A 114681-nucleotide genomic window follows, 5' to 3' on the forward strand; every position below is an offset into this window, starting at 1 on the left:
TGGTTTGCACCATCCAGTATACCAACCTGAGGTCGTTCTGTATCCCCTGTTTACGCGTCCCTGTCCGCCCTTAAACGCTGCGTGGGAGAGGGGTTGGGGTGAGGGGATCAGGTGGTGGTTAACCTCATGTACCATTACATATAGAGCATAGAGCAAAGAACATAGAGCATAGATTATGCTTGGTTCTTTGCTCTATGTTCGTTTAAGCACTATTCTAAGCTCTAATTGTCGGCGTTGTTGATTATGGCTCTTGTGGAATGACTTGAGCAAGCAACAATCATCAGTTTTGTTATCGTTCAGGTCAACCAGAATTATTTTCTGATCATGCTCACGACGAGGTGACTGATGATCGCATAGCTCACGAATCACGATCCACTAGCTCGATATGCTGCTGCATTGGTGCATGCCAACAGGCGATCGTGACCGTGTGAGCCGTTGTCTTCTTTCATTCTTGGGTGCTGACGGCCTTGATCTGGCTGTCTAGCAGCGTGCTATGAGGACACATATGGCACTTCTTCGATCAATCAACCTCGCCGTGGCCTTTCTGTTGGAACTATGTATGCTGGCGGCGCTCGGCTACTGGGGCTTCACCACGATTCAGGGCTGGCCTAGGATTGTGCTTGGGCTGGCAGCGCCGCTGCTGGCTGCGGTAGTGTGGGGAGTATTCCTAGCGCCAAAAGCCGCCCGACCGCTCGATCCCGTGCTGACATTCTGGCTCAAGGGAGCCATGCTTAGCCTAGGCGCAGTAGCATTAGTAATGGCCAATCGGCCTAAGCTGGCAATCGGCTTTGCCCTAGCGGTGGCGCTTAACATGCTGCTGCTATGGCTTTGGCGCGAGTGATCGTGTAACCGCTCGCAAGGATTGGCTCACGGGGCGGATACCGTGAAATGCTCCGCCCCGTCATCGTGATTAAGCATCCGGTTGCAATAGCTTGAGCTGCTGCTCCCAAAGCTGCGCGGCAATTACATCCGAGGCGCGGCGCTGCCATTTATAAAATGTATCCTCATCAATATCGGCCAACCAACTCAACACACTGGCATCAATTAAAGGATCGCTTAACCCGCGGCGCAGCCAATCGATCGCAGTTTTGCGGTTAATCTCGCGCACATAGGGCAGATAGAGCACGTTGTACCAGCGCCATGCATCGCCAGCACCTAGGCTTGGGCTGGCATCAGGCCGCAATTGCTCAATCGCTTGCAGCAACAATTCGCGGGTGATGGCACTGCGATTCAAGCGATTATCTTCAAGCTCTTTGGCTTGCAACAGATGGCTAACCAAGGCACTGCTCAACAAGGAATTTTGGGCCAGTTGCACTGGATTTTTCAAGCCGCTAATTGCCCGCCGCACTGTATCGTTCCAGGTTTTATCGGGCTTGCTAGCAACAATCGCTGGCGAGGGAATTGGCGTGGGTGTCGAGGCCAAGGCAACGGCAAATTCACGCGATTGGCTGCGGGCTGCTTGCTCAGCGCGCGAGAAAAATAAGCGATCAAGCCAGCGTCGCCCCCGATCAAGCCCCGTGTGGCTGATAATTACGCAGGTCAAAAGCAAGGCCAATTGGCTGGGGCGCAGCAGATCAAGAATATTCACGCTGACCAAATAGAGCAGCGCCAAAATGCTCATTTCGCAAAAACTATAAATCAAATCGCGCAGCACATTTTGGCCTTGAAGCAACAAGCCAAATCGCACCAAACTAAAGCCGCTAATTAACAAGCCAGCAAAAATCGGCACATAGCCATACAACATCGACCATGTGCCAGTGCTAATCAGCCGCGCCAATAACATGCTTGTGCCAAGCAGAAAGCATAAAGCTCCAAGCACTAAACTGGCCAAACTGCGCCGCGCAATCCCGCTTTCGGCAATGCGCCAACTTGCGACCAAATGCCAAAGTGCCGCGCTCACACAGCCCATCACATAGGCACTATAGATTGGGTAGGCTTGGCCAGTGCCGATAATTTGGCTGCCGCTGGCGAGCATCACTGGCTCTGCATAATTCAACAGACTATTGCTGAAGCTGCCTAGCCCGATCATGAACCCGCCAATAATGCCTGTCAGCCAACGTTCCGGCATGGCGATGCTGGCGATGCTTGGCTGCAAGGTTTGATGGATAAGGCTACAAACCATCAGCCAAGCGCTGATTGGTAGCACCGAACTCCACCAAAACCCACGTTCAAGCCCAATCAATTGGGCAAGATTTGAGACCTCGCTGCCGATTACGCCTGAGCCAAAAAAGCCAATTAAGCCCAACAAACTAATACTGATTGCCCAAAAAAGCTTTGAATGCTGGTGGGTGCGGGTGGCGATAAACAACGCCAGCCACAGGGCAACGCCAAATCCAAATAAATGTGCTTCGACCATCAACAGTTCTCCCTTGGTCTCGCTGTATTTCGTGCCATGAATAGTGCTATTATGCGTTATTTTTGGCGCTTGCCAACTATCTGGCCACTTGAGCAGGCTTAATCGACAGTAATTGCCAGGAGCGCCACTAGTTTGGCCAGCCAAATTAAGCCATACTAAAGGGCAAGCAATGACTGGTTTCGGCTAAGCGCGAAATGCTGATCCAATCTAAAAGCAGCGAGAACACATAAACCTTCATCAAAGGAGCAAGCTATGCACTGGTTCAAGCGTTCTTGGCGCAAGCTTTTGGGAATTATCGTTGGGCTATTGGCGATGGGCGTGATCTGGTTTTTGACGACCGATAGCGTCACAATTTGGCCAATTCGCAATACCTTGCGCTATCAATTTGATCAATGGCGTGACGCGAGTCAAAGCGTGAGCCACCAACCAGCCGATCGCAGCATTAGCGGCTGTATTCGTGATGCCCATCAGCAACCAATCGTTGGGGCAATTGTGGCAGTCAGCGAGCGCAACGGCAAGCTCCATCGGGCAAATAGTAATTCTCAGGGTTGCTACACACTCGCCAATCTGCCAGCAAACAACTATCAATTATTGGTTACTGCACCAAGTTATCGCGATGATGTGAGTGCTGTTAATCTGCATAATGGCTCAATTGAGCACGATCTGCAACTTGTCCCAGCAATTGCGCCTAGTTATGCGCCGGTCGAAAAGCTGCAAATTGGCTCGACCAGCGTTGTCAGCCGCACTATGCCCTATCCAACCCAAGCTTTGCGCCAGCAAGTGCAGGTTTGGGGCGATAACGGCGAGCAGCAATTAACCCTGCTTTATCGGCCAATTACCGCAACCAACCCTTTGCCCTTGATGCTGGCGGTCTATCCTGGGCCTGCCGATGAATGGGAGAGCGTCAGCATTCCGCTGGCTGAGCGTGGTTATAGCGTGTTAGCGGTTGGCCCAGCCTATAGCCTCGACCTCGAAGCCGATATTGCCGACCTCAAACGCTTGTTGGCTTTGGCTCGCGGTGGCTCGTTTGCGGGTGTTGATGGCGGCCGCGTGGCGATTATGGCTGGCAGTTATAGCAGCCTGCATGTGTTGCGCTTGCTCCAAGATGATGTTGGATTTACTGGCGTGGTCTTGCTCGGGCCAATTAGCGATTTATTTGCCATGCGCGAGAATTTTGTGGCTGGAACTTTTATGCCGCCGTTTGGGCTTGATCAAGCCCTGATTGCCTTGGGCTATCCCGACGAGCAAATTCAGCGCTATGCAACCTATTCGGCTCAATTGCACCCGCGCGCCGATCTACCGCCAATTTTGTTGCTGCATAGCCGCACCGATGAAGTTGTGCCCGCCAGCCAATCGGAATTTTTGGCGGCGCAATGGCGTGGCGTAGGCGTTGAAGTCGAAAGCTATTTTTTCGCTGGCATGTCGCATTATTTGCAGGCAGTTGATCGCTCACCAGAGCTTGATGAACTGTATCGGATCACGCTCGATTTTCTAGCTCGGGTCAATTAGTATAGAGGCTATGTGTACTGGTACATCAGGTTAACCACGGTCTGATCCCCTCACCCCAACCCCTCTCCCACGTGGCGGGCGAGGGCTTTAATCGCGTGGTTGTGCCGCACGGCATGGTGAACATGGATGCTCCCCCTCGCCCGCGTTTTCGTGGGAGAGGGGGCTGGGGGGTGAGGGGACACGGTTGCAAATCCAATGAACCATTAAAAATGGTCTATAGCCAATAGCCTCATCCTTCGTGCTCTTCGTGGTTCCGTTGCTCACGAACCTTGTTCGCGTTGCAAGCTGGTGGGAAATTCGGGCAATGGATTGCCAGCGCGTTTGGCCAAAACCCGCTCATAAATTGCTTCGATCTGGCGCGCAGCCAGCTCCCACGAATGTTCGTTGACGGCCCGTGTGCGTACCGTTTGGGCCAAATTATGCCGCCGATCGGGATTATCGATTAAGCCCAGAATTTCGTCGGCCAGCGATTGGGCATCGCCAAACTTGGCATAAACCCCAGCATCGCCCAAAATTTCGTGGCTGACTGGGGTATCAAAGGTGATCACAGGCAAACCAACGGCCATATAATTGGGAATTTTGCCAGCGCCTTCAGTTGCTGACATTTTTGGGGCAACTGCGACATCGCCCAAGGCCAAATAGGCGTGGGCATCTTTGTATAAAATGCGGCCTGGCATGGTCACAATATCGCTCACGCCCAGCGATTCGGCCAAAGCCAAATACGAACGCACATCAGGATAGCCCATAATCAAGAAATGCACATCATCGCGCTGCTGGCGAATAATCCGCGCGGCTTCGAGCAACACATTCGTGCCTTGATAAGCTGCCAACAACCCCAAATAGGCCACAATTTTGCGGCCTGCTGGAATTCCCAACTCAGTACGAATTCGTTCACGCTCGGTATGCCATTCTGCTGAGCCATCGAACGGTCTGAAACGATCAGTATTGACGCTATCAGGCACGGTGTAGAGCCGATCAGCTGGAAATTGCCAATCGTCGCGTAGCATATTGGCTGCATTAAAGGAGCTGGTCAGCACCGCATCGGCTGTCCGATTAATTTTATCTTCAAGCCAGTGAAACGGCTTATAAAACATGCCATCGCGTTTGAGAAAGCCGTGATCGAGCATTTCGGCGGTCAGGCTGCCTTGATAATCGAACACCAACGGAACCTTGAACATGCGTGAAAGCACGCTGCCAATCAAGGCCGATTCGTGAATATGGGCATGGATCAAATCGGGCTTGATTTCCATGGCAACGCGCAAGGCCCGCCATGAAAGGGCCACATCCAAATACATTTTATGATGCGAAGCCCCGACCATCGTGCGCTTGACCCATGGCACGTCCCATGAGCGGCGAATTTCAAAGCCTGGCATATTATCGCCGTTATGGTAGGTTGCAATCACAATGCGATGACCTAATTTTTGCAGGGCGCGGGTTTCTTCCCAAATGCGAACATGCGCGCCGTAGTCAGCAAAAAATGAGGTTGAGGCAATGCTCAGGATGGTGTAACCCATGCACGAAACTCCTTTAAGGTCAGGGCTATTCTAACGCATCTCTTCAGGAGGGCAAGTTTTGCTCCGCTGCACATAAAAAGCGCTGCTAGAACCAAAGCTAGCAGCGCTTGATTAAGGGTATCTGTAGGTTGAGTTTAGCTAAAGAGTGCGCTCAAGGAAAGGTCTTTGTGAATCCGAATGATGGCTTCTGCAAACAACGATGCCACCGAAATTTGGGCAATCCGCGCTGCATTGGCTTCTGGTGGCAAGGGAATTGTGTCGGTAACCAACACTTCTTCCATCACCGAATCGCCCAGCAATTCGACCGCGTTGCCAGCAAAGATGCCGTGAGTTGCGCAGGCCACAACGCTAATTGCGCCCCGTTCTTTGAGGGTTTTGGCTGCTTCGGCCAAGGTTCCCCCAGTTGAAATCATATCGTCGAAGATCACCGCATGCTTGCCTGCAACGTCGCCGACCATTTCGACAACTTCGGAAACATCGGGCGCTGGGCGTTGCTTGGCGATAATTGCCAAACTTGCACCGATCCGTTCGCGGAATTTATTGGCCCGACCCACGCCGCCAGCATCTGGCGAGACAACCACGACATTTTTCATGTTGCGGCTGCGGAAGTGGTCGGCAATCAATGGCCCAGCTTGCAAGTGATCAACTGGAATATCGAAAAAGCCCTCGATTGCTGGTGCATGCAAATCCATGGTCAACACCCGATCGGCTCCTGCGGTAGCAATCAAGTTGGCGATCAATTTGGCTGAGATTGGCTCACGCCCAGTGGTTTTTTTCTCTTGCTTAGCATAGCCATAGTAAGGAATAACCGCTGTTACCCGTTGAGCCGAAGCTCGGCGTAGGGCATCGATCATCAACAATAACTCCATGAGGTGATGATCAACTGGCGTAGTTAAGGATTGTACGATGAATACGTCTGAGCCACGCACGTTTTCTTCAAGCTGCACCCGAGTTTCGCCATTCTTGAAAACGCCGACAATCGCCCGACCGAGATTCAAATTGAGATGCGATGCGATACTGCGAGCTAACGGGATGTTGGCATTCCCCGTAAAAATCTGCAATCGCCCGTCCATTCGATGCCCCCCCAAGTTAGTAATTGGTCAAATTGAAAAACCCAAACCTACTCGTTCTCGCTCTGCTCAAGCTTGCGGTGGCGAATGACGCGGGCTGGCATACCCACGGCAACGCCGCCATCAGGTATATCTTTGGTCACAACTGAACCTGCTCCGGTAATTGCGCCCTCGCCAATTTTAACTGGCGCACGCAACATCGAATCGGAGCCAATAAAAGCGTTCGCGCCAATTTCGGTGCGATGCTTCTTGCCATCAGCAGTAAAATTGCAGGTAATTGTGCCTGCACCAATATTAACATTCTCGCCGATTGTGGCATCGCCAATGTAGGAAAAATGGCCCATCTTCGTACCAGGGCCAAGGGTTGCATTTTTCACCTCGCCGAAGTTGCCCATGTGGACATGCTCCATCAGGTGTGCTCCTCGCCGCAGGTGACCATATGGCCCAATATTGGCTCCCAACTCCATCCGCGCTTGCTCAACGACGGAATAGCTAATTTTGCAATGCTCGCCAATCTGTGAATCTTCGATTAGGCTGTTTGGCCCGATTGTACAATTGGCCCCAATTGTGGTGCGCCCTTTGAGAATCGTCCCCGGCAGCAGGGTCGTATCCATGCCAATTTGCACATCTTGGTCAACAAAGGTGCTGGCTGGATCAACGATGCTTACGCCGGCCAACATCAGGGCGCGCAGCTTGCGTGCATTCAAAATTGCCCCAACTTGAGCCAACTGAATGCGGTCGTTAACTCCCAACGCTTCGTCGGGGTCGCGTAATTGAATAGCAGCTATTGCGCCAGCGCCATGGTCGCGCAAACCAAGCTCCACCAAATCAGTCAAATAATATTCGCCATTGAGGCTATTGGGCTGCACCTGATCGAGGGCGTTCCAGAGCCAAGCGCCATCGTAGAGCGCCACGCCTTGGTTCACTTCAGTAATGCGGCGTTGTTCGGGGCTAGCGTTGCGTTCTTCGACAATTGCCTGAACTGCGCCATGCTCATCGCGCACAATTCGGCCATAGCCAGTGGGCGGATCGGCTTGGAAGGTCACGATTGCGGCCTTGGCATTGCTCGTGCGGCGTACTGCCAGCAATTCGAGCAGCGATTCATGGCGCATCAACGGATCAGCGCCATACAACACTAGCACTTCATCGACCTTGCCTTCAAGTTCGGCGCGGGCTTGGGCGACCGCATGGCCTGTGCCAAGCCGTTCATGCTGCACCACATAGCGATAGCGATGGCCAAAGGCAGCGCTAATTGGTGCTAACGTATCTTCGCTCACGACCAATACAATCTGCTGTGCGCCGACCGCATCGGCCAGACGGGTAACATGCTCAACTAATGGCAATCCGGCAACAGGATGTAAAACTTTCGGTAAGCTCGAACGCATGCGCGTTCCCTGACCAGCAGCAAGCACAACCACACCGAGTGTCATAGTTCAAAGCTCCCCATTGCAAAGTAAGAGGCATAATTTCTATGCAAGGGCTATCTTAGCAGAAAATTGCTGGTACGCGGGCGTTCCTGCGGCCTAGCTATGAGCTTACAAGGGTAGGTTGTTAAGATCCCCTCACCCCAACCCCGCTCCCGTGGCGCGGGCGAGGGGCTTTATTTCTCTGGTTCGCTCCCAATTCTTTGGTGAACCACGGATGCTCCCCCTCGCCCGCGTTCAGTGGGAGAGGGGGTTGGGGGGTGAGGGAACGTTCCACCGCCGACCAATCGCTCAAAACCTACCCTTGTAAGCTAGCTATGAGGGGATGTCGTTGAGGTTTAATAACGATTAAGCAGCATGCTCGCCACCACTCCTGCGACGAGCCATGCCAAAAAATACAAACTCACGGTTGTTGGATGCAGACCCAGCGCCATAATCAGCGCCGCTAAACCAAGTGTTGCTGCATAGCCAAGCCACACCATCCATGGCCGCCAAACAATCGCCGTAAACCAACGAATCAGGCCAACCACCAACCAAAAACCGAAGAATAAGCCAAGCCACAGCGAATCGAGCAGGGCATACAGCAACAATGGCGCTGCGCCATAGAGCAGACCGCTCACCAAATACTCATGTTTAAGCCGAAACTTCATGATCAACCTTTCGATCATTGTTCAGCAACAGTTCGTCATTGATCGTTTTATGGATTAACCGGATTCTCGAATATTACGCATAATTATTGATCTTGCCGAATTAAAAAGATACTATCAGCATCGTGGCTGATAATCATTAAATCCTTTGTATGTTCGATAATAGCTTCGGGCAAAAGTACATCATGTTGCCAAATCAGCTGATTAGCCCGATTATCGCGAATAGTGCTCGTACTAAGTTTACGATATTGCTGAGCCAGCGGTGCAAATAAAGGTTCGGCATCGTTGGCAAGAATAATCACCAAATCATAATCCACAAGCATCTCAAACCAAATGCCATCAGCTTGGGCAAATTCTTGGTTATGGTAGCAAAATACGGTTAACCATTGTTCGTTGACCATGTGATCAAGCAAATCGGCAGTTGCTCGGACCGAAAGCCAAGGCTGATTTGGTGTGGCTTCCGATTCGGCTAGTTCCCAATCAAGTTGATATTCTTCAACCCGCCAATTGAGTGTTTGTAGCTGCCATGAATCGACTAGCGAACTATTGCCTTTAATCCAATCAAAAAATTTGCTCAACATCACTATTCCTTTACTATTTATGGGCTTGGAATAAGCTTAATGCCAGCTGCACTAAACGCATCTATCCAAGCTTGTGGTTGCTTTGAAACAAAGAAGAAGTCAAGTAACGCGCCTTTTGGATGTGTACGATAATTGATTTCAAAGCCTTGCTTTCCAAAAAAAATATTTCTTACGCAACTTAATATAGCTAATTTGTTCGATTGGAATATGATATTTTGGGTTTACAAAAAAGACCCAAAGTATTTCAATAATAAATCTTTGTTGATTAAAATTCACGAATGTAGGATTCCGAGCAAAAATAGTATTAATTCGTTCTTTCATCATTTTTTATCCTAGTATCGTTCAATTGATAATTTTGATGTCTGCTGTGTTGAATGCATCAATCCATTGCGGAATCTGATTTGAAGCAAAGAATGCGCCGAATAACGCGCCTTTTGGTTGCCTGTGATAGTTAATTTCGAAGCCTTGGCTACCAAACCAAATAAAACGTTTACGTAACTTAATATAGCTAATCTGGGCAACAGGTATTTCAAATAGAATTCTTGTACCGAGAAGACCTCGATCTTTACCACATATAGTATTCTGATCCATCATTATCAATAAGTCATTATAAATTGTATTAAAGCGTTGGCGTTCTTGCATCAGATACATATCCTAAAGTAATCAATTATCGAGGAGTACAATATTCTGACCAATTAATTCAAAAATAGGCTCACTTTGAGGGAATTGAGATTCTTCGCTAAAAACTTGAAATATGATCTCTTTATTGTATTTTCTAGAGCGATCACTCGTAGTAAATACATCCACTGGCTGCTGGTTATGCTTGCGAATATCGATCAGCAAATCGGTAACATCATCAAATTGATCAAAAACAGGGAGATAATTTTTGCTATACGCTTTATCTATAATCGCAATCGTATCGCCATTTTTAGGATTAACCGCCAAAAAATCGATTTTAACCGGATCAGTGGCAATTTTTACCAAGGTTTTATAAGTTCCACTATAGGTCTCGGTAAATTTTTGATTGGCATTAGCCAGCGTTGAATTAAGCACAATATATTCTGGCGGCAACGAAATAATCAAATCAGCTTGTTCGATTGTTTGCCAACCTGCTGGCGGAATTGGCCGTGGCTCTGGCTGATTCAGCCAAATATAAGCCCCAACACTACTTGCGAATACTACCAATAAACCAAGCATAATCCAACGCTGTAAGCTCATGATAAAATCGCTTTCTGATTAAACAACCGTAATAATAAAATTAATTACGAAAAACAGAAGTGCGCTAGCGCTAAGAATGATTTTAGTAGTGCTATTGATTTTCTTCTGCAGAAGATAACTTACTCCCATTAAAATAAACCCAATCCCACCAAAAATCCCATTCCAAGCTATATTGTTTGCTAAAGTCTGGTAAATCATCATAATTCCTGTCGGAACTAAAACTGCTCCAACGATGAGGTTGAGTTTATCAAGCTGTTGCTGATTCATAACTACTCCATTCAATTCAATTTGAAACTCACTGATTGTACGCGAAAGCGCTATTAAGGTTGCTCTGATCGTGATAATTCAGCATAGCAAAAAGCCTCGGCTACTGGCTCATCCCAGCGTCCTAGGCTTGGTGATAGTATGCAGCTGATTACCAACCTGCTGGTTTGCTTAGTTCGCCAGTTTCAGCATCAACCATAATCAATCCATCACGAGTTGAAACTTGCCATAGATTGTGGCAATTGCCAACCCCGATATGAGGTTTATAGAGAGCTAAAGTTGGCTGATTGGCAAATTCGGGATTGGCCTTAACAACTAAATCGATGGCAGCTTCGGGAGAAAAGTTAAGCTTAGCAAGCATTCGATTACAATCAGTATACTCGATAATTTGATCATTGCCGATGGCTTTTATCTCAGAAATATCGTGCGAATCCTGATTAAATTGCAGGTAATTCAATTGTTTTCGTTCTAGATCAATAATTTGGACTTCGGTATCGCCAGATTCGCTTTTATAGACTACATCAAAAATCAGATAATTATTTAAGCGATTTCCATATAATTCTTTGATTTTTGTATCAAGATCTTGATTGTAGTTATTATTTGGTGCTGTACTTTGGCAACCAACTAAAATCAAGCCTAAAACCAACCCATACATCAATCTCATGCTTTTGCTCCTGCTCGTTTCGTTGCTATTGATGCTGGTTATACGGTGAGGACTGCAATTGGGTTACACTGAAGAAATAGACCAAATTACCACAATTTCCTCTCGCTACAAACAACGCTGCTTAAATTATTTGATTATTCGCAACCAAGAGCATAGAGCAAAAGCTCAATTGTTGTTTGTTCATTCTCAGTTCCTGTAATCGTAACATAGTATCTAGGACATCCTGAAGGATCACTAAATTGTATTTGATTCATATTCATTGGCATTGATGATATTTCCCAGCCTGCTTTGGAAAGATTTTGTTTATACCAATCCAAGATTTTTGCAATCGGATCGGTACTTTTAAACTGAAACGTCTGGCCATCCCCAGTAGGCGTACTAGCTTTGATCACTAAGGTTTGAAGCTGGCTATTAGGATATGCTGGAATAGGCGGTGATTGTGGGTTTGTTTTGGCATGCGATGAACAGCCTGTGAGAAATAATAAAAAAATAAATGCTTTAATTAATTATTTCATACAATTCATCCTCTCAAATGAATATATTATTTGCTATTGATGGTAGTTTTACGCAGGATCTGATGTTTGGTTACGCCGAATCTTCTTCATCATCATGCGCTTCAACGATAAAATGCTCGTCAGTATCATCATCGATCAAGCGCCAATACTCTTTATTGGTTGAATCAATTAACAATTCTAAGCAATAGTCTTTGCTCAAATGCAATTTAACATCACCAATACGATTAATTTGAATGCTGCGGATAAACAACGATTGAGGCCAAAAGCTGGATAAAAAACTGTGCAAGGCTGAACGGTCAACGCCAGCAGGGTCAGGCTGCGCCCAATCACCACTGCCGATAATAATCCGTTGGTTTTGCCACAAGCGCCATGCGCCGCTAATATGCAAGCTATAGTGTCCAATTTCAACTTCTTCGTGCTTGTGGTTGATAGTCATGCGCTTTGCACCAATCCGTAAGCATAAGATGCCACCAAAATCAAAGCCGTCCCACAGCTCTTGGCTAAGCAAAGTTGCCAGTTTTTGTTGAATGAGCGAAATCTCGTGCATAAACCCCTAGCTGCGATAACTACAAATTTTAAGCCCATCGTGGTGTAAAACCCAATGTTCGCCAGCTGCTGCATCAATCAGAATATCGAGTTGATAATTATGATTGATTGAAAAGCAGAGATCGCCACTTTGGGGCTGCACTTCAATCGCCCAAATGATTAAATTGGCGGGATTATGCTTGGCCCAAAATGCCGCGACGCTTGGTTCGAAAGCAATCGTGTTATCGTCATTAAACCAATAATCATCACTGCTGAGCACCACTTGGTGGTGTTGACGCAAACGCCAAGCACAGTTGATCGTCAATTGATAATATTGAATTTCACGAGTGATTGGCTCGATAACGCGAATGACAAAACTTTCGAGGTCGCAGCTTGTGCCGTGATACCACAATGCACCACCGCTGAGCTGACTAAGCGTTGATTTAATGCTACTGAGTTGGCTCAAGAATCGTGCTCCGCATAGAATTTGGGCAACATAGCGTGGAGGAAGTTGCTGCTATTCTACAACGAAGGCCTGAATTAAGCATGGAGCTCAATTGCCCAGTGATATGAGAAAGCCATCCCAGCCGATTTCGCGATTGATGATTGTTCTGGTCAGGCGTACCGCATCGGCGTACGAATCGATTAGTTGATGTTGATTTAGCTCAAGCAAGCTTGGTTCTTGAGTTAATACTTTGTTGTACAGATACGATTCCCACTCAAAAAAACTAAACGAGAGAATATCGAAGCCGAGTGGCTGCATGGCTGGATGCAGCGGTTGTTGGGCTTGAAGCATGGAATACAGTGGAGGCTTCGTGTGAGCATACAATTCTTCAATCGCGGCGAGCGAGGTTGCAGCAAACTGGGTGGGAATGGATGGACTGACAATTTGCCATTGATACTGCTTGCTGCAAAAGCGTTGAACAAACTCCAACCCAACCTCAAACGATGTAAACACATACGGAAATTCAAAGCCTGCATTGAGCTTTTGGCCGAGCCAATCGGTTGCCGCGCCAACATTAGTGATTTTATCCATGCAACTAGGCTCAAGCAGCAATGGATGCGTGGCATCTTCGGTAAAGAAAAACTCAGGGGTTGTGATTCTGTAATGATCGCAAAATGAGCCTGCGTGCGAAAGATAGTAGCCAAGGTTGATGTAGGTTTGCGCGCTAGGCATGGTTTGCCTTTCAACGATAGAGTACGTTAGGTACATCAAGCAATTTTAAGCATCGGATAATGCCCCACCGATTAAATCATGGGGCATTGATTAGCTTGGCTCAAGCATGCGCTAGTTCGCACGACAACGCTAATCTTTGGGCCAAAGCTCTGTTGAAAACGGGCCGGAAAATTCTCGTGTCATCGTTACTATCGAATCAGTAGCATCGCTGGTGACAGTAATAGTTATCTCAAATGCCGGCCCACAGACTCCATTGCCATATTCATACTGACTCATCGTTGCCGTAAATTGCTTTTCCTGCCAGTCGGATGCAAGGGCCTGTTCACGATACCATTCTAAGATTGTGGTTGTAGATGCTGAACTCCTAAATGTCGTGTGCCGAACCTCGATCGGAGGAGTTGGTATATCTGTCTGGAGGAGATTACGATAGTCGGGGTAAAGCAGTCGTTGGGGATACAGCGGGCGCGATAAGTTTTCGCAGCCAGCGTATTCATACCATTCTTCAGTTGGGGTTGGCATCGCCACTGAGGACGGAATTACCGTTACAGAGGGAACAACGTCAGTCTGCATGAGCTGCTCGCTGGCAATGCGAAGATCATCGGTCACAATGGTTGATTGGCTTGCTCCACAGCCCTGAAACAGTAGGCCTAACAATAATATTGCAAACACATATCTCATTGTTATGCTCCTTCATGGGTTGATGTTGTGTATTCGAGATGCTTTTGTGATTATATGTCCGAATCAAGCGCAAAATGACCCTGCATGCGAAAGATAGTAGCCAAGGTTGATGTAGGTTTGCTGGGTTTGCATGGTCTCTCTTTTCGGTATGGTGGATAAAGTTAAGACAATTTCAAAAACCCTTAATCGATGAGGCATTGATTAGATTTGATTTTCTGATAAAATATAAAAATTATCTTCGGAATAGAATAATATCTCTTAAGTTTTTATACTCTTTGAATGAACCAAAGTTTTTATTATTGAATAAATGCATGAAAAATATTATCATAAATATAATTGTAATTGGAATATCATTGGTATCGATATATATTATAATAGATAGCAATAATAAGATTAATAAAGAATAAAAAATATATTTCATGTTTTTATGAATAATATATGCATATAAATATGCTACATAGATCCATAAGCCAATAGCTAGCGATAAGAAATAGAATATATCAGAATATAGCACTTAATTAGACTCCAATAAAAGGATTATTTACCTAGGTAAATAATCCTTTTATTAATAAATTATATTTAATATGTGCCATTATAAGTACGAGATGCACCTATAGCTAAATATGCTCCATAAGATACCTTTGTATCTTGTCCAAAGTAATTATATCCTTGAGCATTCTTCTTATTCGAGACTGCCTCAACGATTAATGTTCCATCTGGATTATATGTAATCTTAATTTTACCACCTCCGTTCATATCCAAGAATGCAATTGCATCTCGAACCATTTTCTTATAGGTATTTAATTGTTTTGCAATAATCCCAGTTGTAAAGGCTGAAACAATACCAGCTATGCAGAAAGTACCTGGGGCTGCACAGAGGATTGCAGATGCAAGCGCAGAATCTGATACAAAATCGGATATAAAAGTATCCAAATCTTCTAGATAACGATCTGCTTGTGTTTTACCCAAAAAATCCTGTTGATTATGATCAATAATAAATGATTCATGACCTGTAGGATCATTATAAATCAATGGGTTGTTGAGAACATAAGCATATCGATTAAGTGCTTGTGGATTACTGCTTCCCCAAGGTTTAATCGCTTCTTTCTGTTCTGATTTTGTTAGTAAAAACCAGAAAGGTTGATTATTTTCATTAGTGACTTTTTTATTAAAGTCCTTTTCATGATAATCTACAGTATATGAACGATGAGAAGTATCAGGCACAATACTATCAGCGCTGGTGAAGCGGGCGATGGCAGCATCGTAGTAACGGGCGTTGTAGAACAACAATCCTGTGCCATCATCTTTGCGTTGGCCAGTGTAGCCAAACTCGGTGCTAGTGAGGTTGCCACTGCGGGTTGCACCCCATGGGTCATAGCGCTCAGCTTCGATCACCGTACCACTAGCATCAGTAATAGCCCCAATTGAACCAAGGTGATCAGCATGGAAGTAGATTACGCTGCCCCGGTTGCTGGTGCTGGGATTACCCGTGGTTGTGCGGGCGGCAATGCCTGCATAGTTGGAAACAACCTTGCCATCGCTCCAATACTCAACAGCTCCAGCATACACGACGCTCTTGACAGTGCTGCCAGTGGTCGTCGTTTTCTTGACGCGGGTATTGTTGCCATCGTATTTGTAGGTTTCGGTGACCGTGCTGGTGCTAATTTGGGTTGGTTGGTTTTCGATGTTCCAACCGTAGTTGCGCCCGCCACCATTGAGCATGTTACCGTTGGTATCGTAGCTATAGCTTTGGCTGCCAACGCTCGAAACCGCGTGGGGCTTGCCATTCGTATAGCTGTAATTGACCCCGGCTTTGCTGGTGATATTCCCAATCACATCGTAGCCATAGCTTTGATTGAAGGTTGCGCCCCCAATACAGACGCTGCTGCTGGCGCTGCTGACAGCACAAGCATTGGTTACCCGATCACGGTGATCATAGCTGTAGCGCATGATTTCATTTGGGTTCAGGCTATCTTGTGATGCGATTGTGCGAACATTGCCTGCAAGATCATAGGTAAATGATCGCTTGAAGCGCTCTTGCATGATGCCGCTATCGTAGGTAGTGATTGAGGTTAAGCGTTGGGAAAGAGCATCATAGCCGTAGTTGGTTTGTTGCCCATTCTGGAACATTTCGTTGGTTTTTTGACCTAAGGCATCATAGGTCACATTGCTTTGGATGTATTCACCGAAGCTTGATACAAGGCTCGTTTGGCGACCAGCAGCATCATAACTATAGGTGATAATTTCGCCAGTTGGATAGATTGATGTCTTGATGTTTCCATCCGCGCGATAGGTGTTCAGGCTGGTATAGGTCGTGTTATCGACTGTTTGTTGGGTTTGCTCAACTTCACCTCGTGAGGTATAGCCATAGGTTGTGCTGCCACTGGCATCGCTCATCGTCGTCAGGTGGCCTTTGCCATACGGATATAGGCTGCCAAATTGGTCATAGGTGTAGCTGGCAATGGTGGTTGGGCCCTGCTTCTTGGCGGTCAAGCGATTAAGCAAGTCGTATTCGAAGCTCAGGGTTTGGTTCTTGGCATCGGTTTGGCTGATCAGGTTGCCATCAACATCGTAGCTATAGCTCCATGCGCCCATGTCGGGGTCATTCATGGTCAGCTTGCGGCCAGCAGAGTCGTAGGTCATGCTGGTGATGTTGGTATTGGCATCGGTGCTGGTGGTCAACAAATCAAGTGGGCTATAAGCATAGGTTGTCATGCCATAGCTGGCCCACGCGGTGGTGTAATTGCCTGCACAGCTGAAGTCGCTGAAGAAGGCCCACGTTGTACAATCACCGCTTAATTCTTGCACTTGGACCAAACGGCCAAATTGGTCGCTACGCTGTTGAGTCCGATGACGATTCGGATCGATCGTATCGACCACATTCATGTTGTTGTATTGCCAGTAGCGATTGGTGGTTTTTGCGCCATCTGGCGTGGTCAGGGTTAACAAGCGGCCAAGGCTATCGTAGGTCTTGGTTGTCCAATTAACGCCGGTGCCTGGAATCGCCGTATATTCCCAGAACGATGTACTGGTTTCAGCAACATAGCGCGGTTGAGCTTCATGGGTAACTTGGCCCACACCATCGTATTTGGTATCAACCACGATATTTTGGCTGCCGTTGATACTTTCTTGCTTGGTTTGAATCTTGCGGCCTATGCCGTCGTAGAATTGGCTATCGATGCGAACTCCACCCAAGCCGCTCTGTTCACGGGTTTCCGTCCAATAGTGGAAGGGGATTTTCGCATCTTCATAATGGGCCTTCATAGTTGGCAACGTGCTGCTATCACCTGGTTTGATTAATGCCACCATGCGGCCAAATGCATCGTATTCGGCGTTTGTTACGTTGCCATTTGTATTAGTAACGCTGGTCAAGGTGCCCATACGGTAGTTATAGCCAGCGCTTTGATTCAGCGTTGGGCTATTGGTGTTACCGGTTGGTTGGCTGAAGCTGATTGAGAAGGCATGGAAGGTTGGATCAAAGGTTGTCGTAACAGTGCTACTGGTTGAACCATTGCCTGGCGCGCTAAATGTGGTTGTTGTACCGTTGAACAAGCGTGTGCCGGGCTGGGCATAGCTGGTTACGGTTGTTTGGTTGCCATAGGCATCATAACCATAGCTGGTATCGCTGCTGGTGAGCGTTACGCCCGTCGTGCTGGCTGCGAGTGGCACATTGGTATATTTGCGCACCAAGGTCAGCAAGCCGCGCGTCCCCATCGCTTGGGTTGTGACCGCATTGTCATAGCGATTTTCGGTCAAGGCCAAGACGCGGTTTTGGCCGTCGCGAATCACTTGGGTGACCAAGCGATCGACAATATAGGCGCTGCTGGTGTTGATGCTGTAGGTATTGGTGGTTGAACGATAGACGGCACCAGTTACATCCAATTCCTCAACTTTGGTGACATTGCCGTATTGCGCGCCACCTTGATTGATTGGCTCGTAGTAATACTTGGTGCGGTTGACGGTTTCGGTTGGCCCACCAGAAGGCGCAGGATCGCGATTGATATTGGCGACTTCGTTGGTGTAGTTGAATGACGACCACAGACCTGAGAGCGGTGTTGCACCATAACTATACATTTCAACAGTATAGGTATTAAGGGCCTCACGGAGCATTGTGCTACTTACGCCTTGGCGTTGGACTGTGCGGTATTCTTTGCCTTTAAGAATTTCACGATCGCGAATTTGTTGGAAACATAGATCGTTGAAAATCTGTGGGCCAGTGCCTGTAGCCGTAGGATTACATCCAGCATCGCCTTGATAGAAATAGTGATCGGTTTCGTTGCCATTTGAGTCGCGTTCAACCACTTTTGAGTGGCCACGAAACTCGGTGTTGGCTTGGCGTTGCAGCCATGCACTATTATCATGCGATTGATCAAATTTGAGATTGTAATACAGTACCGCTGAGTTTGCATACTGCTGGACTGACGATTGGGTTGTGTCGAGCAGCGTCCCAATTGAATTGTAGGCGGCATTGCTATAGCTATAGTTGGTTGTATAGCTATTGCCTCGTCCATCATTGAGGGTTTTGCTGGTAACTCGATGGTTATTGATAAATTTATTGTTACCATTGAGCAAGCCAATGGTTTCATAGGCAAAATTGATCGTTCCACCTTGGCCATTGTTAACTTGGGTCAAACGATTCCAACTAGCATTTGGCGTTGGGGCGTTAACCCGCGCACCATAGGTAAATGTTGTTAATGGCAAACCTGTTGTGCCTGTATTGCCAAGGCGTTGAATACTAGTAAGGGTCAATTTACTCGTCGTTGCGTCGCTGGTATAGTTCGAGCCATTTTGAATTGAAATATTCGCACTCGTACTATAGTCGTAATTTAAATCATAGCCGCGCACAAGCTCCCATGTGGTTGCTTGTTTGCTATAGACTAAAATTTGATCAAGCAACTTGGTTTGACGAACTGCGCCATTCGTGCCTTCATATTGATTTGGCGCATCATCGAAGGTTAAGTCATTGGTTCGAGCTTCGACATCAAAAACAACCCGATAGCGATCAATCGCCCCAGTGTTGATATTGCCGCCCCATGTAATTTCGGTTGGCCAAACTTCTCGATCAACCTTTGCCTGCGCATTGTTATATGGGTCGCACGAGCGCAAAGCGCCAGCAAATGTATCGCGGCCATAGCTGTAATTAATGCTGTTGCCATGGGGATCAACCGTCCGCGTGAGCATCCATTTGTAGGTTTCGAGGCGTAATTTATTCGAAATGCTACAATCATTCCAGCCCCACCAGAGATCATCTTGGAACTCATAGCGCGTGCCATCTTTGCTCCAAATTGTCCAGGTATAACGGGCTTGCGCTTGGCCATTGACAAACCCACCACGGCTGCTGGTTGAAACCCCATTTGCTGCAACCTGAACTTTCGCAAACGACTCATCGGTCATGCGCCATGCCCAATGGGTTGGGTTGCTGAGTTGGGGGTTTGTAACCAGCGCATCACCACGCATGAGATCGGATGCGATGCCATTGACACTTAATGAATAGTAGTTAATGACATTGGCGGTTGCAGGGTTTACGCTAATCACATTGGCACTGATTGAGCCGCTATCTAGGCTCCAATCACGCCCAACCCACCCGGCTTGTTGTTTTTTTCGCATTCCGCTGCGCCCATCGCTGCTGGTGCTATTGTAGGAAAGCGCGATATTTGGCTTGATTCCAGATGGGCCTGCAGGGACATCAATTGGGTAAGAGCTGGTTGCTGCCCCAGTAAAAAGGCTCGTTTGCCAAGCTTGTAAACTTGGCAAAAAGGCTTCCGCAGGGGTTGAACCATCACCAAGCTGATACGGCCCTTGGGCTGCAATTCGGGCTGTTACTTGGCGCTTAACCAAATCTAAATCGCTAGCTACCACTTCCCAGCGATTTTGCTCGGCAACATAATGATAGAGCGTTAAATCGGCTGCATCAATCCCTAAGGCAGTTAATTGAGCATCAGTGTAATTCCAGACCAGTGTTGTTGGGGTTTTAACTGCTCCTCGGCTTTGCAATGAGCTTGAAACAACAACTGGCGCAAGCCCACGTTGGGTTGGATGTACGGTTGATACATCGGTTGTCATCGTCCATGTAGGATTAACTGCTTTGCTTTCAGCGAGTATTACCCGCCCATCAGCAGAGGTTGTTGGGTTGGGATTGCGCTCGGCTGTGTTGGGAATGAGCACAAACCCACTATTGCTAGCGATTGGCTGGGCCATCTGGGGACTGTTGACTGTAGCAGTTGCAATAATTGCGCCTGCGGAAATATTTTTATTAGCTTGAACGCTTACTTCAAAATAATGTGATTTTCCTGGCTCTAACGTACTCAGTTGCCAGACCCATTCACTACCATTAGCGTTAAGTCCATCTTTTGAAATTGGGGTTACGTCTTTAGGAACAGGCAATGAAACAATGATATTTGATGCAGCAAGCGCTCCAACATTACGAATATCTACTTTAAATGTTGTAGTACTACCTACTTTGACGAAAGATTTTTCAGAACGTAGATTAATTGCAACGCTAGCATAGCGCGCAGCTTGATTAACCACAATTGGTTGTTGATTAGGTAATGCTTGATCTGGTGTGCGAACGTTTTCTTGGGCATTGATTGCTTGGCTAGGAAGCAAAGAAGTAGTTAATGCTGTTAATAAGGCAGCAGAAACAGCACGCTTAAGGCGTGAAGAAATTAACATAGAATTCTCTCAAATAAGAAAACATGCCAAGGTCAACAGAATTATGATTAATTGTAATCATAATCGTGTTATGCAAACATCATGGATAGAGTTAGCTACGGATTAACTTTATTTTTTTTGAATGAAGGTAGTTCTGTATTCTCTATCTCATCGTAAAGTCTGATTGTCTCAAAATCAAACCTTAAATAGACCTTCAACAATACTCTCAACTCTTGACTTATACCTCCCTTGCAATCTCTAATTTACTCATCAGTGCGATTATAGCAAAAGATTAACAATATGCAAGTGCGAATTGAGCAACGTTTCACGATCAGCATGTCCCATTTATTAATCAAGGCCATGCTGACCTGTTGCAGCTGGCTACACGTTACTTGAATCTTGAATTGGTATTGCTAAACGAGCAGTCGAATCAAATGCTACTGCAAACCACAGCAACACTAAGCCATATAATTTATACGAAAGCAGCAGTGCCCAAAAAATGCCATGATAACTGCGATCATAGAATGTCCATTGATTGCCAGTGCTCAAGCAAACCCAAGCCAAGCCATAGAAGCCAAAAATTGGCCAAGCTGGTAGTTTTTTGGTTTGTTGTACCCGCACCAAAAGTTGAAATAGCGGTATCAGCAATAGCACATGATAGTGAATCCACGTTGATGGCAAGACCATCAGCATCGTGATAATCCATAAGCCAAAGCCATTGGCCAAGGTCATTTTGCGGCTAAACCACCAAGCCAAGCCGCTAAAGACCGCCGCAATTAGGTAGGTCAGCAGTTTAACCGCTTGCGAGCTATCGGGAGTTAAGCCAATTGTTTGGTTGATGAGCCGATTGAGCCAGCCGTTCCAGGTTTGGTTTTCGACCCAGACCGTGCCGCCGCTGGTGGTTGGCAGCACATGCTGAACAAATTGGGCATGCACATCCCAACCTAAAACAAGCACACTCAGCGTCAGGATGGCGCTGCATGTCAGCCCAAAAGCTATGAGCGCACGCCAACGCTTGGCAATAACTGCTTGGGCTAAGAGAAATGCAGGATACAGTTTCAGCATGGTCGGAATCGCCAGCATTGCCCCAAACCATTGCCAACGCTCCTTGAGCAACGCAACAGTCGCAATCGCCAAGGGCAAAAGCATTAGCATATCAACTTGGCCATAGCGCAAGCTATCGTTGATCGGTTGAAAGACCAAGATCATCAGCCCAAGCCCGATCGCTGCCCACGAACGCCATTGCTGATGATAACCACGTAACAACACGCCGCTCGCAATCAGCATAATTACAAGGTTAAACACGCGCCACGATTGAATTGCAGGCGTAAATTTCAATAAGGTAAACGGAGCCATAAAAAAGACAAAAAATGGTGGATATTTGTAACTATTGCCAAATTGGTTGGCAGCAATTGCTGCAAAATCGTAAAGCCCAGTGCCTTGAAAATAATAGCTTGGGCCACGATATAAGGCTTTAAAATCATCAGCATAATCACGTTCAAAAACATAAATATACTTACGAATGCCATAACCAACAATGCCAACAATCACGAAAAATGCAATAATTTTGCTATAGCGTTGCGGAATAAATGGCATAATTAAGCCAAATAGCGAACCAACAACTGCTAAATTCCACCAATCAAGCCAATTTTCAACTCCATAAAACCACATCGAGTAGCCAGATAGGAGCAATATGCCAGCAATTAATAAAAAGACTATTTTCTTAACTGGTTCCCAATCTGTATCATATAGTTTTTGCATCCATGCAGTAAATACACAAAGAACAAAGCTGCCAATTGCGAGGCTAACTAAATGTGGCTCGATTAATCCTGCTTGCCAAATCCATAGGCTAATAATACTAATAATGCTGATAATACTTAGCCCAAGCATGAGCTGAAATTTGCCTGGAAATAGTTTGGTTAATACATAGAGCCATAATAACGGTAATAGTAAGACAACACCAAGCAAACCCAATGGTGGTAACGACCAAGCACTTTTGTTATTCCTAATCGTTAATTGATCGATCAATAAGCCCAGTTCACGATTATCTGTTCGTTCTTCAGGAATTAAGCTCTTAATTCCGATGATAACGTGGCCCCAAGGATTTGTATGCTGTGGGATGAGGATATGATAATTGCGAATTGCTAATGCTTCACTGCTAGAATTATTGATTTGGAGCTTTTGATTATCGGCAACCAGCAATTCAACTTGTTGCGCTTGCGGATTAACCGTGCCATTAAAGGTTAAAAGCGTTGAGCCATGCTGAAAAGGTATGGCAATTGTTGCATCGCTCTTCGTCCAACGATAATTAAATTGCTCATTCTTTTCAGGATCATTGAAGCCGCTGAAGCCATCTTGCTGCTTGCTCGCTCCAACATCAATTACAACGTGGCTCGCTTGATTCCAGCCAATGATCATTAAGCCAATTAAGCTGCTCCAGATTGCAATTAATAGATAGCGTTGCTGTTTTTTCAGCACTGTACTCAACACGACACCATGCTCCGCTAAATCAATACTATTTGAGCTATGATACCACGTTGAGTAGAATGCTTCGATCAAGCGAGCTATGCTACAATAGCTGCTTAGGACAATCTGCTAGGGCTGATATTATGCGAATCTGGGCTATTGCCGACTTGCACCTTGCTGGCGGGCAAGATAAACCAATGGATGTTTTTGGCGCTCATTGGCGCAATCATGCCGCAACCATTGCCAAGGCTTGGCACGAATGTGTTGCTACCGATGATTTGGTCTTGATCGCTGGCGATATTTCATGGGCGATGCACCTCAACGATGTGCGCGCCGACCTCGCTTGGATCGATTCACTGCCAGGCAAAAAGGTACTCTGCAAGGGCAATCACGATTATTGGTGGAGCAGCAAAAATAAGGTGCGTGCCATCTTGCCAGCCTCGTTGCAGATTGTCGATTGCGATGCGGTGATCGTTGATGAGATTGTGGTTTGTGGCACGCGCGGTTGGGCCGTGCCCGGCGACCGTGATTTTGATAAAACGACCGATCAGCGAATTTATGAGCGTGAGCTTGGCCGTTTAGAACGGGCCTTGGCCGGAGCACAAGTTTTGGCCGAGGATGTGCGCCCGATTTATGTGCTGCTGCATTTTCCCCCTTTCCGCGATGGTCAGCCGACCGAATTTGCCAAACGCATTGCGGCTGCCAACGCTCATGCCTGTGTTTATGGTCACCTCCACCAAGCAGAGCAATGGGCCAACGCCACAACTGGCCACGTCGAGAGCGTGTTTTATCAATTAACTGCCTGTGATGCCCTCGGCTTTACTCCTATCTTGCTTAATCCTAATCCTTAATTTTTCTAAAAATGCCTCTTGACAAGCTGATATTCCTTAACGTATCTTTACTTTGGGAGCGGTCTCAAATGAAGCTTAACCGTGATGCTGCTTAAACATTGTAGCCAAGCACCGAAGCATAAGGCGCATCGCACCTTGATCAAGGAGGATCGATGAACAGCCGACGACGGTACTGGTGGATGGCAGTGATGCTCGGATTGATGCTTGGGCAATTCGCTTGGTCGCGATCAAGCAGCGGTCAAGCAAATGCTCAAACGCTGCGCGCAGCTGCTGGCTCATTCTTAATTGGCAGCGCTGCTGATAGCGATTTTTGGAACTTTAGCGATGCTGCCCAATACGAGGCAATTTTGGGCGGCCAGTTTAATATTTACACCCCCGGTAACCAACTCAAATGGGATGCGGTGCATCCGCAACGCACAAGCTACAATTTTGCGCCTGTTGATCGGCATATTCAAATTGCCAAAAGCTATGGCCAGCAAATCCATGGCCATACCTTGCTTTGGCATCAGCAAAACCCAGGTTGGGTCGCCAACCAAACCTGGACAGCCAGCGAGCTAACCACCATTTTGTATGATCATATCGACACGGTGGTTGGGCGCTACAAAAATGACATTGCAATTTGGGATGTTGCCAACGAGGTTTTTGATGATAGCGGCGTTTATCGGCGCTCATTTTGGTATAACACCATCGGCCAAAGCTATGTAGAGTTGGCTTTCAAACGGGCGCGCCAAGTTGATTCCGATGTGGTGCTGATTTACAACGATTACAACATCGAAGAAATTAACGCCAAATCCAACGCTGTGTATGCCATGGCCAAAGACTTTTTGGCCCGTGGGATTCCAATCGATGGGATTGGTTTTCAGATGCACTTGCTTGGCTCAGGAATTAATTACAACAGCTTTGCCCAAAATATGCAGCGTTTTGCTGATTTGGGCTTGAAAATTTATGTCACTGAGGCCGATGTGCGCTTGCAATTGCCTGCAACCAGCGCCAGTTTGGCTCAACAAGCAACAGTCTATCAAAATGTGCTTGATCGTTGTTTGCGCCAGCCAGCTTGCCAAGCTTTTCAATTTTGGGGCTTTAGCGATAAATATTCATGGGTTCCGAGTACCTTTCCTGGTTATGGCGCTGCCTTGATTTACGACGAACAGTACAATCCTAAGCCAGCCTACACGGCGATTTACAACCGCTTATTGCAAGGGCGCAGCACTACGCCAACCCCAATTGCTACGCAAAATCCAAGTAACACGCCCACGGCTCAGCCAACCAATACGGCTGTGCCAACCAACACCCCAACAGCGAGTGCAACGCCAACTCAAGCCGTGCCGCAACCAAAGTTGATTTTGAGTGCGCCAAGCCAAGTGACGCTTGGGCAAGTGTTTACGCTAACCATTCAGTATGTAAATATTGGCTTGCAATATACGACGGTGACCAGCAGTCCTGCTGGCTTGGTGCAGCTCGATCCACCGTTGAGCATGCCCTGTAAATATAACCAGCACCCAACTCAATGCAAAAATATCACCTTCAAAGCAACTGCCTTGGGTACTGTGCAATTAAATGCGAGCGCAACGGGCGAAGTGCCAATTGCTGGGGGCGGCTGGACGTGGGGCGGGGCGCTGGCTCAAAATCCAGTCAATGTTATGATTGTAAATAGCACGCCAACAAATACTCCAACGCCCAGCCCAACGCCAACGCCCAGCCCAACACCCACTAGCAATGCTTGCAGTGTCAACTACACAATTGCTAGCCAATGGAATACTGGTTTTATCGGCAATGTGATCGTGACGAATGCCAGCAACACGCCAATCAATGGCTGGGCGCTCAATTGGAATTTTGCTGGTAATCAACAAATTATCAACGGCTGGAATAGCAGCTTAACCCAAACTGGTAATGCTGTGGTTGCAGGTAATCTTAGCTGGAATAGTGTGATTGCGCCGCAAGGCTCAACCTCATTTGGTTTCCAAGCCAGCTCTAGTGGCGCAAATGCAGTTCCAGCTAGCTTTATTTTGAATGGAGTTCCATGTAGCATCGTGCCGTAACTAACGCGAGCGCGACTTATTGACCTCGGCATAAAGCTATAATATGGTACCATGGAACGCATGGAAACCAACGACAAACCACGCGACTGGGCAGAAGAGCTGCGGCTGCGGGCGTGGGCCTTGCATCAATAAGGGTGGGTTCAAGCGCGTATTGCGAAGCTTTAGACCGTGAAATAGAGGACACAGATGGAAGCAGACAGCACGCACATGGCGACGTTAATCCCAGAACTTGCCCTCTGGAATGAGGGGCAAGGCATTGATGTAGACCAGTGGATCATCTGCGTCGGAAGTATGGAGCATGCGATTGGGTATACGCGCCTCTTCTGGCCGAGCTTCGTGCTGTTCGATGAGTGTATTTTCTTCGGTATGGTGGACGAACAGGTCTATCACAGCTGGCTTGACGAATGTCATGGCGATAAAACGGCAGTGGAGCGGGTGATGAACCATACGCATATTACAGACCTCTTTGACACTGAATCCGTAGCCCAGATTCGCTATTTGGGGCAACGTTTACAAGAGATGTGGCACGCGAAACTACGCTCTGAGTTTCCTGACCGCCTGATCACCGTCGAGTTTCACGAACCGGAGGACGAGAGCCTCATGGATTATCAAATTACCGTGTTTCAACCGCGGCAGTAGGTCTCTCCGAACTTAAGCACGTTATGCCGAGGTCAATAATGGAGCAAAGCCCCTCAGTTCTGTCGTGGACGAGGGGCTTTGCTTGCTAAGTTTTAAAGCGGAACGCCTTTGAGTTGGCTTGAATTCCATTGCAAAACATCGTGTTGGGCGTTGCATGGGCGCACCACTACCTCGGCCTGAATTTGCGCAACAATCTCATTGGCAGGTAAGTTGCTGCCAAGTTGGGTGATTTTGGCAGCGGCAAAAGCGGTCGCTAAACGTGCACTCGCTGCCAGATCCAGCCCTTGGGTTTGGGCTGCAACAAGGCCTGCAACCATCGCATCGCCTGCGCCGACAGTGCTTTGCACGGCAACGCTTGGCGGAATCGCCACCAAACTTTGTTCAGCATCAATAAATAACGCTCCATGCTCGCCCATCGAAATCACGACTATTTTGATGCCATGATTGAGCAGCTCGCGGCCTGCTTTTTCGGCTGCTTGTTCGCTGGTAAGCGGGTAGCCCACGAATTGCTCAAGCTCTGCAAGGTTGGGTTTGGCGATGGTTGGGGCAGCCGCAAGCCCATAGCGCAAGGCTTCACCACTAGTATCCAACACCACCTGCTTGCCTGCTGCCTGAATGATCTCGATCAATTGGCCGTAAATGGTGCTGGGAATGCCTGGCGGCACGTTGCCAGCCAAAATAAACCATTGATTATTTTCAGCAGCCAAGCGGGTGATCGTCGTGTGGATTGCTGCCAATTGAGCGTTGGTTGGCGTGAGGCCAGGCAAATTGATTTCAGTTGTGCGCTGGGTTTGTTGATCGCTAATTTTGATCCCAACCCGTGGCTGACCTGGAATCCGAATAAATTGATCGTCAATCTGTTTTTCGGCAAACAAGCGATCGAAGATTTCGGCGTTTTGGTCGCCTAGAAAGCCAGTTGCTACAACCTTATGGCCGGTGGCGGCCAAAAGTGAGGCGACGTTTACGCCTTTTCCCCCAGCATGGTTTTTCAGATCATAGGCGCGATTGACGGTTTCAAGCTGAAAATCGTTGATAAAAATCGTTTGGTCGATGGCTGGATTGAGGGTTAATGTCACAATGCTCATTATTGCTGTACCTCAGCAGCACAGCGCCATGCCTCTGCAGCTTGCGCCAGTGCTTATAAATTAGCTATTGTTGATTGTTGGCCTAAAGCCTGCTTTCAGGCTTAAAAATGAATGTAATCGATTACAAAGATTTTGTCAAAACAAATCGAACGTAGCGTATATTTTGAATCAGAGTCTAGATTGCCACCCTCATTATTTATGTAATCGATTACATTATAGCTCGGGAAATGCTGCTGGAATCTGCTATAATGCTGCAAGCGTTTTCAGCCCTGCAATCGACTACTGCCAAGGGGGAGTGAGCCATGTCCAGCATCAAAGATGTTGCCAAAGCAGCGAATGTTTCGACGGCGACAGTTTCGCGGGTGCTTGCCAAGCATCCTCATGTGCGCCCAGCTGTGCGCGAACGCGTGCTGGCGGCAGTGGCCCAGCTGGAATATCGGCCTAATTTGATTGCGCGCAACTTGCGCTCGCAGCAATCGAAAACCTTGGGCTTGATCGTTTCCGATATTCGCAATCCCTTTTTTACGGCGGTTAGTCGGGCGGTTGAAGATACAGCCTATGCCAATGGCTACAATCTGCTGCTCTGCAACACCGATGAGGATCCCGAAAAAGAGCTTCTGTATTTGCAATTGATGGGCGCTGAACAAGTGGCGGGCGTGATTTTCTCGCCCACCTTGCAAACCCTCAAGCGCTGGCATGAATTGCATTTGAACTTTCCAACGGTGTTGATTGATCGTTCGCTGCGCAGCGGCGATGTTGATGCGGTGTTGTTGGATAACGTGAGCGCAGGTGCAATGCTGGCTCAGCATGTGTTGCGCCAAGGTTATCGACGGATTGGGGCAATCTTGGGTGAGGCGAGCACAACTGGACGCGAACGCCAGCGCGGGTTCGAAGCTGCGTTACACGATGCAGGATTAAGTATCCAGCCTGAATATGTGCGTTTTGTGCGCCCACAGAGCGAGGCAGGCTACCACATAACGTTGGAGTTGTTGGCCCTGCCCGAGCCACCACAAGTAATCTTCACCAGTAATAGTTTGCTGACCGCTGGCGCGTTGCAAGCCATCCGCGAACAGGGTTTGCACATTCCAGCCCAAATTGGCTTGGTTGGCTTCGATGATACTGCTTGGGCCAGCTTGGTTCAGCCAGCGATCACCGTTTTAGCGCAACCAACCGATGAAATTGGGCGCTCGGCGACTGAACTGCTGCTGCAACGGGTTGCTGATCCCCAGCGGCCGACACGCAAAATTATTTTGCAAGGCGAGTTGATCGTGCGCGAATCGAGTATTGAACAAAGAGCATAGATGGGTTTTGGTTATTGGGGGCTGCGGATCGGTTCTGATCCACGAAGGACACGAAGGCTTGGAACCGCGAAGAACGCGAAGATGGGCTTTTGGCCACAGATTGGCACAGATTAGCTCAGATTATTAATATCTCAAAGCCAATAGCCATCTCTGATCCCTACTCCTATGCTCTATGTTCTATGCTCTATGTTCTTGATCTTCATCCCTCATAATTCATCCTTCATCCTTTTCGTTAGCCACAGATTGGCTCAGATTATTAATTTCTCATAGCCAAAAGCCCATAGCCCATAGCCATCGCTTCTCTGCGCCGCTGCGTTAAAAGCTGATCCACGAAGAGCACGAAGGTTGCGTTTGCCCTCGTCTAGTCCCCGACCCCCGACCCCTAATCCTATGCTCTCTGTTCTTTTTTGACTTTTGCTTTCTGACTTCTGACTTGCTTTGACTTCTCTTGGTGAGCCTGCTACCATGCCGAGGGGCTAAATAGCTTTGTTTAGCCATCTTGATTAATGCATTTACTCGTGCGGAGGTGCAATGAAGCTCCACGAATATCAAGCCCGTGACATCGTGGCTCGTTATGGCATTCCAGTTACAGGCGGCGGTGTTGCTGCGACGGCGGAAGAAGTTCAAAAAGTTGCCGAGCAAATTGGCGGCCCTGTGGCGGTCAAGGCGCAAGTGCATGTTGGCGGTCGGGGCAAAGCTGGCGGGATCAAGTTGGCCAACACGCCAGCAGAAGCCTTCGACGCTGGCAAAGCAATCTTGGGCATGGACATCAAAGGCCTGACGGTTGAAAAAGTATTGGTTGCCGAAGCAATCACCTTCGAAAAAGAAATTTACCTTGGGGTGATTTTGGATCGGGCGACCAAACGGGTTGTGCTGATTGCCTCATCAGAGGGTGGTGTTGAAATTGAAGAAGTCGCCAAAACCAATCCTGATGCAATTATCAAATTAGCAGCCGACCCATTATTGGGCCTGCAACCCTACCAAGCCCAAGAATTGGCCTATAGCATTGGCTTAACCGATGCTAAGCAAGCACGTCAATTCACCGCGATTGCCACTGGCTTGTATCGCGCATTTGTCGAAAACGATGCTGAATTGGCCGAAATCAACCCCTTGGTGGTGTTGCCAAATGGCCAATTGCAAGCCCTCGACTCGAAGATTGTGCTTGATGACAGCGGTTTGTTCCGCCACACTGAAGTTGCAGGTATGCGCGACATTGCTGGCGAACCAGAATCGGAAATCAAGGCTCGCGAAAATGGCCTGACCTTTATCAAGCTCGACGGCAACATTGGCTGTATGGTCAATGGCGCTGGCTTGGCAATGGCAACCATGGACGTGGTAAACCTCTTCGGTGGCGAACCAGCCAACTTCCTAGACATTGGTGGCGGCGCGAATGCCCAAAAAGTGGCAGCAGCGCTCGATATTATTCTCGACGATCCCAATGTTAAAGTCGTCATGGTCAATATCTTCGGTGGGATTACCCGCTGCGATGAAGTGGCCAAAGGCATCGTCGAAGCCCAAAAAATCATCAAGCGCCAAGTCCCAATGGTCGTGCGTTTGGTTGGCACCAACGAAGAAGAAGGCCAACGGATCTTGGCTGATGCCAGCTTAACGCCTGCTTCAACCTTGGCCGATGCTGCCCAAAAAGCTGTCGATATTGCCAAACAATAAGTTAGCAGAGTTGGGCTAACATCGCCTGAATCAGCTGGCGCTCGTGCAGATCAACACAATTGCGCTGGAGCTGTTCTAAGCTGGTTTGCCAATGCAGCAGGGTTTCGGCTCTGGCGCTTGGCAAGCGTTCGCACCATGCCAAATCACGGGCACACAAAGCGAGCTGGTGCTCAACTTCGCTGTAGCGTGGCGCAACACTCGGCAAGCGTAGGCTTTTGCCCTCAGGATAAAACGTATCGGCAACCAACTCATGCGGTTCGAGCCGAAACAACCCTGCGAGCAAAATAACTGTGCGTTCCGACGGCGTGGCCAAACCCATTTCAAAGTGGGAGATCGCCACCCGCGAAAGCGCCAAGCGATCAGCGAGGGCTTGTTGAGTCCAGCCATGCAACGCCCGTAAACGGCCTAAACGCTGGCCAAAAGATTCTGGCATTGAGCACTACTCCTACGCAGATTGAGCTTGATCATACTGCACATTCGCCATAGTGATTGCTAAGCAACTTAGCAGTCGCCGCAACCATATCGATGTATGCTAGGCCGAGATTAACCTAGCCTAGATCGAATGAGGATAGCATGACCAAGAAAGTCGCATTGGTGACCGGCATTACCGGCCAAGATGGTTCGTATTTAGCTGAACATTTGCTCGCCCAAGGCTATCGTATCGTTGGCATGGTGCGCCGTTCGAGCACAGTTAATTTCGAGCGCATCAAACATATTCAAGATGATATCGAACTGGTCACGGGCGATTTGCTCGATGAAGTTTCGTTAATTAATTTGCTGCAAACCTATCGACCTTCCGAGGTTTATAACTTAGCAGCGCAAAGCTTTGTCCAAACTTCGTGGGCGCAACCAGTCTTTACTGGCGAAGCCACCGCCTTGGGCGTAACCCGCATTCTCGATGCAGTGCGCACGGTCGATCCGTCGATTCGCTTTTATCAAGCTAGTTCGTCGGAGATGTTTGGCAAAGTGGTTGAAGTGCCGCAAACCGAAAACACACCCTTCTACCCACGCTCACCCTATGGCGTGGCCAAGGTTTATGGCCACTGGATCACCGTCAACTATCGTGAAAGCTACAACATGTTTGCTTGCTCAGGCATTTTGTTCAATCACGAAAGCCCACGCCGTGGCCGCGAGTTTGTGACCCGCAAAATTACCGATGCAGTGGCACGGATTAAGCTTGGTTTAGCGACTGAATTACGCTTGGGCAACCTCGAAGCCCAGCGCGATTGGGGCTTTGCTGGCGATTACGTCAAAGCCATGTATCTGATGTTGCAACAAGATCAGCCTGATGATTTTGTAGTTTCAACTGGCGAAACCCACTCGGTGCGCCGCTTCTGCGAAATTGCCTTTGGCCATGTTGGCTTGAATTACGCCGACTATGTGAAATTGGACGAACGCTTTATGCGGCCTGCCGAAGTCGATTTGTTGATTGGCGACCCAGCCAAGGCCAAGCGCGTCTTGGGCTGGCAACCAGAAACTCCCTTCGAGCAACTGGTGACCATGATGGTCGAAGCCGACCTCGAATTATTGAAACATGAATACCGTATTTCATAAGGATGAAGGATGAGGGTTGAAGGATGAAACTGCTTGATTACCAACATTTCATCCTTCATCATTCATGCCTCATCCTTGCATTTGTCAAGGAGGACATTTCCATTGAGTATTTTGGCTGATAAAAATACCCGCCTGATTGTGCAGGGGATTACAGGCCGCGAAGGTGAGTTTCATTCGCGCCAAATGCTGGAATATGGCACAAATTTGGTCGGTGGGGTTACGCCTGGTCGTGGCGGCCAAAAAGCCGTCGATGGCCGCGTGCCTGTGTTCAACACCGTCAAGCAAGCTGTTAAGGAAACTGGCGCAAACGCAACCGTCATTTACGTGCCAGCCGCCTTTGCTCCCGACGCTGTGCGCGAAGCCGCCGATGCTGGCATTCCCTTGATCGTCTGTATTACCGAAGGCGTGCCAGCCCTCGATATGGTGTCAACCTACGAGTTTGTTAAGCTCAAAGGCTCACGTTTGATCGGGCCAAACTGCCCCGGTTTGCTCACTCCTGGCGAAGCCAAATTGGGGATTATCCCCGGCTCAATCGCCAAGCCCGGCCCCGTTGGCGTGGTTTCAAAATCAGGTACCTTGACCTATGAAGCAGTCGATGCTTTGACCCGCATTGGTTTGGGCCAAACCTCAATAGTTGGGATTGGCGGCGACCCCATTATCGGCACCAACTTCATCGATGTTTTGGCGATGTTCCAAGCTGACCCAGCCACCGAAGCCATCGTTTTGATTGGTGAAATTGGTGGGAACGCTGAGCAAGATGCAGCCGCCTTCATCAAGGAAAATGTCACTAAGCCAGTCGTATCATTTATCGCTGGTCAATCGGCCCCTCCAGGCAAACGCATGGGCCACGCTGGCGCAATTATCGGCGCTGGTGGCGAAGGCACGGCTCAAGAAAAAATCGCCGCCTTGGAAGCAGTTGGTGCGAAAGTTGCCAAATTGCCCACCGATATTGCTAAATTGGTCGCCGAAAGCCTCGGCAAATAAGCCAATTTGTTGGCATAAAAAAACCACTCCAGCAATTGGAGTGGTTTTTTTGTTTGCGATACCAAAAGCCCCGCTGAAGGAATTAACCTTTTACCCCGCCCAAGGTTAAGCCACCAACGATATATTTTTGCAGCGCTAAGTAGACAATCGAGACTGGCAGCGAAATCATAATCGACATCGCCGCGAAGTTCGACCACGAAACCGTGGTGTATTGGCCGGTCATGGTTTGCAAGGCAATTGCCAAAGTGTAATTTTCGGCCTTGTTGATAAAACGCGCCGTCAAGGCAAATTCAGTCCAGCCAGCCATAAAGCCAAGGAAGGCAGTTACAGCCAGCGCTGGGGTTGCCAGCGGCAGGATGATCCGGAAGAAGATTTGGTTTGGCGAAGCGCCGTCAATAATCGCCGCTTCTTCCAATTCCTTGGGAATCGTATCCAAATAGCCTTTGAGATTCCAGATCGCAAACGGCAACGCGCCTGAGATCATCGCCAAGCCTACGCCATACAGCGAGCGGCCAAGGTCAAAAGGTTTGGCATTTTTGGGAATATCAATCCCGAGGCCACCCCATAATAATAAGCCAGCCACCGCCAAGCCCCCAAAGACTACAGCGATTGAGCCAGCCCTAAAATCGTCGGAGCGAATCCGCGAAATCGTCATCAAGATCAAACTTGTGACAATTAAGCCTGCCAGCACAAAATAGATAATACGTAGCACTTCAAGGCTCGTGCGAATTTTGGCCAACATCGCGAACAATGGCGCAAGCGTAGCAATCCCAGGCATCAGCAAAATAAAACCAATGCTCAAGAACAGAAACTTACGACCTACAAAGTTCAAGCGCGAGAATGCATAGGCTGCGGCAACCCCGATCATCACTGAGAAGAATGAAACGCCAGCTGCCAAGAAAAAGCTATTGCCCATCAACTTCCAGAACGAAATATCGCCAGCAGTTTTTGAAAGCGGCTGATCAATCACCGCTTGATATGAGCTAAACGAAATTGACTTCGGAATGAGTTCAAGCGTGCTTGACCGTTGGCTACCTGCTTCCTTGAACGAAAGCGTGACGATCCACATAATTGGGAATAACACCGAAACTGCGACCACCAAGCAAAATACTTGGAGTAACAGTTGTTGCCACCATTCCAATTGACGGCCAGCACCGCGCCCACGAGCAAACAGGCCTTTGCGGCTGGTCGATTGTGTAATAGATGAATTAGCCATCATACGACTCCGCTACTCGTGAAATCCGGGCAGTAATTGCCGAGATACAGCCAAGAATAATAAAGATAAAGACGCTAAATGCTGCGCCAATCCCAAACAGCGAGTTACCATTGATCAGTTTATAGGCTTGGGTTACCAAGATTTCGGTTTGGCCGAGCGGGCCACCACCACTGATGAAGTAAATCACGTGGAAGAGATTGAAGGTTTGGATAATCCCCAAAATGGTTGCTGGCACCATCGCGGGGCGCAGCAAGGGCAGCGTAATCGTCCAGAATTTATTCCAGCCAGTTGCGCCGTCGATCGAAGCTGCTTCATACAATTCTTTGGGAATACTTTGCAGCGCGCCGGTGGCCACAATCGTCATAAACGGCCAGCCCAGCCAAATATTGGCAATCAGCATGGCAAAATATGAGAGTGGCAAGCCAAAGGCAACCGGATCAACCCGTTGCAGCCAATCGATCCCAGCCTCAGGAAAGGCTGGCCCAAGAAAAATCTTGAGAAACAGATTGACAGCGCCTTCTTTGGCATCGAACATATTGCGCCAAATCGTAGCAATAACCAGCTGAGGCAGCACCATCGGCAAAATATAAATTGCGCGATAGATCTTTTTAAACCACAAACCCTCGACGTTCAACATAACCGCGATGACGATCCCCAGTGAAACGTGAAAAATCACATTCGAGAATGTCCACCAGATGTTGAACCCCAAGGTGCGCCAGAAGCGAAAACTATTCAAGTCGGCATCAACGGTTGCCAACTTATCTTGCAAAATCAAGCGATAGTTTTCGAAGCCAACATAATTGGGGGCTTTATAGTTCGCAACGTTTGGGTTAATGCTGGAAGGGCCGAAATCGGTCAGCGACATCCAGAATTGATAGACGATCGGATAGAACGTGATGATCGCCATCACGATCAGAGCGGGAAAAAGATAGGTATACGCTGTGCGTGAACTTCTGGTGCGTGCCCACCACGATTGGCGTGGGATGGCGCTATCACTAGCACGCTCGACGCTACTTTCTGCCGATGCCATGGCGGTGCTCCTTTGCTGACAGGGGCGGGGTCGGATTGATTGGTATCGCGTGAGCGAGGAACAGGGTGCAAGACTACGGCATCGTTTACAGCACTATCTTTGGTAAGTCCACCATAGCCTTGGCGTGGCCCGTTCCCTCTCGAGGAAGGAACGGGCCGCTGGTTGCCTTATTTACCGTTGGCGAGGTCCATTGCAGCACAGGCATCGGTGATAGCCTTGGTTGCTTCTTCGCCGCCGTCAAGAGCCTTGGTCAATGCGTCACCAACTGGTGTCCAGAAGTTACCAAGCTCTTTGTCTTGTGGGCGAGCATAGCCGGTTGAAGCGGCTTGGCTGAAGCCCAAGACCAAAGCATCGGTTGGAACAACATTGATGTCGGTTGGCACGTGGCCAGCTTGTTCGGTGTACAATTTTTGTGATTCGGTGTTGGTCAAGTACATTGCCAAGGCAACTGCACCTTCAACATTTTGGCTGTTGATGTTGACATAGAAACCGTCAACACCGGTCAATGGACCAGCAGGACCTTTTGGCCCAGCAGGCATTGGAGCTACAGCCAAGTTTTCGCCCAAATCTTTTTGGTAGTCGGCCAAAACCCATGGCCCGTTGATGATCATGTCTGCTTTGCCTTCGCGGAAAGCAGCATCAGCGCTAGGACCATCGGTGAGGAAGGTTGCGCCGGCAGCTTTGAGGTCTTGCAAATACTTGAATGCTTCGCCGCCACCGTTGGTCAAGCCACAGGCTTTATCGGCGGTGAACAAGCTAGCACCGAAGGCTTGGAAGAAGCCAAAGTTGTGGTAAGCGCTTTGGTTCAAGACCAATTTCTTGCCATCTTTGACCATTTGCAACAACTCGTCGGTGGTGGTTGGTGGGGTTGCGATGGTTGATTTGTTGTAGTACAAGGCTACAGCTTTGTATGATTCTGGAATCCCGTACAGCTTGCCATCAACCGACATACCGGCAACGCCAGCTGGGCCGATATTGGTCAAGTTTGCTTTGTAGGCATCGAGGTCGGCCAACAAGTTTTTGCGAGCCAAATCGCCCAAGCTATCGTTTGGAGCCAAGAACAAGTCTGGGCCGCTGCCAGTGGCAACGTCGTTTTCAAACTTGCTGAATACTTGATCGAATGGTACTTGCAACACGGTGATGTTAGCATCTGGGAAAGCGGTTTTGGCGTTTTCGATCAACGTGGTTAACGTTGCATCTTCGCTGCCACCAGTGCTATAGGCGTGCCACAAGGTAATATCGCCAGTTGCTACCATGCCACCAGTGGTTGGGGCGGTGGTTGCAGCGGCGGTTGCTTCAGCAGTTGCTTCAGCGGTTGCATCTGTAGTTGCGGCGGTTGGTGCGGCAGTTGCATCTGCTGCGGTGGTTGGTGCGGTGGTTGGTGCGCTGGTCGCTGGGGCCGTGGTTGGGGTTGAGCTACCACAGGCTGCCAATAAACCGACCATCATCACGCTGACGAGCAGGAAGCTCATAAATCGCTTCATTGCTGTACACTCCTTTGTACCAAATTAGGAAATCTGTACCGTGCCGATTAGGGCGAACAGGTGAATATAATCTCGTGGCGTTGGCCACGATCCGTCAAGGGCAATGGTTAGCTTGCCAACGACCCAACTTCGTTGGAATGCACGCCTAAGGTGGCGGGCCGTTCCAAGGCTGGCGGCGCAAATAAGCGCTCGGTGGCAAGGGCTGCGGCTCCCAAGGCTGCAACGTTGCGGCCTAGTGCGCCGGGCACAATCGAGGTATTATTCACAGCAATCGATAACGCTCGGCGCGCTACGGTTGCCCGAATAGTCTCGATCAATAACGGTGAGGTTTCCGGAATAACCCCGCCTATGACAACCCGATCGGGGTTGAAGATATTAATGATACTGGCGATTGCTACCCCAAGATAGTGGGCAGTGCGCCGCAAAATAGCTTGAATTTCGGGGCTGCTCTCAGCTTTGCGCACCAAGGCATGCACATCGTCATCGGCATTAATTAGCTTTTGCTCACGCGCCAGCCGTAAAACCGTAATTTGTGATGCCAGTGCTTCCAGCGAGCCAGCATTGATTGGCCCAAATGATTCGTCGTTTTCGACGCTGAGCGTGGTATGGCCAACCTCGCCAGCACTGCCAATCGAGCCACGAAATAGATGACTATCAATAATCAGGCCAGCGCCAATCCCGGCGCTACTCATATATAAATAGACCATGTTTTGTGCGCCTTGGCCAGCGCCCCAGCGATATTCGGCCATGGCTGCCAAGTTGGCATCGTTATCAATTGATACGGGTAAGCGGAAGGTTTGGCTTAACTCTTCGCGAATCGGCACATTATCCCAGCCAGGCATAACTGGCGGCGCAATCGTGCGCCCATTGCGAAAATCGAGTGGGCCAGGCACGCCAACCCCAATCGCACTAATTCGGCCCCGACCAACTGGCGATTCGGTCAGCATCGTGCTAATTAATTGTTTGATCAGCGGCATGCCAACCGTGGGGCCATCATTGACATTAAAGGAGATTTGGCGACGTGAACAGATGCGAGCGTTCAAATCGGTAATAACAGCGCTCACGGCGTTGCGCGAAACATCAAGCCCAATAATATAATTAGCTTGATAATTGAATTCGAGGATGATTGGCCGACGGCCACCTTTTGAAGTTCCAATCCCGGTTTCAGTTACCAAGCTGGCTTCAATTAGATCGTTGATGATGCTCGAAACCGTTGAACGACTTAACTTGGTATGCTTAGCAATATCGGCTCGCGAAATTCGTCCTTCACGCCGAATTAACTGGAGTACCAGGGCGCGGTTGAGTTCTCGCATCAAACTCAGATCAGCTGTCAGTGCCGAAGGACGATTCATTTGGAAGCTCCTACTTGGTAAGTGGCTCCGATTTTAGCAACTATTTGGTACTTTGTCAAGACAACAAACAAACATAAGCGTTTTATTATAGAATGCGATTTAGGCCATTCTAAGGCTTTAAATCGCAACTGAGGCTAGGCGTTATGGATGATCGATTATCAATCCGCTTGGAGCAATCGCTCGATTTTTGTATTAAATGTAATATTTGCACCACGGCATGTCCGGTTGCAGCCGTTACAGATCTCTTTCCTGGCCCGAAATATGTTGGGCCGCAAGCCGCGCGCTTCCGCCACGATCAGGCTGAACACTCGCCCGATCATTCGGTCGATTATTGCTCTGGCTGTCGGGTTTGCAACGAGGTTTGCCCAACTGGGGTGCCAATTGCCGAACTCAATGCCCGTGCGCGAGCACAGATGGTACGCGAAAACGGCTTGCCCTTGCGTAATCGCATGCTTGGGCGCTCGGAGTTGCTAGGCATGCTTGGTACACCCTTCGCACCGCTCGCCAACTGGACGATGACCAATCGGCCAATTCGTTGGTTGATCGAAAAGCTGTTTAAAATCGATCGGCGCGCGCCGCTGCCACAGTGGGCTGGCTATACCTTGCGCGGTTGGGCGCGCAAGAATCTGCCTCGGGCTGCCACGCCCTTGCGTTGGACGTATGGCCTGCGTTCTTGGCTTAGCAGCACTGCGCTTGTGCCGCTCGAACAACGCCGCTTGATGCAAAATCAAGCCCAACAGCAAACAGCTGTACCAACAATCTCGCGTAAAGTGGTCTATTTTCATGGCTGCTCAACCAATTATTACGAGCCACACGTTGGCAAAGCTGCGCTTGAGGTTTTGAACCGCAATGGCTGCGAGGTTGTGTTGGCTAATCAAGGCTGTTGTGGCTTGCCCATGCTTTCGAATGGCGAGTTTAATGCGGCGCGACGCTATCATGCCGCCAATGTACGTTCGCTGTTGCCATGGATTCGCCAAGGCTATGTGGTGGTGGGAACCTCGACCAGCTGTACCTTGACGCTCAAAGATGAAGCGCCCGAATTGTTGGGTTGGCATGATCCCGAGGTTCAGTTGGTGGCCGAACAAACCTACGATATTTTCGAATATTTGCGTTTGCTCGACCAAGCAGGGGAATTTGATCGCAACTTGGGAGCGATTGAAGAAACGTTGCCTTATCATCCGCCATGTCAATTAAAAGCTCATCGGATTGGCCTGCCAGCCCGTGATATTTTGGCCCATATTCCAAGCTTGAAGATTGATCGCAGCCAAGCTGCTTGTTGTGGTATCGCCGGAACCTATGGCTTGAAAACTGAAAAATATGGCATTGCAATGGATGTGGGCAAGCCCTTGTTTGAGTGGGCCAACGCCCATGCTGCCGATACCGTGCTCTGTGATAGCGAAACTTGTCGCTGGCAAATTAGCCACGGGACGGGGTTGGAAACCCGCCATCCCGTGGAGTTGCTAGCCGAGGCCTATCGCCGCTTTGATCAACAGCGCCACCTTAAATGACGTTGGTTTCGACTTTGGCCCGCCATGCCGCATGGACATAGCCACCTTCGCGGTCGGAATGTTCGATGCGTTCAAAACTAGCGCGGGCTGCATCAACTTGGCCCAACGAGCGTTGGAGTTGGCCGATGCGATAGAGTAATTCTGCTTGTTGGGGAATTGGACACCCATTCAAGAGCAATTCTGCTTGATCCAAGGCCAATTGAACTTGGCGCTCCTCGTTGGCCAAGAATGCCAATTCGGCGCGCGCAACATACAGGCTGGCTTTGGCAGCAACATGCGGAGCCAAGGCCAAGCCTGCTTCGATCCATTGTTTAGTGGTTTGGCTGGCTTCATCAAAATGCAAGCTCAACAAGGCATTGTGGCTATAGCTCAAGGCCAATTGCTCATCCAACACCAAGGCCATGCTGGCATAATGGCGGGCTTCGTTCCAATCGCCGTGGGCAGCGAGCGCCCGGCTCATTTCTAAGTAAATTGGTGCATGGAAGGGATACAATTGATCGGCTCGTTCGATGGCTTTGATGGCGGCTTCGGTTTCGCCTTGGGCCAATTGAATCGAACCCATGGCCAACCAAGCGTCAGCCGAATCGGGATAAATCCGCAGTGACCACAAGACCAAGCGTTCTGCTTGGGCATACGAACCGTGCGACCAAGCGCGACCTGCGTACCAAACTAAAGCGATGCGAGCAACGAATAAGCCAATCAACAATTCGCTGAGCAAGGCTACGCCAACTGCTTGATTGGTTAAAAAGTACAAGCCACAGAGCGCTGGAAACACCACCAATTCTGGCATGAGCATCACCGCCCGACCAACCCGTATTCCCGTGGTTAGATGTCGTCGTTCCTGCCGTTGCGCCGTCATGATTGTTGCCATAGCTCAACCCCTTATTACATATACTCGTATCGGGGTTAAGTATCGCTCAAGGTTGTGACAATCAGTGTCACAACCTTGAAAAATTTGTGCTATTTTTCTAGGCTCCACGCCACTGCTGCTTGGCCATGCAACAGCGTTGTATCGAAGAGTGGTACCTCGCAATCAGCTTGGTTAATCAACAAACCAATTTCGGTACAGCCCAAAATAATGCCTTCTGCGCCAGCCGCCACCAAATCGTTGATGACCGCCAAATAATAGGCTTTTGAGCGCGCTTCGATTTTGCCAAGGCACAATTCATCGAAAATAATCCGATGCACTTCATCGCGTTGTTCTAAGCCAGGCGTAACGACCCCTAAACCATAGCGTTCGCGCAAACGCCCAGCATAAAAATCATGTTCCATGGTGAAGCGCGTGCCAAGTAAGCCAATTGTGCGCAACTGTTGGGCTTGAATCGCTGCCGCAGTTGGATCGACGATATGGATAAATGGCACTTCAACTGCTTGCTCAATCGCCGTGGCCACTAAGTGCATGGTATTGGTACAAAGCACAATACACTCTGCGCCAGCAGCAACCAAATTGCGGGCAGCTTGGGCCAAAATCTCACCAGCGGTTTCCCATTGATCGGCTTTTTGCAAGGCGGCAATTTCGGCAAAATCGACCGAATAGAGCACGCATTTGGCCGAATGTAAGCCGCCAAAGCGCTGCTTGATTGTGTTGTTGAGCACCTGATAATAGCTGACACTCGATTCCCAGCTCATCCCACCGATCATGCCAATCGTTTTCATACAATGCTCCTTCGCACTAGGTTCAAACACAATTGGAGCAATGGTTGGTTGGCCATATGCTACGCCGCCTATCATACGCGCTTTTTGCTCAGCGTTGGCAGCCTCGCTTTTGCGACAGTTCTACAACAAACTTGGGATTGGTTTATGACAGCTCACATCTATGCTCAAATTATGCATTTTTTGAACCTAGGAGCATTGCTGTGAACCAGCTTCAATCAGCCCAAGCAGCCAAATCAGGCCCGAAAATCATCACATTTTTACTCATCACCACCGTGTTGACCACAATTTGTTACGCTTTTTTAGTTGGCCCAAATCCACAAGCGGCGTTTGGCTTAGGCGTGATATTTAGCCCAGCTTTGGCTGCAATCGTCACCCAATTAGGCTTTGAACACAGTTTAAAAGGCTTAGGTTGGAAATTCGCGCCAGCCAAAGATTTATTGCTAAGCTATGGTTTGCCGTTGGCTTATGGTTTGTTGGTGTATGGTGTGGTCTGGCTGAGCGGCATTGGTGGATTTTCGTTGCAAGCCTTGGCAACCCACGTCGGTTTAGCCACGCCGCTAACAATTGGCGCATTCTGGGCTTATCTGGGCGAGACAGCAACCGTGGGCATTTTGCGTTCGGCCTTGCTGGCCTTTGGCGAAGAACTGGGCTGGCGCGGTTTTTTGGTGCCTGAGTTGCTGAAACGCTATTCGTTCGCCGCAACCGCAACCATCAGTGGCGTTATTTGGGCAATCTGGCATTATCCAGCAATTTTGCTGGTCGAATACAATAATGCTGGCGCGCCATTGTGGTTTGGCTTGCTCTGTTTTACTGGTTTGGTCATCGGCCTGAGTTTTGTGCTGACGTGGCTGCGCATGAAAACAGCCAGTGTTTGGCCCGCAGTGCTGTTGCATGCCAGCCATAATATTTTTATCCAAACCGTTTTCAATCCACTGACCAGCAAAAATAGCATCACACCGTATGTGATCGACGAATTTGGGCTTGGTTTAGCAATTGTGATTGGTTTGGGAGTCTATATTGCTATAAAATGGGATAAGTTTCAATAAAATCATCGCGTTTAATAATTCGATTAATTGGGTAAATAAACTTATAGTAAAATACAATAATTTCATGGCGATTTTTAAGTCCGGTTTTTTGTAAGATTCTGGCAACAAACCCTTCAACAGTTCGTTCACTCAGTTGAAATTTTTCGGCGATCATACGATTGCTCAAGCCAGCACAGATTTCCATAAAGATACTATATTCTCTTTTGGTAAATTCTTTAATTGTTTGATAATCGAATTTACAAAAATAACTGTATTTTGCAAGTAGCTCGTTGAGCAGTGCATTTAAATCCCAATCGTTGATGCTATAAATACGATATTGTTTGATTTTCAGAAAGGCTGTTGAAGGTTTGTTAAAGATGAAAAGAATATCAGTTTGCGTTGGAATATGTTGAAGATCATCGATCAAATGATATTGAATATGGAAAATGTCTGATAGCAGGGCAAGCCATAATGTTGCTGCAAACCCATGTTCAGCACACATGGTAATCTGAAGATAATCTCTCATCACAACCTCACAATTAAATTAGCATTAAAAATTAGGTGTTTGTACGCTAGCGAGGATGCTGCCACCACTATAACATACTACTTAACTATTGCTCAATACTGACAGTAGTGTATGTAGTGAGGAAGGCTTCAATGGTGAAACGGTTAGGATTGCTCAGCTGCTTGTTCCTGATGCTCAATTTATTTTCGCCGAATCCAGTTTCGATTGAGGCAAATGAATTGCCTCAATCAAATCAAATTATCCAAAGTGATTGTGATAATCATGAAACGCCAATTAATGCTGAACTCCCAACGCCTGCATTAGGAAAATCGCCCACAACTGGTCGCGAAATCAAAGAAGAAGCATTTAGCGGCCCAACGTGGATCAAACATGATGAACGATTAAATTCAGACTGTGCCAATGATCAACCGAATCATGCTGCATCAGCAATGCATTTTCATTTTGCCGATGCAATTACTGGCCGTTGGGATGGTTTTTATACAATTGATTTAGGGCGTGGTTGTGTCGGGCCGTGCACTTTATCGGCCTCAGAATCGCAAACTTGGAGCCATAAATTTGGGGTGAGTATTGGCTTTGATAAAGCACCAATTAAAGGCACAGTTGGCTATGATGTAACGTATTCATCAAGCCAAACATTTACCTATAGCTTTCCTGTGGCGGCTGGCGAGCGCAAAGTCGTCAAATATGATGATTTTTACCATATTACCGATATGAATGTGCATACAGACTGGTACACCTGTGCAATTCTCGGCGGTGGGACATGTTTCTTCTCGCATCGTGAAGATGGAACGGCATGGGCAGGCCAATGGTTTACCAGAATCTTTAAGTCAGTACCTTTTTAGTTCAAAGTAAAACTAATTTTAGGCATTGTAATTATCTTGAATTTAAGATAATCACAATGCCTTAACTGCTTTAACAGGAGGCATAATGTTACGTTTTATACGAATATGGATTCTATCTATATTTCTATTAAGTGGTTGTGCAACCCAAGCACCAAACGACGCTTGGTATAGATCTGGGCGCTATGCAGTGCAATTTATTGGATTAATTAGCGCGAAAGCCCATGAAGTTGTGCCAATTCAGCTCGCGTTTATTGATGTTGGCGAACCGCGCCGGAGCAGCGAAATCCAATTCAATCAATTAACCTTGTTGAGTGATAAAGGTGAATTATCCACCCAATCAGTCACGCTTACGCCATCGCCAGCCACAACCAACTATCGCTTTTTTTCAGTGTTGGCGATGCTTGATGGGCTTGAGCCAGGTATGTATCGGTTTAGCCAAGTGCGCTATGTTGATGAACAGCAACATGAGCAAACACTCAGCGTTGGCGATTGGGAGCTAAGCATCCTTGATTTGCCAACTGCGCCGCTCAAAATGGGCAGCCATAGCGTGCTGACGGTTGGCAAACCAGAGCGTTTTGAGGTTGAATTGATTAATCCAACGGATCAATCGATTCGCGTGTTTGATAGCACGATCAACAGCTCGACCTATCCGCTTTCTGCAAGCCTGCATTTGGCGCAAGATGGAGCTACTGCGATGCAACCAGTGCTTGGTGATGCTCCACCGCAGCCGATTCAACCTTTATCCAGCGTAACAATTGAGCTTCAACCGCAACAAACCCAAACCATTTTTTTTCAACTGCATGGAATCGAGCAATTACCAACTGAGTTTTTAGTCATTCAACCGCTGCTGAGCTATCAACAAGCGCAAAACCCGCGCCAACAATTCATTTTGCCGCTCCAAGTTTTCTCGCCGCCATTTCTTGATGATGGGGCAGTGCTGAAATACCTTGATTTCTTACCAGTTGGCGCTTTCCATGAGTAAATGATTGATTCAATCGCCAAAGTAAGCTTATTTGAGAAACAACAAAACAGCATTATTCGTATTGTTTGATACTAAGCATTGATGTTAATGCTACGGAGAGTGAAGATGCTTTTCAAACGTGGATTAGGTCGATCGCTACAGTGTATCGCGTTGTTGGGTTTGGTTTTGCTCAGCAGTTGTGGCCAGCAAACGGCGGACGTGGCTTGGCCTAAACCCGGGCGCTATGCAATCCAGTTTGTTGGGGTGATTACCGCGAGCACCCATGATCTTGTACCAATGCAGCTAGCATTTATTGAGGTATGCGACCCATGGCGTACAAACGAGTTACACACCCAAATAAATAACTTAACTATGTTGAGTGATAAGGGTGAGTTAACAGTTCGCGCGGCATCCTACTCGCCACCCGACCCCACATCGCCCGACTATCGGTATTCTACAGTGAAGGTAAGTCTCAACGAACTTGAACCAGGAACCTATCGATTTAGCCAAATGCGCTATCGTGATGAAAATAAACAAGAGCACATAATCACGATTGGTGATTGGGAATTGATCATTATTGATTCGCCACCAGCACCACTTAAACCCGATTATCTTAATGTGATAGGAGGAGAATTCCGAGACCATTTTAGTGTTACCTTAGCAAATACAAGCACGCAGATGATTCAATTGTTTGATACACCAATCAAAAGTTCCAAGTACCCAATTTCATCAACGCTCCATTTGGCTCAACAGATATATGATGGGAGTGGTTCACCAGTTCCTGTTCCTGCGAACAAGCCATCATCATCAAGTGTTTCGAGCATTGATATTCAGCCACAACAAAACCAAGCTATTGCTTTGCAACTATATGGGCTTGAACAATTACCAAGCAAGTTTGTGGCAATTCAGGCGGCAATTGAATACAAACAGGGTCAAGCCCCTAGCCAAATGTATATTTTGCCATTGCAAGTGTTTTTACCTCCATTTGAGAACGATCAAGCGATTAAGCAATACCTTAGTACATTGCCAGCGGATGCTGCTCAACAATAAAACAAGACTCCTACCTATTTGGGTAGGAGCCTTATTCGTTATAAAACAGGCGAGATAAAGGTTGGTAGCTCGGTTGTGGGGTTGACCATGCCGCGAAAAAGTTTGCCATAGAATGCGGCAACAACTTTGATATGGCCAAGAATGCGGGTATTGAAATTGTGGAATTCTTCGCTTGGCACTAAAAGCTCGCGATGGCGGCGGCGCAGGCCAACCGATTTCACCGCAAATTGGCGCGCATATTGCTCGCTAATTTCAAATTCGGCCACAAAACCTGCATAGCCAGCATCAACCTCGCGGGTTTTAATATCTTTGGCTATGTGACTCGCATAATCCAAGTTGAGAATTGGATAGGCAATTGGTGGCTCGGCCAATTGTGCTGGGAATGAACGATAGCCCGCTTGTGCAATTAACGTTAATTCTTGTAACCCAACAGGTCGATACAGGATCATTTGCTTGTCCTTTCCCTTGTTCCACCAAGGCATGCTTGTCAGAAGCTATAACGTAGTCTCAAAAGGTCTTTCTGGCTGAAATTTATTCCACATCTATTTAGATACAGATTAGGCTTTAATTTTGTATGAGAAACGCTGATAAATCAAGGGATTTTTGGCCCCAATTTGGGTTAGGTCAGTACTACAAGAATGACGGGAACGCTATTTCGAAACCTTCCTAGCTGTCCATATCCCGCAGCCTAGTACTACGTCTGGTACTTGTTTGGGTTGAGTAATCTGGCTGTACCCTATAACTCTGTACCATGGCTTATATGCTTTTGGATGCAGTTAAATTTGCTTAGTGACTTGCTTGATAGGCAGCCCACGCGGTGCAGTAGGCGTGGTAAATTGCCGATTCAAAGCAGATGAAGGTGACTTTTTCGGGGATGCTGTGGGTTGCAAGGAAGTTGGCGACGGTCTGAATGGCAATTGGCGCAGCTAATTCGACTGGATAGCCATAAATGCCACAGCTAATCGCAGGAAAGGCGATAGTTTCGAGTTGGTGGTTGGCGGCAAGTTCAAGGCTGTTTTGATAGCAGGCGCTCAATAATTCGGCTTCGTGTTTGCTGCCACCCTGCCAAACTGGCCCGACTGTGTGGATAATGGCGCGGACTGGCAAGCGATAGCCTTTGGTGATTTTAGCTTGGCCTATTTCGCAACCACCTAATTGATCACATTCAGCCTGTAATTCGTCGCCAGCAGCATGATGAATCGCTCCATCTACGCCGCCGCCTGCAAGCAACCATTCATTGGCAGCATTAACGATCGCTGCGCCTGTAAATTTCGTAATATCGCCTTGGAGAATCTCGATCTGTGAAGTCATTGGTAGCTCCTTCTCAATTTAATATTGATCCACGAAGAGCACGAAGAGCACGAAGTTGGAACCACGAAGAGCACGAAGGCTTGGAACCGCGAAGAACGCGAAGATCGCGAAGGACGTTTTAGCCACAGATTCCACAGATTAGCTCAGATTAATTATTTCTATAACCCATAGCCCATAGCCCATAGCCATCGCTTCTCTGCGCCGCTGCGTTAAGATTGATCCACGAAGAACACGAAGGCCACGAAGGGAATGAAACCGCGAAGGGCGCGAAGAACGCGAAGGTTACGTTTTGAGCCTATGCTCTATGTTCTATGCTCTCTGTTCTTTTTTGACTTTTGACTTTTGATTTTTGCCTTCATCCTTCATATTTAAACATAAAACTCCTCGCCCATGTGCATGAGCGAGGAGCTGCCAGCATTGCTTATGGGTAGATGCCACGGATTTGGGTTGCTTCGGCAACGCGGGCCACCGCAACCATATAGCCGCCCATACGCATTGAAACTTTGTGTTTCAGCGTTTGGGCCAACACCGATTCAAAGCTATGTTGCATAATCCGCTCAAGCTTGTTGTTAATTTCTTCTTCGGTCCAGAAGAATTCTTGCAAGCCTTGGACCCATTCGAAGTAGGAAACGGTCACACCGCCAGCGTTAGCCAAGATGTCGGGCACGACAAAAATGCCTCGTTCAAACAAAATATCATCAGCTTCGGGAGTGGTTGGGCCGTTTGCGCCTTCGACCAGCAATTTACAATTGATCCGGCCAGCGTTTTCCTCGGTAATTTGGTTTTCCAAGGCGCAAGGTGCCAGAATATCGCACTCAAGCTCGAGAATTTGCTGGTTGCTAACGCGTTCGATGCCAGCTGCTTGGTAGCCTTCGAGCGAGCGGTGTTGCTTGGTGTAGGCAATCATTTCGGGGATATTCAGGCCATTGCGGTTGTAGTAGCCGCCTGAAACATCGCTTACTGCAATCACTTTGCTGCCCATGCGCTGCATCATATCGGCGGTAACGCTACCCACATTACCAAAGCCTTGAATGACCACGGTTGCGCCTTCGATGCGCAAGCCAAGGTGTTTGGCGGCTTCGCGGGCCACAATACTGACCCCGCGTCCAGTGGCTTCGACCCGACCCAACGAACCGCCAACTTCAACTGGCTTGCCCGTAATCACGGCAGGCACAGTGTAGCCACGGTGCATCGAAATCGTATCCATAAACCAAGCCATCACTTGGCCGTTAGTCCCAACATCGGGAGCTGGAATATCTTTTTCAGCGCCAACCAAAATGCTAATTTCAGTTGCAAAACGCCGCGTTAGCCGTTCTAATTCACTTTGGGATAATTTTGTTGGGTCGACGATGACCCCACCTTTTGCGCCGCCATAGGGAATATTAACCAGTGCGCATTTCCAGGTCATCCACATTGCGAGCGCGCGCACTTCATCGATATCGACTGCTGGGTGATAGCGAATCCCGCCTTTGGCTGGGCCACGTGAGACGTTGTGTTGGACGCGATAGCCGCTAAACACTTGAATCTCACCATTGTCCATCTTGACTGGGAAATTGACGCTTAATTCACGTTGAGGGACGCGAAGAACTCGACGCAAGCTTTGGTCGAGATTCAGCTTTTCAGCAGCGAGATCGAATTGACGCTGAGCGTTCTCGAATGCGTTGCGATGAGAGTCAGCCATTGACTTGTTCCTTTCTAATTGATCGCCTTTGATCAAAAGAGGCTCCTCGGTTATGCGGAAGTCTCTCTAAGATTATACGACATATAAATCCAGCGGCGTTCACCGAGAAACAGGGCGTTCCACCATGAGCGGCGCACCTCGCCCTCGCTAAAGCCCAAATTACGGTATAAAGCGCGCGCGTTATGATTGGAGGCACTGACGTATAAGCCGAGTTTGCGTTTGCCAAGCTCACGCGCAATGCTCATGCTATGCTGCATCATGGCTTGGGCAATACCTCGGCGGCGATAACGTTCAGCAACCGCAACGTCGCTAATAAAACCTTCATCCCGCCCAATCCGATGGTCAATTTGCGAAAGCGCATGGACGGCACGAAACGCCCCCCAAGCGCCAAGCTCGCGTAAAAACGCTTGCTCAACTAAGCCAACATCGTCTGGACGCATCTCGATTGTGCGCAACGTAATTGTGCCTACAATTTCGCTGCCAGCTACCATGACATACATTCCCTGCAAGCTGCTTGGCCCTTGCATTTGATGTGATTGATGTAAGGCCGCAACGCCGCGTTGCACTCCGCGCTTGCCAAAAGCCGAGCTAAATTTATCGGCAAATGCCAGCGCTTGCAATTGCAGCATTGGCCCAAGATCATCCATCATGGCCGGACGAATCGTCAAAGCCAAGTCGCCTATTTGGAAAGGCACCGTTGCACGGATTTGCGGTGATGGTACAATCATTGATATTTTCCAAACAAAAAAACCGTGCAACCTGCACGGATGATTGGAGCGTACCACAATCAACGTTGATCCGGCACGTTAGCTAGGCGCATTCTACACCCGCTCGGATCGCTCGTCAAGCACTATTGGTCGGATTGGCGGGCTAGGGCGTGGGTGATTTCTGCCGCTTAGACCACGAATTGACCGGAATACTATAGGAGGATTGTGTATGTCACTGTTTTGGATTGGCTGTTTCGTTATTTTGGGCTTAATTACGATTAGTGGCTTAATTGTCTTCTTGCTGCAAATTGGGGTGATTGTGCAAAAAGCTGGCGAAGCACCCCACATCGATCAGGGCAATTATTCGATGGATCAAGGCCGCGAAGTGAAGGCCGAAGACCAATAAATCTGCAACAGCGTACTGGAGTTTTTTCCAGTACGCTGTTTGTTTAATTGTAGGCTGGAGGACGAGCAATGCCAATTATCATCGCGATTGTGGCTGGGCTTGGCTTGGTGGGCTTGGCCAAAGCAATTTCAAAATTGTGGCAACGGGCTAGCATCGTGGTTCAAAAAGCCAAAGAGCCACCGCATATCGATCAATTGGATTATTCGATTGATGCCGTGCACGAGGTTAAATCCGAGCAATCATGATCCCCTCACCCCAACCCCTCTCCCACGTGGCGGGCGAGGGGCTTTCATCCTGTGGTTCTGCCACACTGCGCGGTGAAAACGGGTGCTCCTCCTCGCCCGCGTTTTCGTGGGAGAGGGGGCTGGGGGGTGAGGGGACGTTTAATCACCACGCTTTTTAAAACCTACCCTTGAAAGGGCTGGGGTGAGGGAACGTACTCCGTTTTCAGTAAATCGACGCAACCTCGGGTAGGGCCAAGCCTGCCAAAAAGGCTGCCATAATTGCATGGTGGTCTTCGGTTAATAGGCCATCATATTGTTGGCTCATTTGGGCCAAAATTGCCTCAGGATTCGCCCCAAGCTCCATCACAATTGTGCCAATTTGGCGTAAAAGCTGGGCTTCGGCCTCAAATTCGGCGCGGCTCAATGGTTGCCCATGATGGCTCGCGCAATAATATTCGGCTGGCAAAGCCAATAAACGATCCAATAAAGGGAAAAGTTGGCTGGTGGTTAAGCGTCTTGCTCCATGATAGAGGTCATCGTAGATGCAATCGCCCAAAAAGACCACCGCTTGGTTTGGCAGATAGACAATCAGCGAATCGTGGGCATGATCGCCACCAACAACGATTAATTCGGCAGCACAATTACCTAAATCAAGGCTTAATTGCTGGGCGATGGTGCTGGTTGCTGGCACAAGCTGCAACTGGCTGCGATCAGCCATTTCGGCTTTGATCATATCGCGGCAAAATGCGATTTCTAAGCCAGCCTCAACCCGCTGATCCAAGGCTGCATCGCCCCAATCGAGGGTTGCCAACACGCGCAAAATGCGGTCGGTTTCCTGCGAGGCATAGCTTGGCAAGTCGAGGCTGGCCATGCCAAACACATGATCCCAATGCCAGTGGGTGATGGCGAGGCTGGTTGGTTGCGGCAAGCCTTGGGCCTGAAGCGCTTGGCGTAATAATGCAACGTGGGCGGGCGAATTGCCAGCATCAATTAATAAACACTCGCGATCGCCAACCACCAAGCCCAACATTGGGCGATCGGTGCGGCTATCGGCGGGCAACCAAAAAATCCGTTCAGTCAGCGGTTGTAATTGATCGAGCGCAACCATTGAGTTTCATTCTCCAACAAGTGAGGCTAAAGATGGGTTCGTCACAAACGTCAGGGCGGTTGATGTTGGCGTTGCTTGGTACGATTATTGGCTATCTAATTCTCAACATTGGCTCAATTTTTTTAATCGATCCCAAGCAATACACGACTTTGTTTGTGGTTGTAACGGTGCTTAGTTGTATTGGTTTTGGAATAGGGATTTATTTGACGACGCGCTGGGCACTCAAGCCGCCACGCTATCGCGAAGCAGAAAAAATTGGCTTGCTGGTGCAGGGCCGCATTGTCGATTTTGCGCCAACTGGCTGGAAACATAAGCGTTCGCGGGGCTTTTCCAACCGAATTACCGAACGCGAATATCGCTTGCAGGTTGAAATTAATCACCCCAATCAGCCAAGTCGCCAAGTAACGCTCTATCGCTATTTTGATATTGCCCAAACGCCACGCCGCAACCAATATCTCAGCCTGAAGGTTCACCCGCGCTATCCCGATGTAGTTGTGTTGGCTACACCAGCCAAGGAATAAAGCGCTTCGTGCGTTGTTGATAGGCGGCATAATTGGGAAAGCGCTGGATGAGCAATTGCTCCTCGTAACGTGCCTTGAGCCACAAATCAATCAGCAACATTGCCAAAACCAGCCAACGCCAAAGCCGAGGATCAACCATGACCCATGCCAAACTACAGATCGCCAAGGCAGTATACATTGGGTGGCGAATCCAGCGATAGGGACCATGGACGGTTAATTGAGCTGTCGCAAGCAATTCGGGCATAATCGACAAATTGTTGAGTCGCATGCTGATCATTGCCCAGATGCCTAAAGCAAAGCCCAAGCCAAACACAATAAACCACAAGTTTGGTATGTTGTGCAATGGCGTGCTGACCGCCAATAATCCCAAGCAAATAAATTGCAAGGCCACGTACATTTTCGATTGCATACAGTTCCTTTGCTGCACAGATTGTTACCACAGCCTAGCATGAATGCGCTAGACTAGGCACTGAGGCCAATTCCCAATAATCCCGCGAGGTGTCTATGACCGATGAACTTGATGAAATTTCATGGAGCACAATCTACCATGCCTATGGTAACGGGCTTGATACTCCACAGCATCTGCGCAATCTGAGTCATCCCGATCCAAAAGTGATTGCCGAAGCTCATCAAGCATTAGTTGATACGACCTTGTATATTCAGTGGGTCTCACCTGCTGCATTGGCGGCCTTTCCCTATCTGCTGAGCAAGCTGTTTACAGCTAAGGGCTACTCACGGACTCACAGTAGCGACTTGGTAATGCAGATTGTTGAAAGACTCGCTCCAGCCCACCCATTACGCATTCCTTGGTTCTATTTTGTCTACGACAATGGGACATTTAGGGAGCGGTATGGTGCTGATAAAGTGCGGGCAATGCCCTACCAATTAGTGATTGAGGAATTTCCCAACCTGCTGCCATTGTTGCATGATCCTGATGAGGACATTGCATCGAAAGTGTTGAAGATTGTTGCCTGTTGTGTAGCGGCTGATGGCACATTATGGTCGCAGGTTTTGCCATTTGCGCTGGCAGAGCAGCGACCGCTGTTGCGAGCGAGCTATCAGTTTGTCGCTTGGGCGAGCGACGATCCGGTGGCGCTGGCGTGGGTGAGCGAAACATTTGAGCAAGCGCAGGAACCGCTGGTGAAATTAACCGCAGCATTCGTTATGACCCAAACCGCGCAGCAGGTTCCTGAGGCAATGTATGCATGGCTGATTGCCACCGTCAACGTCAACAATCTGAGCCTGATTGAAACCTATAATGCGCTTAAGCTAACCCATAGCTATTGGTTCGATTGTGCCTTGATGCTGTATCGGCGACCATTGAGTGAGCGCATTCCGCTTGCTGAGCAATGCCTTGCCTATCTTGAAGGCCAAGACGCAGCCTTGAACGATTACGATGTTGCAGCACTCTTAATGTTGGCTTTGGGCACTCTGCGCTATAAGAAATCGACGATTGAGCGTGCAGCTATTCACGCAAAGGCGCTGCTCTGGATTGGCCAGCAGCTATTTACAACCACCAAGCATGATCGCGAGGCTATCGAACGAGTTCTGCGCACTTTTCGGCTGCCATGGCGACCAGCAGATGTCAATGGCTTTTTAGGCCTGCCCAACGCCGAGCATGCTGGGTTTGCTTAAAAGGCCAAGGCGTGAATTGATTAAGCAAAGGCCCCAGCCAAGTGTTTGCAGCAAGGCTGGGGCATACGATTAATGTAATCGATTAAACGCTATTGAGGGTTATTCGCGATTTTGCTGCATCATCCAGCCGCCAGCTGTGGCTGCACCCAAGGCCAAAATTGCCAAATAGAAACCAAAACTGAAGCCAGCCTCAATTTCTGTAAAGCCACCATTATCTGGCTTCGCGATTAAGCCGCCAATGAAGGCCATAGCCAAGACTGCTGCATTAGCAATAAAAACTGCTTTACCGAATGTTAGATTAAGAGTGCGTTGGATCAGCGGATAAATATGTTTGCCAAAAAGCGGCGCAATTAAGCTAGCGAGAATAACACTGAGCAATAGAAATCCTAGCGATGGTAAAAAATCAGTTATCCCATTCACTGTTTCATTAACATTAACAAGCGTTGATCGCACATGATACCACGGCAGGAAATAGCTAATCCAGGCCACGAGGCCGCCGCCAATTGCCAAGCGTCGACCTTGCGATAAGCCCTTAAAGCCACTTACCAATTGATCGCTACTGGGCACAACAAATTGGCCTTGGGGTTGGGTTTGTGGCCCTTGATTGTAGGGCTGATAGGGTTGATACGGCTGTTGTTGGCCGGGTGGTGGTTGATTATACGGCTGATAGGGTTGATAAGGCTGTTGCTGCTGGTTAGGCGGCGCTTGATTATACGGTTGCTGCTGGTTGGGCGGCGCTTGATTATACGGTTGATACGGTTGCTGATTGGGATCAACTGGTGGTTGGTTGGAATATTGATCGTTGCTCATGGAATGTTCTCCATCGATAGCGTCTAGTTGCTCAATCGACTAGACCTTGCTGCTAATTACCCAATTGGGTTTGGCTCAGCCTCAAGTGGGCCAAATGAAGCTGCGTGATTGCTTGCAGCTTGAATGCTCTGCTCATTGGGCTGCTGGTCAGGGCTTGTTTCAGGCTGGTTGGCTTGATCGGTCGCAGTTTCTTGCCATGTGATAGTTGTGGTAATCGTTGTAACCGTCGTTACTGTGCGGCGCACAATTCGGCGCATTGGGCAACTCCTTTGGTTTAGCTGCTCAAGCTCGTTTGCGCGTTAGGATAGCAAACCTCAGGCTGCAAAATATGACAATTCTTACCAAATAGCTGCCCTTTATTGAAGCAAGTAACGAGCAATGCTCGCAGTACGTACTCCTCATGCGCAATACCATCTGAATGACGAGTTTGTGACATGACCACTTTCCACGCCATTGAGGAGGCTTCTCATGCCAGCAGTTAAGCTTGATTCGTTTGCGACGTTCGGTGCGCTGCTCCATTTTCTGCGGCGCAGAGCGCGACTCACTCAGCGCGATTTGGCAATTGCGACGGGCTATAGCGAGGCCCATATCTCGCGCTTGGAAAATAATCAACGCCTGCCCGACCTGACCAGCGTGGTAGCATTAATAGTGCCAGCCCTCGATCTAAATGATGATGCAACGAGTGTGGCGCGGTTGTTGGAGCTTGCAGCGGCAGCGCGCGGCGAAACATTGGCTGGAACCAAGGTCATGGTGAGCAAAAAAATCGCGCATCAGAAGAGCGAACTTGGTTTGCTTGAGCTGCCACCACCATTGCCGTTTTGCTTGATTGAACGCAAGGCCACGAGCCAACTCCAACAACGTTTAGCCAGCGAACGCTATTTGCTTGTCAATGGCCTAGCTGGGGTTGGCAAAACGGTGCTCGCTAGCCAACTGGCACAAGGCTGGGGCGAGCGCTGTTTTTGGTTCAGTTTTACTGCCACAATCAACCTTACAAGCGAGATTTTGCTACGCCAATTAGCGTTGTTTTTGCTGAGCCACGGCGCTGATCAGGTTGAACCATTGCTACATCTGCCCAATGATGGTGAGCTTGGCTTGAGTTTCGAGCGCCAGCTAGCGCTAGTAATCCATGGCTTGCAGCAAATTCCGGCCTTGCTGTGTCTTGATAATGGACACCTTTTGATCGATCAGCCCCAGTTGCGGCTGATGCTTGAGCAACTAGCCCAAAAAACCAACAGCCACATGCTGGTGCTGAGCCGTGAGCAATTCAATTTGCAAGGATTTCACTATTGGGCTTTGCATGGATTTGAGCCGAACGAAGCCCAAGCCTTGCTTGACCATTATGGCGTTGAAGCAGGCCAACATGTGATCGAACGTACCCAGGCAAATCCTGGGTTATTGCGGTTAACGATTGGCTTATTGGCCGGTCGTGCTGCTGCTGCTGGATTGCAGCATTTGATTGATGAGCCACAGATTGCCAGTTTTGTGCTTGAACAGCTGCTGCGCCAATTGCCGAGCAGCAGCGAACGCTTGCTAACGCTTTTGGCGGTTGCTGCTCACCCATTGAATTTGCACGCCGAATGGCCAATGGAGTGTAGTTTTGCGGTCGATGGGCCATATCAATGACACCAAGCGCTGAGCGATTTGACCAGCCGCCAGTTGATTGATACCCCAAGCCATGCCACTGTTTTGCCCTTGGTCCAAGACTATTTGTATGCCAAATTGCGCAGCCAACCTGCGCGGCGCAAAGGTTTGCACCGTCAATTAGCCAATGCCTTACACCAGCTTGATCCAATTCGATCTGCCCAGCATTCGATCGCTGCTGCCGATCTTCCAGCCGCCTTGGATTGCTTGTACCAACAACGTGATCACTTGATTGATCGGGGTTTGGCGAGTGCTGCTGCGCTGATGTTGCAGACTATGCGTCCAACCATTGAGCAGCAACATCCAAGCTGTTTATTGCAATGGCTGCAAACCTATGGCGAATTTCTGATGGCAACCAGCCAAGCCAGCGCCGCCGAGGCGATCTTTCGCGAGGCTTTGGTTGTGGCATGGCAGCCAACCCAACGCGCGGATTTGGTTTGGCGTTTGGCGGGCGCAATGCTCCATCTCAATCAAGCAACTACTGCCCAAAGCTTGCTCGAACAAACAATTGCCAATCTTGATGGCGCGGAAATTCGCTTGCATGGCTTGTTGCAGATGGCGCTCAGCAAAGCACTGTTGTTGCAATCGCAATTTGGCCATGCCCGTGCAGCTGCCGAACAAGCGATTGGTTTGGCCAACCAGCTTGATGCGAACCACATTCCGACGCTGGCCGAAATTCGGGCGCGGGCTGGCGGAACCATAGCCATTGTGCAGCAATACACTGGCGAAATTGAGGCCAGTATTCAAACTTGGCACGACGTGTTGGCCCAAACCAAGCTTGGCCGTTTGGAGCGAGTGCGCCCGCGAGCCTTGGCCAATCTCGCCAATCTGTACTACACCAAAGGCGATTTGCAGCAGGCAGAGGCGACGATCGAGCAGGCCGTAACTGGTTTGCGCCAAATTGGCGATCTGTATGCTCAAGCTCGGCTGCAACACACCCAAGCCATTATTCAGCTAATGCGTGGCCAGCCACAGCAAGCTTTGGCAACCCTCGAACAAACCTGTGCGCTGAAGCAACAGATCGCCGATCAACAAGGCTGGTTCAATTCGCGCAACCAAATCGCAATTACCTTGCTTGCTTTAGGCCAAACTGACCAAGCACAACAAATGAGTAGCCAACATTTGCAACTACTTGGTGCTGCTGGCGAGCCACTGTTTCGTGGGACAATCCTCGATACGGCGGTGCTCTGTCAGCTTTTGCAGGCTAAGTTTGCCGCAGCGCGTCAGGGCCTTGAACAGCTTGCGGCCTTAGCAAAGGCCCAAAATAATAGCGGCCTGCACATGGCTTGGCAACGCCACACCCTGCTGTTAAGTTTACTTGATGATGGTGCTGAGCAAGCTCGCAGCCGCTTGAGCCAAAGCTTGCCGCCAGCAGGCAATGGCGAAGCTGCACTAGATTATGCCTGTTTAGCGGCGCTGATCTGCCATGCCAGCGGTGATCAAGCAACTGCCCAGCACGAATGGCAGCAACTGGCTCAGCGAGCAGCAATCACTGGCTATGAATATTATCGAATTGTGGCCGAAGCTCAATTGAATGCACCCAGCACTGCGAGCGTGCTGCAACGGGTATTGCACATGCATCAACCATTCGCTGCGGTTGGTTGGGAATGCCCACCGCTAGCCCAAGCGGTTAACGACAACTAACTTGCTAGCGATCATATTCACAAACAATAAGCCTGCCGTGGCAACAAACGCGATCTTCTATCAAGCCAACTGAACGAGTATAATGCAGGCAAGCACAGGATGCCCTTTCCTGTTGCGAGCGCAAAGGGGCAACCATGAAGGTCTTGTTTCTGGCAGCGGAAAGCGTTCCATTTGTCAAGGTTGGGGGGTTGGGCGATGTGGCGGGTGCATTGCCAGAGGCACTTCGTCGCCGGGGGCTTGATGTTCGGCTGGTGATCCCACGCTATGGTACGATTGACCCTTTGCGCTGGAATTTGGGGCAGCTACGCGATAATTTCCCAGTTCGCTTAGATTGGCGCACAGAAGAATGTCAACTTTGGGCCACTGCCGATCAACATACTTGGTTTATTGAAAATCAATATTTCTTTGGCTCGCGCACCACGATTTATGGCCATGGCGATGATGATGTGCGTTTTGGCCTCTTTTGCCACGCTGCTCTCGAAGCTTGCCGCCAGATGGATTGGTGGCCCGATGTGATTCATGCCCACGATTGGCATGCAGCCGCCGCCATTCGGATTGCTTGGGGCAATGCTGCGCGACCTGCCTTGGTCTTTACAATTCACAATTTGGCCCATCAAGGGCGCTTCGCCAACGACGCTTGGCCCTTGGTTGGGGTCTACGATGCCTTTGGCGAACTCAATTTGATGGAGCAAGCGCTGTATACCAGCGATGTCATTACCACCGTCAGCCCAACCTATGCTGAGGAAATTAAGCGTGCTGAATATGGCTTTGGGCTAGACCACATGCTGCGCGAGCGCTCTGATCGCTTAATTGGCATTTTGAATGGGATCGATCCACGCCACTTTGACCCAGCCACCGACCAGCATATTGCCCAACCATTTAGCCTTGATGATCTGGCTGGCAAGGCGGTGTGTAAGGCAGCGCTGCAACGTGAAGTTGGCCTGCCAGAGCGGGCTGATGTGCCATTGGTGGCGGTTGTTTCGCGGCTCGATAGCCAAAAAGGCATTGATCTGATTGTGCAAGGCCTCGGCCAAATTATTGCTGACACTGATGCTCAACTGATGGTGCTTGGCTCGGGCTATGGCCCCTACGAAGATGCGTTTCGCGATGCCAGCCGCGCTGCGCCCGATCGGGTGGCAAATTATATTGGATTTAATGCGCCCTTAGCACAACGGGTGTATGCTGGGGCCGATATTTTTCTCATGCCCTCGGCCTTTGAGCCTTGCGGCTTGAGCCAAATGATCTCCATGCGCTATGGCACAATTCCGGTGGTGCGGGCAACGGGCGGCTTAGTCGATACTGTGCCAGATATGAGCCAACCAGAAGGCGTTGGGGTGGTCTTCAGCGACTACAACGTCGAGGCCATGCTGCATGCTTTAGGCCGCGCCTTGGCCGCCTATCGCTACCCGAACGATTGGAGCTATTTTATGCGGCGCGCTATGAGCCACGATTTTAGCTGGGATACCGCCGCAACGCGTTATGAAGATGTGTACCGTTGGGCGCTGAGCTTGCGCTAAATGAAAGGAGCATTCCTGTGGAACCATTTAAGCTCGTGATCACTGGAGCCTTTAACACGGGCAAAAGCACCTTTATTCGATCATTATCGGATATTAATGCTGTTAATACCGATAAAGCCACCTCATCGCCCGACGAGCAGCGGATTAAAGCTAATACGACTGTTGCGATGGATTATGGCCGCGTGAGGCTCGACGATTATACTTTGCAATTATTTGGTACGCCTGGCCAAACCCGTTTCGACTTTATGCGCGATATTTTGGCCAAAAACATGGACGGCTTTTTGGTGCTCGTCGATCTTTCACAGCCTGCAACGATCGACGATGCAGCAACAATTTTGGCCCAATTCCGCGACCATGGCGAGGTGCCGTATGCAGTTGTGGCCAATAAAAGCGATTTAAACACCGTAATCAGCCAAGCTGAGCTACGCCAACAATTAAATCTCTCGCCAGAAATTCATATTTATTTGTGCACGGCGACCGATAAAAATTCGGTGCGCGAAGTGGTGCGGCGCTTTCTGCGTGATGCCCACAAATAGCTCAATCTTCCAAGCCAACTCAGTCAGTTTCTTCATTGAGGCTGGGCGAGTTGGCCCGCCCCAACCAACGCCCAAGCGCCAATACGCCCGCTAAACTGCCCAACAATCCCAAGAATATCCACAAACTGCGCCCTTGGAAATTGCTCGCTTGGCTGCCAAACCAGCCGTTGCCAAGCAGCATGCCAAGCCGCGATAGTTCTAATGGCTCGTTGGAGAGTAGAATTGTGCTCAGTGGCAGCTCAGCAATCGCCGGATAGCCCCGCGGAATTGCATAGGTGATATAACGCGCCATTAGGGCTAGATTCCAGCAGGCTAAACTTGCAAGCATGCCAATTGCTGCGCTCGGCCAGCGTCGCCAACGTTGCAACAATGCAGCTACACCCCACGCCAAACATGGCGCGATTGTGGTCAAGCGGCGCAAACCAAAGGCTCCGCTGCCATGCCAATCGGGCAAGCGCGAAATATAGATTAAATAGATAATCACCGCTGCGAGATACGGCCAAGCTTGGCGCTGGCGGAGGCTTAATCCAAGCCCCAGCAAACCAAGCACATAAATTGGAGTCCACCAAAGCATGCCGTAAAGCGAGCCAACTAACATCGGCCAAAGCTGGCTGCTGCGTGGCGTGGCAAAATTTCCACCCTGCGGAATCGTTAGCCACGAGCCATAGAGCAACTTCCACATTGCCAACTGTGGCAACACCACCAGCAGCCCAGCCAGCGCCGCAAGCAATAAGCCTTTGAGCAAATCTGGCCATGTGCGGCGGTGTTTGCCAACCAGCAAGGGCCAAATAATCAGTGCTGGCAAAATCAGCACCAATGCGCCAATCCAATAGCTGACAATCGTTGCGCCCATGGTTAGGCCAAGTTGCACCCAACGCCCAAGGCTTGGTTGCTCGCGCAAACGCACGCTTGCTAGCGCCATCAGGCTCACGCAAGCCGCCGAAAGGCTGTGGGCGTAGGCTCCTTGAAATAAGCTGTAGTAGAGTAAATTGCTGGCCAGATAGACACTGATGGTTGCCAAGGCGGCAATCTTGGGGCTAAATTGGCGGCGCAGCAGAGCCTCGCAACTCAAAATGAAGATCAAGCCAGCCAAGGCACTGCCCCAAGTGGTGAGGGCCAAATAGGGCTGACTATAGCCATCGCTTGGCCAACCGCCCAGCAGCGCACTGCCATGGCCCAGCCACCACAGCGGCGCAAAGGCCATAGCTGGCCCAACGCTCCATGGATTAGCGGCATAGCCAGTTTTGGTAATTTTTACGCCTGTGTTGAGTTCGAGCGGGGTTTGGCTGAATTCATTGCTAAAATCAAAATCGTGGTCAATCCCCGCTGAACGCAAATAAGCATAGTAGCCAACGCCATCATATTGCACGGTTGGAGTCCACAAACAAACGGTCGTAATCAGCCAAATTGCCACCAGCAGCCAACGCCAATTGATTGGTCGTTGCCAGCGCTGCCAGCCATACCACACTCCTGCCGCGAGGGCTGCGACCAACACAAATTGGCTCAAACTACTAATTGCTGCCCGATGCAGCCAATTGCTCGACCATGCAAAAACTGCCAAACCAAGGCTTAATGCCGTACCAGCTAACGCGATCCAATGGCGTGCCAGCCCAAGGCTCAGTAAGATTGCCACAGCACACAGCAGCAACAAATTGCTAGCATTAAATGGATTTGCCGCCTGCAAACCTGACCAGCTAGTTGCGCCTAGCTCTTGCCAATTGAGGTTGCTCAATAACAAACCCAACGGCCGGCCATTTTGCGCGCTTGGATGATTGATGAAATTAACCTGCTTGATCTGCGCTGGCACAAATACGCTGAGTTGGCGTAGCTCAGGCTGCATTGGCAAGCTCAAGGCTTGGGTTTGCTCAAATTGCAGAATCGTGGGGCTGAATGGGGCCAAATATTCAAGCTGAACTACACGTGCATGCCCAGCGTTCGGCCAAAGTGGTACCTGCAAATTGCCATTGCTCCAACGATAGCTGCGGCTGGTTGGGCCGCTTGCACCTGGCAATGTGCTCGATTGTTCAAGGCCATACAGGCCGCCAACGCTGGTTGAGCTATGCTGCAACACATCTGCTTGGCGGGTTGGTTGAGCGTTGGCCCACCAGCCAATAATCAGCCACAACAGCAACAATGGCAACAGACTTCCCCAACGCGAGCGCAAACCAAGCAGCATAATCCACCTATCAACAAATCGAGCTTGTAGCATCAAGTTGCCAATTATAGAGCATTCCCCAGAAGTTTTGGAACCTAACGCTTACTCGTTAATAGGGCTGACTTACGGCAAACCATTGTTACCAACTCCTAGCAAAAGGGTGAGTAACAGTGGTTTTTTTGATTAGTACTTGTTGCGCAATTAAATCAAGTCCATGTTGCTTAGATTAATACGTTTAATCAATAAATATTTACATGATTTAATGAATAGATGAGGATAAATAAAATATTTTTACATTAAAAACTGAAATAAATGTTTTAAATATTCACTTCATGACTATTCTGATGATAGAATAGGTTTTTAAATAATCGAACCTTACGAAGAACCTTACGAACGAAAATAACACGAGTACTGCTTAAACATAGTCCCTTTACCACAAAAAGATCACGCTCATGTTGAACTAGCTATTACAAATTGATGACATTATACTAGCTAGTAGCATATTATTTGGGTTAATTTATTATTTTTTAACTATTTTTTATTGTAAGGAGTTCCTATGACCCCGACACTGCGACGATGGACAACCAGGGTTGTACTACTTGCAACAATTTTGGCTGTCGGTGGGCCAAGCGCCACGTTTGCTAACGTGAGCAAAGTCGACACCGCAAGCGTTGATACGGTAACTGAGCCAACGCTTGAGCCAACCGCCGAACCTACAGCAGAGCCAACCGCCGAGCCAACAGTAGCTCCAACGGTTGCGCCAACCGCAACCACCGCCCCAACTGCTGTGCCAGTCTGTAATCCAAAAGTTGATCTTTCGGGCTGGTTCTCAAGCAATTCAGTTGGCAAAATTCAGAATAAATCAACCACATGTTCCTACAATGTGGGTATGGCTTCATACGAAAAAATGGATGAAGTGATTGATCATCAAGTGATTTATTCGTGGGATACTGGCCGAGTTGGGCCAAACTCAATTTTGGCCTTGAATGTTGGCGTGCCTGCATGTGCCGCTCAAATCGACTTGTTCTATGGCGCAGTCTTGCACTCACTCGATGGCCAGCGCTATGGCGAACGCTTGATCACTGCTCGCCACACTGGTGGCACCAACTATTGTGGTGTCATTCCAACCGTTGAGCCAACGCCAGAACCAACCGTAGAACCAACCACGGTTCCAACCGTTGAGCCAACGCTTGAGCCAACGCCAGAACCAACGGTTGAGCCAACCACGGTTCCAACCGTAGAACCAACCGTTGAGCCAACGCCAGAACCAACGGTTGAGCCAACCACGGTTCCAACCGTAGAACCAACGGTAGAACCAACCACGGTTCCAACCGTAGAACCAACCGCAACCGCAGTGCCAACCAGCACGCCTGCGCCAACGGCAACTAGCACGCCTGCGCCAACGGCAACCAACACGCCAGCACCAACGGCGACCAGCACGCCTGCGCCAACGGCGACCAACACGCCTGCACCAACGGCAACCAAAACACCAGTGCCTACGGCGACCAAAACACCTGCTCCAAGCCCAACCAGCACACCTGTTGGCAAGGATTGTAGCTATACCCAAGGCTACTGGAAGAATCACCCAAGTGCTTGGCCAGTAACGACCTTGGTTGTTGGCGGCGTAACCTACAACCAAAGCCAATTGATGGCCATCTTCAACACGCCAACACGTGGCGACACAACCTATATCTTGATCCATCAATTGATTGCTGCCAAGTTGAACACCGCTCAAGGTGCCAATGGTAGCGCGATCAATGCAACGATTGCCGCCGCCGACGCTTGGTTGCAACAATATCCATTAGGCAGCAAGCCAAGTGGCGCAGCCGCCAGCACTGGCAACAGCTATGCTACCCAATTGGATCGCTATAACAACGGTTTGATTGGCCCAGGCCACTGTAACTAACTCACAATCGACTAACTGTTTCAAAGGTGGTGCTTCGGGTATTTCCCGAAGCACCACCTTTTTTCGTTATAATAGCCTGCATCGTTTGTGATTGAGGTTGAACAATGGCGCAACGTGGGCGAATTCCAGCAGGTTTAGGTCATTTTTTGGTAGCCTTTGGTTTGGGGGCGGCATTTAATTTGGGCTATAGTTATGGCCTAATTGGGCTGATCGTTATTTCATTCATCACCCTGATTGCCTTTATTCTTGATAAGCAGCAATCAAAAGACCGTCGTAATCGGCGCATTGCTGAGAGCACATTGTTGCTATTTGTGGCTTTTGGCGGAACTTTGGGGGCGGTGATTGGCATCTGGTTTTTTCGGCATAAATCGCAAAAAACCAGCTTTTTGCAAGGTTTTTGGCTGATTGTTGGCTGCCAAGTTGTTGGCTTATTAGCCGTCGGGTTGGTGCGCAATTTCTTGGTAAATTGAGCCGTAATCGCAAAAATAAGGCTATAGGCTATTGGCTATTGGCTTTGGGCTATCGGAAGTTTATTCGTGAAATTCGTGGCGAAAAAAGCCTTCGTAGATCAATCGTTTAACGGAGAGGCGCAGAGCTACAGTATTAAAATAAATATCAGGCATCATGCTGTGGGGTCTACCGCAGATGCAAAAGCTCTGCCATGCACGGCATCAAGTTTGCGTGAGATGGGAAGGGAAACCATGGCCCCAAGGTTTCCCTTCCCATCTCATCGCGTTCTATCACCATGCGGACAATTAGCGCTCAGCGGTGTGCTGGGTGAGCCACATGGCAAGAGCCTCTCGACTATCCGGCATACTAAACCAGGCTGAGAACAGAGTGGTCGGAATATCCCAGACACGGGGGGTATCCACCAATGCCTGTATCAGATCGCATCGGAATGGAGATCGTTCGTGGATAAGAGATTGTGGGCGGTAGCGAAAAACACGTTCGTCATGCCATGGAACAAGTGAAAGTGAGATTTCTTGCCAATAGACAGCAATCCTGTCACCAGGAATACATGCACAGATCATGATGGCCCTTGCTAGCAAATGGGCCTGTTCGGCACTGATGTCTGGCCGTGTCACTGCTGCAAGAAGCGGCTCTGGGGCAAGTCGTGAGAGATCACTTAGCAAAGGTGCAACCGTTGCGATATCATCGTATGCATCTGGGAGTCGCACATGCTGGGTCTGGACAAGAAACGTATCGAGCAAGAGTCGTGTGATCTCCTGCCAAAGACTAGCATATTGCCGCATAGAATGATGCGCATGTTGTATCTCGACAGCCGCTTGTGCCGCAGCTACTCGCACTTCCATAAGCGGGTGGCGGAAAATGAGGTCGTAGAACATGGGAATGGGATCAAGTCTCACAAAGTCTTTCCATCCCATCGAATCAGCGAGCAGGCGTTTCACGCTCTGACAGAGTTCGCTTCCAACCTCAGCATCTGTTTCGCGGGCCGCGTGATTGAGGAGGATCGACACAAGCTCATGACGATCCTCTGTGAGATAACCAAGCAACATGGCAGCGCCCTTGCGTACAGGAACTTCCGCATCGCTGAGCAGGGTGATTAAGATTCCTCTGCGTTCTTTGGCCATGGCATAGATGGCAACCTGAATGCGCTTCATCGCAATCGTGCCCCAAGAGGTAAGCATCCCCCAGAAGGGTCCACCCAAGGCCATCATAATTTCCGAGCGATCGGGAGTATCCGGATCGCCAAGGATGTCTAACAAAAAACCTACAATCAGTGGTGTCGTATCATAATACGAGCCAAAGTCTTGGCCATGACCAAGCAGAAAATTTCGGGCGTATTCTCGAACCTCAGGATCACTAGCGTTGAGATCTCGGAATGCTTGGGGAATCCTCTCAGGCCGTTGATAGATATGCGTACCAATCGTAGACCAATCAATCTCGTTGGGGGTCGGGCGCATTAATACCTTTTTTCAGGCTCTATGAAGTGTATAAAGCACAAGTATAACACAGATGTGGAAAGACTCTTTGAAAACAGGGACAATCAATGAGCGAATGGTCGGCATTCCGCCGACGGCATGCCCACAAACAGCGCATCAGCTTGTGACTAATACCAAGATCAAATGAAATGTAGATCAAGGATTAGAACTCAGAAGATTATTCGTGGAATTCGTGGCTAAAAACAGCCTTCGTGGATCAATCGTTTAACGCAGCGGCGCGGAGCCACGAAATTATGAAGGATGAAGGATGAGGGATGAAGTTAAAAGCCTCATCCTCCGAATCTGTGCCAAGCTGTGGCTAAAACTAAGCCTTCGCGCTTTTCGCGATCTTCGCGGTTCCGATCCTTCGTGCTCTTCGTGTTCTTCGTGGTTAAAAAACTGCTAATCTTCAGTAACTAACTCAACAATAATCTAAATATGCTATAATCAGCGCTATCGGCGATGATGCCCTTTTCCTCCTTGGGAAGGGGCTTTTTTTGTAGGATACACCAGCTATGAGTCAGCTAACCACCCATGCTTCGGCGGTGCCGTTACTCGAACGCTACCGCCAATTTTTGCCGATCACCGCCCAAACTCCGATTGTTACCTTGCACGAAGGCAACACTCCATTGATCAATGTGCCCCGTTTGGCCGCCCACTTGGGTGTGCGCGAATTGTGGCTCAAACTCGAATCCATGAATCCAACTGGTTCGTTCAAGGATCGTGGCATGGTGATGGCAATTGCCAAGGCTTTAGAAGCTGGCAGCAAAGCTGTTGTTTGTGCCTCGACCGGCAATACCAGTGCTGCCGCCGCTGCCTATGCCGCCCGCATGGGCATGGAATGCGTGGTGGTCGTGCCAGCAGGCAAAATTGCCTTGGGTAAATTGGCTCAAGCCTTGATGTACGGAGCCAAATTGTTGGTCATCGAAGGCAATTTCGATCAAGCCCTCGATATGGTGCGCGTTTTGGCCGACCAACACCCAATTACCTTGGTCAACTCGGTCAACCCCTATCGCTTGGAAGGCCAAGCGACTGCTGCCTACGAAATTTGCGATGTGCTCGGTGATGCACCAGATTACTTAGCCTTGCCAGTTGGCAATGCTGGCAATATTTCGGCCTATTGGATGGGCTTCAAACGCTATTACGAAGCGCATCGTTCTGAAAGCTTGCCCAAGATTTTGGGCTTCGAAGCTACTGGCTCAGCGGCAATCGTGCGCGGCGAGCCAATTGCCTATCCCGAAACCGTGGCAACCGCGATTCGGATTGGCAACCCTGCTTCGTGGCATTTGGCCGTCAATGCTCGCGACGAATCGGAAGGCACGATCGATCATGTCAGCGATGAAGAAATTCTGGCTGCATGGCGCGATCTTTCTGCACTCGAAGGCATTTTCTGCGAGCCAGCTTCGGCGGCGGGGCTGGCTGGCATTCGCAAGCTCTTGGCGAGTGGCAGTATCGATCCCAATGGGCGGTTTGTGGCGGTGATTACTGGCCACGGCTTGAAAGACCCACAATTGGCCGTCGAGCAGTTCTCGGTTCCGCAGGCCATTCCTGCTGAATTGAGCGCCGTGGTGGCAGCCTTAAATCTGTAGTGGCGCGGCGAGAGTGAGTTGGTTTTGATGCTATTAATTTAGCCACATGCTGGCGTTTGAGCAGCAACTGAATTGCTGGGGGCAAAAAGTTGTTGAGTTGCTGCTCGCCTGCACGATGGATTCAATTTTTTTTCATTTGGAGCATGTTATGCGTTTGTTAGTGACGAAATTTGGTGGTACGTCGGTCGGTTCAGCCGAAGCTATTCGTGGCTTAACTGCAATCACTACCACTAATCGCACTACATGGGATCATGTTGTTGTGGTGGTGTCGGCCCTCAGCGGTGTCACCGATAAATTGTTGAATATTGTGCGCGTTGCCCAAACGACGGGCGATGCGGTGGCGGTCGCTGCCTTGCACGAAGAATTGCGCCAACGCCATCATACGGTCATTGGCGAATTACTCGATGCAGAACAAGCTGCCATCCAAGCCGAAATTGATGGCTTGCTGGCTGAGTGTGCCCGTTTGTGCGAAGGCGTGCGGGTTTTGGGCGAATTAACTCCGCGCACGCTCGATGCAATTGCTGGTTTAGGCGAGCGCATGAGTGCCCGCATCGTGGCCGCAACGCTGCGCAACCAAGGCGTGCCAGCCCAGCATTTTGATGCAAGCGATTTGATTGTGACCGATGATCGCTATCAAGATGCCTCGCCGTTGATGCCCGAAACCACCGAGCGCACCACCGCAACCCTTGGCCCGATTTTGGAACAAAACATCACGCCAGTTGTGACTGGTTTTATTGGCGCGACCTTGGCTGGAGTCAAAACCACGCTTGGCCGTGGCGGCTCCGATTGGAGTGCAGCGATTTTGGGCGCAGCCCTCGAAGCCAGCGAAGTTTGGATCTACACCGATGTTGATGGCGTGATGACCGCCGACCCACGGATTGCCCCAGATGCCCATGTGATCAGCACGCTTTCCTACAATGAAATCAGCGAATTGGCCTACTATGGCGCAAAGGTTTTACACCCCAAAACAATTCGGCCTGTGGTAGAGCGCGGCATTCCCTTGCGAGTCAAAAATACCTTCAATCCTAGCCATGCTGGTACGGTAATTGTCGGCAAAACTGCACCAATTGTCGGCGCAATCAAGGCGGTCACGGCAATTCACAACCTGACCATGATTACCGTGGCGGGGCGTGGGATGTTGGGCGTGCCTGGCATTGCAGCCCGTACCTTTGGCGCTGTGGCGCGCGAAGATGCCAGTATTTTGATGATTTCGCAAGCTTCTTCTGAGCAAAGCATCTGTTTTGTGATTCCCGATGGCGGCGCAAAACGGGTGGTTGCCTCGCTCAATCAAGAGCTGGCAGTGGAATTAGAGCGGCGTGACATCGACACGATTGCGCTTGAAGAAGGCGTTTCGATCATCACGGCGGTTGGCGCTGGCATGCGCGGCACAACTGGCGTTGCCAAACGGGTGTTTAGCGCAATCGGCGATGCCGAGATTAATGTGATTGCAATTGCCCAAGGCTCGTCCGAATGTGCAATTAGCTTGGTGGTTTCTGGCGATAGCGCCAAAGCTGGGGTACGGGCAATTCACGCCCTGACCTACCGCGAAACGATCAATGCCCAACATCGCGCACCCTGCGAATAAACCTCGATTCTGCGCAAGTCTTGACCCTCGATACCTTCTGGGTATCGAGGGTTTTTTGTTCCCTTAATCACAAAATCATGAACGTCCTGAATGTCTACTGTGTTGCCAGCTGCTCGCTCAAGTGCAAAGCGCATCTTGCAGATTATTTATGGCGTGTGCTACCGTTCATGGATGGAGGGCTGTTTTGGCTACTGCTGGCCTTTGACGGAAGCCATGCGATCTCGTATAGTTGAACTCCCCAAAATTGATGGATCGAGCAGAAAAGGAGTTTCAATGGATAATTCGACGATCGAAGCACGGCTTTTCGAGGCCCTTCGTTCAGGTCAAAGCTCAAGCGTTAGCGCAATTCTGGCGGCTCAGCCAGCGCTAGCAACCACCAGTTTCAAGCCCTCTAAGCCAGCAACTGCTGACGCTGCCATGCCTTCCCATCCTGAGCAATATGCGAATGCGCGGCTTGGCCAAACTCCGTTGCACCTTGCTGCTTGGAATGGCGAGCAGCGTTTGGTCAAGCAGTTACTTGAGTTGGGAGCTGACCCAAATGCCCGCGATCTCTATGGCGCGACTCCGCTGCATGCGATGGTGCGCTGGGTCACGCAGCCCGACATTATTAGCACCTTACTTGAACATGGCGCTGAGATCAACGCTGTTGATGCTGCGAATCAGACTCCGCTCCACTTGGCTGCTAGTTGCATTCGCCGCCCTGGTCATCAATGGGGCAATCATCGCGATTTGGCCAATTTTCTGATTGCGCAAGGGGCAACGGTCGATATTTTCTCAGCGATTATGCTTGATCTGCATGAACAGGCCGCAACGCTGCTCAAAAACGACCCAACCTTAGTCAACGCCCGTACTAGTGGCAACCAGACCCATCCACCAGCAGCCACACCCTTGCACGTCGCCGCTGATCGCGGCAATTTGGCTATGGCTGAGCTGCTGCTAGAACAGCGCGCTGATCCAAATAATTTGGATGCACATGGTCGCCCAGCATTATATTTGGCGGCCCACGCTGCTGGAACCCGCAAACAACAAGCAACACCTGAGCTAGCAGCCCGCTTGTTGGCCGATAGCAATGTTGCACCAATCTTGGCTGCTAGTTTGCTTGGCGATGTTTCAGCCTTGCGCGATTTGCTCGCGAATGATGCTAGTCAAGTTTATGTTGCTGATCAAGCTGGACATACTGGCTTGCATTTGGCAGCATGGAATGGCAATGAAGCTGCTGTCGCACTCTTCTTGGCCCGTGGTGCTGATGTTGCGGCTCAAACCAACCGTAATCAGACGGCGCTGCAACTTGCGCTTGCCTATGGTCACAATTCAACTGCCGAGATTTTGTTGAATCATGGGGCAACGCCTGATGCATTGAGTGCTGCCATGCTTGGGCGCGTCGATCTTTTAGAATCTTTGCTGAAGCAGAATTCTGAAGCTGGCAATACACCCAATCGCTATGGCCGCACGCCATTGCGGCTGGCAGTTGAGCGCGAGCATGCGGCTGTTGTTGAGCTTTTGCTGGCGCATGGAATTAAGCCCGACCTTTGGCTAGCGGCAGGCATGGGCGATCTTGCGCAGGTTAAATCATTGGTTGAAGCTGCTCGCCATGCATTACACCAGCGCGATCAGTGGGGCTACACCGCTCTGCATTGGGCCAGTAAAGCTGGGCAATTGGCGGTCATTGAATATCTGATTGAGCAGGGAGCGGGTTTGGAGCCGCGTGGCTCTGATGGTGGCACGCCGCTGACCTTGGCGCTCTGGCACGAGCAAGCGGCGGCAGCGCGCATGCTGGTTGCCAGCGGGGCGGATATTGATGCATTAGATAATTGGGGTGGCTCGCCGCGCAGCCAAGTGGCTACGCTCTAAAATTTAATTGAAGCTAAATATGGCGCAATAGATGTTTGCTATTGCGCCATGGTGAATTAAACCAAGGCCATTGCCCGCACGCCATTGCGGAAAATCGCCATGCCTGGGCCTTCTTTATCGAGGCCGCGTCGTCGCCATTGCGGGTGATGTTGGGGCAAAAAGGCGCGGTCTGGGTGTGGCATCAAGCCAAACACGTTGCCCGCAGGGTTACAAATGCCCGCAATGCCATGCAACGCGCCATTGGGATTGGCCGGATAGTCCATGGTTGGCTGGCCTGCTTGATCAAGATATTGCACCACAATTTGGTTGTTGGCTTGGAGTTTTTCAAAGGTGGCTTGATCGGTCAGAAAACGACCTTCGCCATGGCCAACTGGCAAATCGAGCGTGCCACTCAAGCCTTGGGTAAAGATACACGGGCTGGCACTATTGAGGCCGAGTTTGATCCAGCGACATTCATAATTGCCGCTGGCATTATCGATCAAGGTTGCTTGGCCAACCGTATCGCTTGGTAAGAGGCCAGTTTTGACCAACACCTGAAAGCCGTTGCAAATGCCTAGCACTGGCCGCCCATCAGCCACAAAGCGGCTCAAATCCTCGCGCAAGCGGTAGATCAAATCGACCGCCAGCATGCGCCCAGCGCCCAGATGATCGCCATAAGCAAAGCCGCCAGGAATTAGCAACATGCCATAATCGGCCAATTGAACGCTGCCCTCGGCCAAGCGATTAACGTGAACCCGCTCGGCTGTAGCTCCCGCTAATTCGAGGGCTTCGGCGGCCTCGGCATCGCAGTTAATCCCCGGTGCGCGCAGCACCAATACCTTTGTCATAATCAGAGTTCCTTATCGTGAAGGTCGATTATTCAAATGTTTATGTTCTATGCTCTATGTTCTTTGTTCTGCTAGCGTTCAATCACATGGTGTTGGCGTGAAGCATGGATGCCAGCGCTGGCCAAATGCACCACCCACAGCACCAAGCCTGCAATCACCACTAAGGCTGGCTTGGTAAAGTTGCTGCTACTATCAATCAGCCGTGGCAGCCAAAATGGTGCGCCCAGCACCCCAAAGCAAACCAACGGCGAGAGCACCGTGGCCGCCAATAAAGTTGGCACGGCAATTTCTGCCGCATAGTAGCGGGTGGCAACCATGGCATAGAACAATAATAATGAGCTTAGGCCTGCAAGAATCGCCATCAATAGATAGAAATTAATGCCCCACGCTCCGACACTTTGGCTATACCGCCATAAACCAGTGCGTGCTGCCAAGCCCTGCACGATGATGTGATACAGCACCAGCGCAATATAGGCCACCAACCCAGTCATATAATGGCGCGTCCACCAATGTTGCTGTTGGCCAAAATACATCAACAACACCGGCAACCCGCCAATCCAACTGGCGGCAAGCAGGCTATAAATTGGTACAGAATTGCCAAAAACGCTCAGCGCCGCCACCTCAGCAGGGTAAGTCAAGCTATAGAAACGTTGTAAAATCGGCTCGGCTAGAATGGTGCAATGGCCTGCAATCAACACCAGCAAATAGCGGTATGAGCGAAAGCGCAGCCACAATAACATCGCGACGGCATAACAAATGACCGTAATTCCAATGAAGATTGTTGCCATGCACCAAACCTCGCACTAATTTTTACGTTCGCTCGATGACCAATCGTACTCGTAAATTAAAATTTGGCCTTGTTTGACCGTCCAAAGCTGATCGCTCAGGCCATAATCGAGTTTATAGGCATCTTGGGCAATTTGCATGGCAATTCGCTGCAAAATTTCGGCGTTGGCATCGCTAAATCCAATCAGAAAATCGCGGTTGGGAATCCCCAGCACCAAATTACCAGGCAGCAAATCGGCCCATTCGTTCAGAACATCAGTCAGCAAAATCCGCGAAGCATCATAGCCATCGCTGGTCGAATAGATAAACAGCATCTGATTGCCCTCGCCCACCACTTGAGCCATACCAGGCTTGAGGGTTTTGATGCGCAGGTTATCGACGGCTTTGGTGTAGATTGTCGTTTCGAGTACACCCCAGGTTTTGAGATGTTCCTCGTTGATGTAGGCCACGCTCTCTGGCTCGTCGATCACATAGCAAATGATCAAATCGGCCAAAAACGGGCGATACACTAGTTGGGGCAAATTGCGCTCGGCAACTTCCAGCAACATCGTGGCTGGCTTGATCATTGGGTAAATCCGATCTTCGAGTTCATCCCAAAGTTCTTGGCCGCGATCGGGTGCGAACGAACGCACCGCTGCTTCAAGCGATTGCAAAATTGATTCGAGTTGGGCTGGCGAGCGGCGATAGGCATTGTAAAAATGTTCTAGCTCCGAAACAACCGCCCGGCCATGCCAGCGAAAGCGAATTTCCATGCCTTCGCGGCTTAGTTCTTCGATGCCGCCAAGTTGCTCGAGGCGTTCCTCGACAACATCGCCAAATTCTTCTTGATCTAAAAGTGGCCGTTCTTCCATAGCCTTGTCCTTATTGTAGGTTAAAAGCCAAAGGCCTAGCGCCCAAAACGCTAAGCCTTTGAAACATTACGCTTGCCATGCAGCTTTGAGTGCTGCCAAATCGCTGTCGATCAGTGCTTGACCAGCAAGATCGTTGATGATCAAGCGTGGTTCAGCCAGCACGTGGCCAATTTTGGCATAGGCAATCGTGCCGAGTTGGGCTTCAAAATTGGCTGCTTGCTCTGGCGCAACTTCGAGCAAGAAACGGGTCGCTGATTCGCTCCACAACAAGGCATCAGCGCTTAAGGCTGTTGATGTTGGTACGGCGCTTAATTCTAAGCTCAAGCCAAAACCACCAGCAAAGGCCATTTCGGCAGCAGCAACCGCCAAGCCGCCTTCGCTCAAGTCGTGACAGGCGCGCACACTGTTGGCGCGAATTGCCGCATGCACCGCTTTATGCACGCTTGGGGCGGTAGCCAAATTGACTTTGGGCACAGCGCCATTATCAATGCCGCCAACCAAGCTGCTGACCGCGCCACCACGTTCGTCGTGGGTCAAACCAACCAGATAGATCGCATTGCCAGCGGCTTTGGCATCCATCGAGATCGTTTGCAAGACATCGGGAACCAAGGCCATGGCCGAAATCAGTAAGGTTGGTGGAATCGCCACCCGTTTGCCTTCTGCATCGCGATATTCGTTGTTCAGCGAATCTTTGCCCGAAATGAAGGGCGTGCGATAGGCCAAGGCTGCATCGTGACAACCAGCTGAAGCCCGCACCAAGCCCGCCAAACGGTCAGGTAATTTGGGATCGCCCCAGCAGAAGTTATCCAAAATCCAGGTTTGTTCTGGGTCGCCGCCAGCAGCCACGATGTTGCGCAAGGCTTCATCAACCGCCGCCAAGGCCATCCAATAGGGATCGATTTTGCCATACAGTGGATTTAGGCCACAGCCAAGCACCACGCCACGGCGTGAATCGACCAATGGTTGCAAAACCCCTGCATCGCCTGGGCCATCTTCATCTACGCCAACCAAGGGCTTGAGTACCGTTGCTGCTTGCACTTCGTGGTCGTAGGTGCGCACAATATTTTCGTTGCTGGCCACAATTGGCTGGCCCAAGGTTGCCTTGAGCAAGTCATTGTGATCAACATTGGCTGGCGTTGCTGCTGGTGCTGCTGCTGGCTGCCAAGCAGCATTCAGCTTAAACTGCACCCCGCCGCTGTGCAAAAACGCCATATCAAGCTCAACCACGGTTAGTTGGTTGTGTTTGACGGTCAGCACGCCGTCGGCGGTAAAGTGGCCGATAACGGTGGCTTCAACATCTTCGCCGCGGCAAAGGTCAAGCAAGGTTTGGACGTTCTGCGGCGGCACGGAGACAACCATGCGCTCTTGGGCTTCGGAGATCCAAATTTCCCAAGGTTGCAGGCCAGCATATTTAAGCGGCACATCGCGCAATTCAACAACTGCGCCAGTTTCTTCGCCCATTTCACCAACCGCCGACGAAAGCCCGCCCGCGCCACAATCGGTAATTGCGCTGTACAAGCCCAAATCGCGGGCTTGCAACAAGACATCGATCACGGTTTTTTCGGTTACAGGGTCGCCAATTTGCACCGCAGCGCCAACGGTTTCGGCGGTGTCGTGGGTCAATTCTACCGACGAGAAGGTTGCGCCGTGAATGCCATCGCGGCCAGTGCGCCCGCCGATTACGACAATTGCATCGCCAGGCTGAACACCGCGTGGGTGGCTGCCGCGTGGCGCAATGCCCAGCGTGCCACAGAAGACTAATGGATTGGCGGTATAGCCATGATCATACCAAACTGCCCCGTTGACATTCGGGATACCAAGTTTGTTGCCATAATCGCGCACGCCAGCCACCACGCCTTCGCGAATCCGTCGTGGGTGCAACACACCTTGCGAAAGCTCGCTTTCAGGCAAATCGGGGTAGCCAAAACAAAGCACATCGGTCACGGCGATTGGCTTGGCAGAAACCCCCAACACGTCGCGTACAACCCCGCCAACCCCAGTATTTGCGCCGCCAAATGGCTCAAGCGCTGAAGGGTGATTGTGGGTTTCGACCTTGAAGGAAATTTCATAATTCTCGTCGAAGGCGACGATGCCTGCATTATCGACAAATGCCGAGAGCAAGGCTGCATTGCTGACTGCATCGGTGGCGCTGCGCAAATAATGGTTAAGCAAGCCATTGATCGTCGCGCCGTTGGCGGCGTTGAGTTCGGCCAACGCAGGGTGTAGGGCTGGGTCAATCGCGCCATCCGAGCCAGTTTGTTGATAGCTGATCGTGGCGCGGAAGGTTTTGTGGCGGCAGTGTTCTGACCACGTTTGGGCCAGGGTTTCAAGCTCACCATCGGTTGGGTCGCGGCCCAAATCTTCAAAATAATCGCGAACTGCCTGCATTTCGGACAAACTCAAGGCCAAAATACCTTCACGGCTAATCCGTTCGAGTTCGCTATCGCTGACTCCACGCAAGGCCACGCGGGTGATCGTGGGCGTGTGCGGAGCAGGAAGTTGCAATAAGTGTTGATAAAACTGCAAGCGTTCAGCGCTACGAGCTTCAAGCGTTATATAAGCAGTTTCAATCAAATCATTTAAAAGATGTTCACCAGCGTATTGACGCAAAACAGCTTCGTCTTGCACATCGGACACATAGACGCGGCGCAGGGTTTTGGCCTGTTTCAAGCCATTAATCCCAATATGGCGCGCGCCAACTAAAATCGTCTCAGCTTCGTTATCGGTCACGCCTGGGCGAAAGGCAATCTCCACCAATGCTCCAGCTTTAGGCGCAGCAAGCTCAGCGTCGAGCGCTTGCCAAGTAGCAGTATGAGCAACGGGATCATGCAATAATTCGAGGGTCAGGCGTTGGACATCTTCTGAGGAAAGATCGCCAGCGAGAAGGTACAGCCGTTCGTGGTTGTCGGCCTCGCGTGGGCAAACAGTGACCAAATATGCGGACACAATTGACTCCTGTTCGAGTGAACTCGTAGGCTATCGCGATTCTACCCGTCTCACGGATGAATGTCAAAAAGCAGAACATAGAACAGAGAGCATAGAACAGAGAACAGAGATGTAATGGTACATTGGATTAGCAATACGTGGCATTCCCTCACCCCAGCCCCTCTCCCCCTGAACGCGGGCGAGGGATTGGGGTGAGGGGATCTGGCTGTGGCGAAAAAACTTAACCTTCGCGCTCTTCGCGTCCTTCGTGGTTTCCGTCCTTCGTGAATCAATCCCCTCACCCCTACAACGCTTGATACGTTCTATGGTAGTATTTAACCACTTTTTAATTCTCGCCAAGGAGCAAACCGATGCTTCGTTCGCGCATGTTTGGATTATTGTTGGCCGTTACGACCGCACTTTTTCTGTTGGTAGTCGGAGTTTTGTTCTTTGGCCATTCAATTCGGCCTGCTGCTGCCCAAAGCAATGGCTTACGAGTTGAAAAAACCTTGCTCAAATCGAGCAATGTGGTGATGGTTGGCGAAACCCTGACCTTTGCAATTACCATCACCAATAACTGGCATACCACCGTCATCACCTTGCCAGTCGTCGATACCTACGATCGCTCGGTTTTGGCCTATATCAACGCTACGCCAGCAGAAGATAGCCACAACGCCAGCACTGGCGTGATCAATTGGGATAATATTCTGGCAACGACAGGGCCGCTCGCGCCAGGCGAGCAAGTGGTGATTTTGGTGCGCTTTACTGCCGAACACCCCTCGCCACGGGTGGTCAACCACGCTGCAACCCACGATGCCTACGATTCATTAGGCAATTTGGTGGGCGATGGCGAGGCCGAACACGATAATGAAGCAGTTGGCGGCAATACGCCACTCGAAAAAACCCTCGATGCAGGCGTGTTGCCCCAAGCTGGCCAACGTATCACTTTCACCATTCGGGTGCAAAATGCTGGCCTCGTGGATGTGGTAAGCTTGCCATTGGAAGATACCTTTGATCCAACTGCATTGCGATTTATCGCCTCGGAGCCAATGCCCGATACGATTGAGCCAGGCAAATTGACATGGGCTAATCTGCTTACACCGCCGCGCCCAGTTCGCCTACCACCCAACGAATTTATCTCAATCACGACTGTTTTTACGGCGCTCAAAGGCATTGAGCAAACCACCAACAGCGCACGGGTCGTCGGTGCTGGCGATAGCTTCGGCAATAATCTTGCGCCTGCTGCCGACGATGTGCCAATTCGGATTATTGCTGGGCCTGCTACCGCAACGCCGACGCGCACACCACGCCCAACCCCAGCCGCCACCGCAATTAATCAAGCAACGGCGACCAGCGTGGTGAGCGCCACCGAAGTGGTAATTACAACCCCCACGATTGCAATTAGCAGCACCGCCACGATTGAGGCGATTGCCACACTTACCCCAGAACAAGGCAGCGGTAGCACCGCCACGCCAACGGTTATTCCCGCCGTCTTGCCCGATACCAGCACTAGCCCAAATTCGCCAAACACTTGGTGGCTTGGTGCGGCGATTCTTGCTATACTGCTGCTTGGCATTGGCCTTACTCAACGCAGTCGCGGATAAATAAACTATGTTGCATATGCAAGGTATTCGTAAGCAATTTGAACAAACACTTGTCTTACGTGATATTGACCTAACGCTCAATCGGGGTGAAATTCTGGCTTTGCTTGGCCCCAGCGGTTGTGGTAAATCAACCCTCTTACGGATTATTGCTGGCCTTGAATCTGCGGATCAAGGCCAGTTGTTGTTGCATGGCCAGCCGCTCAACCCAATTCCAATCCATCGGCGCAATTTTGGCCTGATGTTTCAAGATTGGGCGCTCTTTCCGCATCGCAATGTAGGCGAGAATATTGAATTTGGCTTGCGCATGGAAGGCATGGCCAAAACCCAGCGCCAACAACGGCTGGCCGAAATGTTGGAATTAGTGGGTTTGGTGGGCTATCAACAGCGGTCAGTGCAGGAATTATCTGGTGGCGAGCGTCAGCGGGTAGCCTTGGCCCGCTCGTTAGCGCCCAGCCCACAATTATTAATGCTCGATGAACCCTTGGGCTCGTTGGATCGAACCTTACGCGAACGCTTAACCGAGGAATTGCGCCAAATTATCAAGGCAGCTGAAGTTACGGCGATCTACGTCACCCATGATCAGAATGAGGCCTTTGTAGTTGCTGATCGCTTGGCGGTGATGAATGCAGGTCAGATTATCCAACTTGCCACGCCCCAAGCGATCTATCAGCAACCCAAAACAGCCTTTGTTGCCCGTTTTCTGAGCCTAACCAATTTGTTGCCAATTGAGCAGCAAACCAGCCTCAGCCCTGAATTGCAAGCAGTAGAAACCAATTTAGGCCCATTCCAAATTAAAAGCTCGCAAACCAATGCCGCTTATCTGTTGATTCGGCCTGAAGCAGCCCAAATCGCCACACCAGCAAATCCAAGTTTTCAGGGCAGTGTAGTCGAGCAGAGTTTCCGTGGCAATTATCAACGAATCGCTTGGCGCTATCAGCATGGATTGCTCCAGCTTGATCTCCCAAGCAGCTATCAATTGAGCCAAGGCCAAACGCTCGACCTAACATTTGATGCCCAGCAACTTAGTCTCGTGCAGAGCGACCACTAACGACGGTTGTTTTGGTTTGTTGCTGCGAGGAAAGCGTGCCAACTGCTGGAATCGGAGTATCCTCATCCACCAATTGGCTTAATGTTGAACCACAGGCAACACACGTCCACAACAACATCTTCCGGCCACGACTATATTTTTCTGCGCCCCGTTGCTCACCTATGTAGCGACAGGGTGCGTTACAATGAGGACAGTGCACCCTGTGACCTCCTATTTTTAGTTGTTTGTACTGTGTCTCTTTAAATTCAATTGTGTGTATGGCTAGCTATAAAGCACAGACTATGCCATAATCGTGCCGCATGATATAGTTCCAGAGTCCCACCAAAATCGGCAGTACGGGGATATTAACATAGTTGTTGACGATTTGGAGGGATGACCAATGCGCTATTCAGCATTGTACGCCAAAATTGGCGCAATGTTGCTGATCGCTGCAAGAACCGCTAGAATACAGGCATGAACCTAGTTTGGAGGCCGTATGGCACTGCCCTCTGATTCAGCTGAGCAACCAACCCCAGCCGAAATCGCCCAGCGCTTGGCCGATGTTCCGTTATTTGAACAAATGCGGCCCGCTGATCTCGATTTTTTGGCCAATCACGCCCAGATTCAGCAATTCGACCCTGCGGTTGTGCTTTCGGCACAACAAGCCAGCGAAAATGATCTGTATGTGGTAATTCGGGGCCATTTGGAAGTGTGGCTCGACCCTAAAACGATTGGGTCGGAAGGGCCAGAGCGCAAATTGGCAACTTTGTTTGCCGATGAAATTGCCGGCGAATTGGCGCTGGTTGATGGCGGGGTGCGTTCGGCCCGCCTCCAAGCAGGTGATGCAGGCGTGCGGGTGATTTGCATCTCGCAAGCTGCAATACTGAATCATTGTGAGCACGATCCAATTTTTGGCTATCGTTTGATGCGCAATTTAGCGGCAATGCTGGCTTTACGCGCCCGCCTGACAACATTAAGTGTCCAAACAAGCCAACCATAGTTGAGGGGGATTGACGTATGCACCGTTGGCGGCTCGCCTTTGGTCTAGGCTTGATGATCATCTGTATCAGTGTGGCAAATTGGCGCTGGCAGCCAGTTGCCGCCCAAAATCCCGAAGATGATAATCCGCCTGCAGTTGAACAACCGCTCTGTTTTTCAACAACCAGCTTTTGTATCAACGGGGCATTTCGGCGCTATTGGGAGACCAACGGCGGTCTGAGTCAATTCGGCTATCCAATTACTGCTGAAATTCGCGAAACAACCAGCAATGGCATTTTTACGGCGCAATATTTTGAGCGGGCACGCTTTGAATATCATCCTGAGCACTCGCGCCAATTCGAAGTCGAGCTTGGCCGCTTAGGTGCAGAGCTGTATCTGGTGCGCAATGAACGGGAAACGGCACGCACTGGTTGTCGCTATTTCGAGCGCACTGGCTTTAATGTGTGTGAGCCATTTCGCACCAAATGGGAAACGGTCGGCACAACCCCAGGTGCAACCAGCCTCGAAATTTTTGGCTTGCCAATTAGCCCACTTTTGGTTGGGCGCGATCCGGCGGGTAATCCTATTTCGTTTCAATGGTTTGAGCGCGGGCGCATGGAATTGCACCAAAGCAACTTGATTGTTTTGGGTTTGGTTGGGATCGAATATCGTAATCGCGAGCAACCACCACGGCCAACCGCTACGCCAGTTGTGCCAATCACGCCTACCCCAGAGCCAATTCAATCAACCGCAATACCAACGGCGGTTTTGCCAATTCCGATCAATGTGCCATTCCCCGATCGGCCTTGCCATATCAATGTGCCAGCACCAGTCGAAGGCATTCAAGCTTGGGCGACGTTGCCCGTGGTCAGCCCGCCAGAAGATGAAGTTATTTGTGTGCGCTTGATTGTCAATGGCGAGGCTGCGCACCCAGCGTTTGTCAATATCTACCGCTATATTGGCAACGAACGAATTCCAGGCACTGGCCATACAACCGGGCTTGATGGAACTGCCAGTTTTGTGTTCCATGTGCGCGATCTGCCAATTGGCACGATTCCGGTTGAAATTGTTGCAACCTTTGAAGGCCGCGAATATCGCACTTGGACAAGTTTTATTCATCGCTAGCGTTATCACGATTGATCTCAGGAGCGGCGCTGGGGTGATCCTCAGCGTCGTTGCGATCGCGAAGAAGTATTAACTATGGAAGCCAAAACTTTACCACCCCTCCAACTTGAAGCCCGCTACGATAGCCGTGTTTGGGGCGGCAATCGTTTGGCTCAATGGCTGAATTTGCCCGCTGCCCCAAGCCCACTTGGCGAAATTTGGCTGGTCTATGCCGAAAATCGCATCGCTGATGGCCCACTACAAGGCCAAACCTTGGCCGCTGTAGCCGAACAATACGGCGCATTGTTGCTTGGCAGCGTCTCATTTGAGCGCTCAGGCAGCCAGTTTCCGCTATTGGCTAAATTTATCGATGCCGCCGATCATCTGTCGGTGCAAGTGCATCCCGACGATGCGTATGCGCACACAGTCGAGGCCGCGACTGGCTTCAACGGCAAAACCGAAGCCTGGTATTTGCTACAAACCGAAGTCAACGCTCAATTAATTCATGGCTTTAAGCGTGCAACCAGCCGCGAAGAATGCAGCGAATTGATTGAAGCTGAGCGCTTGCCCGAACTATTGCGCTCCGTGCCAGCCCACGCTGGAACCACGATTTTTGTGCCTGCTGGTACGATTCACGCAATTAATGCTGGCGTGATGCTGTTTGAAATTCAGCAAACTTCCGATCTGACCTATCGGATTTACGATTATGGTCGGCCACGGGAAATGCACATCGAACGGGCACTTGATGTGCTGGATTATCGGGCTGCTGAGCCTGCTGAAACCCCGCCAACCCAGCTTGATTCACGCCGCACCCTGTTGGTTAAATGCCGCTACTTTGCCATGGAGCGTTGGCAATTGCATGGTCGGGCCGATTCGGCAACCCTGCCAACCAGCTTTGAAATTATCACCGTGATCGATGGCTCGGCCACCTTGCGCTCATTCCACGGCGTTTGGGAGCTAACGCTGGGCACAACCTTGGTTTTGCCAGCAAGCTTGGGCGCATACACCTACGAAGTCGCCAACTCAGTGACCTTGCTGCGCTGTTACGTCCCTACTGAGGAACTCTGATGCGTGTTTTAATTACTGGCATTACTGGGCCAGTTGGTAGTTTTCTGGCCGATTATTTATTAACCTTGCCCGAGCTTGAAATTCATGCGCTCAAGCGTTGGCGCTCCGATCCACGGCCAATTGCGCATTTGCAAGGCAAAGTGACGTTGCACGAAGGTGATATTGAAGATAGCTTCTCGATGGCAACTTTGATGCGTCGCGTTCAGCCAGATCGCGTGTTTCACCTTGCGGCGCAAAGTTACCCCAGTGCTTCGTGGGATGCGCCAGTCACCACCTTGCGCGCCAACACCGAAGGCACGTTGAACATTTTAGAGGCCTTGCGCACCAACGCTCCGCAAGCTCGTTTGCATATTGCCTGCACCAGCGCCCAATATGGCATCGTTAATCCTGCTGATGTGCCAATTAAAGAGAGCCACCCGTTGCGCCCAGGCAGCCCCTATGGCGTGAGCAAAGCCGCTGCCGAAATGCTGGGCTTGCAATATCATCAATCGTATGGCTTGCATGTCGTGGTTACGCGCTCGTTCAATCACGTTGGGCCACGCCAAGGCGATCGCTGCTCGATTCAGACTTTTTGCCAGCAGATGGCGGCCATCGAGGCATGCCATAGCGAGCCTGTGATGCACGTTGGCAATTTGGAGCCACAGCGCGATTTTAGCCATTTTAGCGATGTGGCGCGGGCCTTGTGGTTGCTGCTCGAAAAAGCACCAGCTGGCGAGGTTTATAATCTTTGTTCGGGCGTAGCGACGCGCATCAGCGACATTGTTGATTTGGTACAGCGCTTTGGCCGCGTGCCAATCGAAGTCAGGCTCGATCCAAGTCGTTTGCGGCCTGTCGATGAGCCAATTTTGCAGGGCGATAACAGCAAACTGCGCCAAGCCACTGGCTGGGAGCCACAAATCGGCATGGAGCAAATTGTCCAAGAAGTGTTGGATTTTTGGCGCGCCCGCTACGGAATTTTGTAAATTAAGCTGCCCTCACCCCAACCCCTCTCCCGTGGCGCGGGCGAGGGGCTTTAACGCGCTGGTTCTCCCACAATTCCTTGGAGAAACATGGTCGGCTCCCCCTCGCCCGCGTTCAGTGGGAGAGGGGGCTGGGGGGTGAGGGGATCTCTGCAAGATTTATTTATTAATTCGTTGTTCTTCATCGCCAAAAACAACGCCCAACGAGCGGGCAGTGCGCACCATTTGACCATCAACTGGCACTGGCTTAATTTTGTTGGCACATTCCAGCAATGGCACCGTAATCAATTGATCGTTTTGGATGGCGACCAATTGACCAAAGCGACCTTGCGAGATGGCCCAAACCGCGCCAACGCCATAGCGCGAGGCCAAAATGCGGTCGATTGGCGTAGGCGAGCCGCCACGTTGAATATGGCCCAACACCACTGCCCGCGTATCTTTGTCGGTTAATGCTGCTAATTGGTTGGCAACATAATAGCCAATCCCGCCAAGCAAGCCTTCGCGTTGGTAAATCGCCTCGCCACCTGCTGGCATTGCGCCTTCGGCCACAATAATGATGCTAAATGACGAACCAACCGCATCACGTTCGTTAATTTTGTGGGCCAAGGCCCGCAAATCAAACGGAATTTCAGGAATTAAAATTGCATCAACCCCGCCTGCCAAGCCAGCGTGCAAGGCGATCCAGCCTGCGTGGCGACCCATCACTTCCAGCACCATCACGCGGTCATGGCTTTCGGCGGTCGTGTGCAAGCGATCTAAGGCATCGGTCGCAACCCCAATTGCGGTATCGAAGCCGAAAGTTTGGTCGGTGCCAACCAAATCGTTATCGATGGTTTTGGGCACGCCAACCACAGGCAAGCCAAAATTGCCCAAATCGTGGGCAATCGATTGGCTGCCTTCGCCACCCAACACGACGACTGCATCAATCCCTTCGGCTTTGGCATTGGCCACAAATTCTTGATACGCTGCATCGTTGCGCACCAACTCGCCTTGGCCATTTTTACGCCAGCCAAAATTGCCCTTATTGGTGCTGCCCAAAATGGTGCCGCCGCGCCCAAGCAGGCCACGAACTTCTTTCAATCCCAAAGGCCGCAGGCGTGGCTTGCCAACTAATCCCTCAAAGCCATCTTCAATGCCAACTACTTCCCAGCCATGTTCAATAACTGCCGATTTTACAAAAGCCCGAATAACTCCGTTTAAGCCGGGGGCATCGCCACCACTAGTCAAAATTGCAACTTTACGAATCGCCATGGCTCAACTCCTTAACTATCTATATCTACATTCAAATCAAACACGATTAATTATGGCTATCCTAGCACTATCAGGTTCGCTCTGGCAAGGAATATTCATACGACCCATGGTTATGGTTTAGTTACCGATTAAATCAATCTTGCGACTGTCAGCACAAGCGTTTGGATGCGCTACCATGGGGACGTGAGTGTGGTGAGTAACCTTACTAGAGCGGAACATTCAACTATGACATCCACGATTATCAACGTTGGCTACGATGAAACCAATTATTACCTAATTGGAGCGACTGACGGTTTTTTAATGCTCGATGTTGGTTGGCCTGGAACTTTGGCCAAATTACTTGTCCAACTCAAACGCCAAGCTATCGCATTAACGACAATTCGCTATGTGCTGGTCACCCATTATCACCCTGATCACGCTGGTTTAGTGCAGGAACTGAAGGCCCACGGCGTGCAATTGGTGGTGATCGAACCGCAACGTTCGGCGATTCCGATTCTCAAAACCTATATCAAGCCACACTACCAGTACCAAGAAATTACCTTTGATCAAACGCTCGTGCTACGGGTTGAGGCAACTCGTCAATGGCTAGCTTCAATTGGCATCGCTGGCGAAATTATCCTCACGCCTGGCCATTCCGATGATAGCGTCAGCTTAATTTTGGATAATGGCATCGCTTTTATCGGTGATTTGCATCCCTATGCCAGCCATACAGAAGACCCAGCCCTGATTGAACAAAGCTGGCAGGAATTGCAAAAACGCGGCGTAACCTTGGTCTATCCGGGCCATGGCGGCTGTCGTCCGTTGTTTTAAACCAATTTGCACCAAATGAACGATCGCAAATAAGCCCGATGGCCGAGTTAATCAGCTAATCCTTGAGTTAATCTAGATCCAAATAATGTATGGAGGCAAGCAATGCCGTTTGGAATTCTCAATGTTGGCTACGATTCAACCAATTATTATTTGGTTGGCTCGACCTTTGGCTTTTTGCTGATCGATGCTGGCTGGCCTGGCACATGGGGCAAATTGATGGCAGTGCTCAAACGCAATGATGTTGATTTGGATCAAATTCATTCAATGTTGATCACCCACTATCATCCCGACCACGCGGGCTTGGTGCAAGAACTCAAAGCCAAAGGAATTGAACTGATTGTTGTCGCAGAACAGCAACCAGCGATTCCCTTGCTCAAAAGCTTGATCAAGCCCGAGCAGAATTTTCAGCCAATTACTCCCGATAATACCCGCGTGATTACCACTGCCGAAAGCCGCGAATGGTTGGCCTCGCTGGCGATGGCTGGCGAGATTATCCACACGCCTGGCCATTCTGCCGATAGCATTAGTTTGGTGCTCGATCAGGGCATTGCCTTCACTGGTGATTTACAACCCTACGCCGCCGATGATGAAAACCAAGCCTTGGTCGAGCAGAGTTTTCAGGCCTTGCGCGAGCGTGGCGTTGAATGGATATACCCAGGCCATGGCCCGATGCGCCCACTAATTTACGTCAGCCAACAGGTCAAACTTTGCCCCGACGACCCATCATAGCCCAATCTCCGTGAGATCGTAGCTGAAAAATAAGGCAATCTCACGTGGATCAAGTGTTGCAGGATCATACAATTGCAAATCAATGCCACACCAACGGAACCCGACTGTTCGGTAAAACTTAATTGCTGCTGGATTGGTCGTTTGAGTTTCGAGCCAGACACAACGAGCCGATAATTGCCGCGCTGCTTTAATCGCTGCCGTGAGCAATTGTCGGCCTAAGCCTTGCCCGCGATAGCCCCGAGCAACATAACAATGCTCAAGCACTGCCCGCCGATTCCACTGCTGATAATCCAGCGCCGCCAAACCAACCACGTTGCCTTGATCCTCGGCCAGCAACACCCAAGCGTGTTGCGCCAAACGCTCGCAATCTTCGCGCAGATCATAGCGTTTTTCAAATGGTTGGGCTAATTCGCGCAAAACCAAATCAATGCTTAATACAGTTTGCTGCACATGATAGATTGTCGTGGTGCTAAACCCTGTGTCCAGCGTACAAATCGCTGCTTGATCGTGGGGCCAATTCAGTGGCCGCAAGCGTAATTCGGGCATAAAGCCTCCGATTCTGCGTATTTGACTGAAACTTGCTGGTACAATAGACACATCGATCTTAACTATTTATCAACGAGGCTGTGCCTCATCGAGTTTATACAACACATGAAGTTTCATATCATTACTTTAGGTTGTCCGAAAAATACCGTCGATAGCGAAGGCATGCATGGCATTCTGACGCGCGAAGGCCACACCGCCGTTGATAGCAGCGCTGGTGCTGATGTTGTAATCGTCAATACCTGTTCGTTTATCAACGCCGCCCGCGAAGAAACCGTTGGCGTGTTGCAAGAGTTGGCCAACAACAAAGCACCAGGCCAAAAATTAATTGCTGCTGGCTGTATGGCCGAAAGCCATGGCGATGTGCTGCGTTCGCGCGTGCCCATGCTCGATGCCACCCTCAGCACCAAAGAATGGATGCGGATTGGCTCGGTTGTGGCTAGTGGCGCCGCGCCAAGCAAAACCACCGGCTTTGGCATTCCCTTGATGGGCGGCGCACCAACTGCAATCCCCACAACTGGGCTGAATCTGAGCCTCACGCCTTCATCGACTGGCGATAGCCTTGGCGCGTATGGCGATTGGCGCACGACCGCAATCAAACGTAACAAACGCGGCCCCTCGGCCTATCTCAAAATTTCCGATGGCTGTAATTTGCGCTGTGCCTTCTGTACCATTCCTTCGTTCAAAGGCGATATGCGCTCGAAAGCAGTTGGCTCGATTTTAGGCGAAGCCCGCGAGTTGGTCGAGGCTGGGGTGCAAGAAATTATCTTGGTTGCCCAACACCTGACCGATTATGGCCGCGATTTGGGCATGAAACAAAATGGGCTTGGGGTTTTGCTCGAAGAATTGGCCAGCGTTGTGCCCGCCGATCGCTGGATTCGGCTGATGTATGCCTATCCCCAATCGGTTACGCCTGATTTGGTGGAAACCATGGCGCGGCTGCCGCAATTGTGCCACTACGTTGATATGCCGTTGCAGCACGCTCACCCAGATACCTTGCGCCGTATGCGCCGCCCACCAGATACCGACAAAACCAAGGCGATTGTGCATTCGTTGCGCCAAGCCATGCCCGATTTGTCGTTGCGCACTACGTTTATCGTGGGCTATCCAGGCGAAACCCGCGACGAATTCAAAGCCTTGCTCGAATTTCTCGAAGAAATGCAATTCGACCGCGTGGGTATGTTCCGCTACTCGTTGGAGCCAGGCACGGTTGCAGGCGAATTGCCCGACCAAGTTGCCGAGCGCGTCAAAGAACGACGCTGGAACGAAGCCATGGCAGTGCAGCAAGTGATCTCACGGGCGCGCACAGCTCGCTTTGTTGGCCAAACCATGAAAGTTTTGGTCGAAGGCACTGGCACCGATGACGATGGACGCGAGATTGTGGTTGGGCGTTCGTATCGCGATGCGCCCGAAGTTGATGGCTTGGTGTTTGGCTATGGCGCTGCCGAAGTTGGCCAATTTGCCAATGTCGCAATCAACAAAGCCACCGATTACGACCTGTGGGGCGAAATCGTCTAGGGCGTTCCCTCACCCCCCAACCCCCTCTCCCGCCGAGCGAGGCGAGGGGGGAGCCAGTTGAGGCAAAAAAGCCCCTCTCCCAAGGTGGGAGAGGGGTTGGGATGAGGGAATTTAGACCCGTGCATAGCGATTTTGAGCATCGCGGCTGAGTTGCTTGAGTTGGGTTGGGTCGTTGCGAGCCAAATAATCAACGACATAGCTCAGGGTCATATCTGGATAATCATCGAGCAAGCCATCGAGCACTTGTTGCACAACCATTTGCACAAACTCATCTTGGCTCAATTCAGGGCTATAGACATAGGCCAAGCCATCGCGGGTGCGGTGCAAAATGCCTTTTTCGGCCAAGCGGCTCATTGTGGTCATTACCGTGGTGTAGGCAATATCGCGGCGATGTTGCAACGAACGATGAATTTGCTTAACTGTGCCTTGATTTTCTTTCCATAACAATTCCATAATTTCGGTTTCCAACGGGCCAAGCACCTTGACCAAGCCATCTTGGGTTGGGCTGAAACGAAAGCGCATTTTCAAACTCATCATCGGCTCCTTATTTTCTATCGAGATGTGGTGCAACGGGTTGTTCTTAGCTGCTTTGAGTGTACGCCCTTGCAAGAATTGGTGCTAGAGCTGAAGATTACAAAGACATTACGTAGTACGAGGTTACTATGAAACAAATTTCTGATGAATCGATTCGCCAAGCGATGCAGCAAGCCTTCCCAACTGCCGATGCTCGGGTCAGCTTGTTTTATGAGATGCAGGAATATCATCTGGGCTGGCGCGATGCACAGCTTGAGCCGACCCACGCTGATCGTGGCAAGTTGCTGCGCCCACGCTTTTGCTTGCTGGCTTGCGCCGCAGTTGGTGGCAACCCCGAACAAGCAGAGCCATTGGCTGCCGCGATTCAACTCTTACATGATTTTTCGTTAATCCACGACGATATTGAGGATCATAGCCCAACCCGTCGTGGCCGCGAAACGGTTTGGAAATTGTGGGATGTGCCGCAGGCGATTAATGTTGGCGATGGCATGTTTACCCTCGCTCAGCTTTCGCTGTTTCGTTTATCCGACGTTGGCGTTGAACCCTCAGTTGTCGTTGAAATTGCCCGCCGCTTCAACCAAACGATCATTCGTTTGTGCGAAGGCCAATATCTCGATATGTCGTTTGAGCAGCGCCTCGACATTAGCGAAGCCGATTATTTGGCGATGATCAGCCGCAAAACTGCTGCATTAATTGCTGCTGCTGCTGGCTTGGGGGCAATTTTAGGCAATGCCAACCGCGAACAAGCTACGGCCTTGTATAATTGGGGCGAAGCGCTTGGTTTGGCCTTCCAAATCGAAGACGATATGCTAGGCATTTGGGGCGCAGAAGCAGTTACTGGCAAGCCCGATGCCCACGATATTTGGGGCCGCAAAAAGAGCTTGCCAATTATCCATGCTTTGGCTCACGCTGACGCAGACGATGGCAAAACGCTGGCGGCAATTTATCAAAAAAGCGAGCTTGAAGCCAGTGATATTCCAACTGTGTTGGCGATTTTAGAACGCACTGGCTCGCAAGGCTATACTGCTGGCGTGGCCAAGTTCTATCACGAGCAAGCCTTGGCGGCTTTGGCCGATTTGCAAGGTGAGGCTGAGCCAATTGCCGAGTTGCATGGCCTAACCAAGCAATTATTGGGACGAGTGAAATAGTTGGGCTAACGGCAAGGCTGGTCTAGCCCAGTAATCTGCTAACCAAGGAGTAAGGGTTGGGCTACGGCCTTGCTGCTAGCCACCGATCATTATGATGCGAATTTTGTTGCTCACAGCCGAATATCTGCCCCAACCTGGGGGCGTAGGCGATTACACTGCCAAATTGGCCGAAGCCTTGACTGCAAGCGGCTGCCAAGTTTGCGTATTAACTGCTGGCGAAGGCCCAGAACAAACCGAACCTTGGCTGGTTTGGCGGCGAGTGCGCGGTTGGGGTCGCAAGCTCCATCAAGATGTGCGCAATGCTGCCAAGCAGTTCGAGGCCGATATTGTGCATATTCAATATCAAACTGGCGCATATGCCATGAAACCAGCGGTTAATTTGCTGCCCGCTGCCCTCTCGCAGCCAACCGTCGTTACCTTGCACGATTTGCGCATGCCCTATTTAGCGCCCAAAGTTGCCCCATTGCGCCGCTACGTCACCCGTTTGTTGATTGAAAATGCGCAAGCAGTGGTCGTTACCAATGCAGAGGATGAATCGCGGCTGGCTGGCGATGCGCCCAGTAGTAATCCCGATATTTATACCTTGACCCAGCCATTGGAGCCGCCCGCTCACTTGATTCCGATTGGCGCGAATATCGAAGTTGCGCCCTTGTCCGACCGCGAGCAGCTGCGCCAACAATTGGGTGCAAACGCCGAAAGCGTGCTTTTAGGCTATTTTGGCTTGCTCAACAGCACCAAGGGCGTGCATACGATCGTTGAATCATTGCAATATTTGCCCGCCACAACTCGCTTGGTGATTATCGGCGGTGGCACAGGCTCGCCCGAAGATGAAGCCTACGCCGAGCAATTGCGCGCCACCATCAGCCGCCTCGAACTTGACCAACGCATCCATTGGACGGGCTATCTGAGTGCGAGCGAGGTTTCGCGCACCTTGCAGGCCTTGGATTGCGCTGCATTGCCATTTAGCGATGGCGCATCGTATCGGCGCGGCAGTTTGTTGGCGATGTTGGCCCATGGTGTGCCGACAATTACCACGCCGCCGCATGTGCCGATCGATCCGTCGTTGCGCCACGAACGCGATGTGCTCTTGGTCGAGCCGGAGGATGCGATTAACCTGGCTTTGGCGGTCGAGCAACTTGCCGCCAACCCTGAATTGCGCCAACACCTGAGCCAAGCGGGCAAACGGATTGCCAGTTCATTCCGCTGGGAAACGATTGCCCAATTGCATCAGACGCTCTATCAACAGTTGCTTGCAAACCAACCAATTAACCAGGAGTAGGGATCAGGGGCTAGGGGTCGGGGGTCAGGGGCTGGCAGGAACATCATCAAATAAATCGGTGGCCAACGGAAAGGATCAAGGATGAGGGATGAGGGATGAAAATTAACCATTCGTGCAATTCGTGGCGAAAACGGCCTGATCCCCTCACCCCAACCCCTCTCCCAGCCGCTGGGAGAGGGGCTTTAACTTCGTGGTTCTTGCGCAATTGGTCCGTAAAAACGGCTGCTCCCCCTCGCCCGCGTTTCAGTGGGAGAGGGGCTTTTCATTCCATGGTTCTTGGACAATTTTTGGGAAACAAGGGTCGGCTCCCCCTCGCCCGCGTCCAGTGGGAGAGGGGGCTGGGGGTGAGGGCATGTCCTTGGTTTTCAATCCAATGAATCAGTAATATAGCGTTTTGACTTTTGCCTTTTGCCCTTTGACTTTTGCCTCATACTTCATACTTCATCCTTCATCATTTGGCTGGGTGTAGGCTGAATGAAGCGTTGCTGCACATTCTTGCGAGTGAGGCCGATGCCTGCAATCGAGCAAAGCAAACTGATCAAGACTAAAACGAGCACGAGGCGCAAGGCCCATGGGTTGGGTGGGGTTTTGGCTTCGACTGGCTGGCTACGGCGTGGGGGAAACAACACTTTGGGCGGAGCCAGCAAGCGCAATAATTCAGCGCGGGCTGCATCGCCAAGCTCACCGCTTGGGTCGGCAAACGATACTTGCTCAAAATGGGCTTTGGCTTGTTCGTGATCGTTTAATTCGGCATAGACTCGCCCACGTTCAACCAGCGCCGCCAAATCATCCTGATCGGCAGCGAGTAATTGATTCAAAATTTTGATTGCGCTGGCATAATCGCCACGCAAGCGGGCAGATTGGGCAGTTTCGAGCTTCATCATTTAAAAAAGCGCTGTGGTTTTTAGCCACAGCGCTGCTTGTAAGCAAACGATCAATTAGAATTCGATCAAGGTGCGCAAGGTATCGACTGAGCTGCGAACCAACTCTGCTGATTTGGCCATCAAAGCCTTTTCGTCGTCGCTCAATGGCAATTCGAGAATCTTTTCTACGCCACCAGCGCCCAAGACAACAGGCACGCCGAAGTAAAGATCGTTGATGCCATATTCGCCTTCGAGGTAGGCTGCTGCTGGCAAAACGCGCTTCTTATCCTTCAAGATGGCTTCAACCATTTGGACGGTTGCAGCTGCTGGAGCATAGTAGGCTGAGCCAGTTTTGAGCAATGAAACGATTTCGCCGCCGCCTTTTTTGGTGCGTTCGACAATTTCGTTCAAGCGTTCGGCGCTGATAAATTCGGTTACTGGAATGCCCGAAACCGTGGTATAGCGTGGCAATGGAACCATTTCATCGCCGTGGCCGCCCATCAACATGGCTTGAATGTCTTCAACTGAAACATTCAATTCTTGCGCCAAGAAGGTGCGATAGCGAGCTGCATCCAACACGCCGCCTTGACCCATCACCCGTTCTTTGGGGAAGCCTGAGGCAACCCGGGCGAGGTAGGTCATCGTATCCATTGGGTTATTAACCACAATGATGCAAGCGTTGGGCGAGGTTTTGGCCACTTTTTCGATGTTTGATTTGGTAATTTCGGCGTTGATTTTGAGCAAATCTTCGCGGGTCATGCCAGGTTTGCGGGGCGCACCTGAGGTCAAAATCACCACATCTGAATCGGTGGTTTCTTCATAGCTGTTGGTGCCAATCACGCTGACATCAAAGCCTTCGACTGGCCCTGATTGAAGTAAATCCAAGCCCTTGCCTTGAGGAATGCCCTCAACAATATCGACTAAAACAACATCGGCGAGTTCCTTGCTTGCCAACCAGTGTGCACAGGTTGAGCCAACGAACCCAGCGCCGATGATGGTTACTTTCTTACGATTAGCCACACATGCCTCCAAAATATCAAGCTGTGGTTACGATTCAAGTGTCGGAGATGCGTCTACGACCCATCTCTCACGCTTGCTCCTTAACCGATTTTTTATTTAACCACGAAGGACACGAAGAGCAAGAAGGTTTATTTGGCACAGATTTTTAGATTGATCATTTGGATTAAAGATCCTGATCCCTAACCCCCGACCCCTGATCCCTATTCGTGTTCTTCGCGCTCTTCGCGGTTATGGGTATTTATGCTTCAAGCGTTGCGAGAACGCTGCCTGCTTCGATGCTCTTACCGACCTCGCCATTCAGTGTAGCAATTGTTCCAGCTCGTGGCGTTGCGATTTCGTTCTCCATCTTCATTGCTTCGACGACAAACACCACTTGGCCAGCCTCGACGGTTGCACCGACGCTGGTTTTAATCGCCACAATTGTACCTTGAATTGGGCAAATCACTGCATTCGGATCCGTCGCAACTTCGCGTTTTTTGTTGGCGCTCCGTCGCGTTGGCGCGGCGGCCTTGGTGTTGGCAACAGGCGCGTTCAAGCCTTCGCCAGCAACTCGCACCGTAAAGCGCCGTCCGTTGACCTCGACCGCCAATTCGCGGCTTGGGTGCTCGCTAGCAGGCTCGGCAGCGCTTGGCGTTGCGCTTGGCAATTGCTTGAGTTTTTCTTCCAAATAGCGTGGAATAAAGCTCACCGTCACATCACCATGCTCAAAGGCTGGCTCGGCCAAAGCCAATTTATGAAATGGAATCACCGTGGTAATGCCTTCGATGGTGTAATCGTTCAGCGCACGCCGCATTCGTTGCAATGCTTCGCTGCGGGTTGCTCCCCACGTCACCAATTTGGCTAACATCGAATCATAATATGGTGGAATGACTGTGCCTTGCTCAACCCCAGCATCAACCCGCACACCATAGCCTTTTGGCTCGCTGTAGGCGCTAATTGTGCCCAGCGCAGGCCGAAAACCAGCTGCTGCATCTTCGGCGTTGATTCGACATTGGATTGAATGGCCGCGCAACTGAATTTCATCTTGGCTGAACCAGAGCTTTTCGCCTTGAGCGATGCGAATTTGGGCTTGGACCAAATCGATGCCCGTCACCATTTCGGTCACAGTATGCTCAACTTGAATCCGCGTGTTCATTTCGAGGAAATAAAATTGGCCATCTGGAGCAAGCAAAAATTCCAATGTACCAGCGCCAACATACTTGGTTTCGCGGCACAAACGCAAGGCACATTCGCCCATGGCGCTGCGCAATTCGGGCGAAACCGCTGGCGAAGGCGTTTCTTCAATCAATTTTTGGTGGCGACGTTGCACCGAGCAATCGCGCTCGCCGAGATAGACCACATTGCCATATTGGTCAGCTAGCACTTGAATTTCAATGTGGCGGGGATCAAGCACATATTTTTCAACGAATAATTCGCCATTTTTGAAGGCTGCTTCGGCCTCACGGCGCGCGCTTTCAAAGGCAAATTCAACTTCTTCGGCGCTGTAGGCGACTTTCAAGCCGCGTCCGCCGCCGCCAGCACTAGCCTTGATCGCAATTGGGTAGCCATATTCTTCGCCAAGGCTCAGCGCTTCGGCAACACTCTCGACCGCTTTGGTTGTGCCTGGCACCAGCGGCACATGGGCACGCAAAGCCACTTGACGAGCGTGAATCTTGCCGCCCATCAAATCCATGGCATCGGCGGTTGGCCCAATAAAGACAATTCCCGCTGCATCGCAGTTGCGCACAAAATCGGTATTTTCCGAGAGAAAGCCGTAGCCCGGGTGAACCGCGCCAGCGCCACTGCTCCGCGCTACATCGAGGATGGTTTCGGTTTGCAAATAACTTTGAACTGCTGGCGGGGGGCCGATCAAAAATGCATCGTCTGCATAGCGGACGTGAAGCGCATCGCGATCCGCTTCTGAATAGACGGCGACGGTGCGTAAACCTAATTCCTTGCATGCCCGCATCACGCGCAGGGCAATCTCGCCACGATTGGCGATCAGCACTGTATCGAAACTCATATGCCGTTGCAACTCCATTGTGCTATGGCAAGTCTTACGTTAATCATTGCCGTATGCGAAATTAGAGCCCCGTAATGCCGTAAAAACCGCCAGCTGCGCGGCGGCGCAGGCGTTCGATGGTGGCCCAGCGTGGTTGGATACCAGTGCGGGCTGGACGTAGGCCTTGGCGTGAAAGTTTGGCTGAGGCATGCCACGTATTAGCCGCGACCGCAAGCGCAGGCTCGGCTTCAGCAGCGGCCAAAACGCTCACGACGGCCACACTGAGTGCCGTTAGTTCTTCATCGCTAGGCATTGTTGCGCTTGTCACAATCATCTTCATAGGGCTATTATACTGTACTCGGCGGACGCTGCCAATATACATCCAATGGCACAGGCTTTGCGTTGAAGTAAGCAGAGTAAGTAAAAAATAGTGAAATAAGGAGTCTCTGATGAACAGCAAAGTTTTGCGCTTTGCCAATGTTGCGGCGATTATCTCCACAATCATTGTCAACGCTTTGGCCAATATCCTGCCGTTCAATGGCCTTGATACTGGCTCAATCTCCGATGGTTTTCCGGTGCGCTTTGTGCCTGCTGGCTATGTATTCAGCATTTGGGGCTTGATTTATTTGGGCCTCAGCGCGTTTGCAATTTACCAAGCCTTGCCCAAGCAGGCCAATAATCCTGCTGTGGCCAAAATTGGCTGGTGGTTTGTGGCTTCGTGTGCGTTTAATTGTAGTTGGCTTTTCGCCTGGCACTATTTGCAATTCCCGCTCACGATCGTATTAATCGTTGGCTTGCTGGTGTCGTTGATTACGATTTATCGCCGTTTGAGCAGCCTGCGCGCCAATGCCAGCACTGCTGATCGCTGGTTGATTCACACGCCGTTTTCAATCTATTTGGGTTGGGCCACGGTCGCAACCATCGCCAACGCCACAATTGCGCTCTATGATGCAGGCTGGCGCGGCGGCCCACTCAGCGATTCGGTTTGGACGGTGATTTTGCTGGCGATTGGGGTCTGTTTGGCAGCCTTCATCACCTTGCGCCAACGCGATGTTGCCTATGATGCAGTGTTGTTGTGGGCTTTTATCGGGATTGCGGTCAAACAAGCGGCGTTTCCAGTGGTAATGGGTGCAGCAATCGTCGCGGCTGTGGCAATTGGGGTGTTGATTGTGCTGGCGGTGATTCGTAAATTGCCAACCCAAGGCCGTAAAGCACTGGCGTAATTGAAACCACGAAGAACACGAAGAGCACGAAGAAATCTTTGCATGAAGATCCTTCGTGCTCTTCGCGATCTTAGCGGTTTTAGCTTTTTGGGAGATCCAAATCGCTGAGCCGCACGGTTTTGCGGGTGCCAAATTTGATTGTTTTTTGGCCTGCTGAGGTCATTTGACCATTTTGTTGCAAGTTTTCGATCTCTTGTTGCATGGTTTGGGCAAGGTCGGTTTCGCCTTGGTTGAGCAAGCGGGTGACCGCACCTTGCAGCTTTTGGGTGGCCGCGCCAATGTTGCCCTCGGCCAAATCTTCTAAGGCGCGGGTTTGCAACTTGTGGGCGCTGACTTTTTCGACAATGTTCATCACTTGCGGCACGACGGCAGTTGCTTGGGTTGGGTCGGCCACAAAATTCAACATCACATCGTAGCGGGCTTTTTCGCCCACAATTTGCATTTGGGGAATGTCGTAGTTGACCTCAATTTGGCCCAGCCGATATTGACCAGCCTGCTTGGGATCAACCAACATTTCGATCAGCACCATGCGATGTTCGTCTTTGGAAACGTCGCCAAGGCTCACGCCAACCGCCCGATCGCTAATTGGACGATAGGCTAATTGCTGGATTAATGGGGTGACTTGCCAGAGCGCCCGTGGCTCAACGCCCTGCACGAAGCGCAAGGTCAAAGCGGCGTTTTGCACCACTGCCGATTGGGCTTGCTGTACCGCACCTTGGAAGAACGACGCAATATCATTGGGATTGCTGAAATACTCGGCGACCCCGCCCGAACGATTGGCCATTTCGATCAACAGATCTTCGTTCCAATCGTCGCCAACGCCAAGCGCGGTTAGGGGCACGTTGGCCTTGCCAATTTCCTCGGCCAAGCGCAAACAATCGCGTTCGCCCTCGGTTTGGCCGTCGGTCAGCAAAATAATGCGGCTAATCGTGTTGGCATTTTGGCTACGGCGTACTTCGTTTAAGGCTGCTTCAAGCGCAGGCGCGATTTTCGTGCCGCCTGCATCCTTGATTTTGCCAACTTCTGCTTGAAGCGCGGCCACGTTATGAACTGGCTGAGCACTAATAATGGTTTCGCGCCGATGATCGAAAATCACGACCGAAACAATATCTTGTGGACCCATCAGGCCCAAGGCGCGTTGGGTGGCTTCGCGCACACAGCGCATTTTATCGCCCTTCATCGAGCCACTATGGTCGAGCACGAAGCCCACATTGACCGGCATTTGAACGTGGGCAACCGCTGGCGTTGCCGTAATATCCAGCAGCAAATAGACAACCTGCTGGGTTGGGAGCGCTGGCAACGCCGGACGAGCCAACGTACCAGTCAATTGAACTTCACCAGCCATGGTGATCTCCTTATAGAGAAGATAGAACAAAGAGCATAGAACATAGATAGTGAGTGTTTGCGATCCTACGTTTAATATGCTCTATGCTCTAGGCTCTTTGTTCTGCTTTAGTCTTCGAGTTTTTGGGTCAGTTTGCGGGTGGCGTAGCGCAGGGCTTTTTGATCGGCAGCATCAATTTGGCCACCGGCCTCAAGCTGTTGGGCACTTTGCTCCATCGTTTGGGCCAACTCGGTTTCGCCCAAATCGAGCAAGCGCGTTGCAGCAGCCCGCAGTTTTTGGGTTGCGCTGCCAATATTGCCCGCCTCGGCCTCGGAAAGTGCCCGCGTTTGCAATTTGAAGGCGGTTACTTTTTCGACCGTGTTCATAATTGGCGGATTAACCACGCTGGCCTTGGGATCGACACTGAAGCTCAATGGAATGTCGATTTTGAGCTTCGCTTCTTTGATGCCCAATACTGGCGCGTCGTATTGCAATTCTGCTTGGGCGATGCGAAATGTGCCTGCTTCACGCTCTGGCAGCATCAAATCGACCAAAACACTTGCGCCGTCGCCAGCAATTTCGCCAATGCTAACGGTAACTTCGCGCTCGCCAATTGGCTTATAACCAAGGTTTGAGATGCTTGGCTGCACGCGATAGACCGCTCGTGGCGTAACCCCGGGCAACAAGCGCAGCAACAAACGCGCATTGACCACGGTGGTGGTTTGGGCGCTTTGCAAGGTTTGTTGGAAATATTTGCTAATTTGGCTGGGGTCGGCAATATAATCCGATTCGCCGTTGGATGCGGCGGCCAAATCGTCGAGCAAAGCTTCGTTCCACTCGGTGCCCAAGCCGAGCGCCGTGATTGAAACGCCGAGGTCGCCAATTTGCTTGGCAATCGCGCGGCAGGTATCTTCATCGCCCCAAGTTTGGCCGTCGGTCAAGAGCAACACCCGCCCAACCCGATCGGCGGCTTGGAATTTTTGCAACTCGGTGAGGCCAGCTTGCAAGCCCAACGACATGGCAGTGCCGCCTTGCTCGCCAATCGATTCGATGGCGTTTTGCAAGGCTGGAATGTCATCTGCCAAACGGGCTGGCACCAACACTTCGAGCGTATCATCGAACAGCACAATGCTGACTGCATCGATTGGCCGCAAATTAGCCACGATTTCGCGCACAGCTTCGCGCAAATGTTGAATTTTATCGCCAGCCATCGAGCCAGAGCGATCGAGCACCAAACAGAAATTGAGTGGCGGAGCCGCTTGGACAGTCGGCACATGGTCGGGCTTGGCCTGAATCAAAACATAATTAACTTGGCTTGTGCCGCTTGGCAATGGTTCGCGGCTCCAAACTGCTGAAAGTGCTACAGGTTCAGTCATTATTTGGTCCTCAACTTAGTGTTCTACGCTTGGAATGCTATCAAAACGCACCACCACCACGCTAATGTTATCTTCGCCGCCGCCAGCATTGCCCGCTGCAATCAAGGCATCGCAAAGGTCGGCGGGGTTGGCGTGTTCAGCGAATAGCTCGGCCATTTTGGGGTCGCGCACCATCTCCCACATCCCGTCGGAGCAGAGAAATAGCGCATCGTTTGGCTGCAATTGGACCTCAAAGGTGTCGGTGCCAGGGTCGCCGCTATCGCCAAGCGATTTGAGAATTGCGTTGCGTTGCGGGTGATTGTAAATATCATCAGGATCAAGCTGGCCAATATCGATCAAGCGTTGCACGAGCGAATGATCTTTGCTGATGCGCTGCAATTTGCCATCGCGATAGAGATAGGTGCGGCTATCACCAACATTGCCCACAATCGCCCGATCGCCGACCACAACGGCCATCGTCAGGGTTGTGCCCATGTCGTTTTTGCGGCGCACGCTTTCTTCATAAACCGCTTGATTGGCTTGAAACGCTGCTTGTTTGACCAAATCGGCCAAATGTTTGCTTGAAACTGGGCCATTGTGCATTTGCGGGTCAAGCAAGGTCGAGACAAGCGTTTGGGCCGTGGTTGTGATGGCCAGACCGCTGGCAACCTCGCCACCTTCGTGGCCGCCCATACCATCAGCCACCACATACAAGCCAACATTGACTGGTTTGGCATCCCAGTTCAGGCGCAAATCCCAGGTCAGCACGCTATCTTCGTTGTGGTCGCGAATCATGCCAACATCGGTGGCATAGCCAGTGCGCACCCGCAAGCTGATTGGCGTGGCTTGTTCGGCTAATAAGGTTTCGAGAGCTTGGGCCAAAATGCTGGCATCGTTGATGCGTTTGGCGCGCAGATCGCTCAAAATGGTGGCAAAACCACTATCAAGCGGCGAAGGGTTGTTGGCATCGTCGAGGCGACGGGTATGGCGTTGAATGCCAGCCATTTTTTCGAGCACTAAGCCTAATTGCTCAACATCATCAAGCTGATCTTCTTTGCCTTGCGAGCGGCGAATCGCGCCAGCATCAGCCAGCTTAATTTCGCGCTTGTTGGTCAAGGCCAAATCGGCCAAGGTTACTTGGCCGAGCGCCAAGCCATTGCGGTGCAAATAGGCCAAAGCCCGCGAAACCTGAATTCCAATCTCAATGGCATCGGTTTGATCAACAAAGGTATTTGGCTCGCTGAGCAAGGTATCGAAGCGCACAAGGCTGGTGCCATCGGGCAGCACCGCAAAGCGTGAATCTTCGCCTACAAAGACCTCGCGCACAGTTGGCAACACCGAGCGCGCAGGATCATCTGGTAAATCATCGAGCAAGGCTGCGCCTATTGGCTGGGCGGCGGGAGTTTCTTGCAACAGAGCAGTTTGTTCTTCGACCTGCGACCCGCACTCCTCGCAAAACTGATCGTTCGCTTGTAGGGCGGCCCCACAGCGAGCGCAATGATCCCATGGTTCCAGCAGCGCAACCCGATACACGCGCAGGGTTGGCGTATCGGTCAACAAGGCGGTTACCCGATACACATCCTTCAAAATCGTGCCAATTGCAAACGGTTCGTTCTCCTCTGAAAGGTTGGCATGATTGAGGGGTTGGGTTCCACCAGTCATCGGTTCAGTCGGCTCAGACACAGGTCAACTCCTCTGAATAGGTCTAGAACAACAAAAAATTCCTTGTTCTTGGACGAATAAGCTTATCCGAATGTTTCTGATTATCGTTCTTCTGTCAATCTTCTGGTTGCATAGCGCAAGGTTTTGGTTTGCTCAGGGTCAATTTGGCCAGTTTCTTGGAGTGTTTGTTGGGCTGCTGCTGCTTGTTCGGCCAATTCATGCTCGCCCAAATCGACCAAACGGGTCACTGCCGCTTGCAATTGGCGGGTCGCTCCCGCCTGATCACCTTGGGCTGCTTGCTCAAGGGCTTTGTTTTGCAAGCGCCATGCCGTCACCCGCTCCAAAATTGCCACAATCTCTGGGTTGAGCGCTTGGTCAGCCCGTGGATGATATTCGATCACAACATCGCGATTGATTGGCTCTAAGCCTTGGCCTTGCGGATCGTCGGCCTGCAACGAAAGTCGCAGCAAGCGATAGATATTTGGCACATGGTCGGGAATCCGCAGTTCAAGCAGCCAGGCTGCTTTGGCGCGTTGTTCGATTGAGCCTAAGCTTAAACTCCCAGAACCAGCCTCGAACTCAGGAATTGGCACGTCGCCCAAGGCTGGCCGAATGCGCAAAATCCTTCTGATTTGCACATCGTGGGCCAAGCGTAAATCAAGCCGCGCCTTTTGGGCAATAATCGCATGCGCTCGGCCAAATTCGAGGTCAAGCAAATTGGGCAAGTCGCTGGGGTCAGTGATAAAGCTCGATTGACCGCCGCTCTGATCCGCAAAACTCATCAGCAATTGCTCTTGAAACTCGACTCCCAAGCCAATTGTCGAGACGGGTATTGAACGGGCGGCTAGATGGCGAGCATAGGCCAACGCTTGCTCATCATCTTCAACAAAGCCATCGGTCAGCAGCACAATCCGTTGCGAGAGGCCAGTGTTTGGCATGCTATCGAGTAGCTCAATCGTATTGCGCAAGCCTGGAGCCAGCCGCGTGCTGCGCCCAAGGTCGCCGCGTTCAAGGATGGCAACCGCGCCTTCAAGCCGTACCACATCGCTTGGCGATTTGGCTTTGAGCACTGCATGGGCTTTTTCAGCAAAGCCAATAATCGTAAGCTGATCATGGGAATTCAGCCGTTCGGCGGCTCCGCGCACTGCCTGACCAAGCCAACGGCTAGGGCTTTGCGCTCGTCGCCGCACTTCATCCATCAAATCGTCGCGAATTTTCCAAACTGGCACGCCATCAAGCATCACTTCGTGGGCAGCGCCACGGCGCATTAATTCGCGAAACAGCGTGCTATCGGCAATTGGCACGCGCATCGAAGGCGAACAATCGACCAACAAGACACAATGCACCGGAATGCGTTGATTGGCCTTGCCTTGGCCAAGCACTTCGGCCAACACATACAACACTTGCTCGCCGTTGTTGGCGGGTACGCTACTGCGTGAAAGGGTGAGCCTGAGATCTAAGCTCGTCATAGGCTTACTCGATTTCTAAACATTGCCGAAGCTTGGCAAAATCTACTGGATCGCCACTGGTTAGCCATTCGATGCTGCCTGCTTCGCTTTGGGAATTAAGCAGATCATCGGCGGCCAGCAGGCGTTGGGTTTGGCGCGCCACTGCTGCCCCAGTATCAAGCAAGGCAATGTTTGGCCCAGCAACCTCGGCAATCAAGGGTCGCAAAAATGGATAATGGGTGCAGCCCAACACAATCGTATCAGCGCCTGCCTTGAGCAATGGCTCAACATAACGCGCCACAGCATCGCGCGTTGTGGCACTTTGCAATTCGCCAGCTTCAATTAATTCAACTAAGCCAGGGCATGCTTGCGGCACAACCTGAACATCGCCTGCATAACGGGCAATCAAGCGCTGAAATCGTTCACCTGCGACCGTGGCTTGGGTGGCCATCACGCCAACTACACCAGTTTTGGTTTGGGCAATTGCTGGTTTGATGCCTGGCTCCATCCCGACAAAGCGAATGCTGAAATGTTCGCGTAAGTAATCAACGGCATGTAGAGTTGCAGTGTTGCATGCCACGACAATAATTTTAACCTCGCGTTCGAGCAAAACGTGCGTAACGCGCTCGGCCAAGGCCACAATTTCGGCGTGCGAACGCCCGCCATACGGGCAATTGCCTGTATCAGCGTAATAGATAATATGTTCATTTGGCAAGAGCGCGCGCACATCGCGCAAGGTCGATAAACCGCCAACCCCTGAATCGAACATGCCAATTGGTCGCTGTTTCATGCCTGAATCGCCTCGTTGCGGTTGGCGCGGGCAGCCTCAACAAAGGCCGAAAAAATCGCTTGCCAGCGCAAATCTTCGCCGAGCACCAGTTCTTCTGGGTGGCATTGCACGCCGACAACCCAAGGCCGTTGCGGATCTTCGACTGCTTCAATCAGGCCATCATCCGACCAACCAACTGCTTGCAGCTCAGCACCTAAATCTTTGACTCCTTGGTGGTGCATGGTGTTGACCGCAAACGGCGTTGTGCCAAGCAATTCAGCCAATTTTGAATCGTTGCTGAGGCGCAGTTCATGGGCTGGCAAATCGCGTTGTTGGCGCGCAAACGACTCGTCGTGGTTGAGCTTGGGCTCGTACTGCGAGGGTAAATCTTGGTAGAGCGTGCCACCATAGGCCACATTCAACAACTGAAAGCCACGACAAATCGCAAAGACTGGCTTGTGATATTGCTTAGCCCATGCCAACAGCTGCATCTCAACCCGATCTTGCTCGCGGTTGACCGTGCCAAGAGCGGGGTGTGGCTCCTCGCTATAATAAGCAGGGTCGAGATCAACGCCGCCAGCGAATAATAACCCATCGACAGCCTGAAACGCCGCAAATAACGCCGCTTCGTGCTCCACCAACGGAATTAAAAGTGGCACACCACCAGCGGCCTCAACTGCACGAATATAGGTTTGGTTGTTGCCATGAGCGAGAGGGTAGGGATGAGGACGGGCATAGGTTGCGCACGGTATCCCAATAATCGGCAAGCGTGATGGCATAGGACACTCCTTGATTGTGTTGCTCTTGCCATTCTAGCACGACCGCAAAAAAGCTGACGATTATGGGACGCTGATAACCAGATTACGCCCAGAATTTTTGGCCCGATACAAGGCTTGGTCGGCCTGGTCGTGCAACGTGTGCGCATCCCAATTGTTGTTGAGAGTGGCTACGCCAATGCTGACCGTAATGTGGCCTTGGCCAAAAAGATGCTCGGCAGTGCAGATGCGCAGGCGTTCGGCCAACAACACTGCGCCTTCTTGGTCAGTTTTCGGCAGGATGATGGTAAATTCTTCGCCGCCATTGCGCGAAACAATATCAACATCGCGCACATTATCGCAAACCAAGCGCGCGAAATCACGTAACAATACATTGCCAACCAAATGGCCATAATTATCGTTATATTGCTTGAAATAATCAATATCCAAAGCCAATAATGATAAAGGATACTCATAACGATAGGCTAAGGCAACTTCGCGATCAAGCATGGTGATAAAATGGCGTTGATTAAATAAACCAGTCAAGCCATCAGTTATCGCCAATTGCTGCGTAATTGTATACAGATGGGCATTTTCAATTGCGATTGCTGCTTGAGTTGCAAAAATTTCAAGCACTTGCACCGATTCAAACGAAGGCTTGCGCCGATCGCGCGGATCGTCAACTGAGAGAATACTAATTAAATTATTATCTGAATCGTACAACGGCACAAACAACGCATCATCTTGATGCCATTCATGCGGTCGCCGCTCGCCCAGATCGGCGCGATAGGTATCATCGCTGTTGCCCCAAATTGCTGTATAGCTGGTATGGCTGTGGGGAATATAATATGAGCGACTAATGCGAAATTCCTCGCGCATCACGCTGCGATACCAATCAATTGGCACTAATTGATCACGTAATTCAAACCAGCGCTCATCGGGCACACCAGCCACCGCTCGTCGCCGCATAAAGCTTGGCCGCTCTTGATCGACTAAACTGAGCAAGGCAATATTAAAACCTAAGCTAGCTTGAATCGCCCGCACAATTTCGGGCAGCAAATCATTTAAATTGAGGTTTGCACTTAATGCTTGGCTAATGCGTAACACTTCATTGAGTTGTTGTGATCGTTGGGCCAACAAAGCTTGTTGCTCAACCGCTTGTTGATGAATATGCGCATTATGAATCGAAAGCGCCGCATGATCAGCAATTTGGCTGACAAAACGGGTTGTATCCTGATTAAATGTACCAACCCGATCACTTTCTAGAATCATCACGCCTAAAACTTTGCCACTATGCACAATTGGTACTGTCATTTGGCTTAATGTGGTTGGCCGTGAATTAACATAATAGCCAGAATTACGAATATCAGCAGTCCAATCGGGCTGGCCAGTGCGCGCAACTAAGCCAGCAATCCCGCGATCAATTGGCCAGCCTTCGAATTGAAAGCGCCGAATTTCCGCAGGATAGCCCTGAATCGCCCGAATATACAAGCGCTGCTGCTCAGGATCAAGCAAACACACCATGCCAGCATCAGCGTGCATAATTGGCTGAATCCGGTCGAGCAAGCGATTGAGAATTGTATCGACATCGAGAGTTTCGTTTAAATCGCGGATGGTTGCTTCGAGGGTTTCGAGTTGGGCCACGCGGGCTTGGAGCTGTTGATCAACCGCTGCAAAGCGTTTGGCGTGGGCAATTGCCACCGCTGCTTGATCAGCGATCATGCTCAAAATTTGTTCGTCGTGGGAAGAATAGGCCTCAACTCGTTCGACCGATTGAACGCTAATGACCCCAAGGACCTGCTCGCCAAGCACAATTGGAACCCCTAAAAATGATTGCACAGGCTGGCCAACAATAATCGGCGCAACCGTAGCATTGTGATCATGGTCGTTAATGCGGAGAGGCCGCCGATGCTGCAAAATCCATTCGGTAAGGCCATCGGCATAGGGTCGTGAAGGCCACGAAACCCGTTGGCCGTTTTCGACCGCCAAGGCAAACTCAATCAATTGCAACTCAGGCGAGTATAACGCCAAATAAAACTGGCGGGTATCCATTAATCGCGATGTTTGACTATAAATCTCCTCAAGCACCGTATCCAATTCCAAGGCTTGATTAATCGCATGGCGAATCTCGTGGAGCGCATGCAGCTCGGTAATCATGCGTCGAATTCGCAAAGGATTGGCTTGAAAGTGAGTTCGTTGCCGCGAAGAAAGCCGTAGCACGGGTCGTCGCTTGGTCATGTCGCGTCCAGGTCGTTTTGTGCGATTAGTAAACACCGTTGTGGCCTATTATAACAGCTTGATTTTCTGCTTGTCTATGAATGTCCATCGGCGATCGCAGCTCTTCTCATGGCTGTATTGTAGCCTACCATGCAAGTGCCTAAGCTGCTTAACTTGGCAGCTTCACTTGGCTAAAGCAGGCTTCATACCACTGGTTACGGCCCAAAAATCGGCAACGATTGGCTTTTGACCAAGTGTAGTAGCACTATTGATTAAAGCTTTTAATTACTATGGCCTATTGTACACTATGTCACGTAGTACATTCGCGTGGTTAAGACAGTACCAAAGTCATAACCCATGTGGTGAGTTTAGGTGCTGACAGATGCCCGCTCTAGCAGCCAAATAAATCGTGGTATACTGCCCGACGTATGAGTACTGATGGTTCTACAACCGAAGATAACACAGAGCAAGCGGAATTACCTCTGATTGGCTAGACCAGTGAGCGGGAATTCCCGCTCGTTGTGTGTTTGCCACATGGAGGTGTCCGATGACCAAAATCCTCGATATTCGGCCAACCTTAGAAGACGTGCGGGCTGCGCTCGATGCTGGCGCAATCGACCAAGCAAGTCAACTGGTTGCCAACCTACACGCTGCCGATGCAGCAGCGATCCTCGATGAACTCGAATCCGATGAGCTGTACGAAGTGTTTGCCCGCCTCAACCTTGAGCATGGCGCAGATGTCTTAATCGAGCTTGATACCGATTCGCAAGTGGAGCTTGCTGAAACCCTCACCAGCGATCAGCTTTCCGATTTGCTTGAGCAAATGGAGCCAGATGATGCAGCTGATGTGTTGGTTGAGCTAGAGCCAGCCCAAATTGCTGCCACCCTAGCCGCGATGGACCCAGAAGATTCCGACGATGTTCGCCAATTGATGCAGCACGACGAGGAGAGCGCTGGCGGCTTGATGACTCCGCATGTTGTGACCTTGCGCGATCGCTTGAGCACCCAACAGGCAATCGAATTGCTGCGTGGTTTGCAGCCAGAAGATGAGTCGGTCTACTATCTGTATGTGGTCGATGCCAACGATGCCTTGGTTGGCGTGGTCAGTTTGCGCTCGTTGGTGATGGCTCCTGCCCAAACCCAGCTCAGCGATATTATGGATCGTAACGTGATTACCGCCAGTGTTGAAACCGACCAAGAAGAATGTGCGCGCTTGCTGGCTCGTTACGACTTGTTGGCCTTGCCCGTGGTTGATGCGCAACGGCGGATTGTGGGTGCAGTTACCGCCGACGATATTATTGACGTAATTGAAGAAGAAGCCACCGAAGATATGTATCGTTTGGCCAACCTGCCGCAAGACGAAGATGTTGAAGATTCGTTGTTTCGCTCATCGCGGCGGCGCTTATTTTGGTTGTTTGTCAATTTGCCAACAGCCATTTTGGCGGCTTGGGTGGTGAGTAACTTCGATGGCACGGTCGAAAAAGTGACGGCGCTGGTGCCATTTATGCCAATTATCGCTGGCATGGGCGGCAATGCAGGCATTCAAACCTTGACCTTGATTGTGCGTTCGATTGCGTTGGGCGAAGTAGCGACGGGCCAAGGATTTCGCGCCTTAGGCCGCGAGGTTGGGATTGGGGCAATTAACGGGGTAGCATTTGGCAGCGCAATTGGCCTACTTGGTTGGTTGTGGCAGGGCAATCCAATGTTGGGCGTGGTTGCAGGCTGTGCGATGTTGCTGAATTTGGTATCGGCGGCAATTGCTGGCACAGTTGTGCCGCTCACCCTCAAGCTATTTCGGGTTGACCCAGCCTTGGCCTCGGGTGTGATTGTGACCACCGTGACCGATGTAACTGGCTATAGCTGTTTGCTTGGCTTAGCTACAATCTTAATTCGCTATTTAATCTAGGAGCGTCTATGCCTACTGATAACGACCCGCCAGACCAGTAGAACGGCACGAGTTGCAAGATCAATTGCCTCGTGCCGTTCGTGTTTTTAGGGCCTTATTGGGTTGGCACTAAGAATTGCGCCGAACACCAACCCTCAACTTGAGTCTGAACCTCGCGTACTTGGAACCACAACGTCCCCTCAATATTTTGCTCGGAGAGCTTGGTTAATTGAGTTCCCTCAGGCATAGTTTTGACAATATTGCCACCAGGCTGATCGCGTAAGAACAAGCCATCGCTGCCAGTGCCAGTGACCGCAAAAACTGGGCCTTCGCTGGGAATCGTCCCGTTATCGGTGGGAATCAAGCCCTCTGGGGTGGGTGATGGCCCAACGATAATCCCCGAAGTTGGTTGGTTAGGCAGATTCAGGCCTTGGTTGTTATTGGGATCTTCAGTTTTGCCAGGCCGATTCGAATATAAGATGAAGATGATAAGCACAATCACCACAACCGTGGCGATTACGACATAGCGATAGCCACCTTTGCTAAGCCACGAGGCGACACCTTGGGTATTGAATGTGTCGATTGGGCTAGTGCGGCTGGTGGTGGCGCGGCGGCGCTCTGAGCGCCAATCATTGTTAACCATGCCTTGCCACGACTGATCATCTTTGCGCAACTCGGCTGGGTCAATCCGACGGGTAGGGGCGGTTGGGCTGGTTTCGTCATCTGGACGGTCATAGGGACGAAAGCGGTTTTGGCTCATCGCCGTCATCCTTTCATCGCTGCAACTACTCTAGGTCGCTTTCCTAGTGCCTATTATCAATGAAGTTTGGTGTTTGGGCAAGAAGAATCCTGCAAGCTCCGAATTATCCGCACTCTAAATTTGCTCAGCATGCTGACTGATTAAGGGTTGATCTCCAAAAAACGTAGCGGCCCTGGCAATATTGCTCGAGCCTGATAGCCAGAATCGATGAAATACAGCCCACGGCTATCTGGTTCCCACGCATTGCCACATAAGCTGGCAACCGGATTCTCAACGGAGACGATGGTGTCGGTGATCAGCGGCCCACCCGGCAGTGGAACCAAGGATACCTGCCCTTGGACGATCCGGTAGCGTCCATCGGGTGATCGGTTGCGCTTAATAAACCGTGGTCCCGTTGTCCACCATGGACTCGTCTTATGTGGATCAGTCTTTCGAGTATCTGTCACAGTTGCCGTCGATAGATCAATCAGCCAATGCGGCATGACAATCAAAACATCATTGCTTGCACCAAGCATCCAATCCATTGGATCTCCATAGGCATGCTTATCGGCCTCAGGAAGAACGATTGGTTGTTTCGTGATTAGGGAATATATTTGATACTGCTCAGCGGCAGGGCGATTCATCTGTACAATTAGCGCATATTCTCGGCTTGGGGAAATACTACAATCATCAATCTCTAGATTCAACACTCTGGGCGCAATCGCATCGCGTTCGTCGTGATCCAGCGTTGTGTTACAGGCCACAAGAAAAACCAGTAGACTAAGGCTACCAACCAAGCGTTTCCATCTCATCAGCTACTCCTTATCAATTAAGCAGTGGTTACAAGCCAAAATATAACATTCATGGTTTGTTTAATGATAGTACACTGAATAGCGAAGAATGAAGGCTCAAAGCGCGAGGCTAAAAGCAACCTTTGCAATCTTCGCGATCTTCGCGATCTTCGTGGTTTCAAACTTCGTGTTCTTCGTGGATCAATAGTTTGTTTGGAGGAAGCAGAATGCGGTATCGCAAACTAGGCCGAACTGGACTCAAAGTTTCTGAATTGTGTTTGGGCACGATGACCTTTGGCTGGAGTGTCGAAGAGCCAGAATCGTTTGCCATTATGAGCCAAGCACTTGATGCAGGCATTAACTTCTTCGATACTGCTGATGTCTATTCGCGTTGGGACCCGCGCTCGTATGCAGGCAAAACCGAGGAAATTATCGGGCGCTGGTTGGCCGAAGATCAAAGTCGGCGTGATAAAGTTGTGTTGGCAACCAAAGTGCGTGGCCAAATGGGCGACCAACCAAACGATCAAGGGCTTTCGCGCAAGCATATTATTGCGGCGGTCGATGCCAGCTTGCGGCGCTTGCAAACCGATTACATCGACCTCTATCAAACCCACTTTCCCGATGGCGAAGTACCAATCGAAGAAACCTTGCGCGCGCTTGACGATTTGGTGCGAGCTGGCAAAGTGCGCTACATTGGCTGCTCGAATTATCGCGCATGGCAATTGATGGAAGCCCTGTGGACGAGCGATAAACTGAATCTTGCACGCTACGATTCGTTGCAACCGCATTATCATTTGCTCAATCGCGAAGAATTTGAACGCGAACTGCAACCAGTGTGTTTGAAATACGGCGTTGGCGTGATTGTCTATAGCCCGTTGGCGGGCGGCTTGTTGACTGGTAAGTTTCGGCGGGGGCAGCCAATTCCTGAGGGCACGCGGGTTGCTGAACGTGGTCGTGACGACAAACGCTTGGGCGAGCCATTGTGGAAATTGATCGATCAGCTGGAAGTGTTAGCCGAAAAACATCAGAAAACCATTCCCCAACTGGCAGTTGCTTGGGTCACTGGCGTACCAGCAATTACCTCGGCAATTATTGGGGTAACCAGTAGCGCACAACTGCAAGATACCTTGGGCGCTGCCGAATTTGAACTAAGTGCCGAAGATCGGGCAACTTTAGACAACCTAAGTGCTTGGGAGAACGTCTAAGTAGCATTCGGATGGCCGACGTGGCTGCATCGTAAGCTTGGTTTTTGCTGCGAACCGTTGCCAAGGCGTAGGGGCAATGATACAATACCACGGGCAACTACATCGCATCTTCCATTTCGAAGGAGTCTGATCGCGATGAACTCTCCCGTACTCGTCCTCAACCATAATTACGAGCCACTCAATATCTGCTCTGCACGCCGTGCCTTGATGCTTGTGTTGGGTGGTAAAGCCGAAGTGTTGGAACACAACCACGCCGTGTTGCACACGACCAACGACACGATTGCTTGTCCGTCGGTCATCCGATTGGGCCATATGATTCGTCGTCCCTTGCCAAACGTCAAGCTTTCTCGCCGTGAAATTTTCCGTCGCGATCACTACACCTGCCAATACTGCAACCGGATCAGTGCTGATCTCACGCTTGACCATGTGTTGCCTCGCCACCGCGGCGGCGCACATAGCTGGGAAAATCTGGTAAGCGCCTGCCGCACGTGCAATCATCGCAAGGGTGGGCGTACTCCTGAGGAGGCACGAATGCGCTTAATTCGGCCACCCTTTCGCCCGTTTGCAAGCCCATACTATTTAATCGAACGCCGAATGCATGGGCTCGGTCTTGAAGAATGGCGTAAATTTCTGCCTGCGTCCTTTCAAACAGTGGAGGACGATCAATAAGGAGTTTTGGTATGTTACAGCGCATTGCAGTGGTCGATGATTCGAGTGAATTTCAACAGTTAATTGATGTGATGTTGCAATACCTTGGGATTCGCGAAATTCACCACTGGGCTTCGAGCCTCGAAGCGTTGCCAAAATTGATCCAAAATCCGCCAGAACTCCTGATTCTTGATGTGATGATGTCGGGGATGGATGGGTTGAATGTGTGGCGTGAGTTACGAACTCAGCCCACCACCAAAAGCTTGCCAGTGATCGTCTGCACTGCCGCAATTAATAGTATTGTGCATCAAGAAGCCCAGCTAAATGCTGACCCATTAACCGTGATTTTACCCAAACCATTTACGCTTGATGAATTGCGCCATGCGATGAGTCGGGTCGCGCCACTTTGGCAAGTGGTGGTCTAACGACAAAAAGCCGTAGTTAATTTGGCCTAAAAATGCGAATTAGCGCACTGTAATGCTGTTTCTGCTTGCATAGCATCGGTGGGTACGCTATAATACTTTCGCATTTTACGCCATTATTCTTTAGCAATTCGCCCAAATCCACGATCGTCATTCAGTGATCGACACGGATTATCAGATGCGCTGGATGCACAGCGCAGGGAGGAGCGGCATGGCTCTCACCACGATCCAAGCACTCTACGATGAAGCACGGTCTGCTCTCGAAACAGGGAAGGAGGAGCGTGCCATAGGTGCGAGTGAGCATCTGCTTGAATCGTTTCCCTATTATCTTGAAGCGTACCGTATCCTCGGCGAATCGTATCTCAACCGCCAAGATTTAGCCAAAGCCGTCGAAGCTTTTGAACGGGTCTTACGTTCTGACCCCGAAAATATCCCTGTCCATGTTGGCTTGGGGGTAACCTACGAGCGCCAAGGCAATCTCGCAGCGGCTATCCGCGAATTTGAGCAAGCTTTTGAAATTAAGCCCGATTTGCCCGAGTTGCGTTCGCAAGTCTTGCGTTTGTATACTGAAGCATGGGGCAGCGAAAACGCTCGCATTCTGCTGAAAAAAGCAGGCCTTGGGCGCATGTACGTGCGCGGACGACGCTTCGATAAGGCGATTCAAGAATTTAATGATGTTCTGGCCGATGATCCCAAACGGGTTGATATTGCGGTTGCGCTTGCCGAAGCACTCTGGCGCAATGGCCAAGAGGCCGAGGCCGCCGAAGTTGCCAGCGATATTCTGCGCGAATACCCCGATATGCTCAAAGCCAATCTGATTTTGGGCTATCACCTGTTGTCCGCCGGCGATCCCAAGGGCCGTACGTTGTGGCAACATGCCCAGCAACTCGACCCTAGCCAAGGCGTAGCCTATGCCTTGTTCGATGGAATGCTCCCCCCAGTCGAAGCCCCCGATACCAAAATTGAAGCCTTTGACGAAGCTGCTTGGAAGGCCAAAAAGGCTGATAAAGAACGACTTGCCCGCGAAGCAGTCGAGCAAGCTGAACGTGCTGAACGCGAGCGCTTGGCCGCCGAACAAGCAAGCAAAGCGCCTGCTGCCTCATGGCTGACCGAAGTCGAAGCCGCACCAGTTGCGGTTGGGGTTGCTGCCCATGGCGATGACGATTTCTTGCGCAGTTTGTTGTTTGGCGATTTTGGGGCCGCGCCTGCTAGCCCGCCTGCCCAAACCACCAGCGCCGAACCAGCCTACGATGTCGATTTCAATCTCGACGATTTAGGATTGGATATTCAACCCTTCTCGCTTGATGAGGTCGATGAAACCGACTCATTCAGCAACAAAGCCTCAACGCCTGCCATCGAACCAGTGCTTACGCCAGTTATGCCTGAACCAGAACCAGTCGTGGCAAACACTGCTGATCCTGATGATTTTGAGTTGCCAAGCGATCTCACGCCATTCAGTTTTGGCGATTGGGACGAAAGCGACATCGATGATATTCCAGGCATTGGCTCGGATACTGGCAAGCTGCCAGAACAATTGCAGCCATTCTCCTTGGAAAACTTCGACGATGTGCAACCTGAAACCAGCACCAAAGCCCAAGATGATGATGTTGTGTTGCCGAATACGCTCAAGCCTTTCTCACTCGATGAACTGAGTTTCGACGAAATCGACACGCCATCAGAGCCAAGCATGCCGTTTAGCCGCGATTTACCGCGCTATCCCGATAGCGAGGAAGAATCAACTGGCTTTAGCTGGCAACAACCACGCTCGCGCTCACGCTCAATCTTTGGCGCACAACCTGAGCCAGAGTTCAACCAAGACGAAGCAGATGACGCTGGCATCTTCAATCGCATGGTGATCAAGAAGCAAACTCAAACTTTGCCACCATTGGTCGAGCCAGTCTATGATCCAAGCGATTCAGACGATGAAGCGATGAACTTCTTCTCGAATGATAACGTCGATTTGCGCAATTATGATGATACTGATTTGCACACGGCGGATACTGAGCCTGCAATCACGCCATTCTCATTAACCGATTTGGGCTTAGATGCAGGCGAAATTGCCGATTACAACGCAATGGGCAACCTCGACCAACCACAAACCCAAGCCGATGAAGAATTGGAAATCAAACCATTCTCGTTGGCCGAGCTTGGGCTGAGCGACGATGAGATTGCGCAGTTGCAAGCCAGCGACGATAGTGCCTTGCCAACCGATCCAACCAACGACGAATCAGGCTTAACCCCGTTCGCGTTGAATGAATTTGGCTTCGATGCTCCCGCCGCTAGCGATGAGCAAGCATTTAGCTTCGATGAGCCAAATATCACCCCATTCTCGCTCGACGATTTGGGGCTTGATGCTGATGAGCAAGCGCTCTACTCAGGCGAGTTCAATGCAACACCAGTCGCCGAGCCTACGCCCAAGGTTGAAGAAGAACCAAATATGACTCCCTTCTCCTTGACCGATTTGGGCCTCGATGCTGACGAAATTGCGCAATTCGAAGCCATGAATCAAGCGCCAGCTGCCGATGATGAATTCAATTTCGATGGCGGTTTGCAGCCTTTCTCACTCGATGATTTGGGCTTTGATCAAGAGCCACAAGCCTACGAGGAGCCAGTGCGCGAGCTAAGCGATAGCTCACAACCGTTCTCCTTGAATGATATTGGCTTGTCGGCTGAAGAAATTGCTGCCATCGAGCAAGCTGGCCAAAATCAAAGCGATGACCCAATTTTTGATAACTTGTTGGGCATTGGTCAACATCAAGGCTATGTCGATTTGACTGATATCATCAATCAATTTGATGATCCAGAATCGCAAACCGAGGAAATCGACCGCATCGCGTTAGCCTTACACGACAATGGCATCCAAATTCGCGATGGCGATGAAGTTATCAATATGGACGAGGAGTTCTCTGGTGATGAGGCCGATGGCTACGAAACCGAAGAACCACTTGCCAACTTCATTGCTGGCGATTTCGATCAGCCTGTGAGCTACAACCAACAATCAACTGATTTGGAGCCAGAAATGACTCCGTTCTCGTTGACCGATTTGGGCTTGAGCGCTGAAGAAATTGCTGAACTCAATGGCGAAAGCAGCGAAACTACTGCTGAAGCACCAGCGCCATTCTCATTCGATAATTTCGAATTGGATACGCCAACGACGAACGAAGCTGAGCCAGAAATGACTCCGTTCTCGTTGACCGATTTGGGCTTGAGCGCTGAAGAAATTGCTGAACTCAATGGCGAAAGCAGCGAAACTACTGCTGAAGAACCAGCGCCATTCTCATTCGATAATTTCGAACTGGATACGCCAACGACGAACGAAGCTGAGCCAGAAATGACTCCGTTCTCGTTGACCGATTTGGGCTTGAGTGCCGAAGAAATTGCCATGTTGAATGGCGACACGGCAGAACCTGCCACGGAAGAACCAGCACCATTCTCATTCGACAATTTCGAACTGGATACGCCAACGACGAACGAAGCCGAGCCAGAAATGACTCCGTTCTCGTTGACGGATTTAGGCTTGAGCGATGAAGAAATCGCGATGCTCAATGGCGACACAGCAGAACCTGCCACGGAAGAACCAGCACCATTCTCATTCGACAATTTCGAACTGGATACGCCAACGACGAACGAAGC

At 50.4% G+C, this 114681-nt stretch carries 99 protein-coding genes; 44 read left to right on the plus strand and 55 right to left on the minus strand.

Annotated elements, in window-relative coordinates; translation table 11 throughout:
* The first annotated feature begins 505 nt into the window (after nucleotides 1–505).
* Entirely contained in the window at nucleotides 506–841 is a 336-nt protein-coding gene (locus ACFMKP_RS21430) for a YrdB family protein (protein WP_382294927.1), read from the plus strand.
* A 69-nt stretch (nucleotides 842–910) separates the two neighbouring features.
* On the opposite strand, the gene ACFMKP_RS21435 is transcribed toward ACFMKP_RS21430, so the two are convergent.
* A complete protein-coding gene (locus ACFMKP_RS21435) occupies nucleotides 911–2356 on the minus strand; it encodes a hypothetical protein (protein ID WP_382294929.1) in 1446 nt (481 codons plus the stop codon).
* 252 nt (nucleotides 2357–2608) lie between these two features.
* Here ACFMKP_RS21435 and ACFMKP_RS21440 point away from each other — a divergent pair, with 252 nt between their 5' ends.
* The gene (locus ACFMKP_RS21440; RefSeq protein ID WP_382294931.1) at nucleotides 2609–3865 is read left to right on the plus strand and encodes a carboxypeptidase regulatory-like domain-containing protein; all 1257 of its coding nucleotides are present in this window, start codon (nucleotides 2609–2611) and stop codon (nucleotides 3863–3865) included.
* A 260-nt stretch (nucleotides 3866–4125) separates the two neighbouring features.
* Here the strand turns inward: ACFMKP_RS21440 and ACFMKP_RS21445 are convergent, their stop codons facing one another.
* From ACFMKP_RS21445 to ACFMKP_RS21515, 15 genes are all read right to left on the minus strand, one after another.
* On the minus strand, nucleotides 4126–5379 hold the full coding sequence (locus ACFMKP_RS21445) for a glycosyltransferase family 4 protein (protein WP_382294933.1): 1254 nt from the start codon (nucleotides 5377–5379) through the stop codon (nucleotides 4126–4128).
* A gap of 134 nt (nucleotides 5380–5513) precedes the next feature.
* Nucleotides 5514–6452: a ribose-phosphate pyrophosphokinase gene (locus tag ACFMKP_RS21450; RefSeq protein WP_110519700.1), complete on the minus strand. Its 939-nt coding sequence runs from the start codon at nucleotides 6450–6452 to the stop codon at nucleotides 5514–5516.
* Between the two features lie 47 nt (nucleotides 6453–6499).
* A complete protein-coding gene (gene glmU, locus ACFMKP_RS21455) occupies nucleotides 6500–7879 on the minus strand; it encodes a bifunctional UDP-N-acetylglucosamine diphosphorylase/glucosamine-1-phosphate N-acetyltransferase GlmU (RefSeq protein WP_382294935.1) in 1380 nt (459 codons plus the stop codon).
* Between the two features lie 332 nt (nucleotides 7880–8211).
* Nucleotides 8212–8523 carry a hypothetical protein gene (locus tag ACFMKP_RS21460; RefSeq protein WP_382294937.1) on the minus strand — a complete coding sequence of 104 codons (312 nt, stop codon included), beginning with the start codon at nucleotides 8521–8523 and terminating at the stop codon, nucleotides 8212–8214.
* An 83-nt stretch (nucleotides 8524–8606) separates the two neighbouring features.
* Entirely contained in the window at nucleotides 8607–9101 is a 495-nt protein-coding gene (locus ACFMKP_RS21465) for a hypothetical protein (RefSeq protein WP_382294939.1), read from the minus strand.
* A gap of 342 nt (nucleotides 9102–9443) precedes the next feature.
* Nucleotides 9444–9743 carry a hypothetical protein gene (locus tag ACFMKP_RS21470; protein WP_382294941.1) on the minus strand — a complete coding sequence of 100 codons (300 nt, stop codon included), beginning with the start codon at nucleotides 9741–9743 and terminating at the stop codon, nucleotides 9444–9446.
* Nucleotides 9744–9764: 21 nt separating this feature from the next.
* Complete coding sequence (locus ACFMKP_RS21475; protein ID WP_382294943.1) at nucleotides 9765–10319, minus strand: hypothetical protein; 555 nt, start codon at nucleotides 10317–10319, stop codon at nucleotides 9765–9767.
* Nucleotides 10320–10337: 18 nt separating this feature from the next.
* Complete coding sequence (locus tag ACFMKP_RS21480) at nucleotides 10338–10586, minus strand: hypothetical protein (RefSeq protein WP_382294944.1); 249 nt, start codon at nucleotides 10584–10586, stop codon at nucleotides 10338–10340.
* A 148-nt stretch (nucleotides 10587–10734) separates the two neighbouring features.
* Entirely contained in the window at nucleotides 10735–11247 is a 513-nt protein-coding gene (locus ACFMKP_RS21485; RefSeq protein WP_382294946.1) for a hypothetical protein, read from the minus strand.
* A 585-nt stretch (nucleotides 11248–11832) separates the two neighbouring features.
* The gene (locus ACFMKP_RS21490; RefSeq protein ID WP_382294947.1) at nucleotides 11833–12309 is read right to left on the minus strand and encodes a hypothetical protein; all 477 of its coding nucleotides are present in this window, start codon (nucleotides 12307–12309) and stop codon (nucleotides 11833–11835) included.
* A gap of 6 nt (nucleotides 12310–12315) precedes the next feature.
* Nucleotides 12316–12753, minus strand: coding sequence for a hypothetical protein (locus tag ACFMKP_RS21495; protein ID WP_382294948.1), 438 nt, complete (start codon nucleotides 12751–12753; stop codon nucleotides 12316–12318).
* Between the two features lie 87 nt (nucleotides 12754–12840).
* Complete coding sequence (locus tag ACFMKP_RS21500) at nucleotides 12841–13464, minus strand: hypothetical protein (protein ID WP_382294949.1); 624 nt, start codon at nucleotides 13462–13464, stop codon at nucleotides 12841–12843.
* A gap of 129 nt (nucleotides 13465–13593) precedes the next feature.
* Nucleotides 13594–14142: a hypothetical protein gene (locus tag ACFMKP_RS21505; RefSeq protein WP_382294951.1), complete on the minus strand. Its 549-nt coding sequence runs from the start codon at nucleotides 14140–14142 to the stop codon at nucleotides 13594–13596.
* 579 nt (nucleotides 14143–14721) lie between these two features.
* Entirely contained in the window at nucleotides 14722–20814 is a 6093-nt protein-coding gene (locus tag ACFMKP_RS21510) for an RHS repeat-associated core domain-containing protein (RefSeq protein ID WP_382294952.1), read from the minus strand.
* Between the two features lie 360 nt (nucleotides 20815–21174).
* A complete protein-coding gene (locus tag ACFMKP_RS21515; protein WP_382295109.1) occupies nucleotides 21175–23271 on the minus strand; it encodes a glycosyltransferase family 87 protein in 2097 nt (698 codons plus the stop codon).
* Nucleotides 23272–23402: 131 nt separating this feature from the next.
* On the opposite strand from ACFMKP_RS21515, the gene ACFMKP_RS21520 reads away from it, so the two are divergent.
* The 3 genes from ACFMKP_RS21520 to ACFMKP_RS21530 all read left to right on the plus strand — a co-directional run bounded on the left by ACFMKP_RS21520 (nucleotide 23403) and on the right by ACFMKP_RS21530 (nucleotide 26788).
* On the plus strand, nucleotides 23403–24110 hold the full coding sequence (locus tag ACFMKP_RS21520) for a metallophosphoesterase (RefSeq protein ID WP_382294954.1): 708 nt from the start codon (nucleotides 23403–23405) through the stop codon (nucleotides 24108–24110).
* Nucleotides 24111–24262: 152 nt separating this feature from the next.
* Nucleotides 24263–26149, plus strand: coding sequence for an endo-1,4-beta-xylanase (locus ACFMKP_RS21525; RefSeq protein WP_382294956.1), 1887 nt, complete (start codon nucleotides 24263–24265; stop codon nucleotides 26147–26149).
* Nucleotides 26150–26335: 186 nt separating this feature from the next.
* Nucleotides 26336–26788, plus strand: a complete 453-nt coding sequence (locus tag ACFMKP_RS21530) for a hypothetical protein (protein ID WP_382294958.1) — start codon at nucleotides 26336–26338, stop codon at nucleotides 26786–26788.
* Nucleotides 26789–26880: 92 nt separating this feature from the next.
* Here ACFMKP_RS21530 and pfkB read toward each other — a convergent pair whose 3' ends face one another.
* Complete coding sequence (pfkB, locus tag ACFMKP_RS21535; RefSeq protein WP_382294960.1) at nucleotides 26881–27873, minus strand: 1-phosphofructokinase; 993 nt, start codon at nucleotides 27871–27873, stop codon at nucleotides 26881–26883.
* A 302-nt stretch (nucleotides 27874–28175) separates the two neighbouring features.
* Here pfkB and ACFMKP_RS21540 point away from each other — a divergent pair, with 302 nt between their 5' ends.
* Nucleotides 28176–29174 (plus strand): LacI family DNA-binding transcriptional regulator, encoded by a 999-nt coding sequence (locus ACFMKP_RS21540; RefSeq protein ID WP_382294962.1) that lies wholly within the window; start codon nucleotides 28176–28178, stop codon nucleotides 29172–29174.
* Between the two features lie 531 nt (nucleotides 29175–29705).
* Entirely contained in the window at nucleotides 29706–30842 is a 1137-nt protein-coding gene (gene sucC, locus ACFMKP_RS21545) for an ADP-forming succinate--CoA ligase subunit beta (RefSeq protein ID WP_382294963.1), read from the plus strand.
* A 1-nt stretch (nucleotide 30843) separates the two neighbouring features.
* Here sucC and ACFMKP_RS21550 read toward each other — a convergent pair whose 3' ends face one another.
* Nucleotides 30844–31275, minus strand: a complete 432-nt coding sequence (locus tag ACFMKP_RS21550; RefSeq protein ID WP_204753885.1) for a helix-turn-helix transcriptional regulator — start codon at nucleotides 31273–31275, stop codon at nucleotides 30844–30846.
* Nucleotides 31276–31415: 140 nt separating this feature from the next.
* Between ACFMKP_RS21550 and gmd the strand changes: the two genes are divergently transcribed.
* Both gmd and sucD read left to right on the plus strand, forming a co-directional pair.
* Nucleotides 31416–32396: a GDP-mannose 4,6-dehydratase gene (gene gmd / locus ACFMKP_RS21555; protein WP_382294966.1), complete on the plus strand. Its 981-nt coding sequence runs from the start codon at nucleotides 31416–31418 to the stop codon at nucleotides 32394–32396.
* A gap of 102 nt (nucleotides 32397–32498) precedes the next feature.
* Entirely contained in the window at nucleotides 32499–33380 is an 882-nt protein-coding gene (sucD, locus tag ACFMKP_RS21560) for a succinate--CoA ligase subunit alpha (RefSeq protein WP_382294968.1), read from the plus strand.
* A gap of 82 nt (nucleotides 33381–33462) precedes the next feature.
* On the opposite strand, the gene ACFMKP_RS21565 is transcribed toward sucD, so the two are convergent.
* The 4 genes from ACFMKP_RS21565 to ACFMKP_RS21580 form a co-directional block, all read right to left on the minus strand.
* Nucleotides 33463–34596: a sugar ABC transporter permease gene (locus tag ACFMKP_RS21565; protein ID WP_382294970.1), complete on the minus strand. Its 1134-nt coding sequence runs from the start codon at nucleotides 34594–34596 to the stop codon at nucleotides 33463–33465.
* Nucleotides 34589–35626 (minus strand): carbohydrate ABC transporter permease, encoded by a 1038-nt coding sequence (locus ACFMKP_RS21570; RefSeq protein WP_382294972.1) that lies wholly within the window; start codon nucleotides 35624–35626, stop codon nucleotides 34589–34591. Before ACFMKP_RS21570 ends, ACFMKP_RS21565 begins: the two co-directional genes overlap by 8 nt.
* 167 nt (nucleotides 35627–35793) lie before the next feature.
* Nucleotides 35794–37110: an extracellular solute-binding protein gene (locus tag ACFMKP_RS21575; RefSeq protein WP_382294974.1), complete on the minus strand. Its 1317-nt coding sequence runs from the start codon at nucleotides 37108–37110 to the stop codon at nucleotides 35794–35796.
* Nucleotides 37111–37217: 107 nt separating this feature from the next.
* Nucleotides 37218–38462, minus strand: coding sequence for an ROK family protein (locus ACFMKP_RS21580; RefSeq protein ID WP_382294976.1), 1245 nt, complete (start codon nucleotides 38460–38462; stop codon nucleotides 37218–37220).
* Nucleotides 38463–38605: 143 nt separating this feature from the next.
* Here ACFMKP_RS21580 and ACFMKP_RS21585 point away from each other — a divergent pair, with 143 nt between their 5' ends.
* Nucleotides 38606–39970, plus strand: a complete 1365-nt coding sequence (locus ACFMKP_RS21585) for an anaerobic glycerol-3-phosphate dehydrogenase subunit C (protein ID WP_382294978.1) — start codon at nucleotides 38606–38608, stop codon at nucleotides 39968–39970.
* Here ACFMKP_RS21585 and ACFMKP_RS21590 read toward each other — a convergent pair.
* Nucleotides 39963–40841, minus strand: coding sequence for a tetratricopeptide repeat protein (locus tag ACFMKP_RS21590; protein ID WP_382294980.1), 879 nt, complete (start codon nucleotides 40839–40841; stop codon nucleotides 39963–39965). The genes ACFMKP_RS21585 and ACFMKP_RS21590 overlap by 8 nt on opposite strands.
* Before the next feature lie 89 nt (nucleotides 40842–40930).
* On the minus strand, nucleotides 40931–41626 hold the full coding sequence (locus tag ACFMKP_RS21595; protein WP_382294982.1) for an aspartate/glutamate racemase family protein: 696 nt from the start codon (nucleotides 41624–41626) through the stop codon (nucleotides 40931–40933).
* A gap of 200 nt (nucleotides 41627–41826) precedes the next feature.
* Between ACFMKP_RS21595 and ACFMKP_RS21600 the strand changes: the two genes are divergently transcribed.
* Entirely contained in the window at nucleotides 41827–42672 is an 846-nt protein-coding gene (locus ACFMKP_RS21600) for a CPBP family intramembrane glutamic endopeptidase (RefSeq protein ID WP_382294984.1), read from the plus strand.
* Here the strand turns inward: ACFMKP_RS21600 and ACFMKP_RS21605 are convergent.
* Complete coding sequence (locus tag ACFMKP_RS21605) at nucleotides 42647–43177, minus strand: response regulator transcription factor (RefSeq protein ID WP_382294986.1); 531 nt, start codon at nucleotides 43175–43177, stop codon at nucleotides 42647–42649. The genes ACFMKP_RS21600 and ACFMKP_RS21605 overlap by 26 nt on opposite strands.
* A 131-nt stretch (nucleotides 43178–43308) precedes the next feature.
* Between ACFMKP_RS21605 and ACFMKP_RS21610 the strand changes: the two genes are divergently transcribed.
* The 3 genes from ACFMKP_RS21610 (at nucleotide 43309) to ACFMKP_RS21620 (ending at nucleotide 46030) form a co-directional block, all read left to right on the plus strand.
* On the plus strand, nucleotides 43309–44019 hold the full coding sequence (locus tag ACFMKP_RS21610; protein ID WP_382294988.1) for a hypothetical protein: 711 nt from the start codon (nucleotides 43309–43311) through the stop codon (nucleotides 44017–44019).
* Nucleotides 44020–44104: 85 nt separating this feature from the next.
* On the plus strand, nucleotides 44105–45001 hold the full coding sequence (locus tag ACFMKP_RS21615) for a hypothetical protein (RefSeq protein ID WP_382294990.1): 897 nt from the start codon (nucleotides 44105–44107) through the stop codon (nucleotides 44999–45001).
* A gap of 489 nt (nucleotides 45002–45490) precedes the next feature.
* On the plus strand, nucleotides 45491–46030 hold the full coding sequence (locus ACFMKP_RS21620; RefSeq protein ID WP_382294992.1) for a hypothetical protein: 540 nt from the start codon (nucleotides 45491–45493) through the stop codon (nucleotides 46028–46030).
* Nucleotides 46031–46068: 38 nt separating this feature from the next.
* Here ACFMKP_RS21620 and ACFMKP_RS21625 read toward each other — a convergent pair whose 3' ends face one another.
* The 4 genes from ACFMKP_RS21625 to ACFMKP_RS21640 form a co-directional block, all read right to left on the minus strand.
* Nucleotides 46069–46479 carry an ADP-ribosylation/crystallin J1 gene (locus tag ACFMKP_RS21625; RefSeq protein ID WP_110515570.1) on the minus strand — a complete coding sequence of 137 codons (411 nt, stop codon included), beginning with the start codon at nucleotides 46477–46479 and terminating at the stop codon, nucleotides 46069–46071.
* A gap of 337 nt (nucleotides 46480–46816) precedes the next feature.
* Nucleotides 46817–47341, minus strand: a complete 525-nt coding sequence (locus tag ACFMKP_RS21630) for an O-acetyl-ADP-ribose deacetylase (protein ID WP_382294994.1) — start codon at nucleotides 47339–47341, stop codon at nucleotides 46817–46819.
* A 421-nt stretch (nucleotides 47342–47762) separates the two neighbouring features.
* On the minus strand, nucleotides 47763–49022 hold the full coding sequence (locus ACFMKP_RS21635) for a Glu/Leu/Phe/Val dehydrogenase (RefSeq protein ID WP_382294996.1): 1260 nt from the start codon (nucleotides 49020–49022) through the stop codon (nucleotides 47763–47765).
* Nucleotides 49023–49072: 50 nt separating this feature from the next.
* Entirely contained in the window at nucleotides 49073–49750 is a 678-nt protein-coding gene (locus tag ACFMKP_RS21640; protein WP_382294998.1) for a GNAT family N-acetyltransferase, read from the minus strand.
* 208 nt (nucleotides 49751–49958) lie between these two features.
* On the opposite strand from ACFMKP_RS21640, the gene ACFMKP_RS21645 reads away from it, so the two are divergent.
* Together ACFMKP_RS21645 and ACFMKP_RS21650 are read left to right on the plus strand one after the other, a co-directional pair.
* On the plus strand, nucleotides 49959–50135 hold the full coding sequence (locus ACFMKP_RS21645; protein WP_204753874.1) for a hypothetical protein: 177 nt from the start codon (nucleotides 49959–49961) through the stop codon (nucleotides 50133–50135).
* Between the two features lie 68 nt (nucleotides 50136–50203).
* Nucleotides 50204–50380 (plus strand): hypothetical protein, encoded by a 177-nt coding sequence (locus tag ACFMKP_RS21650; protein WP_382295000.1) that lies wholly within the window; start codon nucleotides 50204–50206, stop codon nucleotides 50378–50380.
* 202 nt (nucleotides 50381–50582) lie between these two features.
* Here ACFMKP_RS21650 and ACFMKP_RS21655 read toward each other — a convergent pair whose 3' ends face one another.
* Entirely contained in the window at nucleotides 50583–51467 is an 885-nt protein-coding gene (locus ACFMKP_RS21655) for an MBL fold metallo-hydrolase (RefSeq protein WP_382295002.1), read from the minus strand.
* Between the two features lie 32 nt (nucleotides 51468–51499).
* Between ACFMKP_RS21655 and ACFMKP_RS21660 the strand changes: the two genes are divergently transcribed.
* Nucleotides 51500–51988 (plus strand): hypothetical protein, encoded by a 489-nt coding sequence (locus tag ACFMKP_RS21660; protein WP_382295004.1) that lies wholly within the window; start codon nucleotides 51500–51502, stop codon nucleotides 51986–51988.
* On the opposite strand, the gene ACFMKP_RS21665 is transcribed toward ACFMKP_RS21660, so the two are convergent.
* Nucleotides 51969–52397, minus strand: a complete 429-nt coding sequence (locus ACFMKP_RS21665) for a methyltransferase family protein (RefSeq protein WP_382295006.1) — start codon at nucleotides 52395–52397, stop codon at nucleotides 51969–51971. The genes ACFMKP_RS21660 and ACFMKP_RS21665 overlap by 20 nt on opposite strands.
* A 95-nt stretch (nucleotides 52398–52492) precedes the next feature.
* On the opposite strand from ACFMKP_RS21665, the gene ACFMKP_RS21670 reads away from it, so the two are divergent.
* Nucleotides 52493–53623 carry a hypothetical protein gene (locus ACFMKP_RS21670; protein WP_382295008.1) on the plus strand — a complete coding sequence of 377 codons (1131 nt, stop codon included), beginning with the start codon at nucleotides 52493–52495 and terminating at the stop codon, nucleotides 53621–53623.
* A 99-nt stretch (nucleotides 53624–53722) separates the two neighbouring features.
* Here the strand turns inward: ACFMKP_RS21670 and ACFMKP_RS21675 are convergent, their stop codons facing one another.
* Both ACFMKP_RS21675 and ACFMKP_RS21680 read right to left on the minus strand, forming a co-directional pair.
* The gene (locus ACFMKP_RS21675) at nucleotides 53723–54433 is read right to left on the minus strand and encodes a hypothetical protein (RefSeq protein WP_382295010.1); all 711 of its coding nucleotides are present in this window, start codon (nucleotides 54431–54433) and stop codon (nucleotides 53723–53725) included.
* A gap of 56 nt (nucleotides 54434–54489) precedes the next feature.
* Nucleotides 54490–54690 (minus strand): hypothetical protein, encoded by a 201-nt coding sequence (locus ACFMKP_RS21680; protein ID WP_382295012.1) that lies wholly within the window; start codon nucleotides 54688–54690, stop codon nucleotides 54490–54492.
* Nucleotides 54691–54901: 211 nt separating this feature from the next.
* On the opposite strand from ACFMKP_RS21680, the gene ACFMKP_RS21685 reads away from it, so the two are divergent.
* From ACFMKP_RS21685 to ACFMKP_RS21700, 4 genes are all read left to right on the plus strand, one after another.
* Nucleotides 54902–56056: a helix-turn-helix domain-containing protein gene (locus ACFMKP_RS21685; protein WP_382295013.1), complete on the plus strand. Its 1155-nt coding sequence runs from the start codon at nucleotides 54902–54904 to the stop codon at nucleotides 56054–56056.
* A gap of 18 nt (nucleotides 56057–56074) precedes the next feature.
* On the plus strand, nucleotides 56075–57718 hold the full coding sequence (locus ACFMKP_RS21690) for a tetratricopeptide repeat protein (protein ID WP_382295015.1): 1644 nt from the start codon (nucleotides 56075–56077) through the stop codon (nucleotides 57716–57718).
* A gap of 134 nt (nucleotides 57719–57852) precedes the next feature.
* Nucleotides 57853–59235 (plus strand): glycogen synthase, encoded by a 1383-nt coding sequence (locus ACFMKP_RS21695; protein WP_382295017.1) that lies wholly within the window; start codon nucleotides 57853–57855, stop codon nucleotides 59233–59235.
* Nucleotides 59236–59252: 17 nt separating this feature from the next.
* Nucleotides 59253–59771, plus strand: a complete 519-nt coding sequence (locus tag ACFMKP_RS21700; RefSeq protein WP_382295019.1) for an ATP/GTP-binding protein — start codon at nucleotides 59253–59255, stop codon at nucleotides 59769–59771.
* Between the two features lie 19 nt (nucleotides 59772–59790).
* Here the strand turns inward: ACFMKP_RS21700 and ACFMKP_RS21705 are convergent, their stop codons facing one another.
* The gene (locus ACFMKP_RS21705) at nucleotides 59791–61947 is read right to left on the minus strand and encodes a hypothetical protein (RefSeq protein WP_382295021.1); all 2157 of its coding nucleotides are present in this window, start codon (nucleotides 61945–61947) and stop codon (nucleotides 59791–59793) included.
* Nucleotides 61948–62482: 535 nt separating this feature from the next.
* Here ACFMKP_RS21705 and ACFMKP_RS21710 point away from each other — a divergent pair.
* Nucleotides 62483–63832, plus strand: a complete 1350-nt coding sequence (locus ACFMKP_RS21710; RefSeq protein WP_382295023.1) for a hypothetical protein — start codon at nucleotides 62483–62485, stop codon at nucleotides 63830–63832.
* A 104-nt stretch (nucleotides 63833–63936) separates the two neighbouring features.
* A complete protein-coding gene (locus ACFMKP_RS21715; RefSeq protein ID WP_382295025.1) occupies nucleotides 63937–64302 on the plus strand; it encodes a DUF1294 domain-containing protein in 366 nt (121 codons plus the stop codon).
* A 285-nt stretch (nucleotides 64303–64587) separates the two neighbouring features.
* On the opposite strand, the gene ACFMKP_RS21720 is transcribed toward ACFMKP_RS21715, so the two are convergent.
* A complete protein-coding gene (locus tag ACFMKP_RS21720) occupies nucleotides 64588–65757 on the minus strand; it encodes a hypothetical protein (protein ID WP_382295026.1) in 1170 nt (389 codons plus the stop codon).
* A 533-nt stretch (nucleotides 65758–66290) separates the two neighbouring features.
* Here ACFMKP_RS21720 and thrC point away from each other — a divergent pair.
* From thrC to ACFMKP_RS21735, 3 genes are all read left to right on the plus strand, one after another.
* On the plus strand, nucleotides 66291–67364 hold the full coding sequence (gene thrC, locus ACFMKP_RS21725) for a threonine synthase (RefSeq protein WP_382295028.1): 1074 nt from the start codon (nucleotides 66291–66293) through the stop codon (nucleotides 67362–67364).
* A 148-nt stretch (nucleotides 67365–67512) separates the two neighbouring features.
* Nucleotides 67513–68949 carry an aspartate kinase gene (locus ACFMKP_RS21730; RefSeq protein ID WP_382295030.1) on the plus strand — a complete coding sequence of 479 codons (1437 nt, stop codon included), beginning with the start codon at nucleotides 67513–67515 and terminating at the stop codon, nucleotides 68947–68949.
* A gap of 273 nt (nucleotides 68950–69222) precedes the next feature.
* Complete coding sequence (locus ACFMKP_RS21735; protein WP_382295032.1) at nucleotides 69223–70800, plus strand: ankyrin repeat domain-containing protein; 1578 nt, start codon at nucleotides 69223–69225, stop codon at nucleotides 70798–70800.
* Nucleotides 70801–70856: 56 nt separating this feature from the next.
* On the opposite strand, the gene purQ is transcribed toward ACFMKP_RS21735, so the two are convergent.
* The 4 genes from purQ to purL all read right to left on the minus strand — a co-directional run bounded on the left by purQ (nucleotide 70857) and on the right by purL (nucleotide 76210).
* Nucleotides 70857–71627 carry a phosphoribosylformylglycinamidine synthase I gene (gene purQ, locus ACFMKP_RS21740; protein WP_382295034.1) on the minus strand — a complete coding sequence of 257 codons (771 nt, stop codon included), beginning with the start codon at nucleotides 71625–71627 and terminating at the stop codon, nucleotides 70857–70859.
* Between the two features lie 71 nt (nucleotides 71628–71698).
* Nucleotides 71699–72415: a hypothetical protein gene (locus ACFMKP_RS21745; protein ID WP_382295036.1), complete on the minus strand. Its 717-nt coding sequence runs from the start codon at nucleotides 72413–72415 to the stop codon at nucleotides 71699–71701.
* Between the two features lie 15 nt (nucleotides 72416–72430).
* A complete protein-coding gene (locus ACFMKP_RS21750; protein WP_204753855.1) occupies nucleotides 72431–73264 on the minus strand; it encodes a DUF1444 family protein in 834 nt (277 codons plus the stop codon).
* A 66-nt stretch (nucleotides 73265–73330) separates the two neighbouring features.
* On the minus strand, nucleotides 73331–76210 hold the full coding sequence (gene purL / locus ACFMKP_RS21755; RefSeq protein ID WP_382295038.1) for a phosphoribosylformylglycinamidine synthase subunit PurL: 2880 nt from the start codon (nucleotides 76208–76210) through the stop codon (nucleotides 73331–73333).
* A 350-nt stretch (nucleotides 76211–76560) separates the two neighbouring features.
* Here purL and ACFMKP_RS21760 point away from each other — a divergent pair, with 350 nt between their 5' ends.
* The 6 genes from ACFMKP_RS21760 (at nucleotide 76561) to ACFMKP_RS21785 (ending at nucleotide 82932) form a co-directional block, all read left to right on the plus strand.
* On the plus strand, nucleotides 76561–77793 hold the full coding sequence (locus ACFMKP_RS21760) for a hypothetical protein (protein WP_382295040.1): 1233 nt from the start codon (nucleotides 76561–76563) through the stop codon (nucleotides 77791–77793).
* A 7-nt stretch (nucleotides 77794–77800) separates the two neighbouring features.
* Nucleotides 77801–78841: an ABC transporter ATP-binding protein gene (locus ACFMKP_RS21765; protein ID WP_382295042.1), complete on the plus strand. Its 1041-nt coding sequence runs from the start codon at nucleotides 77801–77803 to the stop codon at nucleotides 78839–78841.
* A gap of 475 nt (nucleotides 78842–79316) precedes the next feature.
* A complete protein-coding gene (locus ACFMKP_RS21770) occupies nucleotides 79317–79820 on the plus strand; it encodes a cyclic nucleotide-binding domain-containing protein (protein ID WP_382295044.1) in 504 nt (167 codons plus the stop codon).
* A gap of 17 nt (nucleotides 79821–79837) precedes the next feature.
* On the plus strand, nucleotides 79838–80923 hold the full coding sequence (locus tag ACFMKP_RS21775) for a hypothetical protein (RefSeq protein ID WP_382295046.1): 1086 nt from the start codon (nucleotides 79838–79840) through the stop codon (nucleotides 80921–80923).
* Between the two features lie 75 nt (nucleotides 80924–80998).
* Nucleotides 80999–81970 carry a type I phosphomannose isomerase catalytic subunit gene (locus ACFMKP_RS21780; protein ID WP_382295048.1) on the plus strand — a complete coding sequence of 324 codons (972 nt, stop codon included), beginning with the start codon at nucleotides 80999–81001 and terminating at the stop codon, nucleotides 81968–81970.
* Entirely contained in the window at nucleotides 81970–82932 is a 963-nt protein-coding gene (locus ACFMKP_RS21785; protein WP_382295050.1) for a GDP-mannose 4,6-dehydratase, read from the plus strand. The genes ACFMKP_RS21780 and ACFMKP_RS21785 overlap by 1 nt, the downstream gene beginning before the upstream one ends.
* Before the next feature lie 156 nt (nucleotides 82933–83088).
* On the opposite strand, the gene ACFMKP_RS21790 is transcribed toward ACFMKP_RS21785, so the two are convergent.
* Nucleotides 83089–84180 (minus strand): 6-phosphofructokinase, encoded by a 1092-nt coding sequence (locus ACFMKP_RS21790; protein ID WP_382295052.1) that lies wholly within the window; start codon nucleotides 84178–84180, stop codon nucleotides 83089–83091.
* Nucleotides 84181–84405: 225 nt separating this feature from the next.
* Here ACFMKP_RS21790 and ACFMKP_RS21795 point away from each other — a divergent pair, with 225 nt between their 5' ends.
* Together ACFMKP_RS21795 and ACFMKP_RS21800 are read left to right on the plus strand one after the other, a co-directional pair.
* Nucleotides 84406–84990 (plus strand): MBL fold metallo-hydrolase, encoded by a 585-nt coding sequence (locus tag ACFMKP_RS21795; protein ID WP_382295054.1) that lies wholly within the window; start codon nucleotides 84406–84408, stop codon nucleotides 84988–84990.
* A 102-nt stretch (nucleotides 84991–85092) separates the two neighbouring features.
* Complete coding sequence (locus ACFMKP_RS21800) at nucleotides 85093–85719, plus strand: MBL fold metallo-hydrolase (protein ID WP_382295056.1); 627 nt, start codon at nucleotides 85093–85095, stop codon at nucleotides 85717–85719.
* On the opposite strand, the gene ACFMKP_RS21805 is transcribed toward ACFMKP_RS21800, so the two are convergent.
* On the minus strand, nucleotides 85714–86265 hold the full coding sequence (locus ACFMKP_RS21805) for a GNAT family N-acetyltransferase (protein ID WP_382295058.1): 552 nt from the start codon (nucleotides 86263–86265) through the stop codon (nucleotides 85714–85716). The two genes, ACFMKP_RS21800 and ACFMKP_RS21805, sit on opposite strands and share 6 nt — an antisense overlap.
* 105 nt (nucleotides 86266–86370) lie before the next feature.
* Between ACFMKP_RS21805 and rimO the strand changes: the two genes are divergently transcribed.
* The gene (gene rimO / locus ACFMKP_RS21810; protein ID WP_382295060.1) at nucleotides 86371–87780 is read left to right on the plus strand and encodes a 30S ribosomal protein S12 methylthiotransferase RimO; all 1410 of its coding nucleotides are present in this window, start codon (nucleotides 86371–86373) and stop codon (nucleotides 87778–87780) included.
* Nucleotides 87781–87891: 111 nt separating this feature from the next.
* Here the strand turns inward: rimO and ACFMKP_RS21815 are convergent, their stop codons facing one another.
* Nucleotides 87892–88317, minus strand: a complete 426-nt coding sequence (locus ACFMKP_RS21815; protein ID WP_382295062.1) for a BlaI/MecI/CopY family transcriptional regulator — start codon at nucleotides 88315–88317, stop codon at nucleotides 87892–87894.
* Between the two features lie 125 nt (nucleotides 88318–88442).
* Here ACFMKP_RS21815 and ACFMKP_RS21820 point away from each other — a divergent pair, with 125 nt between their 5' ends.
* Together ACFMKP_RS21820 and ACFMKP_RS21825 are read left to right on the plus strand one after the other, a co-directional pair.
* Nucleotides 88443–89462, plus strand: a complete 1020-nt coding sequence (locus ACFMKP_RS21820) for a polyprenyl synthetase family protein (RefSeq protein ID WP_382295064.1) — start codon at nucleotides 88443–88445, stop codon at nucleotides 89460–89462.
* A gap of 91 nt (nucleotides 89463–89553) precedes the next feature.
* Nucleotides 89554–90741, plus strand: coding sequence for a glycosyltransferase family 4 protein (locus ACFMKP_RS21825; protein ID WP_382295065.1), 1188 nt, complete (start codon nucleotides 89554–89556; stop codon nucleotides 90739–90741).
* 434 nt (nucleotides 90742–91175) lie between these two features.
* Here the strand turns inward: ACFMKP_RS21825 and ACFMKP_RS21830 are convergent, their stop codons facing one another.
* The 4 genes from ACFMKP_RS21830 to ACFMKP_RS21845 form a co-directional block, all read right to left on the minus strand.
* Nucleotides 91176–91625, minus strand: a complete 450-nt coding sequence (locus tag ACFMKP_RS21830) for a tetratricopeptide repeat protein (protein ID WP_382295067.1) — start codon at nucleotides 91623–91625, stop codon at nucleotides 91176–91178.
* 54 nt (nucleotides 91626–91679) lie between these two features.
* Nucleotides 91680–92624, minus strand: coding sequence for a malate dehydrogenase (gene mdh / locus ACFMKP_RS21835; RefSeq protein WP_204755823.1), 945 nt, complete (start codon nucleotides 92622–92624; stop codon nucleotides 91680–91682).
* Nucleotides 92625–92862: 238 nt separating this feature from the next.
* On the minus strand, nucleotides 92863–94626 hold the full coding sequence (accC, locus tag ACFMKP_RS21840; RefSeq protein ID WP_382295070.1) for an acetyl-CoA carboxylase biotin carboxylase subunit: 1764 nt from the start codon (nucleotides 94624–94626) through the stop codon (nucleotides 92863–92865).
* A 61-nt stretch (nucleotides 94627–94687) separates the two neighbouring features.
* Nucleotides 94688–94933: a hypothetical protein gene (locus tag ACFMKP_RS21845; RefSeq protein WP_382295072.1), complete on the minus strand. Its 246-nt coding sequence runs from the start codon at nucleotides 94931–94933 to the stop codon at nucleotides 94688–94690.
* Between the two features lie 121 nt (nucleotides 94934–95054).
* On the opposite strand from ACFMKP_RS21845, the gene ACFMKP_RS21850 reads away from it, so the two are divergent.
* A complete protein-coding gene (locus tag ACFMKP_RS21850; RefSeq protein ID WP_382295074.1) occupies nucleotides 95055–95828 on the plus strand; it encodes a tryptophan-rich sensory protein in 774 nt (257 codons plus the stop codon).
* A 79-nt stretch (nucleotides 95829–95907) separates the two neighbouring features.
* Here ACFMKP_RS21850 and ACFMKP_RS21855 read toward each other — a convergent pair whose 3' ends face one another.
* The 7 genes from ACFMKP_RS21855 to ACFMKP_RS21885 all read right to left on the minus strand — a co-directional run bounded on the left by ACFMKP_RS21855 (nucleotide 95908) and on the right by ACFMKP_RS21885 (nucleotide 105379).
* Nucleotides 95908–97173: a VWA domain-containing protein gene (locus ACFMKP_RS21855; RefSeq protein ID WP_204755819.1), complete on the minus strand. Its 1266-nt coding sequence runs from the start codon at nucleotides 97171–97173 to the stop codon at nucleotides 95908–95910.
* A gap of 107 nt (nucleotides 97174–97280) precedes the next feature.
* The gene (locus tag ACFMKP_RS21860) at nucleotides 97281–98528 is read right to left on the minus strand and encodes a VWA domain-containing protein (RefSeq protein WP_382295077.1); all 1248 of its coding nucleotides are present in this window, start codon (nucleotides 98526–98528) and stop codon (nucleotides 97281–97283) included.
* A 15-nt stretch (nucleotides 98529–98543) separates the two neighbouring features.
* A complete protein-coding gene (locus ACFMKP_RS21865; protein ID WP_382295079.1) occupies nucleotides 98544–100190 on the minus strand; it encodes a protein phosphatase 2C domain-containing protein in 1647 nt (548 codons plus the stop codon).
* Nucleotides 100191–100270: 80 nt separating this feature from the next.
* Nucleotides 100271–101638, minus strand: coding sequence for a VWA domain-containing protein (locus tag ACFMKP_RS21870; protein ID WP_382295082.1), 1368 nt, complete (start codon nucleotides 101636–101638; stop codon nucleotides 100271–100273).
* Nucleotides 101639–101642: 4 nt separating this feature from the next.
* Nucleotides 101643–102407 (minus strand): glutamate racemase, encoded by a 765-nt coding sequence (gene murI, locus ACFMKP_RS21875; RefSeq protein ID WP_382295085.1) that lies wholly within the window; start codon nucleotides 102405–102407, stop codon nucleotides 101643–101645.
* On the minus strand, nucleotides 102404–103165 hold the full coding sequence (locus tag ACFMKP_RS21880) for a gamma-glutamyl-gamma-aminobutyrate hydrolase family protein (RefSeq protein ID WP_382295088.1): 762 nt from the start codon (nucleotides 103163–103165) through the stop codon (nucleotides 102404–102406). The genes murI and ACFMKP_RS21880 overlap by 4 nt, the downstream gene beginning before the upstream one ends.
* A 60-nt stretch (nucleotides 103166–103225) precedes the next feature.
* A complete protein-coding gene (locus tag ACFMKP_RS21885; protein WP_382295091.1) occupies nucleotides 103226–105379 on the minus strand; it encodes a diguanylate cyclase in 2154 nt (717 codons plus the stop codon).
* A gap of 526 nt (nucleotides 105380–105905) precedes the next feature.
* Between ACFMKP_RS21885 and mgtE the strand changes: the two genes are divergently transcribed.
* Entirely contained in the window at nucleotides 105906–107264 is a 1359-nt protein-coding gene (gene mgtE, locus ACFMKP_RS21890; RefSeq protein WP_382295094.1) for a magnesium transporter, read from the plus strand.
* 94 nt (nucleotides 107265–107358) lie between these two features.
* On the opposite strand, the gene ACFMKP_RS21895 is transcribed toward mgtE, so the two are convergent.
* Together ACFMKP_RS21895 and ACFMKP_RS21900 are read right to left on the minus strand one after the other, a co-directional pair.
* Nucleotides 107359–108003 (minus strand): SH3 domain-containing protein, encoded by a 645-nt coding sequence (locus tag ACFMKP_RS21895; protein ID WP_382295097.1) that lies wholly within the window; start codon nucleotides 108001–108003, stop codon nucleotides 107359–107361.
* 140 nt (nucleotides 108004–108143) lie between these two features.
* Nucleotides 108144–108794: a hypothetical protein gene (locus ACFMKP_RS21900; RefSeq protein WP_382295099.1), complete on the minus strand. Its 651-nt coding sequence runs from the start codon at nucleotides 108792–108794 to the stop codon at nucleotides 108144–108146.
* 206 nt (nucleotides 108795–109000) lie between these two features.
* On the opposite strand from ACFMKP_RS21900, the gene ACFMKP_RS21905 reads away from it, so the two are divergent.
* The 4 genes from ACFMKP_RS21905 to ACFMKP_RS21920 all read left to right on the plus strand — a co-directional run.
* Nucleotides 109001–109978, plus strand: coding sequence for an aldo/keto reductase (locus tag ACFMKP_RS21905; protein WP_382295102.1), 978 nt, complete (start codon nucleotides 109001–109003; stop codon nucleotides 109976–109978).
* A gap of 135 nt (nucleotides 109979–110113) precedes the next feature.
* Entirely contained in the window at nucleotides 110114–110647 is a 534-nt protein-coding gene (locus tag ACFMKP_RS21910; protein ID WP_054534795.1) for an HNH endonuclease, read from the plus strand.
* Between the two features lie 11 nt (nucleotides 110648–110658).
* A complete protein-coding gene (locus ACFMKP_RS21915; protein ID WP_382295104.1) occupies nucleotides 110659–111051 on the plus strand; it encodes a response regulator in 393 nt (130 codons plus the stop codon).
* 208 nt (nucleotides 111052–111259) lie between these two features.
* A partial coding sequence (locus ACFMKP_RS21920) for a tetratricopeptide repeat protein (protein WP_382295107.1) occupies nucleotides 111260–114681 on the plus strand: 3422 nt, incomplete at its 3' end.

It is taken from the genome of Herpetosiphon sp. NSE202 (assembly GCF_042688385.1).
Lineage (GTDB): Bacteria > Chloroflexota > Chloroflexia > Chloroflexales > Herpetosiphonaceae > Herpetosiphon.

Excerpts from the sequence above, each read along its gene's own strand:
- ACFMKP_RS21430 (WP_382294927.1), top strand. The coding sequence starts at position 506 with ATGGCACTTCTTCGATCAATCAACCTCGCCGTGGCCTTTCTGTTGGAA.
- ACFMKP_RS21435 (WP_382294929.1), bottom strand. The coding sequence starts at position 2,356 with ATGGTCGAAGCACATTTATTTGGATTTGGCGTTGCCCTGTGGCTGGCG.
- ACFMKP_RS21440 (WP_382294931.1), top strand. The coding sequence starts at position 2,609 with ATGCACTGGTTCAAGCGTTCTTGGCGCAAGCTTTTGGGAATTATCGTT.
- ACFMKP_RS21445 (WP_382294933.1), bottom strand. The coding sequence starts at position 5,379 with ATGGGTTACACCATCCTGAGCATTGCCTCAACCTCATTTTTTGCTGAC.
- ACFMKP_RS21450 (WP_110519700.1), bottom strand. The coding sequence starts at position 6,452 with ATGGACGGGCGATTGCAGATTTTTACGGGGAATGCCAACATCCCGTTA.
- glmU (WP_382294935.1), bottom strand. The coding sequence starts at position 7,879 with ATGACACTCGGTGTGGTTGTGCTTGCTGCTGGTCAGGGAACGCGCATG.
- ACFMKP_RS21460 (WP_382294937.1), bottom strand. The coding sequence starts at position 8,523 with ATGAAGTTTCGGCTTAAACATGAGTATTTGGTGAGCGGTCTGCTCTAT.
- ACFMKP_RS21465 (WP_382294939.1), bottom strand. The coding sequence starts at position 9,101 with ATGTTGAGCAAATTTTTTGATTGGATTAAAGGCAATAGTTCGCTAGTC.
- ACFMKP_RS21470 (WP_382294941.1), bottom strand. The coding sequence starts at position 9,743 with ATGCAAGAACGCCAACGCTTTAATACAATTTATAATGACTTATTGATA.
- ACFMKP_RS21475 (WP_382294943.1), bottom strand. The coding sequence starts at position 10,319 with ATGAGCTTACAGCGTTGGATTATGCTTGGTTTATTGGTAGTATTCGCA.
- ACFMKP_RS21480 (WP_382294944.1), bottom strand. The coding sequence starts at position 10,586 with ATGAATCAGCAACAGCTTGATAAACTCAACCTCATCGTTGGAGCAGTT.
- ACFMKP_RS21485 (WP_382294946.1), bottom strand. The coding sequence starts at position 11,247 with ATGAGATTGATGTATGGGTTGGTTTTAGGCTTGATTTTAGTTGGTTGC.
- ACFMKP_RS21490 (WP_382294947.1), bottom strand. The coding sequence starts at position 12,309 with ATGCACGAGATTTCGCTCATTCAACAAAAACTGGCAACTTTGCTTAGC.
- ACFMKP_RS21500 (WP_382294949.1), bottom strand. The coding sequence starts at position 13,464 with ATGCCTAGCGCGCAAACCTACATCAACCTTGGCTACTATCTTTCGCAC.
- ACFMKP_RS21505 (WP_382294951.1), bottom strand. The coding sequence starts at position 14,142 with ATGAGATATGTGTTTGCAATATTATTGTTAGGCCTACTGTTTCAGGGC.
- ACFMKP_RS21510 (WP_382294952.1), bottom strand. The coding sequence starts at position 20,814 with ATGTTAATTTCTTCACGCCTTAAGCGTGCTGTTTCTGCTGCCTTATTA.
- ACFMKP_RS21520 (WP_382294954.1), top strand. The coding sequence starts at position 23,403 with ATGCGAATCTGGGCTATTGCCGACTTGCACCTTGCTGGCGGGCAAGAT.
- ACFMKP_RS21525 (WP_382294956.1), top strand. The coding sequence starts at position 24,263 with ATGAACAGCCGACGACGGTACTGGTGGATGGCAGTGATGCTCGGATTG.
- ACFMKP_RS21530 (WP_382294958.1), top strand. The coding sequence starts at position 26,336 with ATGGAAGCAGACAGCACGCACATGGCGACGTTAATCCCAGAACTTGCC.
- pfkB (WP_382294960.1), bottom strand. The coding sequence starts at position 27,873 with ATGAGCATTGTGACATTAACCCTCAATCCAGCCATCGACCAAACGATT.
- ACFMKP_RS21540 (WP_382294962.1), top strand. The coding sequence starts at position 28,176 with ATGTCCAGCATCAAAGATGTTGCCAAAGCAGCGAATGTTTCGACGGCG.
- sucC (WP_382294963.1), top strand. The coding sequence starts at position 29,706 with ATGAAGCTCCACGAATATCAAGCCCGTGACATCGTGGCTCGTTATGGC.
- ACFMKP_RS21550 (WP_204753885.1), bottom strand. The coding sequence starts at position 31,275 with ATGCCAGAATCTTTTGGCCAGCGTTTAGGCCGTTTACGGGCGTTGCAT.
- gmd (WP_382294966.1), top strand. The coding sequence starts at position 31,416 with ATGACCAAGAAAGTCGCATTGGTGACCGGCATTACCGGCCAAGATGGT.
- ACFMKP_RS21565 (WP_382294970.1), bottom strand. The coding sequence starts at position 34,596 with ATGGCTAATTCATCTATTACACAATCGACCAGCCGCAAAGGCCTGTTT.
- ACFMKP_RS21570 (WP_382294972.1), bottom strand. The coding sequence starts at position 35,626 with ATGGCATCGGCAGAAAGTAGCGTCGAGCGTGCTAGTGATAGCGCCATC.
- ACFMKP_RS21575 (WP_382294974.1), bottom strand. The coding sequence starts at position 37,110 with ATGAAGCGATTTATGAGCTTCCTGCTCGTCAGCGTGATGATGGTCGGT.
- ACFMKP_RS21580 (WP_382294976.1), bottom strand. The coding sequence starts at position 38,462 with ATGAATCGTCCTTCGGCACTGACAGCTGATCTGAGTTTGATGCGAGAA.
- ACFMKP_RS21585 (WP_382294978.1), top strand. The coding sequence starts at position 38,606 with ATGGATGATCGATTATCAATCCGCTTGGAGCAATCGCTCGATTTTTGT.
- ACFMKP_RS21590 (WP_382294980.1), bottom strand. The coding sequence starts at position 40,841 with ATGGCAACAATCATGACGGCGCAACGGCAGGAACGACGACATCTAACC.
- ACFMKP_RS21595 (WP_382294982.1), bottom strand. The coding sequence starts at position 41,626 with ATGAAAACGATTGGCATGATCGGTGGGATGAGCTGGGAATCGAGTGTC.
- ACFMKP_RS21605 (WP_382294986.1), bottom strand. The coding sequence starts at position 43,177 with ATGAGAGATTATCTTCAGATTACCATGTGTGCTGAACATGGGTTTGCA.
- ACFMKP_RS21610 (WP_382294988.1), top strand. The coding sequence starts at position 43,309 with ATGGTGAAACGGTTAGGATTGCTCAGCTGCTTGTTCCTGATGCTCAAT.
- ACFMKP_RS21615 (WP_382294990.1), top strand. The coding sequence starts at position 44,105 with ATGTTACGTTTTATACGAATATGGATTCTATCTATATTTCTATTAAGT.
- ACFMKP_RS21620 (WP_382294992.1), top strand. The coding sequence starts at position 45,491 with ATGCGCTATCGTGATGAAAATAAACAAGAGCACATAATCACGATTGGT.
- ACFMKP_RS21625 (WP_110515570.1), bottom strand. The coding sequence starts at position 46,479 with ATGATCCTGTATCGACCTGTTGGGTTACAAGAATTAACGTTAATTGCA.
- ACFMKP_RS21630 (WP_382294994.1), bottom strand. The coding sequence starts at position 47,341 with ATGACTTCACAGATCGAGATTCTCCAAGGCGATATTACGAAATTTACA.
- ACFMKP_RS21635 (WP_382294996.1), bottom strand. The coding sequence starts at position 49,022 with ATGGCTGACTCTCATCGCAACGCATTCGAGAACGCTCAGCGTCAATTC.
- ACFMKP_RS21640 (WP_382294998.1), bottom strand. The coding sequence starts at position 49,750 with ATGATTGTACCATCACCGCAAATCCGTGCAACGGTGCCTTTCCAAATA.
- ACFMKP_RS21645 (WP_204753874.1), top strand. The coding sequence starts at position 49,959 with ATGTCACTGTTTTGGATTGGCTGTTTCGTTATTTTGGGCTTAATTACG.
- ACFMKP_RS21650 (WP_382295000.1), top strand. The coding sequence starts at position 50,204 with ATGCCAATTATCATCGCGATTGTGGCTGGGCTTGGCTTGGTGGGCTTG.
- ACFMKP_RS21655 (WP_382295002.1), bottom strand. The coding sequence starts at position 51,467 with ATGGTTGCGCTCGATCAATTACAACCGCTGACTGAACGGATTTTTTGG.
- ACFMKP_RS21660 (WP_382295004.1), top strand. The coding sequence starts at position 51,500 with ATGGGTTCGTCACAAACGTCAGGGCGGTTGATGTTGGCGTTGCTTGGT.
- ACFMKP_RS21665 (WP_382295006.1), bottom strand. The coding sequence starts at position 52,397 with ATGCAATCGAAAATGTACGTGGCCTTGCAATTTATTTGCTTGGGATTA.
- ACFMKP_RS21670 (WP_382295008.1), top strand. The coding sequence starts at position 52,493 with ATGACCGATGAACTTGATGAAATTTCATGGAGCACAATCTACCATGCC.
- ACFMKP_RS21675 (WP_382295010.1), bottom strand. The coding sequence starts at position 54,433 with ATGAGCAACGATCAATATTCCAACCAACCACCAGTTGATCCCAATCAG.
- ACFMKP_RS21680 (WP_382295012.1), bottom strand. The coding sequence starts at position 54,690 with ATGCGCCGAATTGTGCGCCGCACAGTAACGACGGTTACAACGATTACC.
- ACFMKP_RS21685 (WP_382295013.1), top strand. The coding sequence starts at position 54,902 with ATGCCAGCAGTTAAGCTTGATTCGTTTGCGACGTTCGGTGCGCTGCTC.
- ACFMKP_RS21695 (WP_382295017.1), top strand. The coding sequence starts at position 57,853 with ATGAAGGTCTTGTTTCTGGCAGCGGAAAGCGTTCCATTTGTCAAGGTT.
- ACFMKP_RS21705 (WP_382295021.1), bottom strand. The coding sequence starts at position 61,947 with ATGCTGCTTGGTTTGCGCTCGCGTTGGGGAAGTCTGTTGCCATTGTTG.
- ACFMKP_RS21710 (WP_382295023.1), top strand. The coding sequence starts at position 62,483 with ATGACCCCGACACTGCGACGATGGACAACCAGGGTTGTACTACTTGCA.
- ACFMKP_RS21715 (WP_382295025.1), top strand. The coding sequence starts at position 63,937 with ATGGCGCAACGTGGGCGAATTCCAGCAGGTTTAGGTCATTTTTTGGTA.
- ACFMKP_RS21720 (WP_382295026.1), bottom strand. The coding sequence starts at position 65,757 with ATGCGCCCGACCCCCAACGAGATTGATTGGTCTACGATTGGTACGCAT.
- thrC (WP_382295028.1), top strand. The coding sequence starts at position 66,291 with ATGAGTCAGCTAACCACCCATGCTTCGGCGGTGCCGTTACTCGAACGC.
- ACFMKP_RS21730 (WP_382295030.1), top strand. The coding sequence starts at position 67,513 with ATGCGTTTGTTAGTGACGAAATTTGGTGGTACGTCGGTCGGTTCAGCC.
- ACFMKP_RS21735 (WP_382295032.1), top strand. The coding sequence starts at position 69,223 with ATGGATAATTCGACGATCGAAGCACGGCTTTTCGAGGCCCTTCGTTCA.
- purQ (WP_382295034.1), bottom strand. The coding sequence starts at position 71,627 with ATGACAAAGGTATTGGTGCTGCGCGCACCGGGGATTAACTGCGATGCC.
- ACFMKP_RS21745 (WP_382295036.1), bottom strand. The coding sequence starts at position 72,415 with ATGGCAACAATCTTCATTGGAATTACGGTCATTTGTTATGCCGTCGCG.
- ACFMKP_RS21750 (WP_204753855.1), bottom strand. The coding sequence starts at position 73,264 with ATGGAAGAACGGCCACTTTTAGATCAAGAAGAATTTGGCGATGTTGTC.
- ACFMKP_RS21760 (WP_382295040.1), top strand. The coding sequence starts at position 76,561 with ATGCTTCGTTCGCGCATGTTTGGATTATTGTTGGCCGTTACGACCGCA.
- ACFMKP_RS21765 (WP_382295042.1), top strand. The coding sequence starts at position 77,801 with ATGTTGCATATGCAAGGTATTCGTAAGCAATTTGAACAAACACTTGTC.
- ACFMKP_RS21770 (WP_382295044.1), top strand. The coding sequence starts at position 79,317 with ATGGCACTGCCCTCTGATTCAGCTGAGCAACCAACCCCAGCCGAAATC.
- ACFMKP_RS21775 (WP_382295046.1), top strand. The coding sequence starts at position 79,838 with ATGCACCGTTGGCGGCTCGCCTTTGGTCTAGGCTTGATGATCATCTGT.
- ACFMKP_RS21780 (WP_382295048.1), top strand. The coding sequence starts at position 80,999 with ATGGAAGCCAAAACTTTACCACCCCTCCAACTTGAAGCCCGCTACGAT.
- ACFMKP_RS21785 (WP_382295050.1), top strand. The coding sequence starts at position 81,970 with ATGCGTGTTTTAATTACTGGCATTACTGGGCCAGTTGGTAGTTTTCTG.
- ACFMKP_RS21790 (WP_382295052.1), bottom strand. The coding sequence starts at position 84,180 with ATGGCGATTCGTAAAGTTGCAATTTTGACTAGTGGTGGCGATGCCCCC.
- ACFMKP_RS21795 (WP_382295054.1), top strand. The coding sequence starts at position 84,406 with ATGACATCCACGATTATCAACGTTGGCTACGATGAAACCAATTATTAC.
- ACFMKP_RS21800 (WP_382295056.1), top strand. The coding sequence starts at position 85,093 with ATGCCGTTTGGAATTCTCAATGTTGGCTACGATTCAACCAATTATTAT.
- ACFMKP_RS21805 (WP_382295058.1), bottom strand. The coding sequence starts at position 86,265 with ATGCCCGAATTACGCTTGCGGCCACTGAATTGGCCCCACGATCAAGCA.
- rimO (WP_382295060.1), top strand. The coding sequence starts at position 86,371 with ATGAAGTTTCATATCATTACTTTAGGTTGTCCGAAAAATACCGTCGAT.
- ACFMKP_RS21815 (WP_382295062.1), bottom strand. The coding sequence starts at position 88,317 with ATGATGAGTTTGAAAATGCGCTTTCGTTTCAGCCCAACCCAAGATGGC.
- ACFMKP_RS21820 (WP_382295064.1), top strand. The coding sequence starts at position 88,443 with ATGAAACAAATTTCTGATGAATCGATTCGCCAAGCGATGCAGCAAGCC.
- ACFMKP_RS21825 (WP_382295065.1), top strand. The coding sequence starts at position 89,554 with ATGATGCGAATTTTGTTGCTCACAGCCGAATATCTGCCCCAACCTGGG.
- ACFMKP_RS21830 (WP_382295067.1), bottom strand. The coding sequence starts at position 91,625 with ATGATGAAGCTCGAAACTGCCCAATCTGCCCGCTTGCGTGGCGATTAT.
- accC (WP_382295070.1), bottom strand. The coding sequence starts at position 94,626 with ATGAGTTTCGATACAGTGCTGATCGCCAATCGTGGCGAGATTGCCCTG.
- ACFMKP_RS21850 (WP_382295074.1), top strand. The coding sequence starts at position 95,055 with ATGAACAGCAAAGTTTTGCGCTTTGCCAATGTTGCGGCGATTATCTCC.
- ACFMKP_RS21855 (WP_204755819.1), bottom strand. The coding sequence starts at position 97,173 with ATGGCTGGTGAAGTTCAATTGACTGGTACGTTGGCTCGTCCGGCGTTG.
- ACFMKP_RS21860 (WP_382295077.1), bottom strand. The coding sequence starts at position 98,528 with ATGACTGAACCTGTAGCACTTTCAGCAGTTTGGAGCCGCGAACCATTG.
- ACFMKP_RS21870 (WP_382295082.1), bottom strand. The coding sequence starts at position 101,638 with ATGACGAGCTTAGATCTCAGGCTCACCCTTTCACGCAGTAGCGTACCC.
- murI (WP_382295085.1), bottom strand. The coding sequence starts at position 102,407 with ATGAAACAGCGACCAATTGGCATGTTCGATTCAGGGGTTGGCGGTTTA.
- ACFMKP_RS21880 (WP_382295088.1), bottom strand. The coding sequence starts at position 103,165 with ATGCCATCACGCTTGCCGATTATTGGGATACCGTGCGCAACCTATGCC.
- ACFMKP_RS21885 (WP_382295091.1), bottom strand. The coding sequence starts at position 105,379 with ATGACCAAGCGACGACCCGTGCTACGGCTTTCTTCGCGGCAACGAACT.
- mgtE (WP_382295094.1), top strand. The coding sequence starts at position 105,906 with ATGACCAAAATCCTCGATATTCGGCCAACCTTAGAAGACGTGCGGGCT.
- ACFMKP_RS21895 (WP_382295097.1), bottom strand. The coding sequence starts at position 108,003 with ATGAGCCAAAACCGCTTTCGTCCCTATGACCGTCCAGATGACGAAACC.
- ACFMKP_RS21900 (WP_382295099.1), bottom strand. The coding sequence starts at position 108,794 with ATGAGATGGAAACGCTTGGTTGGTAGCCTTAGTCTACTGGTTTTTCTT.
- ACFMKP_RS21905 (WP_382295102.1), top strand. The coding sequence starts at position 109,001 with ATGCGGTATCGCAAACTAGGCCGAACTGGACTCAAAGTTTCTGAATTG.
- ACFMKP_RS21910 (WP_054534795.1), top strand. The coding sequence starts at position 110,114 with ATGAACTCTCCCGTACTCGTCCTCAACCATAATTACGAGCCACTCAAT.
- ACFMKP_RS21915 (WP_382295104.1), top strand. The coding sequence starts at position 110,659 with ATGTTACAGCGCATTGCAGTGGTCGATGATTCGAGTGAATTTCAACAG.